Genomic DNA, 111,342 nt, shown 5'->3' with positions numbered 1-111,342 from the left:
CCGGGCCACGTCCATCAGGTGCGAAAGCCGATGGCGCATTTCGATGTTGCGCTCGCGCAGGATTTTCATCTGGTGTTCCACCAGCGACACGGTATCGCCGCGCCGGTGGGGGATGCGCATCGTCGCAAGCAGTTCTTCATGCTCGACGAAGAAGTCCGGATGGGCCTCCAGGTAAGCAGCCACGGCCGCGGTTTCTGGAAGACTGGGGGATTCGTCGGGCTGTGGGGCTGGAACCTGTGGCTGATCGGTCATGGGTTTGGCTCACTCAAAGACGAACTTGTCCTTCGTATACACGCACTGCCGGGCCGGTCATCATCACCGGTTGGCCAGGGCCTGCCCATTCGACGGACAGGCGCCCGCCGGGCAGGTCGATCAACAATGGCGAATCCATCCACCCCTGGCTGATCGCAGCGACGGCAGCGGCACAGGCGCCGGTCCCGCAGGCCTGGGTTTCCCCGGCGCCGCGTTCCCAGACGCGCAATTGTGCGCGGTGGCGGTCGATGACTTGCAGGAAACCGACGTTCACCCGCGCCGGAAAGCGCGGATGATGCTCGATTTTCGGCCCCAGCTCATGCACCGGGGCACTGTTGATATCGGCCACGCGCAGCACCGCATGGGGGTTGCCCATGGAGACTGCCGCCAGTTCCACCAGGGTGCCATCGACGTCCACCTGATAGCTCAAGGCCTGGGCCGGCGCCTGGAACGGGATGTCCGCGGGCACCAGGCGCGGAGCGCCCATATTGACGCCGATCTGGCCGTCGCTGCGCACATCGAGCTCGATGATGCCGCTCTTGGTCTCGACGCGGATCTGCCGCTTGGCGGTCAGGCGCTTGTCCAGCACGAAACGGGCGAAGCAGCGCGCGCCGTTGCCGCATTGCTCCACTTCCGAACCGTCGGCGTTGAAGATCCGATAGCGGAAATCCACGTCCGGGTTGTTCGGCGCCTCGACGATCAGCAACTGGTCGAACCCGATGCCGGTGTGGCGGTCGCCCCATTGCTTGGCATGCTTGGGCTGGATGTGCGCGTGCTGGCTGACCAGGTCGAGGACCATGAAGTCATTGCCCAGGCCGTGCATCTTGGTAAAACGCAGCAGCATGTTTTTACTCCGGCAGCAGGCTTTCGCCGGCAAACAACTCGGCTACCGTCTCGCGGCGACGCACTTCGAATGCCTGATCACCGTCTACCAGCACCTCGGCGCAGCGGCCGCGGGTGTTGTAGTTGGAACTCATGACAAACCCGTAGGCACCGGCCGAATGCACGGCCAGCAAGTCGCCTTCTTCCAGCGCCAGCTCCCGACCTTTTGCCAGGAAATCACCGGTTTCGCAGATCGGCCCGACGATGTCGTAGGGGCGGGCCGCGGTGTCGCGAGGGCGCACGGCGGTGACGTCCATCCACGCCTGGTACAGCGCCGGGCGGATCAGGTCGTTCATGGCCGCATCGACGATGGCGAAATCCTTGTGCTCGGTGTGCTTGAGGTATTCGACCTGGGTCAGCAGCACGCCGGCGTTGGCCACGATGTAGCGGCCGGGCTCGAACATCAGCGCCAGGTCGCGTCCGTCGAGGCGTTCACGCACGGCCTTGATGTAGTCGGCCACCAGCGGCGGCTCTTCGTCGCGATAGCGCACGCCGACACCGCCACCCAGGTCGATGTGACGCAGGTAGATGCCGCAGTCGCCGAGGCGGTCGACCAGCGCCAGCAGGCGGTCGAGGGCATCGATGAAGGGTTCGAGGGTGGTCAACTGCGAGCCGATGTGGCAATCGACGCCCAGCACTTCCAGGTTCGGCAGTTGGGCGGCGCGCACGTACACGTCCTCGGCGTCGGCGATGGCGATGCCGAACTTGTTTTCCTTCAGACCGGTGGAAATATACGGGTGAGTGCCCGCGTCGACGTCCGGGTTCACGCGCAGGGAAACCGGCGCGCGCACGCCCAGCTCGGCGGCGACGACTTGCAGGCGCTCGAGCTCATCGGTGGACTCAATGTTGAAGCAATGCACGCCGACTTCCAGGGCGCGGCGCATGTCTTCGCGGGTCTTGCCGACGCCGGAGAACACGATCTTGTCGGCGCTGCCGCCCGCGGCCAGCACACGCTCGAGCTCGCCACCGGAGACGATGTCGAAACCGGCGCCCAGGCGCGCCAGGACATTGAGCACGCCCAGGTTGGAGTTGGCCTTGACGGCGAAACACACCAGGTGCGGCATGCCGTCGAGGGCGTCGGCAAACGTCCGATATTGCGCTTCGATGTGGGCACGGGAATAGACGTAGGTCGGCGTGCCGAAACGTTCGGCGATCGCGGACAGGGCAACCCCTTCCGCGAACAGCTCCCCGCCACGGTAGTTAAAAGCGTCCATGGCGTTCCCTTAGTAAGTGGTGTGGGTGTCGTGCGAGTGTGACTTGGATTGCGACGACTTGGCCTGTTCTGCTTGTTCTTCGGGAGACTTGCTGTCATCAGGCAGGTACAGCGGACCCTTTTGACCACAAGCTGTCACGAGGCAGGCAACCGCGACGAGCGCAGCAAGGGAAGAGATCAGGCGCTTCATGGCGAAATCCTTGAAAATGCGTTAATTGCGCCGGAGTATACCGGCCACCCGTCAGCTTGCCTATGCAACGGGGCGCCCGTCCGGCGGCACTGGTGTCGTCAGTCGGTATATCCTTTGCAATCGCCGGGAAGCGTCCGTATCTTGCGGCGCTTGAGCATGAGCAGACATTTTCGAGGTTGCCGCAATGAGTTTGACTGAAGCCCGTTTCCACGACCTGGTCGATGCGACCCAGCAAACGCTGGAGGATGTGTTCGATGACAGTGACCTGGACATCGACCTGGAAATCTCCGCCGGTGTCCTCACCGTCAAGTTCGAAAACGGCAGCCAACTGATCTTCAGTCGCCAGGAGCCGTTGCGGCAGTTGTGGCTGGCAGCGGTCTCCGGCGGCTTTCATTTCGACTATGACGAAGAAAGCGAACGCTGGATGTGCGACAAGAGCGAAGAGCAACTGGGCGAGATGCTCGAGCGCATCGTCAAGCAGCAGGCTGGCGTGGAACTCGATTTCGAAGGCCTGTGACGGCGTGAGCCAGACCGCCCCGCCACGGCCACCCAAGCCGCTCTACAGCAACGTCAGCCCCGCCGTACCGTCGCCATGTACCGGCGTGTGCAAGTTGGATGAACGCAAGGTCTGCCTCGGATGTTTGCGCCATGTGGAAGATATCCGCGAATGGCGCTCAGCCGATGACGAGCGCCGGCGGGTTATTTGTGCCGAGGCGCTCAAGCGACGATCCCTGACGTAACCACTCACCGGGTGGCTGGGTTCGTTGTGCTTGGGTGAATTGAAGATTGCCATCGCGAGCAAGCTCGCTCCCACATTGAGTTGTGTGGCCGCGATATCTGCGACAACACCGCCCCTCTGTGGGAGCGAGCTTGCTCGCGATGACTCTTGCCCAGGCAACCCAGAACCTGTGGCGAGGTGGTGTCCTTGGGCAAGGCAAATCCTGCCCGGGTTGTTTATTTATTGAGCTGTGGTAGTGTCCGGCTACGCCTCAACTTATCGAGGCCCGTGAAAACCCCGCCTTTTTGTGGCGGGGTTTTGCTTTTTTTGTGCAGAAGAAAGGAGTCTGCCTGGATCATGACCGCACCTTCCATCACCCTTACCCGCCTGGACGTACAGCGTCTGGAACGCCTGATCGACAGTCTTGATGAAACGCTGCCGGGCGTGATTGCGCTGCAAACCGAGCTGGATCGCGCCGAGAACGTGGTGGGCCACGAAGAAGTGCCTGCCGATGTCGTGACCATGAACTCGCGCGTGCACTGCCGCGAAGAAAGCAGCGGCAAGGACTATCACCTGACCTTGGTTTATCCACAGGACGCCAAGGCCGACGAAGGCCGGATCTCGATCCTGGCGCCGGTGGGCAGTGCCTTGCTGGGCCTGAAGGTCGGCCAGCACATCGACTGGCCGGCCCCGGGCGGCAAGACGCTGAAGCTGACCTTGCTGGACGTCGAATACCAGCCCGAAGCCGGCGGTGATTTTCAGCTCTGAGTGCCCGGGCGCATCAGGCCAGGGCCAGCGCCTCGTTCAGGGCGCGTTCCAGGTCGGCCTTGTAGCGCAGGTACAAGTTTGTTGAGCAGGCACCGTCGCCCACCAGTCCCGAGAGGTCCAGGTCGGTGATGTAGCAGCGATAGCGCTGGGCTTCGCGGCGCTGTTCGACGATCTCCCTGGCGACCACGCGGAACAGCTGGTCGCCATGCTCCAGTTCGGAAAACTCCTGTTGATCGCAGTACAAGGTGACGTGCACCTGCCCGTGCGCCGCTTTGCCGATGATCGCCTGCACGTCATAGAACGGTTTGTTGACCGGCATCTGCGGGGCTTGCCGCGCTTCGATCCGTCGTGCCCGGCCACCCGAAGGCAGCAATTGGTAGTACAGGGTTTCCAGGCTTAGCGGCTGGGCGGCATCCAGCGGCAGCAAGGCGTCGCGGCGGTACAGCACCGATTGCACAAAGCGCTGCAGCGGCACCAGCAGGCTTTGTTCGTCGTGATACGGCACGTGTTGTTGCCACAGCGCGTTGAATTCATCGAGCACGTACAGGTCGGCCTCGTCCTCGTTGGTCCGGTAGAACACCTGGATGCACTCGGGCTGCCCCATGGGCAGGATCAGCGCCAGGTCATGGTCTTCCAGCGCCATCGGGTCCAGGTGCAAGGGGCTGTAGGCCGTCAGTTCTTCGCCCAGGTAATCCATCAGCGCCGACAAGCTGCCCAGGGCTACGTGATTGACCTGGCCGGGCACCAATTCCAGCACGTGATAGTGCTGCTGGACCTGAAGCAGGTAACGGTAATTGAGCCTGCTCAATAACAGGGTCTGGGCTGTTTCGATGACGTCCTCGACGCGCCGCGCAATGAACTGGGCGCGGTTGTGGCAGAAGCAGCGCACCTGCAAGCGCGGCTGGCGCTGGGTGACGGGCAGGTCGTTGAGGTAGTCGCGCAGGCAATCGAGCAGGGCATGTTCGCCGTCGAAACGGTTGACCAGCACCTCATTCCAACTATTGAGCGTGACTTGGTCGAGGGTCAGCACCAGGTTTTCCCGGACCCCGGCATAGCTCAGGGAATCGGTACGCTCGGTGGTCATCAGAATGTTCAAGTCACGGTGGTGCTTGAGCGGGTCGACGCCGACGTTCACCAGGATCAACACTTCGCTGGGCACGCTGGCCCGCAGCAACTGCGCTTCGTCCACCGTGACCAGGGGCAGGGCGATGGACTGCTGCAGGCTTCCCAGCAGGTTGAACAGTTCGAACTCGCTCAGGTCGCTGCTACCTGGGTGCAGCGCCAGGCGCGTGCTGCTGTCGATCACGCCGTTGCGATGGCACCAGGTCAGCAGCTCCAGCAATTCCCGGGAGCGCTTGATCGGCGCGAAATTCTCCCATTCCAGGGCGTTGAGGCTGCCGTTGTACAGGCCCCACTGGTTCTGCCCGTGTTCTTTCTTGTTGGGCGACTGCACCAGGGTCAAGGTGTCTTCGGCCAGGTCCGGCGCGATGCCGGGGTTGATGAACTCGACCTTGTCGGCCTTGCGCTCGAAGGCAGCGTATAACCGCCGGCCCAGCACGTTGAGATCGCGCTTGTTGATCAGGCTGACGGTTTTCTCGGTGCGGGCGAACTGGGTCAGGAAGCGGTAGCTGTGGGTGAGTTCGTTGACCAGGGCGCGCCGCTCGTGGCTGACCTGGCGGACTTTCCACTGGCTGCGGCTGTCCAGCAAGGCCAACTGACGCTGGTCCCAGCCCCACTCCCGGGCCAGTCGCTCAAGCAGTACCCGTTGCCAGCCACCGCTGCGCGCCTGGCCGGTGAGTTTGCGATTGACCTTCAAGTACAGCGCGCGGCGGATCAGCTCCAGGCGTTCGGGTTCGCCACGGGCATTGAGGTATTCCTCGATGCGGCGGTAAACCAGCATGTATGGGTCCAGCTCTTCCAGGTCCAGGCGATTGGCAAACACCGCCTGCTTGAAACGCAGGCTCAGGCAGCGCACGTTCGGGTGTTCGCTGGCATAGACTTCGGTCAGCAGCAGCTTGAGCACGGACTTATAGGGCGATTCGATGCCCTTGAACAGTTGCCAGAGCCCGGCACCGACGAATTCGCCTGGCGGGATGTAGGCCAGATGTCCCAGGTCCAGGGTTTCATCCGCACGAATGAAACGCTTGGACATTAGCGTATGGGTGTATTGCTCGTAGTTCTCTTCTTCATAGACCGGCACCAGCCACCAGATCGGCGTGCGCCCGGCCAGCCAGATCGCGGTGCGGTAGAACTCGTCGAGCAACAGGTAATGCTGGGTGGTGCCGCAATCGTCGGAACTGAGCTGGTTGTCCCGCTCGCCCCGCACAAAACGCGCCGGGTCGATCAGGAAAAAGTGGGCTTCGGCGCCCTGGGTCGCGGCCCATATCTCCAGCAACTGGCATTTCTTGCGCAGCTCGGCCAGTTCATCGTCGCTCAGGTCCGGCCCATGGCAGACCCACACGTCCATGTCGCTCTGATCGGCCTGGGCCAGGGTGCCGAGGCTGCCCATCAGGAACAGGCCCAGGATCGGGCGAGGCGGGTTGCCGCCGTGCCGAGGCTTGTAGGAAAACGAACGGGTCAGCCGCTGGGCTTCGGCAAGGACGTCGGCGTCAGGCTCGTAATTCGACAGTCCGGCAGGCGTGCTGCCGGAGACGTAGCCGGGCAGCAGCGGGTGGTTGACGTGGAAGAACAGCGGCAACAACGTCAGCACGCCTTGCTGGCGCGGCGACAGGCCTTCGAGGGCGCGCTCCATCCGCACGGTGTTGAGCTTGAGAAAACGTGCGCGCAATTGGCTCAGCACCTTGCGGTCGATTCCTTCGTCCAGATCGGGGCGTATTTCGTGGTTGCGGGTCATGTCGGCTCAAACCGGCTCGCGGCGTCGAACGTGGGGTGATGGCAGGTTAGCGCCCGGTCTTGGGAATACTTAAGCTGAAAACAGGATTTTGAGGTTGGTTTTTTACGCAGGGCGCCAGTGCGCCGGCGGAAATCCCGTAGAGGAGATTTCCGTGGGCGACAGGGGGGATCAGGCGGTTTCTTGAACGCTGAGAATAGTCAGGACGGTTTGTACATTCTGCGCGGCATCACGCCCAAGGCTGGTCAGGTAGCCACCATCGGGTTGATCGATCAGCTCTTTTTCGAACAGGCGTTGGGCAGCGGCAATCGCTTTAGGGGCAGCGGTCTGATGAATTTTCAGGCCTTCCTGGGAACTGTCCAGGTTGAAGAGTGCGAGGATTTCCAGTTCGGCAACCAACTCAGGGGTAAGCGACATAAGGACTCCAGACTTTCTAGGAATTTGGTCGACAGCGTCACTAAGGTGAGCGCACTCGGCCGAGCTGTCCAGTGTCAGTGTCATGCTTTTTTTGTTTAAAGCGATTCTGTTGTGGCCTGTAGGAGCTGCCGAAGGCTGCGATCTTTTGATCTTTCGCTTGGGATTCAAGTGTCAGGGGGAAGATCGCAGCCTCGTTACACTCGACAGCTCCTACAGGGCGCAGCCGAGCGGGAGCAAGCTCCCTCGCCACAAGAGCGGTCCAGTCTTCACAAGAGCGGTTCAGTTTTTTTCCGGCGGCAACTCGGGGAGGGCACGCAAGGCGGCTTCGTACCACTCGGTATTGAACGGACGGTCCTCTTCCAGGATCGCGTCGATTTCCACCGCGAGCACATGGGCCATCAGGTTGAGGATTTCTTCGCGCTCATAACCCACCAGGGTCAATTTATTGAAAACAGCCTTGGCCGCTGGTGGATTGTCACTCTCGATCTGGTTTTCAATCGCCTCGATCAGCGTGTTCTCGACGAACGCTTCTTCGTCGTTGTCGATATCGGTTGGCTCGCTCATGGCAGGCTCCTGTAGGAAAGGCCGCCAGTTTACCTGCATTCAGCGTCGTGATGCGCCTGGCAGGAAACGCCTCGACGGTCTATAACGCAAGGCTGCCAACCCCGCACGGCCTGGAGGCTTTGTAATGCTCAAGCTTTATGGTTTCTCTGTCAGTAATTATTACAACATGGTCAAGCTGGCGCTGCTGGAGAAGGGCCTGCCCTTCGAAGAGGTCCAGTTCTTCGGCGCCCAGACCCCGGAAGCCTTGGCCATCAGCCCACGTGGCAAGGTGCCGGTATTGAAGACCGAGCACGGGTTTATCAACGAGACCAGCGTCATCCTCGAATACCTCGAGCAGACCCAGCCGGGTAAAGCCTTGCTGCCAGCCGACCCGTTCGAGCGCGCCCAGGTGTTGGCCTTGTGCCGGGAAATCGAGTTGTACATCGAGCTGCCCGGACGAGCCTGCTATGGCGAGGCGTTCTTCGGTATGCAGGTGGCCGATGCCATCAAGGAAAAATCCAAGGCCGAATTGCTGCTGGGGTTCGCCTCGCTCGGCCGACACGGCAAGTTCTCGCCCTACGTGGCGGGCGACAGCCTGAGCATTGCCGATCTGTATTTCTACTACAGCCTTTCGCTGGCTCTGCAGGTGGGCAAGAAGGTCTTCGATATGGATCTGCTGGCGGACATGCCGGCGGCCAAGGCGCTGATGGAACGGTTGGGGGAGAACCCGAACGTGCAGCGGATCGCGGCGGACAGGGAGGCAGAAATGCCGGCGTTTTTGGCGAGGATTGCCGCCAAGAAGTGAGCTTTTTGCTGTTTTGAAGTGAGTCATCGCGAGCAAGCTCGCTCCCACATGTGATCTTCATGGCCACACATTATATGTGTTCACCGAAGATCCATTGTGGGAGCGAGCTTGCTCGCGATGCTTTGGGCTTTTAGCGGCTGGCGAGCAGAGCCTGGCCACGCACCACGGCTGCCTTGACCTGCGCCGGCGCGGTACCGCCGATGTGGTCGCGGGCATTGACCGAGCCTTCGAGGGTCAGCACGGCAAACACGTCCTGCTCGATCTGGTCGCTGAACTGGCGCAGTTCATCCAGGCTCATTTCCGCCAGGTCCTTGCCACTGTCTACACCGTATTTCACGGCATGGCCGACAATCTCATGGCAATCGCGGAACGGCAGGCCGCGGCGTACCAGGTAATCGGCCAGGTCGGTGGCAGTGGAGAAGCCGCGCAGGGCCGCTTCGCGCATCACCTCATGCTTGGGCTTGATGGCCGGGATCATGTCGGCGAACGCCCGCAGCGAATCGCGCAAGGTGTCGGCGGCGTCGAACAGCGGTTCCTTGTCTTCCTGGTTGTCCTTGTTGTAGGCCAGCGGCTGGCCTTTCATCAGGGTCAGCAGGCCCATCAGTGCGCCGAACACCCGGCCACTCTTGCCGCGCACCAGTTCCGGCACGTCGGGGTTTTTCTTTTGCGGCATGATCGAGCTGCCGGTGCAGAAGCGGTCGGGCAAATCGATGAATTGGAACTGCGCGCTGGTCCACAGCACCAGCTCTTCGGAGAAACGCGACAGGTGCATCATCGCGATGCTCGCGGCGGCGCAGAATTCGATGGCGAAATCGCGGTCCGAGACATTATCCAGCGAGTTGCCGCCGACGGCGTCGAAGCCCAGCAACTGCGCGGTGTATTCACGATCGATCGGGTACGTGGTGCCGGCCAGCGCGGCGCTGCCCAGGGGCATGCGGTTGGTGCGCTTGCGGCAGTCCACCAGGCGCTCGTAGTCGCGGCTGAGCATTTCGAACCAGGCCAGCATGTGATGCCCAAACGTTACAGGTTGGGCGGTCTGCAGGTGCGTGAAGCCCGGCATGATGCTCTCGGCCTCGCGCTCGGCTTGCTCCAGCAGGCCTTTTTGCAGGCGCGTGATTTCGCCCAGGATCAGGTCGATTTCATCCCGCAGCCACAAGCGGATGTCAGTGGCGACCTGGTCGTTGCGGCTGCGGCCGGTGTGCAGTTTCTTGCCGGTCACGCCGATGCGGTCGGTCAGGCGTGCTTCGATGTTCATGTGCACGTCTTCAAGGTCGACGCGCCAGTCGAACTGGCCGGCCTCGATTTCAGTTTCGATGGTCTTCAGGCCGTCGATGATGCAGTCGCGCTCGGCATCGGTGAGCACGCCGACCTTGGCCAGCATGGTGGCGTGGGCGATCGAACCCATGATGTCGTGGCGATACAGGCGCTGGTCAAAATTGACGGAGGCGGTGAAGCGGGCGACGAAGGCGTCGACGGGTTCACTGAAGCGGCCGCCCCAGGACTGATTGGTCTTGTCAGTGCTCATGAATTCGCTCGTGATCGGCTGTGGAGAAAGTAGCGGTTAAAGGCTGCGGCGGATGATAGCAGGGTTGCCGGGACTGGCGCTGGCACTGGTCGGCAGGTTTTTCCGATCGGGCCTTGGGATCCAAGAAGGTTTTCGCACAACGATATTTTTCGATTGAGCAATATCGTCGTGGCAACCGTCTACAGTGGACGGTAGGACTTTTGCTTTTTCCATCCATGGCGCACCGGAAAAATAGAAGAAGGGGGAGCTCATATTGGTCAGATCGACAGTTAACAATCCCTACGGCGACGCCGTGCGACAACGGGCCTCGGGCATCGGTCGGCAAGCGCTGGTAAAGATAGGCAACCGCCTCGCGGCACTTTTTGGCCCTCGAACGAGTCTTAGCGTGGATCGCGGTGACGGATGTCACTTCCCCTGTCTACGCTATCCTTGTGCGAGACTCACGCAGGAATCCAGCGCAATATGAATGTCCTGATCGTTGATGACGAACCACTGGCCCGCGAGCGCCTGAGCCGAATGGTTGGCGAGCTCGAGGGTTACAGTGTCCTGGAGCCGAGCGCCACCAATGGCGACGAGGCATTGGCCCTTATCGACAGCCACAAGCCGGATATCGTGCTGCTCGACATTCGCATGCCTGGCCTGGACGGCCTGCAGGTGGCGGCGAAGTTGTGCGAACGAGAATCGCCGCCCGCCGTGGTGTTCTGTACCACCCGGGACGACTTCCCACCCGAGGTGTTGCAGGCCGGTGCCGTGGGCTATCTGGTCAAGCCCGTGGCGTCCGAGGCTTTGCTCGAAGCCTTGCGCAAGGCCGAGCGGCCCAACCGCGTGCAACTGGCGGCGCTGACCCGTCCGGCCGCCGAAAGCGGCAGTGGCCCACGCAGCCACATCAGTGCGCGCACCCGCAAAGGCATCGAGTTGATCCCCTTGAACCAGGTGGTCTATTTCATTGCCGACCATAAGTACGTGACCTTGCGTCATGAGAGTGGCGAGGTGTTGCTGGACGAACCCCTCAAGGCCCTTGAAGACGAGTTCGGCGAACGCTTCGTGCGCATCCATCGCAACGCCCTCGTGGCCCGCGAGCGCATCGAACGTTTGCAGCGCACCCCCCTTGGGCATTTCCAACTGTTCCTCAAAGGCCTCAATGGCGACGCGCTGATTGTCAGCCGGCGGCACGTGGCCGGCGTGCGCAAGATGATGCAGCAGCTTTGACCGGGCGGTCCAAGGCGTCCAACGCGTTTCATTTCGAGGATCTGGCGGCCAGGGAGGCCTTGGGGTCGTGATTCAAATCAAAGCGGTTTTGGCTGAGCTGTTATTATCTGCCGTATCTTTTAAGTACGGATTGATCCATGTCCCCTCGCGAGATCCGCATCGCCACCCGTAAAAGTGCCTTGGCCCTCTGGCAGGCCGAATACGTCAAAGCCCGCCTGGAAGCGGCCCATCCCGGGCTGAGCGTGACCCTGGTGCCCATGGTCAGTCGCGGTGACAAGCTGCTGGACTCGCCGCTGTCGAAGATCGGCGGCAAGGGCCTGTTCGTCAAGGAGCTGGAAACCGCGTTGCTGGACAACGAAGCCGACATCGCCGTGCACTCGATGAAAGACGTGCCCATGGACTTCCCCGAAGGCCTGGGCCTGTTTTGCATCTGCGAGCGAGAAGACCCCCGCGATGCGTTCGTCTCCAACACGTTTTCCAGCCTTGAGGCGCTGCCTGCCGGGAGCGTGGTCGGCACGTCCAGCCTGCGTCGCCAGGCACAATTGCTGACGCGGCGCCCGGACCTGCAAATCCGCTTCCTGCGTGGCAACGTCAACACACGCCTGGCCAAGCTCGATGCCGGCGAATACGACGCCATCATCCTCGCCGCCGCCGGCTTGATCCGCCTGGGCTTCGAAGACCGCATCACCTCGGCCATCAGCGTCGATGACAGCCTGCCGGCCGGTGGCCAAGGGGCGGTGGGTATCGAGTGCCGCAGCGCCGACAGCGACATCCATGCCCTGCTGGCGCCGCTGCATCATGCAGACACCGCCACGCGGGTGTTCGCCGAGCGCGCCCTGAACAAACATCTCAATGGCGGTTGCCAGGTGCCGATCGCCTGTTACGCCGTGCTGGAGGGTGAGCAGGTCTGGTTGCGCGGTCTGGTGGGGGATCCCAACGGCGGCCGACTGCTTAGCGCCCAGGCACGGGCGCCGCGCCACGATGCCGAGGCGCTAGGTGTGCGCGTGGCTGAAGACCTGCTGAGCCAGGGTGCCGCCGACATCCTCAAGGCGGTCTACGGCGAGGCCGGCCACGCGTGACGGGTTGGCGGCTGTTGCTCACCCGGCCGGCGGACGAGTCGTCGGCGCTGGCGGCGGTTCTGGCCGAAGCGGGGGTCTACAGCAGCAGCTTGCCGTTGCTGGAGATCGAACCGGTCCCGCTGTCCGATGCCGGGCGCGCGTTATTCCAGGCGCTGGACCAATACGCTGCGGTGATCGTGGTCAGCAAACCGGCCGCACGCCTGTGCATCGAGCTGCTGCGCCAATACTGGCCCCAGCCTCCGGACCAACCCTGGTTCAGCGTGGGCGCGGCCACCGGACAGATCCTCGCCGATGCCGGCCTCACGGTGTTTTATCCCGATCACGGCGATGACAGCGAAGCCTTGCTGGAACACTTGGTCTTGCGCCAGGCTGTATCGCGGCCCGACCCCAAGGTTTTGATCGTGCGGGGCGAAGGCGGCCGCGGCTTGCTGGCAGAGCGTTTGCGCGAGCAAGGTGCTAGTGTCGATTACCTGGAATTGTACCGACGCCACTTGCCCAGTCATGGCGAAGGGGCATTGCCGGCAATAGTCGAAGCGGAACGCTTGAACGCCCTGGTGGTCAGCAGTGGGCAGGGCTTCGAGCATTTGCAGCGGCTGGCCGGCGATGCGTGGCCGGCCCTGGCGCGGTTACCGTTGTTTGTGCCAAGCCCAAGGGTGGCCGAGATGGCGCGTGCCGCCGGGGCCCGAACAGTTGTGGATTGCCGTGGCGCCCATGCCGCGGCTTTGCTGGCGGCGTTACGGGAACACTCCGTGCCGTTTTCTAATGCAAAGGATGGATACGTGAGCGAAACAGCCTTGCCAAAAGAAGATCTGGACCAGCCAGCGATCGATGCGCCGGTTGAAACCCCGCCTCCCGTAGCGCCGCGTCGTGGCAACGGGCTGGCCGTTGTTGCACTGTTGCTCGGCGCTGCCGGCGTAGCCGTTGGCGGCTGGGGCGTGTGGCAGGTGCGTCACCTGCAAACCAATAACCAGCAGCAGTCCGCCCAGGTCCAGGCGCTGAACGACCAGTCCCAGGCCCTCAAGCTCAACGAGCAACGCCTGAGCGAGCGCCTGGCGCAATTGCCCCCGGCTGAAGAGCTGGAGGAGCGGCGGCGCCTGGTGGCCCAGTTGCAGAGTGACCAGCAACACTTGAATCAGCGCCTGGAAACCGTGCTCGGTGCCAGTCGCAAGGACTGGCGCCTGGCAGAGGCCGAGCACCTGTTGCGCCTGGCCAGCCTGCGTCTTTCCGCGCTGCAAGACATCAACAGTGCCCAGGCGCTGGTCCAGGGCGCTGACGAAATCCTGCGGGAGCAGAACGACCCTGGTTCGTTCGCCGCCCGCGAGCAATTGGCCAAGACCCTCGCTGCGCTGCGCAGCACCGAACAACCGGATCGCACCGGGCTGTTCCTGCAATTGGGTGCCTTGCGTGACCAGGTGCTGCAACTGACCGAACTGGCACCGGAGTACAAGGATCGCGGCGAATCGCTGCTGGGCCTGACCGCCGATGGCGATGGAGCCAGTCGGTGGGCGCAGTGGTGGGATCAGATCTCGCGCTATATCCGCATCGATTTCAACGCGGACGAGAACGTTCGTCCGCTGCTGGCCGGGCAGAGCCTCGTGCAAGTGCGCCTGGCCCTGAGCCTGGCGCTGGAGCAGGCGCAATGGGCCGCCCTCAACGGCCAGGCGCCGGTCTACACCCAGGCGCTGACCGAGGCGCGGGATGTGTTGAAGAGCAATTTCAATCAGGACAACCCGCAAAGCAAAATCATGCTCGAGCGCGTGGGTGAGCTGTCCAAGCAACCGGTGACGGTGGTCACCCCGGACCTGACCGGCACGCTGAGCAGCGTCCAGGCCTACCTTGAGCGCCGCAACCTCAATGCCGAGGAATCGGTCAAGCCGCTGCCCGCGCCTGGCGCGCAGGAGGCCACGCCATGAAACGTCTCTACGTGATTCTGTTCATGGTCATCGCCGCCGCCGGCTTGCTGGGCGTGGCGATTGCCGAGCATTCGGGTTACGTGCTGGTGGCGTACAAGAACTTCCGTTATGAAGCCGGACTGTGGGTCACCCTGGCGCTGGTGGCGGTGCTCTGGCTGGTGTGGCGAGGCCTGAGATTCCTGATCGGGCTGGTGACCACGTCCAGTGGCGTGGTCAACCCGTGGTCGCGGCGCAACCGCAGCCGTCGGGTGCAAGTGGCGATCGAACACGGCCAGTTGGACCTGGCCGAAGGTCGCTGGGCCAGTGCCCAGCGCCACCTGCACCGTGCCGCCGAAGCGGAGCGCCAACCGCTGCTGTATTACCTGGGGGCCGCCCGCGCGGCTAACGAACAAGGTCTTTACGAACAGAGCGACAGTTTGCTGGAGCGCGCCCTGGAGCGTCAGCCCCAGGCGGAGCTGGCCATTGCCCTGACGCACGCGCAACTGCAGACGGACCGGGGCGACACGGACGGGGCATTGAGCACGCTGCAGGCCATGCATGAGCGTCATCCCCATAACGTCCAGGCCCTGCGCCAATTGCAGCGACTGCATCAGCAGCGCGGCGACTGGTCGGCGGTGATCCGGCTGTTGCCGGAGTTGCGCAAGGATAAAGTCCTGCCGCCGGCTGAACTGGCTGAACTGGAACGGCGTGCCTGGGGCGAAAACCTCACCCTGGCGGCCCACCGTGAAGAGGACGGCAGTGTCGGTTTGCAGTCGCTCAATCGTGCCTGGCAACAGCTGACCTCCGCACAGCGCCAGGAACCGGCGTTGGTGTTGGCCTATGCCGAGCAACTGCGTCAGTTGGGCGCTCAGGTCGAAGCCGAAGAGGTGCTGCGCGGCGCGCTCAAGCGTCATTACGACAGCCACCTGGCGCGTCTATATGGGCTGGTTCGTGGCAACGATCCGATCCGCCAACTGCAAACGGCCGAGGGCTGGCTCAAGGATCACCCGGCCGATCCAAGTCTGTTGCTGACCCTGGGGCGCCTATGCTTGCAGAACAGCTTGTGGGGCAAGGCGCGGGATTACCTGGAAAGCAGTTTGCGGGCCCAGCGCAATCCCGAAGCCTGCGCCGAACTGGCGCGCCTGCTGGCGCAACTGGGGGATGCCGAGCGCAGCAACCAATTGTTCCAAGAGGGGTTGGGGTTGCTGGATGAGCGCCTGCTGGCCGCGCCGCTGCCGGTTCCGGCTTAGGTGTTGTCGACTTGAGAGGGGCGTGACTTATTCTTGAACGTGGCATGAGTCATGTGGCGAGGGAGCTTGCTCCCACTCGGCTGAGAGGCCTGTGGTGAATTGAAGATCGCCATCGCGAGCAAGCTCGCTCCCACATCGATCCCTGGTAACCGCCAACCCCCTGTGGGAGCGAGCTTGCTCGCGATGACGTCACCCCAGGCAACCCAGAACCCGTGACGAGTGAGCAAGCTCCCTCGCCACGGGTTGGTGAACCTTAAATGCGCTGTTGCGAATACGGTTTTGGGGCTTTGGTCATACCATCAGTAAAGTCCTACAGCTCATCGCGCCGTATCCTCCTCGGCCTGTTGGGAATTCCCTACACTCCTGGTGAAGTGTCTGCGCGGGGCTGCCTTGAAAGGCCCGAGGGCTTTCCTCTACCGTAACAGCTTGTCTCTTCTGTTACGGAATCGCCATGTCTTTGGCCAGCTCACGTTTCTTGTTTCTCATGGCTTCCATCGCCGCCGCCCTGGCTTTGGGCATCAGCACGTATCTGGAGTATTCGGTCGGCCTGACGCCTTGCAGCCTGTGTGTCTTGCAGCGGTTGTGCCTGATGCTGTTCCTGGTGAACAGTCTCGTGGCCTGCGTACAGGGTCCAGGTCAAAGAGGCACGCTCTTCTACGGTACGGCAGGGTTGGTTTTTGCGACGGGGGGAATGACCCTGGCCTGGCGTCAGGTCTTGATGCAAAGCCATTCGTTCGAGCCGTTTGCTGATTGTGTTGCCCAGCCCAAGCTGATGGATTCGTGGTGGTGTGCGTTGCAGCGTGTCCTCGATGGCACCGTTGACTGCGCGAATATCACTTGGACGTTGTTCGACCTGAGCATCCCCGAGTGGAGCCTGTTGTTTTTTCTTGCGGTGTCCAGCGTGATGACCTATCTGCTGCTGCGCCTTGCCTGGAGTGCTCTGGTACAACCGCTCAGCGGCGAGACGTCGCAGTTGGTCCGGGCCGTGGATTAAACACTTGTATGAACTTTATCTCCTGCGTACCTTGAAGCCGTTGTCGTGCGGGCATAATCTGGCCCGCACGTGTTATTGGAATTGTGCCGCTCGATCATGTTGTGTCTGGCTTGTCCCTGGTTCATCAGGCGTGCACAGGCTGCGAGGGGCATGACTCACAAGGGAAGAAATCACCATGCTCGAAAGTTGTCAGAATGCTCAGGAACGCTGGGGTGGGGTGCATCTGTTGATCGATCGCTGGCTGCAAGAGCGTCGCGAACTGATTCGGGCCTACGATGATCTTGGCGACAAGCCTGAAGCCCTGGGCGAAAGCCGCAAACCCTTGCAAGAGTTCTGCGGTGTGCTGGTCGACTATGTGTCTGCCGGTCATTTCGAGATCTATGAACAACTGACGGGCGAGGCCAAGGCCTTCAACGACAAGCGCGGCCTGGAACTGGCCGAGACGATTTACCCGCGCATCGATGTCATCACCGAGAAGCTGCTGGCGTTCAACGACCTGTGCGATGAGGGCAAGTGTGTAGCGGAAAAATTCAAGGAGCTGGGCGGCTTGCTGCACGAGCGTTTCGAATTGGAAGACTGCCTGATCGAAGTGCTGCACAACGCTCACAAGGAAGAAGATACCGTCCAGGCCTGAGGGCTCGCGGTCATGAAAAAACGGTGCGCATTGCGCACCGTTTTTTTATTGGGTAAACGTCAGGTCGTCGCGCCCAGCAACTCGATCTCAAACACCAATGGCGTGTACGGCGGGATCACATCCCCGGCCCCTTCAGCGCCATAGGCCAGGGACGACGGAATCACCAGTCGCCATTTCGCGCCGACCGGCATTTGCGGCAACGCACTGCGCCAACCGTCAATCACACTGTCGAGGTTGAACCACTGTGCCTGGCGATTGGCGTCGAATACGGTGCCGTCCGGCAATCGACCGGTGTACAGCACCTGGACCTTGCCGTGAGGGCCGGCCTTCGCGCCATGGCCTGGCTTGATTTCGGTCAGCAGGATGCCGTCTGCCAGTTGCTGGACGCCAGGGCGGTTCTTTTCTTCGACGAGAAATTGTTGCTCGGTTTTCAATGCGGCTTCGGTCTGCGGCGTTGTCGAAGGCGCGTTCAGTTGCGCCTGGTGCTCGGCCAGGATTTGTTCGATGCGTTCATCCTTGAGCGCCAGCGGCTTGCCCAGGTAGGCCTGTTGCAAACCTTCGACCAAGGCTTTGATCTGCAGGTCCGGCACGTCCTGGCGCAGGCGTTCGCCGAGGCTGGCGCCCAGGCTGTAAGCCAAATCGTGGGCATCGTTTGCGCTGGTTTTTTCAGCGGCCTGGACCGTGGCGCAAGCCATGCACAGGAGTAAAAACAGGTGACGCGACATGTGTGCTCTCCGGCCTCGAATCGAGGAATTATGCCAGTGCCGATATCTGTAGAGGTGGATTGCCAAGGCACTGGCGCAGAAGATTTTTCCTCCCTTGCAACGCAACGTCTTGTGTACTGTCAACATGCCCTAGCGGCGGTTGCAGCAGAGGTCTAGTATGAGCCGCACTCACGTCAGTCAGGAGGTAAACCATGTCGGCCACCAAGAAGCCTGTAAACACTCCGTTGCACTTGCTCCAACAACTCTCGGGCAGCCTGCTCGAACATCTGGAAAATGCCTGCTCCCAAGCGCTGGCTGATGCTGAAAAACTGCTCGCCAAACTGGAAAAGCAACGCGGCAAGGCGCAGGAAAAACTGCACAAGTCGCGCACCAAACTGCAAGACGCAGCCACCGCTGGCAAGGCCAAGGCCCAAGCCAAGGCTAAAGACGTCGTGAAAGAACTCGAAGACTTGCTCGATGCCTTGAAGGATCGTCAGTCCGAAACCCGCGCCTACATTCTGCAACTCAAGCGTGATGCCCAGGAAAGCCTGAAACTGGCCCAGGGCGTCGGTCGCGTGCAAGAAGCCGCGGGCAAGGCGCTGTCGCTTCGTGCTGCCAAGCCTGCCGCTGTATCGGCCAAGAAGCCGGCGGCTAAACCCGCCGTGGCAAAAGCACCGGCCAAAGTCGCTGCCAAGCCTGCCGCCAAAGCCGCCAGCAAGCCGGCTGCCAAACCCGTCGCTGCCAGCGCTGCAAAACCTGCGGCAAAAAAACCAGTCGTCAAGGCGGCTGCCAAGCCCGCTGCAAAAACGGCGGCCGCTAAACCTGCCGCTGCCAAGCCCGCTGTAAAAGCGGCTGCTAAACCTGCCGCCAAGCCAGCGGCGAAAGCTGTCGCCAAACCTGCCGCTAAAACCGCCGCCGCCAAACCAGCCGCGACGAAAACCGCCGCCGCTAAACCGGCTGCCAAAGCGCCGGTAAAAGCCACTGCAAAACCGGCTGCCGCCAAGCCTGCTGCCAAACCGGCAGCGAAGCCTGCGGCAACCAAAACGGCTGCGGCCAAGCCCGCTGCAAAAACCGCTGCCAAGCCAGTCGCTGCCAAAGCCGCGGCTAAACCCGCTGCCAAACCGGCCGCGGCCAAGCCTGCAGCTGCGAAGCCAACGGCTGCCAAGCCAGCCGCCGCGAAACCAGCTGCTGCCAAGCCCGCCGCGAAACCGGCCGTGAAAAAACCAGCCGCTGCAAAACCTGCGACTGCGCCAGCCGCCAAGCCCGCAACATCGGCTCCGGCTCCGACCGCGGCACCTGCGCCAACCGCCAGCACGCCGGCCGCGGCGACCAGCCCAGCTGCCGTTGCGCCGACCGCCAGCAGCACCCCAACCAGCGCTTCCTAAGTGCCGGACACCGCGACGCGCAGCTGATGCAGCGCGTCGCGGCTCGCGGGTTCGGCATTCGCCGCCAGCCCTTGCAGCCATTGCGCTGAATCGTTCTGTTGTGCCCTCGGCCAATCCTTGGCCAGCGCTTCCAATCGTTCCAACAATCGCCGTTCGGCGGCCAACTCCAGTTGCTTGACCTGTTCGCGCAGGCCATTGAGTGCCGCGTCCTGGAGGGCTCCGGCTTTCCATTGATTGCGAAGCGTACGCAGTGGCCGCACCACCTCGGCCTCCCACGGCTCGGCCATTTGTCGAAGTCGCTGCAGCCTGTGTTCATTGCAGGCCACGCCGCGCTGCGCCAGCCACAGGCCACAAAGCAGCAGGCAGACGTTGGCGCCGGCGTCTTGTGCCGCCAGGCACGCAGGCTCTACGCCAGGCTTGGCATAGAGGTCGAGGGAAAAACTCCACAGGTCAGGGGACATCGTGCTACTCGCGCCAGTTGCGAGCGAAGCTGGTAGACTCCGCCGCCATTATGATCCGACTTCAGAACCTGACTTTACAGCGTGGCCCGCAACGTCTGCTAGAAGACGCCGAGCTGACCCTGCACGCCGGCCACAAAGCCGGCCTCATCGGTGCCAACGGTGCCGGCAAATCGAGCCTGTTCGCCTTGCTGCGAGGCGAGCTGCACCCGGACTCGGGCGATTGCCTGCTGCCGGCCGATTGGCGCATCGCCCACATGCGCCAGGAGGTCGACACCCTCGAGCGCCTGGCGGTGGACTACGTGCTCGATGGCGACCTGCGCCTGCGCCAGGTGCAACGTGACCTGGCGGCGGCCGAAGCGGCCCACGACGGTGCCGCACAGGCCCGCCTGCATTCGGAACTCGACAGTGCCGATGGCTACACCGCGGATGCCCGCGCGCGTAAATTGCTCGCCGGCCTGGGCTTCACCAATGAACAGATGGACCGCCAGGTCGGGGATTTCTCCGGCGGCTGGCGGATGCGCCTGAACCTGGCGCAGGCGTTGATGTGCCCTTCGGATCTGCTGCTGCTCGATGAACCGACCAACCACTTGGACCTCGACGCCATCATCTGGCTCGAAGACTGGCTCAAGAGCTACCCGGGCACGCTGCTGCTGATTTCCCACGACCGCGATTTCCTCGATGCGGTGGTGGATCACGTGGCCCATGTCGACCAGCGCAAGCTCACCTTGTACCGTGGCGGCTACAGCGCCTTCGAGCGCGCCCGTGCCGAACGCCTGGCCCAGCAACAGCAAGCCTATGAGAAGCAACAGGCGCAACGTGCGCACATGGAAAGCTACATCGCCCGCTTCAAGGCCCAGGCCACCAAGGCCCGCCAGGCCCAGAGCCGGATCAAGGCACTGGAGCGGATGGAAGAGCTGTCGGCGGCCCACGTCGATTCACCGTTCGATTTTGTCTTCCGCGAATCGACCAAGATCTCCAGCCCGTTGATCGACCTGTCTGACGCACGCCTGGGCTATGGCGACAAGACCGTGCTGGAGAAGGTCAAGCTGCAACTGACCCCCGGTGCGCGGATCGGCCTGCTGGGCCCCAACGGTGCCGGTAAGTCGACCCTGATCAAGAACCTTTCCGGCGAACTCGAGCCTCTGGCCGGGCGCCTGACCCGAGGTGAAAACACCGTCGTCGGCTACTTCGCCCAGCACCAGCTCGACTCCCTGGATTCCAAGGCCAGCCCGCTGTTGCACCTGCAACGGTTGGCGCCGACCGAGCGTGAGCAGACCCTGCGCGATTTCCTCGGCGGTTTCGATTTCCGCGGGGCGCGCATCGACGAGCCGGTGTTGAATTTCTCCGGCGGCGAAAAGGCCCGCCTGGCACTGGCATTGATCGCCTGGGGTCGACCGAACCTGTTGTTGCTCGACGAACCGACCAACCACCTGGACCTGGAAATGCGCCTGGCCCTGACCATGGCCTTGCAAGAATTCAGTGGCGCGGTATTGGTGGTGTCCCACGATCGGCATTTGCTCAAGAGCACGACGGATAACTTCTTCCTGGTCGCCGATGGCAAGGTCGAGGAGTTCGACGGTGACCTGGAGGACTACGCCCGTTGGCTGGTGGAGTACCGCCAGCGTAACGCGCCGGTCAGCAGCACACCGGTCAACCCGGACAAGACCGACAAGAAAGCCCAGCGCCAGGCCGCCGCCGCGCTGCGCCAGCAACTGGCGCCGCACAAACGCGAGGCCGACAAGCTCGAAGCCGAGCTGGGCAAGCTGCATGAAAAATTGCAGAAAATCGAAACCAGCCTGGGCGACAGTGGTCTCTACGAGGCCGCGCGCAAGGATGAGTTGCGTGACCTGCTGGCCGAACAGGCCAAGCTGAAGGTCCGGGAAGCGGAGCTCGAGGAGGCTTGGATGCAAGCGCTGGAATGGCTGGAAAACCTGCAAGCGGAGCTGGAGGCGTTGTCCTGATGGAAGCGTTGGCGTTGCCTGTCCCTGTCATGTGGATCGAGCCGATCTGGCTCGGTGTGCAAATCCTGCTGATCCTGGTGGCCGGTTATGTCTCGCAGCGCTTCGTCGCGCGTGCGCTCACGGGCCTGGGTGAGCGTTACCCGCTCCCACCCCAACTGGTGATTATCCTGCGGGGTGTGCTGCGCTGGCTGATCATGGGCACTGCGGTGCTGGTGGTGCTCGAACGCCTGGGTGTCTCGGCCACGGTGCTGTGGACGGCGCTGTCGGGCTTTGTCGCGGTGGCAGCGGTGGCGTTCTTCGCCATCTGGAGCGTGCTGTCCAACCTGTTCTGCGCCGTTTTGATCTACACCGTCGGACCCTTTCGCCTGGGCGATGTGGTCGAGTTGGTGGATAGCACCGACAAGCCCGGTATCAAGGGGCGCGTGGTGGCAATCAATCTGCTGTACACCACGCTGATCGAACCCGAGGAACTCGGCACCGGCAGCGCGATGGTGCAAGTGCCCAACAGCCTGTTCTTCCAGCGCTCGGTGCGGCGCTGGCGCGGCAGCGAAGCGTTCCCGGTGGGCGGTTTCGTCGAATAACGCAAAGGGCCGCTACGCGGCGCAGCGGAAGCAAGCTCCCTCGCCACGGTTCATGCCCGCTTGAGGCTTGCGCAAAAAACGGTGGTCAACCACGTGACGGCGCATTAGCTTAGTCGTTTCGACGAATCCGAGCCGGGGAGTGCAATGGTGCTGGAAACATGGTTGGCGTTTTTCGCTGCGTGCTGGGTGATCAGTCTTTCGCCGGGTGCCGGCGCGATTGCATCGATGTCCAGCGGTCTGCGATATGGCTTTTGGCGCGGTTACTGGAACGCCTTGGGCCTGCAATTGGGCCTGGCGTTGCAAATCCTGGTCGTTGCCGCCGGTGTTGGCGCGATCCTCACGGCGTCGGCCACTGCGTTCTATGCCATCAAGTGGTTCGGCGTGGTCTACCTGGTCTACCTGGGGGTCAAGCAGTGGCGAGCCATTCCCGGCGACATGACCGACGACGCGGCCCCACGGCCCATAGGTAAGCCCCTGGCGCTGGTGTTTCGCGGTTTCCTGGTCAATGTCAGCAACCCCAAGGCGCTGGTGTTCATGCTGGCGGTGTTGCCGCAGTTCATCAATCCCCATGCGCCGTTGATCCAGCAGTACCTGATCCTGGGCGTCACCATGATCGCCGTCGATCTCATCGTCATGGCCGGGTACACCGGGTTGGCGTCTAAAGTCCTGCGTCTGTTGCGTACACCGAAACAACAGCGGCGGATGAACCGTGCCTTCGCGGGTATGTTCATTGGCGCGGCGGGTTTGCTTGCGACGATCAGAAAGGCTGCTGCATAAAGCAAAACCTGTGGCGAGGTAGCTTTTGTGGCTGGCTTTTGTAGAGGGCTTTTGTGGCGAGGGAGCTTGCTCCCGCTCGGTTGCGCAGCGACCGCAAGATCTTGGGGCCGCTTCGCCCGAAGCGTCGGACCGGCCCAGCGGGAGCAAGCTCCCTCGCCACAAAAGCATTCAGCTCATCACAGAAGCCAAAACAGCTAGCTCGCCACAAGAGCCGCTAAACAGCTACCCGACGGTATGCCTCAGCGCAAGATCACCGGCGCCGTGTCCCGGGGCAGGTTGTTGCGCGGCACCGGCTCGCCAGGTTGCTCGTAGCTCGGGCCGCCGAGTTGTTCGCTCAGTTGCCGCGCCACGTCTTCACCCAGGGCCTTGGACACTTCGCGTACCACCCGCGGGCGGTTGAGGCTGATGCGTGCGTCCCGGTGGTTCAGCAACTTGGTGTCCTGGCCTTCACCCATGGCCGTGAAGGCCGAGGTGATCTCGTAGGTCTTGGTGTTGATCAGGCTGAAGTCCGCCACCAGGGTCAACGCCAGCACAGCCGAGTAGCTGTCGGTATGGGCCAGCTCGTTGATGTCGCGGGTGAAATCGATGTCCGACACGGTGCCGAACAGCACGTAGTCGGCACCCTTGAAGTTGCCGGCCTTGATGCGCTTGATCACGTCATACACGTCGCCACTGGATGCCGCCGTGTGGGGCGTGCCCTGGGTCAGCTGGAACATGCCGCTGCGCAGGATCTCGCCCTTGATGTCGCCGGTGAACTTGCGCAGTTCGCCCTGCTCGATGTAGCTGCTGGTGGCTTCCATCTCGTCGTAGCTCGAGGAAGCGCTGGCGCTGTAGGGGTTCGCCTGGAAGTTGCTCTGCGCCGAAACGGTGTGGATGTATTCCTCCACCCGTTCCTGGTACGCCAGGTCGGTTACCGCGACTTTTGGGGCCGCCTGGGCACTGAATGCGCAGGCCAGGGCCATGATGCCTATCCATGTGCGCATGGCTTAGCGCTCCGTGGTCTTGCGGATTTCTTTTTCGTCCATCCACTCGGCCAGACCGCTCTCGACGTCGATCAATTGCAGGCTGAATTTGTAGAAGACGTCCTTGTAGTCGCTGCTGCGCTTGACGATCGAGCTGATGGAGCCCTCGAGGCGGTACTTGGCAGCGATCATGTTGCCGGTCTTGGCCACGGTGCTTTTCTTGTACAGGCCGCTCTGGTTCTGCAGCTTGAGCTGGTCGACCTGGCTTTCCATGGCGGTGTTGTCGCTGGCGAAACGGGCCGCGCCGGTCTTCATCAACTGGGTCTTGATGCTGGTGGTGATTTCGCGGGTGTCGATGTATTCGCTGGTCTTGTTCTTCACGTCATAGACCTGGACAACCGGGCGACCCTGCAGGATGCCGGACTGGGCCAGGGAGCGGGTCATGGACTCGGCGATCATTTGCAGGTCGGTGGAGCCGAACTCGTTGGTCACGGTTTCCACGGCCTTGGTATCGCCGTAGCTGATGTTCTTGTTGCCCAGGACCGGCGAGTTGTTGGCACAGCCGCTGACCAGCAGGGCGGCGAGGGCGAGGGAGGAAATGCGTACGAACATGTGGGGGCTCTCGAAAACTGAATGAATATGGGCTTAGGTGCAATGCCGATCGGTAAAGGAACTTGTGCCGACGATCCCTGTGGCGAGGGAGCTTGCTCCCGCTCGGTTGCGCAGCGACCGCAAGATCTTGGGGCCGCTTCGCGGCCCAGCGGGAGCAAGCTCCCTCGCCACAGGTCCGGTGCTGGCTTGACCGACCGGGATCAGGCTCAAGGGGTATTGATTTCCAAACGGAAATCCACGGCCTTGGGTGTCGGTGCGATGGCCGGCAGGAAACTGGTCTGTTCGCCATACATCGTCAGGCTTTTCCAGGTTTCTTCTTCGGCGATCGGAAAGCCTTCCGGCCCCAGCCAGGCAAAGCGGTAATACATCGTCTTGTTGTTGTAGCTGGTATTGCTCAACTGGACATTGACGGTCATGTAGCCGTTTTCCCTGGCCACGCGCATGGCGCCGACCACGATGTTCTTGGTCTTGCCCATCGCCACGACCTTGCTGGCGGCGCTGCCCGGCTCCGGTGGCGGCGGGGTGGCGCAACCGGCCAGCAAGGCCAGGGCGCCGACGGCGATCAGTTTTAAACGCATGTGAACAAGACTCCGTTCTTAAGGTTGCTTGAGGGCAATGGCGGTCGGATTGGCGCTTGGTATCACCTGGGCCGCCAGGCCGCCGGCGAACACTTGGTTACCCACCGCTCGCAGCGTGATGACCTGGTAGCGCTGGTCGACGGTGATTTTGACCATCGAGCCGCCCACCGCGCTTGGCAGGGTGACCTGGTGCTCGCCTTTCTTCAGGCGCAGGCGCACCACTTGGGTGTAGTCGGGCAGGGTGCGCCAGGTCCGGGTGTCGGCGCCTTCGAGTACCGCCGAGGTAAGACCCACGGCCAGGCCGGCCAGGGGGTTGGTTTCGTTGATCTGCTTTTGCGCCACACCACGGGTGATGGCGCGCACGGTGGTACGCAGGATGATGCCCGGCATGTCATCGCGCAGGGCTCGGCGCGACATGGCGGTGGTGCTGTTGAGCTGGGTCAGGTCCAACTGGCGGCCATCGACACCGATCTGGCCGAAGGTGGCTGTGGAGGTGTCAGGCTTGATCAGCGGGAACGACAACGGCGTGATGACCAGGTTGCCGCTGATCGGCAGCGGAAGGGGAATGCGGATCGAGTCCCGGGACGGCGCCAGGCCACTCTGCACCACGATCAGGATGTCGCTGTCATCGTTTTTGGCGGCAGGTTTGTCCAGGTCACGCAGGGCCTGCTCCAGCAATGGCGTGTTGGGGCGCAGTTCGGCGGCCTTGCGATAGCCAGGCGCGGCCAGGTCCTTTTCACCTAGGGCTTCATAGACGAAACCGGCCAGGTAATGGCTGAACGCGCTTTGGTAGCTGTTTTTGAGGCCGACGACTTCCGGGGCATCGAGGCTGGCCACCGGGTAACCCTGGAGGTCCTTGTATTCGGTCTTGACCCCTTGTTTCTCGGCTTCTTCCTCGCGCTTGAGGTATTCCTTGTCCCGCAGGTCGGCGATCACCGCTTCGCGTTCGTGGGTCTTCTTGATCTGGGTCCGGGCGCCATCGAAGTCATTCACTGCCAGCAGATTCAGGGCCATCTGCGTGGTCAGCATGACCTTTTCGTAATCGTAGCCTTCGTAGCGGCGGACTTTATCGTTGACCAGGAAGCTGCCGAACTGGGCCAGGTACTTGGCTGTGTCGAGCTTGACCGCGTCTTCCCACTGGCCAACCTGCTGATCGGCGCTGTTCCAGGCGGTCTGGCTGCCGGACAAATCGCCCTTGGCGCGCAGCAGCTCACCTTTCTCGAAGTAATACAGCAGGTCTTTGTCCTGGCTGGAATTGTTCTTCTCCAGCAGGGTCAACGCGCCGTCGACGTTGCCGGACGCCAACTGCTGGTTGGTCTGGGCCAATTCGCTGTCGTAATTGCGAAAGGCCGAGCAGCCGGACAACAAGGTGATCGCGCCGAGGGCGACCGAAAGAACGGCACGGGATGCCATGAACATTTTCTTCCCTGATAGCAGCCGGGGGTGTGCGGGCCGGGCTGGAGCGATCCCACGGACGAACGTCGAAACGCTGTCGGTTCCTCATAAAAAGAGGAGCTTTTATGCCATCGAATGATAAGAAGGCCGCGGGATTATAAACATGGCGCTTGGCTATGTAATGGCTTTTCAATTGCGAAATGCTGTTTTTGTGACATCACCTCCAAAGCATGAAAATCCGATGAAAATCGGCCCCCTAGGCATATCCGCCCTTGAGCCAAAGCCATTGGAAGTGAACAATGTGTTACTTCTTATTACCAACCGAGAGTCATTCATGACTGCGCCGTTCCGTTTGCTGGCCTGGCTTGTATTGCCATTGCTTGCGCTGTGCAGCACTTCGCTGCTGGCCGACACCCTCGAAAGTGCCCCCCAGGCGCTGCATTTATTGGACTACATCGGGGCGGATTACCCGGCTACGGTCGAGGCGGGCAAGGTCATCGACGAGGCGGAGTACCGTGAGCAGTTGGAGTTCACCCAGGCGCTGGAAGGGTTGATCGTCGGGTTGCCGGCCAAACCGGAAAAGGCCGAGTTGGTCCAGGGCATCGGCGGCTTGCGCACGGCGATCACCCAGCGCCAGGACGGCGGCGAAGTCGCCCGTCTGGCGCGGCAGCTGGGGGCCAAGCTGGCGGTGGCGTATGAAGTCAGCCAAGCGCCGGTCATCACTCCCGATCCCATTCGCGGTGCGCCGTTGTATGCGCAGAATTGCTCGGTGTGCCACGGTGCCAGCGGTGCCGGCGACGGTCCTGCCGGTGTTGGCCTGGAACCGCCGCCCACCAACTTGCGGGACGCCCAGCGCCTGGATCGCCTGAGCCTCTATGGGATCTATAACACCCTCGGCATGGGCATCGAAGGCACCGACATGCCGGCTTTCGCCGATCAGCTCGACGACCGTCAACGTTGGGATTTGGCGACCTATATCGCCAGCTTCAGCGCCGACCCGGCCGCGGCCAAAAGTGAACAAGTCTTTAACCTCGCTGACCTGGCGCGCCAGACCCCGGGCGAAGTCCTCGCCGCGCAAGGCCCGGCGGCGGCGGCGACATTCCGTGCCCAGCGCGCCCAGCCGCCACAGGTGCAACGTGGTCCGGCGCAGTTGCTCGACTACACGGCCGCCACCCTGGACAAAAGCATCGCGGCGTATCGCGCCGGTGACCATGACCAGGCCTACGACCTGTCGGTCGCGGCTTATCTGGAAGGTTTCGAGCTGGTGGAAAGCTCGCTGGACAACGTCGATGCCAACGTGCGCAAAGACACCGAAAAGGCCCTGATGGCCTACCGTCAGTCGCTGCAGGACGGTCTGCCGGTTGAGCAGGCCGAACAGCGCCTGGACGCGGCCAAGGCCAAGTTGAAAGCGTCTGCCGGCCTGCTGGGCGGCGATGGCTTGAGCTGGTCGCTGAGCTACATCTCAGGCTTGCTGATCCTGCTGCGTGAAGGGTTGGAAGCGATCCTGGTGCTGGCGGCAATCCTGGCATTCCTGCGCAACACCGGTCAGCAGTCGGCGGTGCGCAGCGTCAACGTCGGTTGGGGCCTGGCGCTGCTGGCCGGCCTGGCGACCTGGGGCCTGGCGGCGTATGTGATCGACGTCAGCGGTGCCCAGCGCGAGTTGCTCGAAGGCGCGACGGCGCTGTTCGCCAGTGTGATGGTGTTGTGGCTGGGCGTCTGGATGCACGACCGTCGTCACGCCGCGGCCTGGCAGGATTACATCAAGAGCAGCCTGGTGGGCGGCGGCGGTCGTTTTGGTTTTGCGATCCTGGCGTTCTTCTCGGTCTATCGCGAACTGTTCGAAGTGATCCTGTTCTACGAAACCCTGTGGCTGCAAGCGGGGCCTGCCGGGCACAACGCGGTGCTGGCCGGCGGCGCGACCGCGCTGGTGTTGCTGGTGGGGTTGGCCTGGGTGATCCTGCGCGGCTCGGCGAAACTGCCGCTGGCGCTGTTCTTCAGCATCAACGCCGCGTTGTTGTGCGCGCTGTCGGTGGTGTTCGCCGGTCATGGCGTGAAGGCGTTGCAGGAAGCCGGGATCTTCGGCACCCATCCGGTGGCGTTCTTCGACTTCGACTGGCTGGGCATTCATGCCGATGCTTATTCGCTGGCCGCCCAAGTGGTGGCGATCCTGGCGATCGTGGTGCTGTATGGGCGCAGTTGGGTGGCGGAGAAGCGTCGGGTGCAGGTTTCCTGAAAAGGCATTCGCTGCGTTCATAATCGCGAGCAAGCTCGCTCCCACAGGATGTAGGCTGTCCTCTGTGGAAGCGAGCTTGCTCGCGATGCATTTAGAAGAGGAAGACCCCGATGCGCGTATGGATCGACGCCGACGCCTGCCCCAAGGCTGCGAAGGAACTGGTGGTCAAGTTCGCCTTGAAGCGCCGGTTCGAGGTGGTGCTGGTGGCTGGCCAACCGCAGATCAAGCCGGCCCTGGCCTGTGTGAAATTGATCGTGGTGCCCAGCGGCCCTGACGCGGCGGACGATTACCTGGTGGAGCACGCCGTGCCGGGTGAGCTGGTGATCTGCAGCGACGTGCCCTTGGCCGACCGCTTGGTAAAGAAGGGCGTCGCTGCCCTGGACCCGCGGGGCAAGGAGTTCGATGCGCAAAACATGGGCGAGCGCCTGGCGGTGCGCAACCTGTTCACCGATTTGCGTGAACAGGGGCATATGGGTGGCGGCCCGGCGGCGTACAGCGAACGGGACAAGCAAGGGTTTGCCAATGCGCTTGATCGGATCCTGACGCGGTTGGCTCGATTACCTTAAGCCTTGTGCATAACCCTGTGGGAGCGAGCTTGCTCGCGATGGCGGTGTGTCAGCCAATACCTAGGCAACTGAACTGACGCCATCGCGAGCAAGCTCGCTCCCACAGGAGAGGGTAGAGAGGGGTGGGGTCAGGCGTCGTTCTCGTGCGTCAATTCCAACACCCGGTCCACCAGCTTGTTGATGCCCGAAGCCGCTTCGCTGATGTTCTGCGCCAGCATGTAGGCCGGGGTGCTGACCAGTTTGCGCGCGCGGTCCTCGACGATGTCGGTCACCGCGCAGTCTTCGTGGGTGCCGCCCATTTTGCCCACGGCCGCCGCCGTGTCCGGGTCGTTGCCGATGGTGCAGGTCACCCCCGGGCCATAGATTTTTGCTGCCAGGGCCGGGGAGATGCAGATCAGCCCGACCGGTTTACCGGCCTCGGCAAAAGCCTCGGTCAAGGCCAGGACTTCTGGCTGGACCGTGCAACCGACGCCTTCGACGGCAAAGTTGGAGAGGTTTTTCGCCGAGCCAAAGCCACCGGGTACGATCAGCGCATCGAAATCGTCGACGTTGGCCTCACGCAAATCCTTCACGTTGCCCCGGGCGATCCGCGCGGACTCCACCAACACGTTGCGGCTCTCGGGCATTTCCTCGCCCGTCAGGTGATTGATCACATGCAACTGGGCAATGTTGGGGGCGAAGCACTGGACCTGCGCCCCACGCTGATCGAGGCGCAGCAAGGTGATCACGCTTTCGTGGATCTCGGCGCCGTCATACACGCCACAGCCGGAAAGGATCACTGCAATTTTTTTGCTCATGGGCTTTTTCTCCAGATTCATGGCGTTAAATGTCTACTAATTTGTCACTCGTTGCCATAGGGGGATCGGGCAGCTACACCTAACCTGCCGGTTATCTCCCTGCCTCGCATGCCCGGGTTGCGTCATGAACTTCATCCTGTATGCCGTGCCGTTCTTCTTTGTGCTGATTGCCGTCGAGTTGTTGGCCGATCGCTGGCGGGGCGTGAGCCACTACCGCGTGGCAGACGCGATCAACAGCGTGAGCACCGGCGTGCTGTCGACCACCACCGGCCTGCTGACCAAAGGCGTGGGACTGGTGACCTATGCCTTTGCGTTGAAGCACCTGGCCGTCATCGAGCTCCCTGCCGACCGGGCCTGGACCTGGGTGTTTGCCTTCGTGCTCTACGACTTCTGCTATTACTGGCTGCACCGCATGGGCCATGAGCGCAACATCCTCTGGGCCGCCCATTCGGTGCACCACCAGAGCGAGGACTACAACCTGTCCACCGCGTTGCGCCAGACCAGCACCGGCTTCCTGTTGAGCTGGGTCTTCTATGTCCCGCTCGCCGTACTGGGCGTGCCGTTGGTGGTCTTCGTCAGCGTTGCGGCGTTGAATCTGCTGTACCAGTTCTGGGTCCACACCCAGCACATTCCCAAGCTCGGCTGGCTGGAGTGGTGTTTCGTGACGCCGTCCAATCATCGTGCCCACCATGCACAGAACCCTCTCTACATGGATCGCAACTACGGCGGGGTGTTCATTATTTGGGACCGTCTGTTTGGCACCTTCCAAGAAGAAGACGATAACGAGCCGGTGGTTTTTGGCGTGACCACGCCGCTGGCGAGCTGGAATCCGTTGTGGGCCAACCTGCAGTTCTATGCCCAGCTGTGGGCCGATGCGCGGCGAGCGGAGCGCTGGTGGGACAAGCTGCGAATCTGGTTCATGCCCACCGGTTGGCGTCCGGCGGATGTCGCGGCCCGGTACCCGCTGAACAAACCGGACTTGAGCCAGTTCCGCAAATTCGAAGTGCCGCTGGACCTGCGCCAGCAGTGGTACGTAGGGCTGCAGTTCGGCGTCTACATTGCCTTGGGCAGTTATTTGATGAACCTTGAAGGCAGCCTGCCGGTGGCCGCCCTGGTGCTGGGGTGGGGCGCGGTGGCGTTCGGTCTGTTCGTGTTGGGCGTGGCCCTGGAGAATCGCCCGTGGGCGCTGAAGCTGGAGCTGTTGCGGCTGGCGTCGAACCTGCCGCTGGTATGGCTGGCGCCCTTGGCCGGGTTGTGGCCGGCCAGCGCTGTGATGAGCCATGGGGCTTGGGTCGGGCTGCTCAGCTACAGCCTGCTCAGCGGCATCGGGCTGTACTGCTGCCGCAGCCGGTTTACTCGGTTGGCGTCGTAGGCTCGGCAGACTTGGCTTGTTCGAGTCGCTCGGCTTCGAGGACTTTCTTGGCCAGCCGCGCATTCTTGATGCGTCGGCGCAGCCACAGGACCAGGCCCAGCACCAGCAACGCGCCAAGCACCCATAGTTCGTATTTCTTGATGCTGCCCAGCATGCCTTCCAGCACTGCGCCGAAGTGGTACGCGGCGGCGGCCAGGGCCGTGGCCCAGATCGCCGCGCCGATGCCGTTGAGCAGCAGGTAGCGGCCCGGCGGATAGCCTGACAGGCCGATGGCCACCGGCATCACCGTGCGCAGGCCGTAGACGAAGCGAAAGCTCAGGACCCAGATGTCCGGATGCCGGCGGATGTGCTCCAACGCGCGATCGCCCATCAACTGCCAGCGCGGCTTGCGGGCCAAGAGCTTGCGGCCGTGCTTGCGCCCCAGGAAATACCACAGCTGATCGCCCGCGTAGCTGCCGCAGAACGCCACGACGACCACCAGGTTGATGTCCATGTAGCCACGGAACGCCAGGAAGCCTGCGAGCACGAGGATGGTTTCGCCTTCGAAGAACGTGCCGATAAACAAGGCCAAGTAGCCGAAGTCATGCAGAAATTGTTGGAGCATTGTCTGGGTGCTGGCGAAATGAACGCGCAGCCTAACCCTTCGGGCACATTCAGGAAAGTATCGAAATGTGTCTCGACGTGAACAATTCCTACAGAAGACAATGACTGCGACTACCGGTCGCGCTTTCGCACAACTGTCATGCGTTCGTCATAATAGCCGCTTATAACTGTCACGCTCGCCCGTCTGCGGGCTCAGGAGTCTGCCGTGAGCTTTACCCCCGCCAATCGTCTGTTCCCTGCTACCCGTCTGCGTCGCAACCGTCGTGATGAGTTCTCTCGTCGGCTGGTGCGTGAAAACGTGCTGACCACCGATGACCTGATCCTGCCGGTGTTCGTGCTGGACGGTGAGAACCGTCGCGAAGCGGTGGCGTCGATGCCCGGGGTGGAACGCCTGACCATCGACCTGCTGCTCGAAGAAGCCGCCCACTGGGTCGAGCTGGGCATTCCGGCGCTGGCCCTGTTCCCGGTCACGCCGCCGGCGCTCAAGTCCCTGGACGCCGCCGAAGCCTGGAACCCGGAGGGCATTGCCCAACGTGCGACCCGCGCCCTGCGCACGCGCTTCCCGGAGCTGGGAGTGATCACCGACGTGGCGCTGGACCCGTTCACCACCCACGGGCAGGACGGTATCCTCGACGAAGAAGGCTACGTGCAGAACGACATTACCGTCGATGCGCTGGTCCGGCAGGCGTTGTCCCATGCCGAGGCCGGTGCCCAGGTGGTCGCGCCGTCGGACATGATGGACGGGCGCATCCAGGCGATCCGCGAAGCCCTCGAGGTCGCCGGTCACGTCAATGTGCGGATCATGGCCTACTCGGCCAAGTACGCCAGCGCCTATTACGGCCCGTTCCGCGATGCGGTCGGCTCGGCGCTGAACCTGGGCAAGGCCAACAAGGCCTCCTATCAGATGGACCCGGCCAACAGTCAGGAAGCCTTGCACGAAGTGGCGGCTGACTTGTCAGAAGGGGCAGACATGGTCATGGTCAAGCCTGGCATGCCCTACCTCGACATTCTTTGCCGGGTCAAAGACGAATTCAAAGTGCCGACCTTTGTTTATCAGGTCAGCGGCGAGTACGCCATGCACATGGCCGCGATCCAGAACGGTTGGTTGGGCGAAGGGGTGATCCTGGAGTCCTTGACCGCTTTCAAACGCGCAGGCGCTGATGGCATCCTGACTTACTTTGCCGTGCGCGCCGCCCAATTGTTACGAGAGCAGAAATAGCCTCCCAGGAACTTGCGATGAATACCGAAGGACTCACAGAAGTTGCCGTAAAAGACGCTCAACCCGTGGTCGAGCAAGTCGCCGAGACACCGCCGGAGCTGGAGCCCGCTCCCCCGGCTGTGGTCGAGCCCGCCCCGGCCCCGGCGATTGCCATTCCGAACCTGGATGACAGCAGCCTGTACATCCATCGCGAGCTGTCGCAACTGCAGTTCAACATCCGCGTGCTGGAGCAGGCGCTGGACGAGTCCTACCCGCTGCTGGAGCGGCTGAAGTTCCTGCTGATCTTTTCCAGCAACCTGGATGAGTTCTTCGAAATCCGTGTGGCCGGCCTGAAGAAGCAGATCACCTTCGCCCGTGAACAGGCCGGCGCCGATGGCCTGCAACCGCACCAGGCCCTGGCCCGCATCAGCGAGCTGGTCCATGGCCATGTGGACCGCCAGTACGCGATCCTCAACGACATCCTGCTGCCGGAGCTGGAAAAGCACCAGGTGCGCTTCATCCGCCGGCGCAACTGGAACACCAAGATCAAGACTTGGGTGCGCCGCTATTTCCGCGACGAGATCGCACCGATCATCACGCCGATCGGCCTCGATCCGACGCACCCGTTCCCGCTGCTGGTCAACAAGAGCCTGAACTTCATCGTCGAGCTGGAAGGCATCGACGCCTTCGGTCGCGATTCCGGCCTGGCGATCATCCCGGCGCCGCGCCTGTTGCCGCGCATCATTCGCGTGCCGGAAGACGTTGGCGGGCCGGGCGACAACTATGTTTTCCTGTCATCGATGATCCACGCCCATGCCGATGACCTGTTCCAAGGCATGAAAGTGAAGGGCTGCTACCAGTTCCGCCTGACCCGCAACGCCGACCTGTCGGTGGACACCGAGGACGTCGAAGACCTGGCCCGCGCCCTGCGCGGCGAGTTGTTCTCCCGGCGTTACGGCGATGCGGTGCGCCTGGAGGTGGCCGACACCTGCCCGAAACACCTGTCCGACTATCTGCTCAAGCAATTCAACCTGCATGAGACCGAGCTATATCAGGTCAACGGCCCGGTCAACCTGACCCGACTGTTCAGCATCACCGGCCTGGACAGCCATCCGGAACTGCAATATTCGCCGTTTACGCCGCAGATCCCGAAACTGCTGCAAAACAGCGAAAACATTTTCAGCGTGGTGAGCAAGCAGGACATCCTCCTGTTGCACCCGTTCGAGTCGTTCACGCCGGTGGTCGACCTGCTGCGCCAGGCCGCCAAGGACCCTCACGTTCTGGCGGTGCGCCAGACTCTGTACCGCAGCGGCGCCAACTCGGAAATCGTCGACGCCCTGGTGGACGCGGCGCGAAACGGCAAGGAAGTCACGGCGGTGATCGAATTGCGCGCCCGCTTCGACGAGGAATCCAACCTGCAACTGGCCAGCCGCCTGCAAGCGGCCGGTGCGGTGGTGATCTATGGCGTGGTTGGCTTCAAGACCCACGCCAAGATGATGCTCATCCTGCGCCGTGAAGCCGGCGAGATCGTGCGTTACGCCCACTTGGGCACTGGCAACTACCACGCTGCCAACGCTCGCCTGTACACCGACTACAGCCTGCTGACTTCCGACGATGCCTTGTGCGAAGACGTCGGCAAGCTGTTCAGCCAGTTGATCGGCATGGGCAAGACCTTGCGCATGAAGAAACTGCTGCATGCGCCGTTCACCCTGAAGAAGGGCATGCTCGACATGATTGCCCGGGAGACGCAGTTCGCCCTGGACGGCAAGCCGGCCCACATCATTGCCAAGTTCAACTCGTTGACCGATCCGAAGATCATCCGTGCGTTGTACAAGGCCAGCCAGTCGGGCGTACGCATCGATCTCGTGGTGCGGGGCATGTGCTGCCTGCGGCCGGGCATTCCGGGGGTGTCCCACAACATCCACGTGCGCTCGATCATCGGGCGGTTCCTGGAGCACACGCGGGTGTTCTACTTCCTCAACGGCGGTGAGGAGCAGATGTTCCTGTCCAGCGCCGACTGGATGGAGCGCAACCTCGACAAGCGAGTCGAGACCTGCTTCCCGGTGGAAGGCAAGAAGCTGATCCTGCGGGTCAAGAAGGAGTTGGAAAGCTACCTGACCGACAACACCCACAGCTGGAGCCTGCAGTCGGATGGCCGCTACATCCGCAACACGCCGACCGGCAACCAGAACCCGCGCAGCGCCCAGGCGACCTTGCTCGATCGCTTGAGCAGCCCGGTGTTGGCGGTTCGTTAAACGTCCTGGGGCGAGCTTGGCTTTTGTGGCGAGGGAGCTTGCTCCCGCTGGGCCGGTCCGACGCTTCGGGCGCAGCAGCCCCAAGCCTTGGGAGGGCTTCGCCCTCCAGCGGGAGCAAGCTCCCTCGCCACAAAGATCTGTGTTGTAGCTGGATCAGTGAATGTTCAGCACAATCCCGACCCGCGTCAGCCATTCCGCTTCCTGGGCGAAGTCAGCCTGGGTCAGTTGGTTCTCTTCCAGCCAGCCGTCGGGGAACATCACGTCCAGCTGATCGCCGTCGGCATGCAGGGCCACTTGCGGCATTTCCTGGGTGCCACGGATGTGGTGGAACAGGATCGCAAAACGCAGCAGCACGCACAGGCGAATCAGCTTGATGCCGTCGTCGCCGAACTCGGCGAATTTATCCTTGGGAATGTTGCGCCGATGGCCGCGTACCAATAGCGCGAGCATCTGCTGGTCTTCCCGGGAAAACCCCGCCAGGTCCGAGTGCTCGATCAGGTAGGCGCCGTGCTTGTGGTAGTGATAGTGGGCAATGTCCAGGCCCACTTCATGGACCTTGGCGGCCCAGCCCAGCAACTCGCGCCAGACCCCGTCGTTCAAGTCCCAGTCGTCAGCCACCTGGTCGAAGGCGTGCAGGGCCTTGCGCTCGACCCGTACAGCTTGCTCCTGATCGACGTGATAGCGCTCCATGAGCGAGCCCAGGGTGCGCTCGCGCACGTCTTCGTGATGATGCCGCCCCAGCAGGTCATACAGTACGCCTTCGCGCAGGGCGCCTTCACAGTGGTCCATGCGTTGCAGTTCGAGGGCGTCGAAAATCGCTTCGAGGATCGCCAGGCCCGCCGGGAAAATCGTCCGGCGGTCGGGCTTGATGCCTTCGAAATCGATCTTGTCCGCTTCACCGAGCTTGAACACCTTGCGCTTGAGCCAGGCCAGGCCCTCGGCATTGACTTCGCCGGTGCCGTGGCCACCCGCCTTGAGCGCCAGGCCAATGGCGCGAATGGTCCCCGAGGAGCCGATGGCTTCATCCCAGGTCAGGCGGTGCAGGGCGTGTTCGATGCTCATGATTTCCAGGCGCGCCGCTGTATAGGCCTGGGCGTAGCGGGCAGGAGTAATCTTGCCGTCGCGGAAATAACGTTGGGTGTAGCTGACGCAGCCCATCTGCAGGCTTTCGCGAAGCAGCGGCTCGAAGCGCTGGCCGATGATGAATTCGGTACTGCCGCCGCCGATGTCCGCCACCAGGCGCTTGCCCGGGGTGTCGGCCAAAGTATGGGAAACGCCCAGATAGATCAGGCGGGCTTCTTCACGGCCGGAAATGACTTCCACCGGATGGCCGAGGATGGCTTCGGCGCGGCGGATGAACTCGCCCCGGTTGCGTGCCTCGCGCAGGGCGTTGGTGCCCACGATCCGCACCGCGCCCAGGGGCATGCCGTTGATCAGTTGGGCAAACCGCTTGAGGCAATCGAGCCCGCGCTGGATGGATTCTTCACTCAGTTGGCGTTCTTCATCGATGCCGGCGGCCAGTTGGACCTTTTCGCCGAGCCGCTCAAGGATGCGGATTTCCCCGTTCTGGGCCTTGGCGACGACCATGTGGAAGCTGTTGGAGCCCAGGTCGATGGCAGCGATCAGGGACAGATTCTTGGCTTGGGATGGCGGCATGGTCAAAAAGTCTCGGTCGATAACCTCGCCATCCTGCCACGATCGACCGCTTACGCCAACGCGCCTGAACCAAACCCTTGAGCCAGAGCAGGCTGCAGGGTGCCTTTGTGGCGAGGGAGCTTGCTCCCGCTGGGCTGCGTAGCAGCCCCAAAACCAGTCAACCCGGTACACCAGGGATACATCGGCAGGCAGATCCTGCGATTGCTGCGCAATCGAGCGGGAGCAAGCTCCCTCGCCACAGAGGACTTCCTTGACAGTAAAGGTCAGGCAGGCTCGACCGTACCGATGAAGTTCGCCAGCTCCGCCGTCTGCGGATCGGCAAACAGCACCTTCGGATCGCCCACTTCATGCACCTTGCCCTGATGCATGAACACCAGTTTGTCGCCCACTTCCCGGGCGAAGCGCATTTCGTGGGTGACCATGATCAGCGTCATGCCTTCCTTGGCCAGTTGCCGCACCACGCTGAGCACTTCGTTGACCAGTTCCGGGTCCAGGGCCGAAGTGATTTCGTCGCACAGCAGCACTTTCGGCGACATCGCCAGGGCGCGGGCAATCGCCACCCGTTGCTGCTGGCCGCCGGACAAGCGGTCGGGGAACGCATCGAATTTCTCGCCCAGCCCGACCCGTTCCAGCATCTGCCGCGCCAGCTCGGCCGCCTTGGCCTTGGGTACTTTTTGCACAACTTGCGGCGCGAGCATGACGTTCTCGCCGACGGTCAGGTGCGGGAACAGGTTGAACTGCTGGAACACCATCCCGACTTTCTGCCGCAGGCTGCGCAGGTCGGCACGGGCGGCGTCGAGGTATTCGCCGTCGACTTCGATCACACCGTCGTTGATCGACTCCAAGCCATTGAGGGTGCGCAGCAAGGTGGACTTGCCCGAGCCGCTGCGGCCGATGATCGCCACCACCTGGCCTTCCTCGACGCTCAGGTCGATGCCTTTGAGCACGTGATGATCGCCGTAGTATTTATGCAGGGCGGTAATTCTAAGCAGAGGCATGCAGTCTCCTTTCCAGGTAACGCGCACTGAGGGACAAGGGGTAGCAGAGCAGGAAGTAACCGAGGGCGACCAGGCCATAAACCATGAACGGCTCGAACGTGGCATTGGCGAGCATGCCGCCGGTCTTGGTCAGTTCGGTAAAGCCGATGATCGACGTGACAGCCGTGCCTTTGACCACCTGCACGGAAAAACCCACGGTCGGCGCCACGGCGATGCGCAGGGCCTGGGGCAGGATCACGTAGCGCAGCTGTTCCAGCGGGTTGAGGGCCAGGCTTGCGGAGGCTTCCCACTGGCCGTTGGAAATCGAATCGACACAACCGCGCCAGATCTCCGCCAGGTAGGCGCTGGTAAACAGCGTCAGGGCAATCGCCGCCGCCATCCAGGGTGAAATCTCCACTCCGGCCAGGGCCACGCCGAAGAACACCAGGAACAGTTGCATCAATAGCGGTGTGCCTTGGAACAGCTCGATGTAGGTACGGGCGATGTTGCGGGGCAGGGCGCGTTTGGAGATGCGCAGCACCATCACCAGCAAGCCGATCACGCCACCGCCGATAAACGCCACCAGCGACAGGGCCAGGGTCCATTGCAGCCCGGTGAGCAGGTTGCGCACCACGTCCCAGAAAGTGAAATCGCTCATTGGCTGCTCCTGGCGATGTAGCGACGCCCGACCCAATTGAGGAACTGGCGGATCAACAGCGCCATGCACAGATAGATCAGCGTGGTCAGCGCGTAGGTTTCGAACGCGCGGAAGTTGCGCGACTGGATGAAGTTGGCGGCAAAGCTCAATTCTTCGGTGGCGATCTGCGAACAGACCGCCGAGCCGAGCATCACGATGATGATCTGGCTGCTCAAGGCCGGCCAGACCTTGCCCAGTGCTGGCAGCAGCACCACGTGGCGGAACGCCTCGAAGCGGCTCATTGCCAGGGCCGCAGCGGCTTCCAGTTGCCCCCGCGGGATGGCCTGGATACCGGCGCGGATGATCTCGGTGGAGTAGGCGCCGAGGTTGATCACCATCGCCAGTACCGCGGCCTGCCATTCGGAAATCTGCAGGCCCAGGGACGGCAAGCCGAAGAAGATGAAAAACAGCTGCACCAGGAACGGCGTGTTGCGGATCAACTCCACGTACACGCCGACGATCGCTGCGAACGGACGAATGTTCCAGGCCCGCACCACGGCCCCGACGATGCCCAGGCCAACCCCGAGCAACGTGCCGATGGCCGTCAGTTCCAAGGTGAACAGCGCGCCGCGCAACAGCAGCTCGGTGTTTTGCACCACCGGCAGAAAATCGAACTGATAAGCCATGCTCAGCCTCTCAAGCGACGGTCAGAGATCGGCCGGCAGCGGCTGTTTGAGCCAGGTCTGGGCGTTCTTTTCCAGGCTGCCATCGGTCTTGGCGGTGGCCAGGATCTGGTTGACCTTGTCCAGCAAGGCCGGCTCGTTCTTGTTCACGCCCACGTACACCGGCGAGTCCTTGAGTTTCACCTTCAGCGCCGGAACACGCTTGGGGTTGCGTTCGCTGATGGCGACCATCACCACATTGCCGCTGGCGATCAGGTCGACCTGGCCGGCCAGGTAGGCGGCGATGGTCGAGTTGTTGTCTTCGAAGCGCTTGATGGTGGCGCCTTCGGGGGCGACTTTGGTCAGCTCGATGTCTTCGATGGCGCCACGGGTGACGCTGATGGTCTTGCCCTTGAGGTCGTCCAGGGTGTTGATGGCGGCATCAGGCGGGCCGAACACGGCCAGGTAGAACGGCGCATAGGCACTGGAGAAATCGATGACCTTTTCCCGCTCCGGATTCTTGCCCAGGCTGGAAATCACCAGGTCGACCTTGCCGGTGGTCAGGAACGGGATGCGGTTGGTGCTGTTGACTGGGGTCAGTTCAAGCTTGACCTTGAGCTGGTCGGCCAGCAGTTTCGCGGTGTCGATGTCCAGGCCGCGGGGCTTCATGTCCGGGCCGACCGAACCGAAGGGCGGAAAGTCCTGGGGCACGGCGACCTTGAGGGTGCCACGCTTGACCACGTCTTCCAGGCCATCGGCGTGGGCAGGCAGCTGACAAAGCATCAGGCTGGCGAACAGGGCTGTGAGCAGGGCGCTGCAACGCTGAATCATGGCGAATCTCCGCAATCGGTGATGTGATTTCTGCGTTCGGACAGAGCACAGGCCATGCCAAGCCGGCTTTTAATCGGTCAAAGCCACGGTTTTGCTGGTGGGAGGCGGTCTTACTGGTCTGAACAGTTGCGCCGCGTTTCGCACCTTTATCGAGCGTCGGCATTTGCCGTCGAACCCTGCTGGGGCACGACTTGCCGGGCGCGGCGAATAGCTTTACAACTAGCCGCTCACTGGCCCGGTTCGTCTGAAAAATCATGAATTCCATCGCTCGTGCCGTTCCTGAAGTGGCGCTGCAAGCCATCCGCAAACTGATCGTCGATGAAGGCTTCGGCCCCGGCGATGCGCTGCCGTCGCAACGGGACCTGGCGCTGCAACTGGGGGTGAGCCGGGCGTCGTTGCGCGAAGCGCTGTCCTCCCTGAGTGCCTTGGGCATGATCAGCGTGCAGCCGGGCAAGGGCGTGTTCGTGCAGGCACCGGTAGAGGCTCCACGCAGCGAGTCGGCGCCGGGCTGGCCGTTCGCGGCCCAGGCTTCGCCGGTGGACATCTTCCAGTTGCGCTACGCCCTGGAGGGTTTCGCGGCGGGGTTGGCGGCGGTGACGCTCAGCGCCGATGAGCTCGACCGGTTGCAAGACAATGTCGAAGCCATGCGCCGGGAATTGAAGGTCGGGGATTTCGACGCCGCCGCGCGGCTGGATTTCGAATTCCATCGGCGAATCCTGCTGGCCAGCGGCAACCAGGCGATGCTGAGCATCCTCACCGCCAGCGCCGAGATCTTCCTGGAGAGCCAGAAACTACCGTTCATCCGGGCGGAGCGGGCGATGGAAACCTGGCAGGAGCATCGCAAGATCCTGCGCGCCTTGGCGCGTCGGGCGTCAGGCGCCGCGCAAAAAGCCATGCAGGAACATGTACGTAACGCTGCGCTGCGTACCGGCATTTCCTTTGTCGCTCCCGTAGCTTCTTGAACCGGGCCATACTCAAATACATCGTGCGCCATAGCGAGACTCAATCAACTGCGGCTTCCTGAACCCGGGAAGGGCCGCTATGATGGGCCACGTTTTTTTGCTGATGACCCCGGAGATTTCCATGAGCAGCGATCTGATCAAACACGTTAGCGACGCTAGCTTCGAAGCTGACGTTCTCAAGGCCGAAGGCGCGGTACTGGTCGACTATTGGGCTGAGTGGTGCGGTCCTTGCAAAATGATCGCTCCGGTCCTGGACGAGATTGCCGAGACCTACAAGGGCAAGCTGACCGTTGCCAAGCTGAACATCGACGAAAACCAGGAGACGCCGGCCAAGCACGGCGTGCGTGGTATCCCGACCCTGATGCTGTTCAAGAACGGCAACGTCGAAGCCACCAAGGTCGGTGCGCTGTCGAAGTCGCAACTGGCCGCTTTCCTCGACGCCAACATCTAAGCGCCGAATGCCACTGGAAAAGCCCCGCAAATCGCGGGGCTTTTTCGTTATTCGGGGCTAGACGCTTGCAAACCCAGGTGGTACATTCGGCCCCGCACTGGTTTCTCCATTGCCCCCTGCAAGCCGTCGCCGACGCTCTCCTTTCGAATAAGTACGCGATCCTGTCGCCTTCTCCGCGGCGCGGCCTCATTAAGCCAAAAGCTTAATTTCCCCCCTCCATAAATGATTACGTCATTCCTATATGAATCTGACTGAACTCAAGCAAAAGCCGATTACCGAACTGCTCGAATTGGCCGAACAGATGGGCATAGAAAATATGGCCCGTTCGCGCAAGCAGGACGTGATTTTCTCCCTGCTCAAGAAGCACGCGAAAAGCGGCGAGGAAATCTCCGGTGATGGCGTGCTGGAGATTCTCCAGGACGGCTTCGGCTTCCTTCGCTCCGCAGACGCTTCCTATCTCGCCGGCCCAGACGATATCTACGTCTCGCCGAGCCAGATCCGTCGCTTCAACTTGCGCACCGGTGACACCATCGTTGGCAAGATCCGCCCTCCGAAGGAAGGCGAGCGTTACTTCGCCCTGCTCAAGGTCGACACGATCAACTTCGATCGTCCGGAAAACGCGAAGAACAAGATTCTCTTCGAGAACCTGACCCCGCTGTTCCCGACCGTGCGCATGAAGATGGAAGCCGGCAACGGTTCCACCGAAGACCTCACCGGTCGTGTCATCGACCTGTGCGCACCCATCGGCAAAGGCCAGCGTGGCCTGATCGTGGCGCCGCCGAAAGCGGGCAAGACGATCATGCTGCAGAACATCGCGGCCAACATCGCCCGTAACAACCCTGAAGTTCACCTGATCGTGTTGCTGATCGACGAACGTCCGGAAGAAGTGACCGAAATGCAGCGCACCGTGCGCGGCGAAGTGGTCGCCTCGACGTTCGACGAGCCGCCAACCCGTCACGTGCAGGTTGCCGAAATGGTGATCGAGAAGGCCAAGCGCCTGGTCGAGCACAAGAAGGACGTGGTGATCCTGCTGGACTCCATCACCCGTCTGGCACGTGCCTACAACACCGTGATCCCGAGCTCCGGCAAGGTGCTGACCGGTGGTGTCGATGCCCACGCGCTGGAAAAACCGAAGCGTTTCTTCGGCGCCGCGCGGAACATCGAGGAAGGCGGTTCGCTGACCATCATCGCCACCGCACTGGTTGAAACCGGTTCGAAGATGGACGAAGTGATCTACGAGGAATTCAAGGGCACCGGCAACATGGAACTGCCCCTGGACCGTCGTATCGCCGAGAAGCGTGTGTTCCCGGCCATCAACATCAACCGTTCCGGTACCCGTCGCGAAGAATTGCTGACCGCCGATGACGAGTTGCAGCGCATGTGGATCCTGCGCAAGCTGCTGCATCCGATGGATGAAGTCGCTGCCATCGAGTTCCTGGTCGACAAGCTGAAGACGACCAAGACCAACGATGAGTTCTTCCTGTCGATGAAACGCAAGTAAATCATCAGGACAGGCCAGCAAGAGCCGGGGAAACCCGGCTTTTTGCTATCTGTGCATTCACTATTCTGGACGGGCGGCGTTAAACTCGGGCCCCCGAACGCCACGGCGACCATGAGGCTTTTGCATGCAGTATCGCGACTTGCGCGACTTTATCAGTGGGCTGGAACAGCGCGGCGAACTCAAGCGCATCCAGGTGCCGGTGTCCCCCGTCCTGGAAATGACCGAGGTCTGCGACCGCACCCTGCGCGCAAAAGGCCCGGCGCTGTTGTTCGAAAACCCGACGGGTTATGACATCCCGGTGCTGGGCAACCTGTTCGGCACACCGGAGCGCGTGGCCCTGGGCATGGGGGCCGAGGCCGTCAGCGAACTGCGCGAAATCGGCAAGCTGCTGGCGTTCCTCAAGGAGCCCGAGCCGCCCAAAGGCCTGAAGGACGCTTGGTCGAAGCTGCCGATTTTCCGCAAGATCATTTCCATGGCGCCGAAAGTCGTCAAGGACGCGATCTGCCAGGAAGTGGTGATCGAGGGTGACGACGTCGATTTGGCTATGCTGCCGGTACAGACCTGCTGGCCGGGCGACGTCGGCCCGCTGATCACTTGGGGCCTGACCGTCACCAAAGGCCCGAACAAGGACCGCCAGAACCTGGGCATCTACCGTCAGCAAGTTATCGGCCGCAACAAGGTCATCATGCGCTGGCTGAGCCATCGGGGTGGTGCGCTGGATTACCGCGAGTGGTGTGAAAAACACCCCGGCCAGCCTTTCCCGGTGTCGGTGGCCCTGGGCGCGGACCCGGCGACTATCCTCGGCGCTGTCACACCCGTGCCCGACAGCCTTTCCGAATATGCCTTCGCCGGCCTGCTGCGGGGCAACCGTACCGAACTGGTGAAATGCCGCGGCAACGACCTGCAAGTGCCGGCCACCGCCGAGATCATCCTTGAGGGGGTGATCCATCCCGGCGAAATGGCCGACGAAGGGCCGTACGGCGACCACACCGGTTACTACAACGAAGTCGACAGCTTCCCGGTGTTTACCGTCGAGCGCATCACCCATCGGATCAAGCCGATCTACCACAGCACCTACACCGGTCGTCCGCCTGATGAGCCGGCGATTCTCGGCGTGGCGCTGAACGAAGTGTTCGTGCCTATCCTGCAAAAGCAGTTTCCGGAAATTACCGATTTCTATTTGCCGCCGGAAGGCTGTTCGTATCGCATGGCCGTGGTGACCATGAAGAAGTCGTATCCGGGGCACGCCAAGCGGGTGATGCTCGGGGTCTGGTCGTTTTTGCGACAGTTCATGTACACCAAGTTCGTTATCGTCACCGACGACGATATCAATGCACGGGACTGGAACGACGTGATCTGGGCCATCACCACGCGCATGGACCCCAAGCGCGACACGGTGATGATCGAGAATACGCCGATCGACTACCTCGACTTCGCCTCGCCGGTGTCTGGCCTGGGGTCGAAGATGGGGCTCGATGCCACGCATAAATGGCCCGGTGAAACCACCCGTGAGTGGGGCCGGGTTATCGTCAAGGATGAAGCCGTTACCCAACGGATCGATGCCATCTGGAATCAGTTAGGAATAGATTGATGCGTGTAACCTTGCAGCCTTCCGGCGCGGTGCTGGAGATACAGCCGGCGGAGCGGATTCTCGATGGCGCGCGGCGCCTGGGCTATGAATGCCCGCAAAGCTGCCGCAACGGCAACTGCCACGTCTGTGGCGCGTTGCTGGTGGAAGGCCGTGTGCAACAGGCGGGCGAGGTGCGCGATCACGGTGAGATCTTCACCTGTATCGCCGAGCCGCTGGAGGACTGCGTGGTGCTGTGGGACGGCGTGCTGTCGCCGGGAGAGCTGCCGGTACGCAACCTGGCGTGCCAGGTCATCGAGTGCGCCGACGTAGGCGGTGATGTCTGGCGAGTGCGCCTGCGTGCGCCGGCGGGCAAGCCACCGCGCTATCACGCCGGGCAGTACCTGATGATCGAGAGGGAAAACGGCGAGAAATCGGCTTTTTCCCTGGCCTCGGCGCCGCATTCCGGGCGCGAGCTGCAATTGCACGTATTGGTGCGCGAAAGCAGTGCACAGGCGCTGCTGGAGCAACTGCGACGCAACCCCAGCGTGCGCGTGGAAATGCCGTTTGGCGACACGCATTTGTCCGAACTACCGGAAGGCCCATTGGTGCTGATCGCCGCTGGAACCGGCATGGCGCAGATGCACAGCTTGATCGAGCACTGCCGCGCGGCGGGCTTCAAGCACCCGGTGCACCTGTATTGGGGCGTGCGGCGGCCGGAAGATTTCTATGAAATCGAGCATTGGGACGAATGGAAAAAACTGCCGAACCTGTTCCTGCATAAAGTCGTCAGCGACTTGTGTGGCTGGGAAGGGCGCTGCGGGATGCTCCATGAAGCGGTGTGCGAGGACATCAGTGACCTTTCTGGTGTGCACGTCTATGCCAGCGGTTCGCCGGCCATGATCTATGCCACGCTCGATGCCTTGGTGGAAGCCGGCATGGACGCTCATCAGATGCGCGCGGATGTGTTTGCGTATGCGCCGCGGGGTTGAATCGCATTCACCCACCCAGGCTTAGTGAGCTTTTTTGTGGCGAGGGAGCTTGCTCCCGCTGGGCTGCGCAGCGGCCCCAAGATCTTGCGGTCGCTGCGCAGCCGAGCGGGAGCAAGCTCCCTCGCCACAACAGCGCGCATGTCCACCCGTCGATATAAATTCATATATTTCGTTTCGATATTTAGCCTTGAGGCTAGATACCGATAACGTATATAGGGTGCGCAATGGCATTTAACTTGCGTGAATTCCCCCGAGCGTCAACACCATGACGGCACCCCGACTACCTTCCGCCCCCGCGAGGAGCCAACCGCTAACGGCCATGACCGCTATCGAATCCGCCATTACCTGTGCCTTGTACCCGCCACGACTCGAACTGGGGCCGCAGCTGACCCGTGAACAATTGCTCGCCTCGATGCAATTGACCATGAGTCTCCACCGGGGTGGTCCGGTCTGGTTGTTCGCGTACGGTTCATTGATCTGGCGGCCGGAATGTACGGCGGTGGAGCGGGTGCGCGGCCGGGTCCATGGTTACCATCGCGGTTTATACCTGTGGTCCCACGAACACCGCGGCACCCCGGAATTGCCAGGGTTGGTGTTCGGATTGGATCGCGGCGGTTCGTGCAGCGGGTTCGCCTATCGATTGCCGGAGGAGAACCTTGAGGACTCATTGTTTGCCCTGTGGCAGCGCGAGATGCCGGTGCCGTCCTATCGCCCGCACTGGCTCAGTTGCCGTCTCGAGGATGGCAGTCGGGTGCAAGCCTTGGGTTTTGTGTTGGAGCGACACCTGCCCAGCTATGCCGGCAACTTGCCGGACCATGTGCTGAGCCAGGTGTTCGAAAGCGCCTGTGGGCGTTACGGCACCACTCGCGATTATGTCGAGCAGACCGTACACGCCCTGCGCAGCCACGCCATGCCAGACCGGAACCTGGAGGCGCGGCTCAAGCGCTGCCAATCAGCGCTGGATCAGGCGACCGCTTCGCGGCTCTGACTGGCGATTTGCTTGTGCCATAGGGTTGGCGCGAGGAATGCCATCGCCAGCAAGCAGGCACCGACCAACAGCACAAAACCGCCATTCCAGCCAAAGTGGTCCACGGTGTAGCCCATGGCGGCACTGGCCGCGACCGACCCACCCAGGTAACCAAACAGGCCCGTGAAGCCCGCGGCGGTACCGGCGGCTTTCTTCGGCGCCAGCTCCAGTGCCTGCAAACCGATTAGCATCACCGGGCCGTAGATCAGGAAGCCGATGGAAACCAGGGCGATCATGTCGACGGTCGGGTTGCCGGCCGGGTTCAGCCAGTACACCAGCGTTGCCACGGTCACCAGGGCCATGAACACCATGCCGGTCAGGCCACGGTTGCCACGGAAGATCTTGTCGGACATCCAGCCACACAGCAGCGTGCCGGGAATGCCCGCCCACTCGTAGAAGAAATAGGCCCAGGAGCTCTTGTCCACCGTGAAGCCCTTGGCTTCCTTGAGGTAGGTCGGCGCCCAGTCCAGCACGCCGTAGCGCAGCAGGTAGACGAAGACGTTGGCCATGGCGATGTACCAGAGCATCTTGTTGCGCAGCACGTACTTGACGAAGATTTCCTTGGCGCTGAATTCGTTCTCGTGGCTGGCGTCGTAGCCTTCCGGGTAGTCGTTCTTGTATTTCTCGATCGGGGGCAGGCCCACCGATTGCGGGGTGTCGCGCATGGTCGCGAAGGCAAACACCGCAACGACGAGCGCTACGGTAGCGGGCACATAGAATGCCGCGTGCCAATCATTGAACCAGGCCATGCCCAGCAGGAACAACGGGCCGATCAGGCCGCCACCGACGTTGTGCGCCACGTTCCACACCGACACCACGCCGCCACGTTCCTTCTGCGACCACCAATGCACCATGGTCCGTCCGCTTGGCGGCCAGCCCATGCCTTGGGCCCAGCCGTTGATGAACAGGAGGATGAACATGATGGTCACGCTGGACGTTGCCCAGGGCGCGAAACCGAACACGAACATCACTCCCGCCGAGACCAGCAAGCCGAAGGGCAGGAAGTAACGGGGGTTGGAACGGTCGGACACCAGGCCCATCAGGAACTTCGACAGCCCATAAGCGATGGCGATGGCAGACATGGCCAGGCCCAGCTGGCCACGGGTATAACCCTCGTCGATCAGGTACGGCATGGCCAGGGAGAAGTTCTTGCGCAGCAGGTAATACCCGGCGTAGCCAATGAAGATCCCGGCGAAGATCTGCCAGCGAAGGCGTCGGTAGGTGCTGTCGATTTTTTCTTCAGGCAGGACTGCCTGGTGTGCGGCAGGTCGAAAGAAAGCAAACATTCAAGTGCTCCAGGTTCTTGTTATGGCGGCGGATGCGAATGTTACAGTTTCGTTACCGAAAATAGCATCGCTCGTTGTCGCATAAAAAGCAGAAATTTCGATTGGTCATGTTCTTAAGTGAACATGTCGTTCAGACGTAAGCGAAGGGCGTCGTAGGAAATGGCCTTCGCGATGCCCTTTCATGCGCCGCACCGGTGAATACGGGGCAAAACAGTGGGAAACATCCTTCGCCCAAATGGGAAGTCTCGCTATTTGGCCCACGGACCGTGGCCTTTACCCTTTACGTTTCTGCCAGGTCTGGCATTTCAACTGAGGGGTAGGGGCATGAGGTGGTCCGTGGTGATGCTGTTGCTGTGCTTGTCCGGTACGAGCGGGGCAGCGGAAATGTTGTTGGTGCCCGAGCACAATCCCAGGCCGGATTACCCGACGGCCCTGGTCCGCAAGGGCATCATGGGTATGGCCCGGGTCGGCTTCATGGTGCATGCCGATGGTCATGTCGATGAGATCGCGATCCTGCACAGCGATCATCCGGATTTCGCCGAAGCTGCACGGGAAGCGGTCAGCCAATGGCGCTTCAAGCCTTGGCCGGTGGATCTCGAACACCCGGCGAAGACGCATGTCGTAGCGCCCTTCGAGTTCCGCCTGGATGACTTGCCACTGGACGCCAATAAGTGGATCAAGACCTGGAAATGCTCGGACATCAACGCCCACGCCAACGGCCAGCTATGGGTGCAGGACTTGCTCCCGTTCCATTACACACGCCTCTACTTATCCAATGTGTTTTTCGTCAAACAGTTACCGGAAGCCGAGCGCCTGGCCTTGATCGCCCGGCTCAACAGGCTCTTGCCTTCAATCGTGCAGCGTTGCGGGAGTTTTCCAGCGGCGCGGTATATGCGGATGTTACCGAAGGAAGTTCGAGAGTTGCTTTAGTGCGGGTCAATGGCGGTCCGGCGCATGGGGCCTGACCGCCTTGACGCATTCAACGCACCTGCACAACCACCTTCCCCACCGCCTTGCGCTGCCCTAGGTCATTGATCGCCTGGGCGGCGTTGCTCAGCGGATACACCTGGGACACCAGCGGCTTGAGCTTGCCCTCGGCGAACCAGCCGAACAGTTGCTGGAAATTGGCGGCATTGTCCTTCGGTTGGCGCTGGGCGAAAGAGCCCCAGAACACGCCCACCACGGCAGCACCCTTGAGCAAGGCCAGGTTCACGGGGAGTTCCGGGATGCGTCCGCTGGCAAAACCCACCACCAGCAACCGGCCGTTCCAGGCGATGGCGCGGATGGCCTGGTCGAACAGGTCGCCGCCCACCGGGTCGTAGATCACGTCGGCGCCCTGGCCGTCGGTGAGGCGCTTGATTTCATCCTTCAGGCTGGTTTCGCTGTAGTTGATCAAATCGTCGGCACCGGCCGCCTTGGCCACGGCGAGTTTCTCCGCGCTGCTGGCGGCGGCGATCACCCGGGCGCCCATGGCCTTGCCGATTTCCACGGCCGCCAGGCCAACGCCACCGGAGGCGCCGAGCACCAGCAGGGTTTCGCCGGGTTGCAGGTTGGCCCGTTGCCTGAGGGCGTGCATCGAGGTGCCATAGGTCATGCTGAAAGCCGCGGCGGTGTTGAAGTCCATGGACGCGGGAATCGGCAACACGTTGTAGCCGGGGACCGTCACCTGTTCGGCAAAGCTGCCCCAGCCGGTCAGCGCCATCACCCGGTCGCCGACTTTCAAGTGGCTGACGTTCTCACCCACCTGGCTGACCACGCCCGCCGCTTCGCCGCCGGGGGAAAACGGGAAGGGTGGCTTGAATTGGTATTTGCCCTCGATGATCAGCGTGTCAGGGAAATTCACCCCGGCGGCGTGCACGTCCAGCAGCACTTCGTTCTTCTTGGCGACGGGGCTGGCGACGTCTTCCAGCACCAGCGATTCGGCGGGGCCGAATTCTTTGCACAGCACGGCTTTCATCAGGGCTATTCCTTTGGGAGTGATGGCCGATAAGTGTAGGTGTGAGAGACAACGGGTCAACGAGCATGCCCCGCCCTGATAGCCGGCCATAAGCTTGTGCTTGAATGGCGGGTCGGTATGCTGGGCCGCAAACCGGATGAGGAATCGATTGTGAAAGCGTGGATCATGTTGATGCTGGCCCTGTCGCTGCCTGTGGCGGCGATGGCCGAAGAGGCCAAGGAAGCGAAAGAGGGCGAGGCACCGAAAGTCAGTTATATCACCCTCAGCCCGCCGTTCGTGGGCAACTATGGCTTGGACGGCACGGCGAAGCTGAAGGTCTACAAGGCCGACGTGGCCCTGCGCGTGACCGGTGATGCCGCCGCGGCGGCGGTCAAGGCCAACGAGCCACTGATTCGTAACCAGTTGGTGGCGTTGTTTGCCCAGCAGACCACCGAGGGGATGAACAACCTCGAAGCCAAGGAAAAACTGCGTCAGGAAGCGTTGAAGCAGACCCAGCAGGTGATGAACGACGAGACTGGCAAGCCGATGGTGGATGATTTGTTGTTCAACAACCTGATCATTCAATAGGTTTTGTGGTGGCTGGGCGGGCCCTATCGCGAGCAAGCTCGCTCCCACAGTGGATCTCCAGTGGTCCTATTTTGTGAACAACCGAGACCCCTGTGGGAGCGAGCTTGCTCGCGATAGCGGCCTACCGGACAGCGAATCACTCAAGGCTTCAGCGCAACCACCGCCGCCCACTGCTCCGCCGTCACTGGCATCACTGACAGTCGCGAGCCTTTCTGCACCAGCGGCATGTCCGCCAGGGCGGTCTGTTGCTTGAGGTAGTCGAGCTTCAGGACGTGGCGGAACGTCTCGACATGGGCCACGTCGATCGCGGTCCAGGGGTTTTTGTCCGGGCTGGCCTTGGCGTCGAAATAATGGCTGTCCGGGTCCAGGGCGGTCGGGTCGGGGTAGGCCGCCTGGATGATTTTGCCGATCCCGGCGATACCGGGCTCGGGGCAGCTGGAATGGTAGAAAAAGAATGTATCGCCCACCGCCATGGCCCGCAGGAAATTGCGTGCCTGGTAGTTGCGAACCCCGTCCCAACGGGCCTGGCCAAGCTTTTCCAAGCCCTGGATGGACAATTCGTCAGGCTCGGACTTCATCAGCCAATAGGCCATGATTGCTACTCCTTGGCGGTGTGGAAAAAAATAGTTCAGCGATTTTATGACAAACCGACAGTCGGTTGACGCCAGAGTTTGCGTGTAGGGTCCGGTTGCCGCAAAATGCCGGCCTTCCAAGCTTGACGCTGCTGCACGGCCAATAAGAAAACCGCTGCTGTCATCGTGTGTGATATGCCTTGAGGGGGGCAATCGATGAAACGCAAACCGGATTTGTTGTGGATCTTGGTCATTCTGTTCGGTCTGGGTGTCGTGACCACGGGTTACGCCCAAAGCCTGTGGGCCAACAAGACCGAGGCGCCGGTGGATATCACCCAACCCGCGCCATCGCTCAAACGCTGAACCCGCTTTTCAGCCGCCGCGGATGACCGCGGCGTCTATCCCGCGATATACCACTGCCTGTCGCTGACCGTCCCCTGTAGCGGCACGTCCCAGCTTGCCTGCGCCAATCGTTCGACCTTCTGGCATTCATGGGCCAGCCCCAATAGCGTCGGCTTGCGCCACTGCTTGCGCCGCGCCAGGTACGCCAGGCTGCGGTCGTAAAAGCCGCCACCCATGCCCAGCCGACCTCCCGCATCGTCAAATCCCACCAGTGGCAACAGCACCAGGTCCAGCGTCCAGACCTTGCGTTGCCGGGCGATGTTCTTGCGCGGTTCAGGGATACGAAACCGATTGGGCTGCATTTGTTCGCCGGGGTGGATGCGTTGGAATACCATCTTGGTCTGCGGCCACGGGCTGAGTACCGGCAGGTAAGTGGCCTTGCCCCGGCGCTGGGCCGCGCGCAGCAGCAGGCGCGGGTCGATTTCGCCATCGTTGGGCAGGTACAGGGCGATGTGCTTTGCACGGCGAAACAGCGGGTGCTGGGCCAGTTGTTTGTACAGCCCGCGGGCGGCTTGACGTTGCTGGGCGGGCGTCAGAGCGCGACGGGCCTGGCGCAGCAGGCGTCGAAGTTGCGGGCGGGGCAGCAGCGCGGGTTCGGTCATATCAAGGCTTCACGCAGTGGCGATGCCACAGCGTAACCGCAAAACAGGGTGCCCAGAAATGCCTGCGCCAGAAACGACAATGCCAGTTCATATGAACTGGCATTGTCTGGAGTCAGGCTCCCCGGATGAACCGCTGTCGGCTTAGCCCTTGAACCCGAAAGTTCAAGGTGGAAGTTGCAGGAGGCGTTAAGGCTTTCCGTCAAGCGGACATGCACACCGGCCCCAACGTGCAACCCCCGTGGTTGTGCGTATCGGCTCAGGGACATCACCAACTGGCAAGCACCCCAGGGAGTGACGCGAGTATACCCCAGGCAGCTTCGCGAATCAGCCCTTGGCGACGTCTGGATCGGTGGCGAGCACCAGATCGACCCGATCGAGCAGGTCGCGCACCTGTTCACGGGTCGAGCCGCTGACCTGTACGTCCGGCGTATCCTGGCGATGCAACAGGTCGTGGGTGATGTTCAAGGCGGCCATCACGGCGATGCGGTCGGCACCGATGACTTTGCCGCTGCTGCGGATCTCGCGCATCTTGCCGTCCAGGTAACGGGCGGCGCTCACCAGGTTGCTACGCTCTTCCTGGGGGCAGATGATCGAATATTCTTTGTCGAGGATCTGCACGGTAACGCTATTGCTTGAACTCATGAGTCTTGCTCCAGGGCCTTGAGGCGCGAAATCATCGATTCGACCTTACGCCGGGCGATTTCGTTTTTTTCAATGAGGTGCGCGCGTTCCTCGCGCCAGGTTTTTTCCTGAGCTAATAGGAGTCCGTTTTGGCTCTTAAGTTGCTCGACCCGGTCAATTAGCAGTTCGAGTCTGGCCATCAGCGCTTGCAGGTCGGTGTCTTCCATTGTGTCCACTGAAGAATGTGTCTGATGGAGGGATGTAGGTCGCACAGCCTCTGATAGTCTTGGCGAGTCTGTCGATGTAGGATACAAGGCCTCCATTCTAGACATAGCGCCGTCTGGCGCCTAGCTGCCCATGCCCATTCAGAATTCCCCGTATCAAGCATTTGCCACCCTGCTGAGCACCAGCGGTCATCCTGTCTCGCCTGCCGAACTGCATGGCCTGTTGCTCGGTCGCAGCTGCGCCGGCGCCGGCTTCGAGGCCGACGGCTGGTTGGCCGACGCCGCCGAGCTGTTGGAAGGCGAGCCGGCGGACAACGTCCGTAACGCGCTGATCGGCCTGCAGGAAATGGTCAAGGGCGAGTTGACCAGCGACGACATGACCGTCGTCCTGCTGTTGCCCACTGACGACGCCCCCCTGGCCGAACGCGCCGCGGCGCTGGGCCAGTGGTGCCAGGGCTTCCTCGCCGGCTTCGGCCTGACCCGCCGCGAATACGCGCTGAGCGAAGAGGCGAAGGAAGTGCTGCAGGATCTGGCCGCGATTTCCCAGGTCCAGGATGCCCTGGAAGAGTCCGACGACGGCGAAAGCGACTACATGGAAGTGATGGAGTACCTGCGGGTCGCACCATTGCTGCTGTTCACCGAGACCAAGAAAACCGATGCAGCGGCCCCCAAGCCGTCCTTGCATTAATTTTTAGAGGGAACCCCGTCTGCCCATGATTCATATCCCGAAATCGGAATACAGCCGTCGCCGCAAGGCCTTGATGGCGCAGATGGAACCCAACAGCATCGCAATCCTGCCCGCCGCCGCCGTTGCGATCCGCAACCGCGACGTCGAGCATGTCTACCGCCAGGACAGCGACTTCCAATACCTCAGCGGCTTTCCCGAGCCGCAAGCGGTGCTGGTGCTGATGCCCGGCCGCGCCCATGGCGAATACATCCTCTTTTGTCGCGAGCGCAACGCCGAACGTGAGTTGTGGGACGGCCTGCGCGCCGGCCAGGAAGGGGCGATCCGTGACTACGGTGCCGACGACGCTTTTCCCATCACTGACATCGACGACATCCTGCCGGGCCTGATCGAAGGTCGCGACCGGGTGTATTCGGCCATGGGCAGCAACCCAGAATTCGACCGGCACCTGATGGAGTGGATCAACGTGATTCGCTCCAAGGCCCACCTCGGCGCCCAGCCGCCGAACGAATTCGTTGCCCTGGATCACTTGCTGCACGACATGCGCCTGTATAAATCGGCGGCGGAACTGAAGGTCATGCGCGAAGCGGCGCGGATCTCCGCCCAGGCGCACATCCGGGCGATGCAGGCGGCGCGCCCGGGGTTGCATGAGTTCAGCCTGGAGGCCGAGCTCGATTATGAGTTTCGCAAGGGCGGGGCGAAGATGCCGGCCTACGGCTCGATCGTCGCGGCGGGGCGCAACAGCTGCATCCTGCACTACCAGCAGAACGACGCGTTGCTCAAGGACGGCGACCTGGTGTTGATCGACGCCGGCTGTGAAATCGACTGCTACGCCAGCGATATCACCCGTACCTGGCCGGTCAGCGGCAAGTTTTCGCCCGAGCAGAAAGCGATCTACGAAGTGGTGCTGGCCGCCCAGGAAGCCGCGTTTGCCCAGATCGCACCGGACAAACACTGGAACCAGGCCCACGAAGCGACGGTCCGGGTCATTACCGAAGGGTTGGTGCGCCTGGGACTGCTGGAAGGTGAGGTGGACGATTTGATTGCCAGCGAGGCCTACCGGGCGTTCTACATGCACCGCGCCGGCCATTGGCTGGGCATGGACGTGCATGATGTGGGCGAATACCGGGTCGGCGGCGAATGGCGGGTCCTGGAAATCGGCATGACGTTGACGGTGGAACCGGGCATCTATATCAGCCCGAACAACCGCAGCGTCGCGAAAAAATGGCGCGGCATTGGCGTGCGCATCGAGGATGACGTGGTAGTGACCAAGACCGGTTGTGAAATCCTGAGCCGAGGCGTGCCGAAAACGGTCGCCGACATCGAGGCCCTGATGGCCGCCGCCCGGACGCAAGCGGCATGAGCCGGATCAACGTGGCCATCATCGGCGGCGGCCTGGTCGGCGCGAGCCTGGCCCTGGCCCTGCAGGCCGGTGCCAAGGCCCGGGGCTGGAAGATCATGCTGATCGAGCCCTTCGCCCCTGGCGACGCCTGGCAGCCAAGCTACGATGCCCGGTCCTCGGCATTGTCCTACGGTGCCCGGCAGATTTATCAACGCCTGGGTGTCTGGCAGGAAATTTCCCGCCGCGCCGAACCGATCAAGCAGATCCATGTGTCCGACCGCGGGCGGTTTTCCACGGCGCGGCTGTCGGCCATGGAAGAAGGTGTGCCAGCGCTGGGCTATGTGGTGGAAAACGCCTGGCTCGGCCAGTGCCTGTGGCAAGGCCTGGACCCGGAAGTGGTCAGTTGGCGCTGTCCGGCGCAGGTGACGCGCATGGAGCCATTGGTCGGCGGTTATCGCCTGACCCTCGACGACGAAACCACCCTGGAGTGCGATCTTGCGGTATTGGCCGATGGTGGTCGCTCCAGCCTGCGCGAGCAGTTGGGCGTCGGCGTGCGCAGTCGCCCTTATGACCAAAGCGCCTTGATCGCCAACATCACCCCCAGCGAAGCCCACAATGGCATGGCCTTCGAACGCTTCACCGATGACGGCCCGATGGCCTTGTTGCCGCTGCCGGAGAATCGCTGCGCGTTGGTCTGGACCCGCCAGGGCATGGACGCACAACGGCTGGCAGCCCTCGACGAGCGCAGCTTCCTCAGCGAATTGCAGGGCGTGTTCGGTTATCGCCTGGGGACGCTGAAACAGGTGGGCGTGCGGCACTTGTACCCGCTGGCGTTGGTGGAGGCTGAAGAGCAGGTCCGTCCGCACCTGGCGATCCTGGGCAATGCCGCCCACAGCCTGCATCCAATTGCCGGGCAGGGGTTCAACCTGTCCCTGCGCGATGCCCAGGCCCTGGCCGATGCCTTGCTCGACAGCGACGGCGAGCCCGGAGACTTTGCCGTGTTGCAGGCTTATCGCGAGAGCCAGCGCACGGACCAGGCCCTGACCGTGGGCTTCTCCGACCAGGTCACGCGCCTGTTTGGCAGCAACCTGCCGCTGGTGTCCCTGGGCCGTAACCTCGGCTTGCTGGGCCTCGACCTGCTGCCGCCGGCCAAGCGCTGGTTCGCCCGCCAGGCCATGGGCTTGGGGACGCGTCCCGATGCGTGAGGCTGGCGTGGTCACTTCTTTTCATGGGCGACTGACGTCGCCAGCAAAACAGGCATAGAGCATGGAATTGCGTGCAGATCTGCTGATTGTCGGCGCCGGTATGGTCGGCAGCGCCCTGGCGCTGGCGTTGCAGGGCCGTGGCCTGCAAGTGCTGTTGCTCGACGGCAGCCCGATGAGCGTCAAGCCTTTCGATCCCCAGGCCGCGTTCGAGCCCCGGGTCAGCGCCTTGTCGACGGCCAGCCAGCGAATCCTCGACCGCCTGGGCGTCTGGGGCGGCATCACCACCCGGCGTGCCAGCCCTTATACCGACATGCACGTCTGGGACGGCAGCGGCACCGGGCAGATCCATTTTTCCGCCGCCAGCCTGCACGCCGAGACGCTTGGGCACATCGTTGAAAACCGCGTGGTGCAGGACGCGCTGCTGGATCGGTTGCATGACTGCGACCTGGGCCTGCTGGCCAATGCCCGGCTGGAACAGATGCGTCGTTCCGGCGACGATTGGTTGCTGACCCTGGCCGATGGCCGCACCCTGCGCGCGCCCCTGGTCATTGCCGCCGACGGCGCGAATTCGGCTGTGCGCCGCCTGACCGGCGTGGCGACGCGCGAATGGGATTACCTGCACCACGCCATCGTCACCAGCGTGCGCAGCGCCCGGCCGCATCGAATGACGGCGTGGCAGCGCTTCACCGACAACGGTCCGCTGGCGTTCCTGCCCCTTGAGCGTGACGGCCAGCATGACTGGTGCTCGATTGTCTGGTCCACCACCCCCGAAGAAGCGCAGCGCTTGATGGCGCTCGATGACACTCGATTCTGCAACGAACTGGAACGCGCCTTCGAAGGCCAGCTCGGTCCGGTACTGAGCGCCGACCCGCGCCTGTGCGTGCCGCTGCGCCAGCGCCATGCCAAGCGCTACGTGGCCGAAGGGCTGGCGCTGATCGGCGACGCCGCCCACACCATCCATCCGTTGGCTGGGCAGGGGGTGAACCTGGGCTTCCTCGACGCCGCCGTGCTGGCCGAAGTGCTGTTGCAAGCGGCCGCACGGGGCGAGCGCTTGGCGGACGTGAAGGTGTTGAGCCGCTACGAGCGGCGCCGCATGCCCCACAACCTGGCGCTGATGGCCGCGATGGAGGGCTTCGAGCGGTTGTTCCAGGCCGATCCGCTGCCGGTGCGCTGGTTGCGTAACACCGGGTTGAAACTGGTGGACCGCTTGCCTGAGGCCAAGGCGCTGTTCGTGCGCGAGGCGCTGGGGTTGATTGGGGATCTGCCGGATCTGGCCAAGGCCTGAAATGTGGGTTGGGGCTTATGGCCCCATCGCGAGCAAGCTCGCTCCCACAGTTGATTCGGTGAAACCTGTGGGAGCGAGCTTGCTCGCGATGGGGCCGGAACAGCCATCTCGACCCCACTGTTGCAACATTTGGAAATGTGTCCGCCTACTGTTCGATTGTAGTGCCAAATGTGAGTCCTTATCATTTGCGCTTCGCTCACCATCCAGAGATCGCTACCATGTTGGCAACCAAACGCCTGCTGTCCGCCCTCGCCTTGACCCTGGTCGGCACCACTGCCGCCCAGGCCGCCGATGAGGTGGTGGTCTACTCCTCGCGCATCGATGAACTGATCAAGCCGGTCTTCGACGCCTACACCAAGAAAACCGGCGTATCGGTGAAGTTCATCACTGACAAGGAAGCGCCGTTGATGCAGCGGATCAAGGCCGAAGGCGCAAACGCCACCGCCGACCTGCTGCTCACCGTCGATGCCGGTAACCTCTGGCAAGCCGAGCAGATGGGTATTCTCCAGCCGTTCACCTCCCCGGTGATCGATGCCAACATCCCGCCTCAATACCGCGCGTCCTCCCACGCCTGGACCGGCTTGAGCCTGCGGGCGCGGACCATCGTCTATTCCACCGAGCGGGTTAAACCCAGCGAATTGACCACCTATGAAGCGTTGGCTGGCAAAGAGTGGGAAGGCCGCCTGTGCCTGCGGACCTCGAAGAAGGTCTACAACCAGTCCCTGACTGCCACCCTGATCGAAACCCACGGGGCGGAAAAAACCGAGGAAATCCTCAAGGGATGGGTCAAGAACCTGTCCACTGACGTGTTCTCCGACGACACTGCGTTGCTTGAAGCGATCAACGCAGGCCAATGCGATGTCGGCATCGTCAACACTTACTACTATGGCCGCTTGCACCAGCAGAAGCCGGACCTGAAGGTCAAGCTGTTCTGGCCGAACCAGGCTGATCGTGGCGTGCACATCAACCTCTCCGGCATTGGCTTGACCCAGCATGCACCGCATCCGGAAGCCGCGAAGAAGCTGGTGGAGTGGATGACTACGCCAGAAGCACAGAGCATTTTTGCCGACGTGAACCAGGAATTCCCGGCCAACCCGAAAGTCGAACCGTCCAAGGAAGTGGCAGCCTGGGGCAAGTTCAAGGCCGACACCCTGCCGGTGGAAGTCGCGGGTAAACGCCAGGCCGAAGCCATTCGCATGATGGATCGCGCTGGCTGGAACTGAGACCCGTCCTGTTCAGTTCATTGAAAGCATGTGGCGAGGGAGCTTGCTCCCGCTGAGCCTGTAGGAGCTGTGTAGGAGCTGTCGAGTGCAACGAGGCTGCGATCTTTCCCTAGACACTTGAGTCTCAAGCGAAAGATCAAGATCAAGATCAAAAGATCGCAGGCTCCGCCAGCTCCTACAGAGCCCAGCGGGATCAAGCTCCCTCGCCACGTGACCATTTAACGAGAGTTCTCCTTGGCCCACCCCGCCCAACGCCGTTGGTATCCCCTGGTCTTCGCCATCGCCGCGTTGGTCCTGTTGCCCTTGAGCGTCTTGCTACTGTCCTGGCAGAGCATCGACCAACAGATCTGGTCCCACCTGTGGGACACGCAAATGCCCCGCCTGCTAGGCAACACACTCACGTTGATCCTTGGCGTGGGGATCGGTGTGACGCTGTTGGGGGTCAGTCTCGCCTGGCTCACCAGCCTGTGTGAGTTCCCGGGGCGACGCTGGCTCGACTGGGCGTTGATGCTGCCGTTTGCGATTCCGGCTTATGTGCTGGCGTTTGTCTTCGTGGGTCTGCTGGATTTTGCCGGCCCTGTGCAGACGCTGATGCGAGAGTGGTTCGGCAGCGGCCTGCGCCTGCCTCGGGTTCGTTCCACCGGCGGGGTAATCCTGGTGCTGGTGTTGGTCTTTTACCCTTACGTCTATTTGCTGGCGCGCAGTGCCTTCCTGGCCCAGGGCAAGGGCTTGATGGAGGCTGCCCGGGTGCTGGGGCAATCGCCATGGCAGGCGTTCTGGCGCGTGGCGCTGCCGATGGCCCGGCCGGCCATCGGTGCAGGCGTGGCGCTGGCGCTGATGGAAACCCTGGCGGATTTCGGTGCGGTGTCAGTGTTCAACTTCGACACCTTCACCACCGCCATCTACAAGACTTGGTACGGATTCTTCAGCCTATCCAGCGCAGCCCAACTGGCCAGCCTGCTGTTGTTGGCGGTGATGCTGGTGCTCTACGGCGAACGCCGGGCCCGCGGCGCCCAACGAGCCAGCAACGAGCGGCCCCGGGTCAAGGCGTTGTACACGTTGCGCGGCTTCAAGGCCGTGGCGGCCAGTGGCTGGTGCTTCCTGGTGTTTGCCTGCGCGTTTGTCATCCCGGTGCTGCAATTGGTGGTGTGGTTCTGGCAACGCGGCCGTTTCGACCTGGATGAGCGTTATGCCGGGCTGATCGTCCATACCCTCTACTTGGGCGGCCTGGCCGCGTTGGTCACCGTCTGCGTGGCCTTGCTGCTGGCGTTCGCCCGGCGGTTGGCGCCGACCCGCCCGATTCGTGCCGGCGTCGGCCTGGCGAACCTGGGGTATGCCTTGCCCGGTTCGGTGTTGGCGGTGTCGATCATGCTCGCGTTCAGCTACCTGGACCGCGAGCTGGTCATTCCGCTGTCGGCCTGGCTCGGCGGCGCAGGCAAGCCGTTGCTGCTGGGCAGCCTGTCGGCGCTGTTGCTGGCGTATCTGGTGCGCTTCCTGGCCGTGGCCTACGGTCCGTTGGAGAGCAGCCTGGCGCGAATTCGTCCGTCCTTGCCCGAAGCGGCACGCAGCCTTGGGGTCAGTGGCCCACGACTGTTTTTCAAAGTGTATCTGCCGTTGTTGTTGCCCGGGACATTGAGCGCGGCGTTGCTGGTGTTCGTCGATGTGCTCAAGGAAATGCCCGCGACGCTGCTGATGCGCCCGTTCGGCTGGGACACGCTGGCGGTGCGGATCTTCGAGATGACCAGCGAAGGGGAGTGGGCCCGGGCCGCGTTGCCGGCGCTGACGTTGGTCTTGGTGGGGTTGTTGCCGGTCATCGGATTGATACGACGTTCGGCCCATCGAAACAGCTAGGTGTCAGTCCTACCTCATGCGGCTACAATGCGCGGCATTCGGTGCGGTCCGTCTGTCGGACCGGGCAACTGAGAGCGTCAGAAAACTCCTTTTTTTCAGGCGTTCGCGCTACGCAGTGTCCGTCCGCACCTTCGCCAAGCCCGGAAGGAGAAACCCATGGGACAGCGTACGCCTCTGTATGACCTTCATCTCGCCCTTGGCGCGAAGATGGTCGATTTTGGCGGTTGGGATATGCCTTTGCACTACGGCTCGCAAGTCGAAGAGCACCATCAGGTGCGTCGCGACTGCGGTGTGTTCGATGTATCCCACATGACCGTGATTGATGTCGCCGGCCCCCAGGCCAAGGTCTGGCTGCAGCGCTTGCTGGCCAATGACGTCGACCGCTTGCAGGGCTCAGGCAGTGCCTTGTACAGCGCGATGCTCAATGAGCGCGGCGGCATTGTCGACGACATGATCATCTACCGTGTCGAGGACGGCTATCGGCTGGTCTTCAACGCCTCGACCCGCGATCAGGACCTGGCCTGGATGCAGGCGCAGCTCGGTGACTACGACGTGCAGTTACATGAGCGCCCCGAGCTGGCGATGCTGGCGATCCAGGGTCCCCACGCCCGGCAAAAGATTGCCGAGCTGGTCACACAACCGCGTGGCCAAATCATCCAGCAACTCAAGCCTTTCGAAGGCCGCGCCGACGGCGAATGGTTCATCGCCCGGACCGGCTACACCGGTGAAGATGGCCTGGAGATTGTGCTGCCCGCCCAAGAGGCTCCGAGTTTCTTCAACGATCTCGTAGGGGCCGGCATTTCGCCCATCGGCCTCGGCGCCCGCGATACCTTGCGCCTGGAAGCCGGCATGAACCTCTACGGCCAGGACATCAGTCAGGACGTTTCGCCCCTGGCCTCGAACATGGCCTGGAGCATCGCCTGGGAACCGGCGAGCCGTCCGTTCATCGGGCGCAGTGCGCTGGAGGCCGAGCTTGCCAGCGGTGTGCAGCACAAACTGGTCGGGCTGGTGCTGGAAGAGCGGGGCGTGTTGCGCGCCCATCAGGTGGTTCGCATCGCCAATGTTGGCGAAGGAGAGATCACCAGTGGTAGTTTTTCTCCTACGCTTAGCAAGTCGATCGCCCTGGCACGTGTTCCGATGGCAACCGCCGACCGGGCCGAGGTGGAAATTCGTGGTAAGTGGTACCCGGTACGGGTGGTCAAACCGACCTTCGTCCGCCATGGCAAAACCCTGATCTAACCTTTTGCGGCGGGCCGCTGGCCGCTGACACTTTCTCTTGAGGACACAGAATATGAGTGATATCCCTGCCGACCTGCGGTTTGCCGAAAGCCATGAGTGGGCCCGTCTGGAAGCTGACGGCACCGTCACCGTGGGCATCAGCGATCATGCGCAGGAAGCCTTGGGCGATGTGGTGTTTGTCGAGCTGACGGAAATCGGTAAGGTCTTTGCCGCAGGTGACCAGGCCGGTGTGGTTGAGTCGGTCAAGGCCGCTTCCGACATCTACTCCCCGGTTGCCGGCGAAGTGATCGCGATCAACGAAGAGTTGGGCGCTTCGCCGGAGTTGCTGAACTCCGATCCGTACGGTGCGTGGATCTTCAAGCTCAAGCCAAGCGACAAGGCTGAGCTGGACAAGCTGCTCGATGCGGCAGGCTACAAGGCCGCTATCGGCGAATAACCCGACTGTACCTGTGGGAGCGAGCTTGCTCGCGATAGCGGTGGATCAGCAGCATTGTTGTTGGCTGACACTCCGCTATCGCGAGCAAGCTCGCTCCCACAGGGGACTGGGGGCTGTCTCGGGATTATTCACCGGACAAAAAAAATGCCGCTCTCATCGAGCGGCATTTTTCATGGGCCGGGAATCACTCCTGGGCGACGGCGTTTTTCGCCAGGATCGCGTTGGCCAGTTCCATGTCGGTGGCTTGCAGGCCTGGGTTGTCGGCGCGTACTTTCTGCATCGCTGCCTCCAGGTAAGGGCCGCGGATACCGCCATCACTGGCGACGAAGCTGCCGGCATCGTCCTGGGCGGCGACGATCAGTTTGTGATCCTTGAAGGTCAGGTAGGTGGAACCGGTGGTCGCACCGGATGAGATGACGTTACGCCAAAACGTGTCGGCCATTGCCGAGCCAACAGGAAGAGACAGCAAGGCTAGGGTAGCGACAGCAAGTTTGAGACGCATGATAGGTGACTCCACTGGGTTAACTATGACGTTGGATTACCTGCGTCTCGATTCAGTTCCATGACTTGTCAGTCAGCCCGCTCCACTTGCAATACCGCGCCTTCCTGGGCCACCACCTTGACCCGCGTACCAATGGGCGACTCGGGCCCCTTGGCCAGCCAGACGCTGTCGGCCACCTTGATCTTGCCGCGGCCTTCGACAATCGCTTCATGCACCAGGAAGACCTTGCCGATCAGTTCCTGTCCGCGCAGGTTCAGGAGCGGCTGATCGCTTTGGCGCACCGCGCTGCGCTGGCGTTGCCACCAGTACAGCGCCGTGGCGATGGCAAACAGGCCGAACAACAGGAACTGCAGCTCCCACGGCAGCTGCGGCAGGATGAACGTGAGTACGCCGACTGCCGCGGCGGCCATGCCGATCCACAGCAAGTAGCCACCGGCGCCGAACACTTCGAGGATCAGCAGGATCACGCCCAGCGCCAGCCAGTCCCAGTACGACATGTGTTGCAGGAACTCCCACATACGCGCGCCTCAGGCTTTCTTGCTGTCGAAGGTGGCCTTGACGATCTCGCCGATGCCACCGACCGCACCGATGACCTGGCTGGCTTCCAGCGGCATCAGGATCACCTTGCTGTTGTTGGCCGACGCCAATTTGCCCAGCGCATCGATGTATTTCTGCGCGACGAAGTAGTTCACGGCCTGGACGTTACCGTCGGCAATGGCCTGGGACACGACCTGGGTGGCCAGTGCTTCGGCTTGCGCCTGGCGCTCGCGGGCCTCGGACTCCAGGAACGCGGCCTGGCGGCTGCCCTCGGCCTCGAGGATCTGCGCCTGCTTCTTGCCTTCGGCGGTGAGAATCGCCGACGCACGCAGGCCCTCGGCTTCGAGGATCTGGGCACGCTTGATCCGTTCGGCTTTCATTTGCCCCGACATGGCGGCCATCAGGTCGGCCGGCGGGCTGATGTCCTTGATCTCGATCCGGGTGATCTTGATGCCCCACGGCGCCGTGGCTTCATCGACGGTGCGCAGCAGTTTTTCGTTGATGCCGTCGCGCTGGCTCAGCATCGCATCCAGCTCCATGGACCCCAGCACGGTGCGGATATTGGTTTGCAGCAGGTTGCGGATGGCGTGTTCGAGGTTGTTGACTTCGTAGGCTGCCTGGGCCGTATTGACCACCTGGAAGAAGCACACAGCGTCGATCTGTACCGTGGCGTTGTCGGCGGTGATGACTTCCTGGGGCGGAATGTCCAGCACGCTTTCCATGACGTTGATCTTGCGCCCGATGCGATCCATCACCGGGATGATGATATTCAGGCCGGGCTTGAGCGTATTGGTGTAGCGGCCGAACCGCTCGACCGTCCATTGGTAGCCCTGGGGTACGACCTTGAAGCCCATGAAGAGAATGACGACCACCAGGCCGATGAAAAGTAAAAGTACGCTACCGATCTGCATGACGGTTCCCTGTGCGAATTGAGATGGACCTGCGAGCCCTGAGTGTAGGGCAAACGGCCATTATCTTCTCTATAGTCCTTGTGGGGTGGAGATTTAGCGATACGTTGAGCCCTGTAGGAGCTGCCGAAGGCTGCGATCTTTTGATTTTGATTTTGATTTTGATTTTTCGCTTGAGACTCAACTCTCTGGGACAAGATCGCAGCCTCGTTGCACTCGACAGCTCCTACGGCTTCCGCGGGAACAACTTCACGCCGTTACCTCTGCTCGCTCTGGGGCGTAACCCGCAACACTTCCTCGACGGTGGTCAAGCCCGCCGCGACCTTTTGCGCCCCTGACAGCCGCAGGCTGCGCATGCCTTCCTTGAAGGCCTGGCGGCGCACCGCCAGCAGGTCGGTGTCGGGGTGGATCAAGGCCTTGACGCTGTCGGTCAGTTGCATGATTTCGTAGACGCCGGCGCGGCCGCGGTAGCCGGTGTCGCGGCATTCCAGGCAACCGACGGCCTGCTGGGCATTGCTCGGCAGCGGTGCCTGCCAGGGTCGGGTCAGGGTCTGCCAGTCGTCTTCGTTCAGGGTCAGGGGCGCCTTGCATTGCGGGCACAGGGTGCGCACCAACCGCTGGGCCATGACCCCGAGGACGGTGGCCTTGATCAAATAATGGGGCACGCCCAGCTCCAGCAGGCGACTGATGGCGCTCGGCGCGTCGTTGGTGTGCAGCGTCGACAGGACCAAGTGACCGGTGAGCGCTGCCTGGATCGCCATTTCAGCGGTTTCCAGGTCTCGGATTTCACCGATCATGATGATGTCCGGGTCTTGTCGCATGAGGGCCCGCACCCCGGCGGCGAAGCTCAGGTCGATGTTGTGCTGGACCTGCATCTGGTTGAACGACGCCTCGACCATTTCGATCGGGTCCTCGATGGTGCAGAGGTTCACTTCCGGCGTCGCCAGCTTCTTGAGTGTGGTGTAGAGGGTGGTGGTCTTGCCCGAACCGGTCGGCCCGGTCACCAGGATGATGCCGTTGGGCTGGCGGGTCATGTCCTGCCAGCGGCGCAGGTCGTCGGCGGAGAAACCGAGCTGGTCGAAATCCTTGAGCAGCACTTCCGGGTCGAAGATCCGCATGACCATTTTTTCGCCGAACGCCGTGGGCAAGGTCGACAGGCGCAATTCCACTTCGCCGCCGTCCGGGGTCTTGGTCTTGACCCGGCCATCCTGGGGTTTGCGTTTTTCCGCGACGTTCATCCGCCCCAGGCTCTTGAGGCGACTGACGATCGCCATCGTGACCTGCGGCGGGAATTGGTAGACGGTGTGCAGCACCCCGTCGATGCGAAATCGCACCGTGCCCTGCTCGCGGCGCGGTTCGATGTGGATATCGCTGGCCCGCTGTTGGAAGGCGTACTGGAATAGCCAGTCGACGATGTTGACGATGTGGGCGTCGTTGGCGTCCGGTTCCTGGTCGCTGGCGCCGAGGTTGAGCAACTGTTCGAAATTGCTCAGGTTGCTCGGTTGCTGATCGACCGTGGTGGCGCCGCTGACCGATTTGGCCAGGCGATAGAACTCCACGCTCAGGCGCTGGATATCCACCGGATTGGCGACCACCCGCTTGATCGGCAACTTGAGCACATGGGTCAGGTCGGCTTCCCAACTGTTGACGTAGGGTTGTGCGCTGGCGACGGTGACGGCGTCACGATCGACCGCCACCGCGAGGATCTTGTGGCGCTGGGCAAAGGCATAGGACATCAAGGGCGTTACGGCCGCCACGTTGATTTTCAGCGGGTCGATGCGCATGTAGGGTTGGCCGGCCTGCTGGGACAACCAGAGAGTCAGGTTCTCAAGGTCCAGGCGCTTGCCGGGCCGACTGAGGTCGTCCAGGTGCTGGTTGGCAATGAACTCCAGCGGGTGCAGCTGGCTGTTGGCGCTGTGGCGCCGGCGGGCGTTGAGCGCGGTTTCGGCCGAATCCTGGCTGATGAAGCCCTGGGTGACCAGTTGGCGCAGCAGATCATTGAGGTCCAGCCAGCGGTCCTGAGTGGCGTGTTTGGTGGACATGCGGGTTCCTATTGGACAATTGCAGCAAAGCCGCGATACAGACGCCTCGGCGTCCTCGCTCGGTCTGCAAAAGAATAGTCCCGACCCGGTGGTCCGTTGGGCCACTACCCGACCAATGCGTTACCAATTCTTGCCCGTGGGGGGTCAACCGGCCGCTTGGGCCGGCTCAACTCGCGCAATATCAGCGCCTTGCAGGTCCACCGAGCACATGCCGATCAGGTTACGTAATTTTTCTGCGATGACCTGGGCACGGTGCCAGCTCAGGCCGTCCATGACGATGTCCAGCGACAGCAGCTCGTCGAGGCGCTCGACGCGAACCTGCTGCGGGGTCAGGCCTTGCAAGGCAAACAGGTTCAATGCCCGGCAGAGCAGGTCCGGCTCGGCCTCGGCCAGCATCTGGTAGTGCACGCGGCAATGGGCATTGGCGGCGTGCCAGACGTCGGCGCGGGTCGGGGTGGTGGCAACGGCTTCAAGTGGGGGCATGTGCGGTCTCCTTGGCGGCGGAGAAATATTTACATGCGTCGCCGGGTATTTCTTATCTAAGATGGGTGTTTTCGGCGATGTTTCGAATCGCTTGAGTCTCCAGATCATTCATTTTGGGTTTGTCTATGCAAAGCGAGCTGGATAGCTATGACCGCAGGATACTGGCCCTGCTGCAAGAGGATGCCTCGCTGTCCAGCGCGCAGATCGCCGAGCAGGTCGGTTTGTCTCAATCGCCGTGCTGGCGGCGGATCCAGCGGATGAAGGAGGAGGGCATCATCCGCGCCCAGGTGACCTTGCTGGACCGCAAGAAAATCGGCCTCAACACGCAGATCTTCGCCGAAGTGAAACTCAACGCCCATGGCCGTTCGAACTTCACCGAATTCACCGAGGCGATCCGCGGCTTTCCCGAAGTGCTGGAGTGTTACGTGCTGATGGGATCGGTGGATTTTCTGCTGCGCATCGTCACGGCGGACATCGAGGCGTATGAGCGATTCTTTTTCGAAAAGCTGTCGATGGTGCCGGGGATCCAGGAGGTGAATTCGATCGTGGCGCTGTCGGAGATCAAGTCGACGACGAGTTTGCCGGTGGTGCGCTGAAGCTTGTTTTTGTGGTGTTCGGGTTGGCCTCATCGCGAGCAAGCTGAACTGGCCTAATGAACCCGGACACCTCTTAAGGGCGATATGATTCGCCCAATCAGGAGGTTTCATGCAAGAGCGAAAGACCTACACCCGCGAGTTCAAGCAACGTGCTGCAAGCATGGTTCTTGATGATAACTGCTCAGTTCCCGACGTCTGTGCATCGATGGAAGTTGGCCCTACGGCTCTGCGCCGCTGGATTGATCAGGTTCGCAAAGAACGTCAGAAAGGGCAGCCAGTGGCAGGCACCAAGGCAATCAGCGAAGAACAGCGAGAGCTTCAACAGCTGCGAGCCAAGATCAAGCGCCTGGAAACCGAGGCTGAAATCTTAAAAAAGGCTACGGCTCTCTTGATGTCGGATCCCGATCGTTTTTCCTGATCGAGGAACTGAGAGAGTCGAGTTCATATCCGACCTGCCTGCTTTGCAGTGCGCTGAGCGTTTCCCGTAGCGCGTTTTATGACTGGCTTAAGCGTCGCTCAGCACCGAATACCGAGCGTGACGCGCTCAGAGCGAAAGTCGTGCAACTGCATGACGAAAGCCGGGGAAGTGCAGGCGCGCGGGTGATCTCTCAGCACTTGAAGGCCCAGCAGATCAAGGTGGGACGGCATCTGGCCGGAAAACTCATGGCGGAGGCAAATCTGGCCAGCAGACAGCGCCGCCGCCATCAGTATCGCTCTAGAGGCGTCGAAGCATTTGTGGCCAAGAACCTGCTCGAGCGTAACTTCGAGCCAACCGCAATCAATCAGGTTTGGTGCGGCGACGTTACCAGCCTGATGGTTGGTAAACGCTGGTATCACTTGGCAGCGGTCATTGATCTGTTCGCCCGCCGAATCGTCGGCTGGGCGTTTTCTCTGATCAATGACGCCGACCTGGTTAGCAAGGCACTGAGGATGGCGGTGGAAGTACGAGGCAAACAGGCGGGCTTGATGTTTCATTCGGATCAAGGCTGCCAATACACCAGCCAGCGCTTTCAGTCCGTGCTGCTGGAACACGGGATAACGCAAAGCATGAGCCGCAGGGGGCAGTGCTGGGACAACGCACCAACAGAGCGTTTCTTCGGGACGCTCAAATCAGAGTGGGTGCCCACCAAGGGCTACACGACAGTTGAAGAAGCCAAACAGGATATGACCAGCTTCTTCATGCGATACAACCGAATCAGGCTCCACAGCTACAACAACTACCTGTCGCCAATAGCCATGGAGCAAAAAGCGGCATAAATACCGTAATCGGTGTCCGGGATTACTTGACCAGTTCAAGCTCGCTCCCACAGGGAATTTCAGCGTCCACAATAGGTGGGTACAACGCCGAACTCCTGTGGGAGCGAGCTTGCTCGCGATGGCGGCATCACAGGCGCAACAAGGTCTTCCAAGCCCGGTTCTGGTACACCGCAATCGCCTGTTGCATGCGCGCATCCAGCGTTTCGTCGGTGATCGGTTGGTTGGCCAGTTGTGCCAGCTTGTTCAGCTCACCGTAGAGCCGATCCATTTCCGGGATCTCCAGCACATGGCGGGCATGGTGCAGCCAGGCCTGGATGCGTTCGATGCGCGGCAGTTGCTCGGCCAGGTCTTCCGGTTGCTGTTGATAACGTTGCAATTGCAGGGACGAGGACTCTTCGCCCAACAGGCGTGGCAACCAGCTGCCCAGTTGCGCCGCGCCCTGGCGATTGCCGCGGGTGTTGCGCTCGACGGCCCAGCTGCGGGCCAGCAGCCAGCGTGACGTGTTGAGGGAAAACAGGCCCCAACGCGGGTCTTGCAGCTCTTCGAGGAACTGCTCCGGCGCGGCCTTGCGCACGTCTTCGTCGTCCAGGCCGGCCTGGACCAGTGGGCGCCAGTCTTCCAGCAACGCGTCCAGGGCCAGGCGCAAGTCGTGGGTCGATTGGCGCGGCGCGGCCTGGCCGAGGCTGCTGAGCAGGGCGCGCAGTTCGGCGAGGTTTTCCACCCAGTCCTGCAGCAGGCGCCAATGGCCGTTGAACCGGTATTGCTCGGCCAGGCGCTGGCTGCTGCCGAGCAAATGCCAGCTCAGCGCGGCGAAGGCATCGTCCAGCGGCGTTTCGGCAGTCAGTTGCGGGGCTGGCAGGCTCAAGGCGTAGCTGCCCGCGTCATGCAAGCGATAGCCACGCTCGGCCTTGCTGATGTCGCAGGGCATCAGGGGCAGGGTCATGGCCAGCTCGGCGGCCAGTTCCAGCAGGGCGGCGGGTTCGCCTTCGCGCAGTTCCAGCTCCAGTTCGCAGATTTCTTCCTTCTGCTTGCCGACCACCACGTGGCCCAGGTCCAGGGCCGCTTCGATGACCACCTTGCTTTTGCCACGGCCCCAAGCGATTTCAGCGCGTTCGCGGACGAAATCGGTGGTGAAGATGGCCTTGAGGGTTTTCTTGTCCAGTTCGGCCAAGGCCTCGGGCCAGCATTCGCCGTCGAGCTTCTTCAGGTCGAGCTTGGCCTTGGGCAGGTGCCAGTCGTATTCGTTGCGCTCGGACAGGCCGGCGACGCTCTGGCCGCGGGTCTTGAGGGTCTGGATCACCTCTTCGCCGTCGCGACGCAGGCGCAGGGCGACCTTGGCCCGGGCCAGGTCACGCTCTGGCGTGTCGAAATACTGGTTCATCAATTCGTGGCGTTCCCAGCCACTCTTGTTGCGTTTTTTCAGCAGCGGATGCTCGCGCAAGGCTGCCAGGGTCTCGCGGCTGACGCGGAGTTTGATTTCGGTTTCTTTCTGCATGGCCGGAAAATCCAGGGATCGGGTGCGCAGCCGGGGGAAGGTGTGGCTGCCAAGGCCGTGCAGTGTACAGGACTGACTCGCCCTAGGTTTATTCCTGGGTCCAGATGGTTCTATGATGAACACCAATCTGTATGCCCGGAGCCAGCGATGCCTTTGCCGTCCATGAAAGATCAATTCGCTGCCCTGATCGCCACGCCTTCGGTCAGCTGTACCCAGCCTGGGCTCGACCAGTCCAACAGCGCTGTCATCGAGCTGTTGGCCGGCTGGCTCACTGAGCTGGGGTTCTCCTGCGATATCCAGCAGGTCAGCCCTGGCAAATTCAATCTGCTGGCCAGTTTCGGCAGCGGTCCCGGCGGCCTGGTGCTGGCCGGCCACAGTGACACGGTGCCGTTCGACGGCGCGTTGTGGCAGACCGATCCGTTGAAGCTCACCGAGGTCGATGGCCGTTGGGTCGGCCTGGGCAGTTGTGACATGAAGGGCTTTTTCGCCCTGGCCATCGAAGCGCTCAAGCCGCTGCTGGACCAACCGTTCAAGCAACCGCTGCTGATCCTCGCCACCTGTGACGAAGAAAGCTCCATGTCCGGCGCCCGGGCCCTGGCCGATGCCGGCCGGCCCTTGGGGCGGGCAGCGGTGATCGGTGAGCCGACCGGCCTCAAGCCAATTCGGATGCACAAAGGCATCATGATGGAGCGCATCGACATTCTCGGGCGCAGCGGCCATTCGTCCGATCCGCGCCTGGGCCACAGCGCGCTGGAAGCCATGCACGATGCCATGGGCGAATTGCGCGGCCTGCGCCTGCAATGGCAGCGTGAATTCCGTAACCCGCAGTTCACCGTGCCGCAACCGACCCTGAACTTCGGCTGCATCCACGGCGGCGACAACCCCAACCGGATCTGCGGCCAATGCTCCATGGAATTTGACCTGCGGCCTTTGCCGGGCATGGACCCGCAAGTGCTGCGGGCGGCGATCCAGCAGAAGCTCAACCCCATCGCCGAGCGCCATCAAGTCAAGATCGACTACGCGCCGCTGTTCCCCGAAGTGCCGCCGTTCGAGCAGGCCGAGGACGCCGAATTGGTCCGCGTGGCCGAACGACTGACCGGCCATCGTGCCGAAGCAGTGGCGTTCGGCACCGAAGCGCCTTATCTTCAGCGCCTTGGCTGTGAAACCCTGGTGCTCGGTCCTGGCGATATCGCCTGTGCCCACCAACCGGGCGAGTACCTTGAAATGTCACGTTTGCAACCTACCGTGGAGCTGTTGCGGCAGTTGATCGGCCATTACTGCCTGACGTCGGCCACGGCCGATTAAATTGCGCCCTTGCGGGCCCGTATTCATCACATGAGGAGAGCGCGCGTGTCGCCAAGCCTGTTCCGACGATAACCACCAGCCCGTTGTGCGTTCTGTTTCGTCTTTTTTTGGCTGTTATTTATTACAGGTCCAGGTTCATGCCCGAATACGTCAATTGGCTTCGTCACGCTTCGCCCTACATCAACGCCCACCGTGATTGCACCTTCATCGTCATGCTGCCCGGCGACGGAGTGGAACACCCTAATTTCGGCAACATCGTCCATGACCTGGTGCTGCTCCACAGCCTCGGCGTGCGCCTGGTGCTGGTCCATGGTTCACGCCCGCAGATCGAGACCCGCCTCGCTGCGCGGGGCCTGACGCCTCACTACCACCATGGCATGCGCATCACTGACGCGGCGACCCTGGAATGCGTGATCGACGCGGTCGGCCAGTTGCGCATCGCCATCGAGGCGCGCCTGTCCATGGACATGGCGTCCTCGCCCATGCAGGGCTCGCGGCTGCGGGTCGCCAGCGGCAACCTGGTCACCGCCCGGCCGATCGGCGTGCTCGAAGGTGTGGATTACCACCACACCGGCGAAGTGCGCCGGGTCGATCGCAAGGGCATCAACCGCCTGCTGGATGAGCGCTCCATCGTATTGCTGTCGCCGTTGGGGTATTCACCCACCGGAGAAATCTTCAACCTGGCCTGTGAAGACGTCGCCACCCGGGCGGCCATCGACCTGGCGGCCGACAAGCTGCTGTTGTTCGGTGCCGAACAGGGGCTTATCGGCGAGGACGGACGGCTGGTGCGGGAATTACGTCCGCAACAGGTCCCAGGCCACATGCAACGCCTGGGCAGCGACTATCAGGCCGAACTGCTGGACGCGGCGGCCCAGGCCTGTCGTGGTGGCGTTGCGCGCAGCCACATCGTCAGTTATGCCGAGGACGGCGCGCTGCTGGCCGAACTGTTTACCCGCGATGGCAGCGGCACGCTGGTGGCCCAGGAACAATTCGAAGTGGTGCGCGAAGCGGCCATTGAAGATGTCGGCGGCCTGCTGGACCTGATCAGTCCGCTGGAAGAACAGGGGATTCTGGTGCGTCGCTCCCGCGAAGTGCTGGAGCGCGAGATCGAACAGTTCAGCGTGGTCGAGCGCGAAGGCATGATCATCGCCTGCGCGGCGCTGTACCAGATCGCCGATTCGGATGCCGGGGAACTGGCCTGCCTGGCGGTGAACCCGGAGTACCGCCACGGTGGCCGGGGCGACGAACTGCTGGAGCGGATCGAAACCCGCGCCCGCGCCCAAGGGCTCAAGACGCTGTTCGTACTCACGACCCGTACCGCCCACTGGTTCCGCGAACGTGGTTTCGAGCCCAGCAGCGTCGACCGTCTTCCGGCCGCGCGAGCCTCGCTCTACAACTATCAGCGTAATTCGAAGATCTTCGAAAAAGCCCTGTAACCCCTGGGGGCGCTCCCTGCGTGGGAGTGTCGCAGGGGGCGTCTTTTTGATTTCAGACAATGAATCGCCTGACGCATAGCCATCAAGCTCCCATCTTAAGCAGCCTCGGCGCCAAAGGATCAAGGGAACCCTCTACGCCGGGGTTTCCCGCTGAGCGCTTCTCGACAAAAAGCCATTCAGTAATTCGCCGGCTGGCCGATACGCCGGACCACGGTTGATGAAGCTTTGATGGCAGCTATATGTCGAAAAGAGCTGAAAACTGGTGAAACAATTCTTTTTGGAAGTAACAAGAATCCATTATCCTGCGGACCGGTGCAGGGGGGTTAGACCATGGTCGTAGTCACAAATGGTTACGATTGACTTGTCGGTCATGGTCTGGCGCTAATCGCGCATCCGCGGATTCCGGGCGTTCGATCCGGAACCAAAGACGCACAAGAATTAGAAAACGAGAGGAGCGAAGCATGAACAAGTCCACCTTGGCCCTGGCTGTGGCCGTTGGGGTATTGGCGCAGCAGGCAGGCGCCGCCGGTTTTATCGAGGACAGCAAGGCTACCTTGGGTCTGCGTAACTTCTACATCAACACGGATAACCGTGATTCGGCTGCTACTACGAACAAATCCGAAGAATGGGGCCAGGGTTTCGACCTGCGCTTCATTTCCGGCTACACCCAAGGCACCGTCGGTTTCGGTATCGATGCCATCGGCCTGCTGGGTATCAGACTGGATTCGGGCGGCGGTACCAACGGTGCCTCCAATAACAGCTATGGCGGCACGGTTTTCCCGAGCAAGTCCAACGGCGAAGCAGTGGATAACTTCTCCAGCCTGGGCCTGACCGCCAAGGCGAAGATCTCCCAGACCGAGCTGAAGCTGGGCACCCTGCAACCAAAACTGCCAGTCATCGTGACCAACGACGGTCGTCTGCTGCCGCAAACCTTCCAAGGTGGCCAGATCACCTCGAACGAGATCAAGGACCTGACGCTCGTCGGCGGCCAGATCGAGCACGCCAAGGGTCGTAACTCCAGCAACAACGAGGAGTTGTCCATTGCCGGTGCGAACGGTCGTACCGCCAGCGGTCGCGACAGCAACAAGTTCATCTACGGTGGCGGTGACTATAAAATCACCAAGGACCTGACTGCCCAGTACTACTACGGCAACCTGGAAGATTTCTACAAGCAACACTTCCTGGGCCTGGTGCACAACTGGTCCATCGGTCCTGGCGTGCTGAAGTCCGACCTGCGTTATTTCAACAGCCGCAGCGACGGCGCCAACGGTCATGATTCCACCTACTACACCACTGGCTACTATGGCGGCAGCGTCACCAAGGGCAAAGTCGACAACAACCTGTACAGCGGCCTGTTCCTGTACACCGTTGCCGGTCACACCTTTGGCGGTGGCTACCAGGCCAGCAACGGCGACAGCGATTTCCCTTGGCTGAACCAGGGTGACGGTTCGTCGGCTTACCTGACCACCGACATGCAAATCGCCAAGTTCGCCCGTGCCGGTGAACGTACCTGGCAGGGTCGCTACTCGTACGATTTCGCCAAGCTCGGTGTTCCTGGCCTGACCGCTGGCGTCATCTACCTGCGCGGCGACAACATTGACCACGCCACCGGTGACAAGACCGAGTGGGAACGTGACATCACTGTTGGCTACGTCGTACCGGAAGGTCCGCTGAAGAACGTTGGCGTCATGTGGAAAAACGCTACCTGGCGCAACGACATCCCAGGTCAGCGCGACCAGGATGAAAACCGCCTGATCGTCAGCTACTCGATCCCGCTGCTGTAAGCAACGCGCTCGCCTGACGAAAAAAAGCCCCATCCGGCAACACGCCGGGCGGGGCTTTTTTATGTTTTCGGTCAGGTAAGGGATTCTTCCCGCCTACTGGCGACGCAACGCACAATACTCGCTGCCTTGTTGATCAATACATCATCGGCCATACACGCTGCCTTCCTTCTGAATATCCTTGAGCAATCCCGCTCGAGCCTCGTCGAGAGCGGTTTTTTCGCTGAGGATAAAACATTCGAACAACCCCGCCTGTACGTCTCTGGCCCAAAGCCTCCGACCACGGGTCAGGATCTGGTACTGCATCACTGTCGTTGCCGCCCGTAAATCAAGCAGATCCACTGGGCATCCGGTTATATCCGCCAAGTCTCCGGAAAGTTGCCATAACAACACGGAGTCGACCTGACCGGACCAGAGAACAGCCAAATCGACATCACTGTCAGGCCCGGCGGTGCCCTGTGCATGGCTGCCGAACAGGTAAACCGCCAGCAGTCCAGGGAGGTGGTTTTTTGCAGGTGAGTCAGCAAGGCTTGAGTGTTCATGCTGCCTATCCTAGCCGCTCGTCCTGAAATCGCGTCAATAATTTCCGTAGTGTGGGTACAAAACAAAAAAAGCCCCGCCCGGCAACACGCCGGGCGGGGCTTTGCGTTTTCGAGTCGGGCCCACCCCTGTAGCCTTCCTCGAATTTCTCCTCTTTTCAGCAACTCGAGGCCTTCTCGAACCTCACTGGCGATCTTGTGCCGGTATGCGGAATGGCGCCAGTGAACAGTTTTTTATATTCACTAATGATCTAGATAAATGGATATTCATTCTTTTTAAAGCAATCGAAACCGGTGCAAAGTTTGGGCTCACAACAACTCATCCAGGAGCCGCACCATGAGCCTCAGACTCGGCGACATCGCCCCCGACTTCGAACAGGATTCCAGCGCCGGCAAGATTCGCTTCCACGAATGGCTCGGTGACAGCTGGGGTGTACTGTTTTCCCACCCGGCGGATTTTACGCCGGTATGCACCACCGAATTGGGCCTCACGGCCAAGCTCAAGGACGAGTTCGCCCAGCGTGGGGTCAAGGCCATTGCCCTCTCGGTGGACCCGGTGGACTCGCACCACAAGTGGATTGAGGACATCAACGAGACCCAGAACGCCGTGGTCAACTTTCCGATCCTGGCCGACGCCGACCGCAAGGTCTCTGACCTGTACGACCTGATCCACCCCAACGCCAGCGACACCTTGACCGTGCGCTCGTTGTTCGTGATCGACCCGAACAAGAAGATTCGCCTGACCATCACCTATCCGGCCAGCACTGGTCGCAATTTCAACGAGATCCTGCGGGTGATCGATTCCCTGCAACTGACCGACAACTACAAGGTCGCCACCCCGGCCAACTGGCAGGACGGCGATGAAGTGGTGATCGTGCCGTCGCTCAAGGATGAAGAGGAACTCAAGCAGCGCTTCCCCAAGGGCTACCGCGCGGTGAAGCCTTACCTGCGCCTCACACCGCAGCCTAACCGTTGACGCAACACCTGAACTGATCTGTAGGAGCGAGCTTGCTCGCGATGGCGGTATATCAGTCGACATGGATGCCGGCAGATCCAACGCTATCGCGAGCAAGCTCGCTCCCACAGGAGAGATGAGAACACGGTGCACCAAGGGTTTTGGCCGTTTCGACGGCCTTTTTTATTGCGCCAAGGAAAGTGAATTGCATATCCCTTAATCGCATAACCAAATGAACAAATATGATTTAAAGATATATAAATCCCCTGTTATGGTTTGCCCCATGCAGCGAGATCGCCCGCCGCGAATCGCAAGTGACAGTTAAGGAAGGGTAGGCATGTTGGTCGTCTCACTCGGTGGCAGTCCCAGCCAACGCTCCCGCTCCGGGGTGCTGCTGGAGCGCTCGCAACGTTGGTTGCAACAGCAAGGTGTGGAGGTGGTGAGCTATCAGGTGCGCGATTTCCCGGCCGAAGATCTGCTCCATGCCCGTTTCGACAGCCCGAAGGTTATCGACCTGCTCCAGCAGATCGAAAACGCTGACGGCCTGGTAATCGCCACGCCGGTGTACAAGGCGTCTTTTTCCGGCGCGCTGAAGACCGTGCTGGACCTGCTGCCTGAACGAGCCCTGGCTCACAAAGTGGTGTTGCCCATGGCCACCGGCGGCAGCATCGCCCACATGCTGGCGGTGGATTACGCCCTTAAACCGGTGTTGTCGGCGCTCAAGGCCCAGGAAATGCTCCATGGGATTTTTGCCGAAGACAGTCAGATCGCTTATGGCGAAGGCAGCGCCCAGGCGCAATTGGCGCCGGCCCTGCAGCAGCGCGTGGACGAGGCGCTGGAACAGTTTTACAGCGCCATGGCCCGTCGGCCCCGGCCGTTGGACCCTCATGTATTGAACGAACGTTTGCTGAGCGCTCGCTGGAGCATTTGAACCCGAACACCCCTGATTCAACTCACCTTACTCAGCCGCCAACGGCCCAGCAGGTGCAGCCAAAACCCCACAGCAAAAAGGAGAGGCGCCATGCGCACTGTCATTTTGCGTCGCGGGCTGGTCGCTCTGTTTGCTGCGGCTGTGTCCCTCGGCGTCATCACCCAAGCTCAAGCCGAGACCTTGCGGATCGGTTATCAGAAATACGGCACCCTGGTGCTGCTCAAGGCCAAGGGCTCGTTGGAGAAGCGCCTCGCAGCCCAAGGCGTGGACGTGCAATGGACCGAATTCCCCGGAGGTCCGCAGTTGCTGGAAGGCTTGAACGTCGGTTCCATCGACTTTGGCGTGACCGGTGAAACGCCGCCGGTGTTTGCCCAGGCCGCGGGCGCCGACCTGCTCTATGTCGCCTACGAACCGCCGGCGCCCACCAGTGAAGCCATCCTCGTGCCCAAAGGGTCGGCGATCCAATCGGTGCAAGACCTCAAGGGCAAGAAAGTCGCGCTGAACAAAGGTTCCAACGTCCACTATCTGCTGGTGCGGGCGCTGGAAGACGCCGGCCTCAAGTATTCCGACATCCAGACGGTTTTCCTGCCGCCAGCCGATGCCCGTGCCGCGTTCGAACGGGGCAGCGTAGACGCCTGGGTGATCTGGGACCCGTACCAGGCGGCCGCCGAACAACAGTTGCAGGCCCGCACCCTGCGTGACGGCAAAGGCATTGTCGATAACCACCAGTTCTACCTCGCCACAAAACCTTATGCGCAAAAGAATCCCCAGGTCATTACCGCCCTGGTGGAAGAGGTGCGTGCCGTAGGGGAGTGGTCCAAGGCCAATCCTGAAGACGTGACCAAACAGGTGTCGCCGCTGCTCGGCCTGCCGGCGGACATCACCCTGACCTCGGTGAAACGCCAAGGCTACGGGGCGCTGTTCCTCACGCCGGAGGTGGTGGCGGCGCAGCAGAAAATCGCCGACAGCTTCTACCAGCTCAAATTGATTCCCAAGCCCTTGAGCATCAAGGACGTGATTTGGACGCCGCCGGCGGCCGTTGCGAACGCGCAGTAATTCGATCCCTTAGGAGACCACTCCATGAGCCTCAATATTTTCTGGTTCCTGCCTACCCACGGCGACGGCCATTACCTTGGCACTGCCGAAGGCGCCCGCGCCGTCGATCACGGATACTTGCAGCAGGTCGCCCAAGCGGCGGATCGACTGGGTTTTGGCGGTGTGTTGATCCCCACCGGGCGTTCCTGCGAGGACTCCTGGCTGGTGGCCGCTTCATTGATTCCCGTGACCCAGCGCCTGAAATTCCTCGTCGCCCTGCGCCCCGGGATCATTTCCCCGACGGTGGCGGCACGGCAGGCCGCGACCCTCGACCGGTTGTCCGGCGGGCGGGCGCTGTTCAACCTGGTGACCGGCGGCGACCCGGATGAATTGGCCGGTGACGGCCTGTTCCTTGACCACGAGCAACGCTACCAGGCCTCGGTGGAATTCACCCGGATCTGGCGCCGCGTGCTGGAAGGCGAGACCGTGGATTACGACGGTGAGCACATCAGTGTGAAGGGCGCCAAGCTGCTCTATCCGCCGATCCAGCAACCGCGTCCGCCGCTGTATTTCGGTGGTTCGTCGGAAGCCGCCCAGGACTTGGCGGCCGAGCAAGTGGAAATGGTGCTGACCTGGGGCGAGCCGCCGGCAGCCGTTGCGCAGAAAATCGAGCAGGTACGCGCCAAGGCCGCGAAGCTGGGCCGTACCGTACGCTTTGGCATCCGTCTGCATGTGATCGTGCGGGAAACCAACGCTGAAGCCTGGCAAGCGGCGGATCGGCTGATTTCCCACCTGGACGACGACACCATCGCCCGGGCCCAGGCTTCCCTGGCGCGCTTCGATTCGGTGGGCCAGCAACGCATGGCCGCCCTGCACGGTGGCAGTCGCGACAAACTGGAAGTCAGCCCCAATCTGTGGGCCGGTGTCGGCCTGGTACGCGGCGGTGCCGGCACGGCGCTGGTGGGCGATGGCCCGACCGTGGCGGCGCGGGTCAAGGAATACGCCGACCTAGGCATCGACACCTTTATCTTTTCCGGTTATCCCCACCTGGAAGAGTCCTATCGCGTGGCGGAACTGCTGTTCCCACACTTGGACGTCGAGCGCCCGGAGCTACCGAAAAGCCAGGGCTATGTGAGCCCGTTCGGTGAAATGGTCGCCAACGACATCCTGCCCAAAGCCGCGTCCCAGAGCTGAGGCGGCCATGAAGAAAATCATCCACAACCTCGCGCCCTGGGCGGTGCCGCTGCTGTTGCTGGCGGTCTGGCAACTGTCAGTGTCGGCCGGTTGGTTGTCCACGCGGATCCTGCCAGCACCCGTGGCGGTAATCGAAGCCGGGGTCAGCCTGGTGCGCAGCGGCGAGATCTGGACGCACCTGGCCATTAGCGGTTGGCGCGCAGCGGTCGGTTTCTTGATCGGCGGCGGCATCGGCCTGGCCCTGGGCTTCATCACCGGCCTGTCAAAATGGGGCGAGCGCCTGTTGGACAGTTCGGTGCAGATGATCCGGAACGTCCCGCACCTCGCGCTGATTCCGCTGGTGATCCTGTGGTTCGGCATCGATGAGTCGGCGAAGATTTTCCTGGTGGCCCTGGGCACGCTGTTTCCGATCTACCTCAACACCTACCACGGTATCCGCAACGTCGACCCGGCGCTGGTGGAAATGTCCCGCAGCTACGGATTGTCCGGCTTCAGCCTGTTTCGCCAGGTGATCCTGCCGGGCGCCTTGCCTTCGATCCTGGTGGGCGTGCGCTTTGCCCTGGGTTTCATGTGGCTGACGCTGATCGTGGCGGAAACCATCTCGGCCAGCTCCGGTATCGGTTATCTGGCGATGAATGCCCGTGAGTTCCTGCAAACCGACGTGGTGGTGCTGGCGATTCTCCTGTACGCCGTGCTGGGCAAATTGGCCGACCTGGCCGCCCGTGGGCTTGAGCGGGTCTGGCTGCGCTGGCATCCGGCGTACCAAGTGAACAAGGGAGGTGCCGCATGACCGCCCAGCAACCTCCGCGCCTGCTACGTGGCATTCCGCTGGCGGTGCGCAACCTGCAAAAAACCTTTGGCACGCGCCAGGTATTGCGTGACATCGACCTGCATATCCCGGCCGGGCAGTTCGTGGCCGTGGTCGGTCGCAGCGGTTGCGGCAAAAGTACCTTGCTGCGGTTGCTGGCGGGCCTCGATCAGCCCACCGACGGCCAACTGCTGGCGGGCTCGGCGGCCTTGAGTGCGGCGCAACAGGACACGCGGTTGATGTTCCAGGAGGCGCGTCTGCTGCCCTGGAAAAAAGTCATCGACAACGTTGGCCTCGGGCTCAAGGGCGACTGGCGTCCGCAGGCCTTGCAGGCGCTGGAAGCCGTCGGCTTGGCCGACCGTGCCCATGAGTGGCCGGCGGCACTGTCCGGCGGCCAGAAACAACGGGTGGCCCTGGCCCGCGCGCTGATTCATCAGCCACGGCTGTTGTTGCTCGACGAACCCTTGGGAGCATTGGACGCCCTGACCCGTATCGAGATGCAGCAACTGATCGAAAACCTCTGGCAGCACCACGGTTTCACCGTGTTGCTGGTAACCCACGACGTCAGCGAGGCGGTGGCGATTGCCGACCGGGTGATCCTGATCGAGGACGGCCAGATCGGCCTCGACCTGCCCATCGACCTGCCACGCCCACGGGTTCGCGGCTCTCATCGCCTGGCGAGCCTAGAAACCGAAGTCCTCAACCGTGTGCTGTCCTTGCCCGGCCAACCGCCGGAACCCGAACCCGCTTCACCCTTGCCTACGCAATTGCGTTGGGCGCAATAACTTCATCCAGACAGGAATCGACACCATGACCATCAAAGCCATCAACGTACGCAACCAGTTCAAAGGCACCATCAAGGAAATCGTCGAGGGCGACGTGCTGTCGGAGATCGACGTGCAGACCGCCTCCGGCATCGTCACGTCGGTCATCACCACCCGTTCGGTCAAGGAGCTGGAACTGGCGATCGGCAGCGAAGTGATTGCCTTCGTCAAATCCACCGAGGTGTCTATCGCCAAGTTGTGAACGATGCTTGAGCCACCGCCCCGGACGGCGAGAGCCCTTCGGGGCTTTTGGGTTTTAGGGCAGCGCACGCATGCACTTTGTTGAGGTGAGGAGGGGGTCTTTGTGGCGGGGGGATAAATCCCCTCGCCACATGGATCAGGAAGCTTCGCGCTTGGGCAGATACGGCGGCAGGTACAGCCCCAGGTACGCATCGAACACCCGCATGCCTTCTTCGGCCATGCGTGGGGTGATCTGGCCGTGTTGTTGGACCGAGCGGGCGTAGACGCGGTCGCCCAGTTCCATGGCCAGGGCGAACACATCGACGTCGTCGGGCAGGGGCGGCAGGGCGAAATGGTGAGCGAAGACCTTGTGCAGCAAGTCGCTCAGCTCGAGGTCGTGCTGGCGGTCGGCCTGGGTGACTTCGGTCAGGCCGTGCTGGGCCAGGATCAACTGGCGAGCGGCGGCGTCCTGGCTGTAGATGGCGAGCATGCGTTGTTCCACCAGCCGGGACAGGTCGTGCCAATGGTTCAGCGCGGCATGATCGATCGGTGCTTGCAGGCCCGCGCGGAAGGCGGCGTGGACGTCGGCGGTCAGGGCTTCGAGCAGGGCCGGGACGCTGGCGAAGAAGTGGTACACGGAAGAGGGCGGGATCCCGGCGCGCTCGGCGACGCTGTAGATCGACAGGCTGGCCACGCCTTCGGCGGCAAGCAGCGTACGGGCGGCATCGAGAATGGTGTCGATCCGGGCCTGGCTGCGTGCGCGGGGTTTGCGGGGTGTGGCGATGCGCGTCATGGACGTCTCCTGCGGGGCTGCCGGGCATTGTACGCAGAGCGAGCGGATGGTCCATACCCGGACTTGTGAGCAGAGCAACTCCTGTGGCGAGGGAGCTTGCTCCCGCTGGGCTGCGAAGCAGCCCCGAAACCAGCCGCCGCCGTGGTTCAGGTTGACCGCTTCAGCATTTTTGGGGCTGCTGCGCAGCCCAGCGGGAGCAAGCTCCCTCGCCACAATGTTCGGCGGCAGACATAAAAAAAACGCCGCAGGCCATAAGGCCTGCGGCGTTTCTTTTTGACCGCAACCGCTTACACGGTATGCAGGTACCAGTTGTACTCAAGGTCGGAGATGGAGTGTTCGAACTCCTCCAGCTCGCTTTCCTTGCAGGCCACAAAGATATCGATGTATTTCGGGTCGATGTACTTGGCCATGACTTCGCTGTCGTCCAGCTCACGCAGGGCATCGCGCAAGTTGTTCGGCAGGCTTTGCTCGTTCTGCTCGTAGCTGTTGCCTTCCACCGGCGCACCGGGCTCGATCTTGTTGACCAGGCCATGGTGCACGCCCGCCAGCACGGCGGCCATCAGCAGGTAGGGGTTGGCATCGGCGCCGGCGACGCGGTGTTCCAGGCGTACGGCATCGGCCGAGCCGGTGGGTACGCGCAAGGCCACGGTGCGGTTGTCCAGGCCCCAGGTCGGCGAGTTCGGCACGTAGAACTGTGCGCCGAAACGACGGTAGGAGTTGACGTTCGGGCAGAGGAAAGCCATCTGCGCGGGCAGGGTCTCGAGCACACCGCCGATCGCGTGACGCAGTGCGGCGTTCTGCTCGGGATCCTCGCTGGCAAAGATATTCTTGCCGTCTTTATCCAGGATCGAAATGTGGACGTGCAAACCATTGCCTGCCTGGCCCGGATACGGCTTGGCCATGAAGGTGGTGTCCATTTCATGGTCGTAGGCGATGTTCTTGATCAGGCGCTTGAGCAGGACCGCGTAGTCGCACGCCTTGATCGGATCGGCCACGTGGTGCAGGTTCACTTCGAACTGCGCCGGGGCACTTTCCTTGACGATGGCGTCGGCGGGAATGCCTTGCTCCTTGGCCCCTTCCAGAATGTCCTGGAGGCAATCGACGTATTCGTCGAGGTCATCGATCAGGTAGACCTGGGTCGAATGCGGGCGTTTGCCGGAAATCGGCGAGCGGGGCGGTTGTGGGCGTCCATTCACGTTCTCCTGGTCGATCAGGTAGAACTCCAGCTCGAATGCGGCGCAGATGGTCAGGCCCAGTTCATCGAACTTGGTCACGACCTGGCGCAGGACTTCACGCGGGTCGGCGAAGAAAGGTTCGCCTTCGAGTTCGTGCATGGTCATCAACAGTTGCGCGGTAGGGCGCTTCTGCCAAGGCTCATTGCACAGGGTGTCAGGGATTGGATAGCAGATCCGGTCGGCATCACCGATGTCCAGGCCCAGGCCGGTGCTTTCCACCGTAGAGCCATTGATATCCAGAGCAAATAGAGAGGCCGGCAGGTTGATGCCTTTCTCGTAAACCTTGTGGAGGCTGGTGCGTTCTATGCGCTTGCCGCGCACCACACCATTCATATCCGCAATCAGAAGGTCAACGTACAGAACCTCAGGATGTTCCTTAAGGAACGCGTTCGCTTCGTTAAGCTGAACGGCACGCGGGGGTACCGACATGATGCAACACCTTTGTTGTTAAAAATATCAATCATTGATCTCTTCGAAAGCCAGTCAACCCGAACGGCATGCCGAAGTCAAGCAGGGCCTTTTTTGCCCTAAAAAAGCACCTGCGAGGCTTTTTTGGGGCAATTTAGGGCGTTTTTTTCCCTTTAGGGGCCTTGGCGCCCGCAGGCTTGAGCGGGCCGTGTTGTATTTTTTACGGGGGTGTTGTGTAAAAAAATGAACAAGGCTAAGCTCGATTCAAACCCATAACAGCAATAATACCGGGGTGCTTCATGTCTCGCCTGCCGTTAATCGGCGTCACCACCTGCTCCAAGCAGATCGGTCTGCATGCTTATCACACCAGTGGCGATAAATATTCCCGGGCTGTCGCGACAGCCGCCAAGGGCTTGCCAGTGCTGCTTCCGTCCTTGGCGGATCTGTTCCAACCGTCCGATATTCTGGACGCCCTGGACGGTATTCTCTTTACCGGCTCTCCTTCCAATGTAGAACCTTTTCACTACCAGGGCCCAGCCAGTGCGCCAGGCACTGCCCATGATCCTGCACGGGACGCCACTACCCTGCCGCTGATCCGCGCCGCTGTCGAGGCGGGCATCCCGGTGCTGGGCATTTGCCGTGGTTTCCAGGAGATGAACGTAGCCTTTGGCGGCAGCCTGCATCAGAAAGTTCATGAAGTCGGAACCTTCATCGATCATCGTGAAGACGAGACTCAAGCGGTGGAGGTCCAATACGGTCCTGCCCATGCCGTGCATATCCAGCCCGGCGGTGTACTGGCAGGCCAGGGATTGCCTCAATCGATAGAGGTCAACTCGATCCACAGCCAGGGTATCGAGCGCCTGGCGCCAGGGCTGCGGGCCGAAGCAGTGGCGCCGGATGGCTTGATCGAGGCGGTTTCGGTGTCAGAAGGCAAGGCTTTTGCTTTAGGTGTGCAATGGCACCCCGAATGGGAGGTAAGCTCTAACCCGTACTACCTTGCGATTTTCCAGGCATTTGGCGATGCCTGCCGAGCAAGGGCAACACAACGCGACGCGGATGCGTCAAACAACGCCTGACGATTAATAGCAGTCAGGAAACTCACGCCTAGAGGCATTTATGAGTAACAACCTCGACCAGCTCACCGATTGGTTGAAAGACCACAAGATCACAGAAGTCGAATGCATGATTGGCGACCTGACCGGTATCACCCGGGGCAAGATCTCGCCGACCAACAAGTTCATCGCCGAAAAAGGCATGCGCCTGCCCGAGAGCGTGCTGCTCCAGACCGTGACGGGCGACTATGTCGAAGACGACATCTATTACGAACTGCTCGACCCGGCTGATATCGACATGATCTGCCGCCCGGACGAGAACGCCGTGTTCCTTGTGCCTTGGGCCATCGAGCCCACCGCCCAGGTCATCCACGACGCCTACGACAAGCAGGGCAACCCCATCGAGCTGTCACCGCGCAACGTGCTCAAGAAAGTGCTCAAGCTCTACGCCGACAAAGGCTGGCAGCCCATCGTCGCGCCGGAAATGGAGTTCTACCTGACCAAGCGCAGCGACGACCCGGACTTCCCGCTGCAGCCGCCCATTGGCCGCTCCGGCCGCCCGGAGACCGGTCGCCAGTCCTTCTCGATCGAAGCGGCCAACGAATTCGACCCACTGTTCGAAGACGTCTACGACTGGTGCGAATTGCAGGAGCTGGACCTCGATACCCTGATCCACGAGGACGGCACGGCGCAGATGGAAATCAACTTCCGTCACGGCGATGCCCTGTCCCTGGCCGACCAGATCCTGGTGTTCAAGCGCACCATGCGCGAGGCGGCACTCAAGCACGACGTGGCCGCCACCTTCATGGCCAAGCCCATGACCGGCGAGCCGGGCAGTGCGATGCACCTGCACCAGAGCATCATCGACAAGGAAACCGGCAAGAACGTCTTCTCCAATGAAGACGGGACCATGAGCGATCTGTTCCTGCACCACATCGGTGGCCTGCAGAAATTCATCCCCGAGCTGTTGCCGCTGTTCGCTCCCAACGTCAACTCGTTCCGCCGCTTCCTGCCGGATACGTCGGCGCCGGTGAACGTGGAGTGGGGCGAAGAGAACCGCACCGTGGGCCTGCGCGTGCCGGATGCCGGGCCGCAGAACCGTCGGGTGGAAAACCGCTTGCCGGGCGCCGACGCCAACCCGTACCTGGCGATTGCCGCCAGCCTGCTGTGTGGCTTCATCGGCATGGTCGAAGGCATCAGCCCGAGCGCGCCGGTGGTGGGCCGTGGCTACGAACGCCGCAACCTGCGTTTGCCGCTGACCATCGAAGACGCCCTGGAACGCATGGAAAACAGCACCACTATCGAGAAATACCTGGGCAAGAAATTCATCACAGGCTACGTCGCGGTCAAGCGGGCCGAGCATGAAAACTTCAAGCGCGTCATCAGTTCGTGGGAGCGGGAATTCCTGCTCTTTGCCGTCTGAAGCGCCGGGCGGGGCTGCTTCAGGCAGCTTCGCCCTCACCGATTACAGGAGAATTCGCATGACCCGCAATAACCCGCAAACCCGTGAATGGCAGGCCCTGAGCAACGATCATCACCTGGCGCCGTTCAGCGACTTCAAGCAGCTCAAAGAGAAAGGCCCGCGCATCATCACCCACGCCAAGGGCGTCTACCTTTGGGACAGTGAAGGCAACAAGATCCTCGACGGCATGGCTGGCCTCTGGTGCGTGGCCGTCGGTTACGGTCGCGAGGAGCTGGCCGATGCCGCCAGCCAACAGATGCGCGAACTGCCGTACTACAACCTGTTCTTCCAGACGGCCCACCCGCCGGTGCTGGAACTGTCCAAAGCCATCGCCGACATCGCTCCTGAAGGCATGAACCATGTGTTCTTCACCGGCTCCGGCTCCGAGGGCAACGACACCATGTTGCGGATGGTCCGCCATTATTGGGCGATCAAGGGCCAGCCAAGCAAAAAAGTCATCATCAGCCGCAAGAACGGTTATCACGGCTCGACCGTCGCGGGCGCGAGCCTGGGCGGTATGACTTATATGCACGAGCAGGGCGACCTGCCGATCCCGGGCATTGTCCACATTGCCCAGCCTTACTGGTTCGGTGAAGGCGGCGACATGAGCCCCGAAGAGTTCGGCGTGTGGGCGGCCAACCAGTTGGAAGAAAAGATCCTGGAGATCGGCGTGGACAACGTCGGTGCGTTCATCGCCGAGCCGATCCAGGGCGCCGGTGGCGTGATCGTGCCGCCGGACAGCTACTGGCCCCGCATGAAGGAAATCCTCGCCAAGTACGACATCCTGTTCGTGGCCGACGAAGTGATCTGTGGCTTCGGCCGCACCGGTGAGTGGTTCGGTACCGACCATTACGGGTTGAAACCGCACATGATGACCATCGCCAAGGGCCTGACGTCCGGCTACATCCCCATGGGTGGGCTGATCGTGCGCGACGACGTGGTCGCGGTGCTCAACGAAGGCGGCGACTTCAACCACGGCTTTACCTACTCCGGTCACCCGGTGGCCGCGGCGGTGGCCCTGGAAAACATCCGCATCCTGCGCGACGAGAAGATCATCGAGCGTGTCTACAGCGAAACGGCACCTTATTTGCAGCAACGCTTAAGGGAACTGAACGATCATCCGTTGGTGGGTGAAGTACGTGGGGTCGGTTTGCTGGGGGCGATCGAACTGGTCCAGGACAAGGCCACGCGCAAGCGCTACGAAGGCAAGGGCGTGGGCATGATCTGCCGGCAGTTCTGCTTCGATAACGGACTGATCATGCGCGCGGTGGGCGACACCATGATCATTGCGCCGCCGCTGGTGATCAGCAAGGCCGAGATCGATGAGTTGGTGACCAAGGCGCGGCAGTGCCTGGACCTGACCCTCAGTGCGTTGCAAGGCTAAGTGCTAGGCTCTGAGCGAGGTGCCTGCGAGGGCCTCGCCCAGCGTGAACAAAAGGCTGGGCTTGTGTTGAAAGCCTGGCCTGTAACTTGCCAGACTACCGCCTGTTCAAGTTGCCAGAGAGCCGGCTACTGAACTGTGGCTAAGAAGAATAACTGGAGCACTTTTTCATGAAGGCATTAGGCATGAAGACATTAGGTATGAAGATAGCTGGCAAGACCCTCCTCGCCATGTCCCTGATGGGCGTGATGGCGGGCGCCGTCCAGGCGGACGACAAAGTGCTGCACGTCTATAACTGGTCCGACTACATTGCGCCGGACACCGTTGCCAAGTTCGAGAAGGAAACGGGGATCAAAGTTGTCTACGACGTGTTCGACAGCAACGAAACCCTGGAAGCCAAGTTGCTGGCTGGCAAATCCGGTTATGACATCGTGGTGCCGTCGAACAACTTCCTGGCCAAGCAGATCAAGGCCGGCGTCTACCAGGAGCTGGACAAGTCCAAGCTGCCGAACTGGAAGAACCTGGACACCGACCTGCTCAAGGCCGTCGGCGATGCCAGCGACCAGGGCAACAAACATGCCTTCCCCTACATGTGGGGCACCATCGGCATCGGTTACAACCCCGAGAAGGTCAAGGCCGCATTGGGCGTCGACAAGATCGATTCCTGGGACGTCCTGCTCAAGCCCGAGAACATCGCCAAGCTCAAGAGCTGCGGCGTGAGCTTCCTCGATTCGCCAACCGAAATGATTCCGGTGGCCCTGCATTACCTCGGTTATCCGACCGACAGCCAAGACAAGAAGCAACTGGCCGAGGCCGAGGCGCTGTTCCTCAAGTTGCGTCCATCGATCGGTTACTTCCACTCGTCCAAATACATTTCCGACTTGGCCAACGGCAACATCTGCGTCGCCGTGGGTTACTCGGGTGATATCGAGCAATCCAAGAGCCGCGCTGCTGAAGCTGGCGGCAAAGTGAAAGTGGCCTACACCATTCCGAAGGAAGGTGCCGGTTCGTTCTATGACATGGTCGCCATTCCCAAGGATGCCGAAAACGTCGAGGCCGCTTATAAGTGGATGAACTTCATCATGCAGCCGGAAGTCATGGCGGAGATCACCGACAACGTGCGTTTCCCTAACGGCAACAAGGCCGCCACCGCTCTGGTGGACAAGGAAATCTCCGGTGACCCGAGCATCTATCCATCGGACGAAGTGAAGGCCAAGCTGTACGCCATCGCCGACCTGCCAGCCGCGACCCAGCGGATCCTGACCCGCAGCTGGACCAAGATCAAATCCGGTAAATAAGCCGGCCTGAAGCACCCTCCTGTTGTCGCGGCCAGCGCGGCGGCGGCAACAGGAACCCATAAATAACTAAAAGTTTTGCGGGATCGGTTTATCGAGGGTAAGTTGCGCGCCGGTTTTGTTGCAGGGCCCCAGCAAGGGTCACGTAACGGGGGCAACTTGGGCCCAACTATTTAAGAGGACCTCCACGTGCCAGTCTTTTCTTTGTTACGCAACGCCTTGCTGGTGGGCGCCGGCCTGACGCTCGCCGTCAGTGCCCAGGCTGCCTCCACTGTGCATATTTATAATTGGTCGGACTACATCGGCGGGACCACCCTGGCGGATTTCGAAAAAGCCACGGGCATCAAGCCGGTGTATGACGTGTTTGACTCCAACGAAACCCTGGAAGGCAAGTTGCTGGCCGGGCGCACCGGTTACGACGTGGTCGTGCCGTCCAACCACTTCCTCGGCAAGCAGATCAAGGCCGGGGCGTTCCAGAAGCTCGACAAGACGCAGTTGCCCAACTACGCCAACCTCGACCCGGTGCTGCTCAAGCGCCTGGAAAAGAACGACCCGGGCAACCAGTACGCGGTGCCTTACCTGTGGGGCACCAACGGCATCGGCTATAACGTCGAGAAAATCAAGGCAGTCCTGGGTGTCGACAAGATCGATTCGTGGGCCATGCTGTTCGAACCGGAAAACATCAAGAAGCTGTCCAGCTGCGGCGTTTCGTTCCTCGACTCGGGTGACGAGATGATCCCGGCGATGCTCAACTACCTGGGCTTGAACCCCAACAGCGAAGACCCTGAAGACTACAAGAAGGCCGAGGCTCAACTCCTCAAGATCCGGCCTTACGTGACCTACTTCAATTCCTCCAAATACATCTCCGACCTGGCCAACGGCGAGATCTGCGTGGCCGCCGGTTTTTCCGGGGACATCTTCCAGGCCCGCGAACGTGCCAGCGAAGCCGGCAAGGGCGTCGACATCGCCTACGTGATTCCCAAGGAAGGCGGCAACCTCTGGTTCGACATGCTGGCGATTCCCCGTGATGCCGGCAACGTCAAGCAAGCCCATGCCTTCATCAACTATGTGCTCAAGCCTGAGGTCATCGCCCAGGTCAGCGACGTTGTCGGTTATGCCAACCCGAACCCCAAGGCTGGCGAACTGATGGACCAGAAAGTACGCACCGATGAAGCGGTTTATCCACCGCAAGCGGTCGTCGACAAGCTCTACGTCAACTCCGAGTTGCCGCCCAAGATCCAACGACTCATGACCCGCAGCTGGACCAAGGTCAAGTCGGGTAAATAAACGTCAACACTCTTGTTCGCCTCCGTGGGGCGAACTGCAAATTCTGTGGGAGTTTCGTAAATGGCAGTTGCCTCCGGCGCCTATAAGAAAGCCCTCGAGGGCGACCAGACACCCAAGCAGGTGCTGGTCAAAATCGACCGGGTCACGAAGAAGTTCGACGAGACGATTGCCGTGGACGATGTGTCCCTGGAAATCAAGAAAGGCGAGATCTTCGCCTTGCTCGGCGGTTCGGGATCGGGCAAATCCACTTTGCTGCGCATGCTGGCCGGTTTCGAGCGGCCCACCGAGGGGCGGATTTTCCTCGACGGCGTGGACATCACCGACATGCCGCCCTACGAGCGGCCGATCAACATGATGTTCCAGTCCTACGCCTTGTTCCCCCACATGACCGTGGCGCAGAACATCGCCTTCGGCCTGCAACAGGACAAGATTCCGAAAGCCGAGATCGATGCCCGCGTGGCGGAGATGCTCAAGCTGGTGCAGATGAGCCAGTACGCCAAGCGCAAGCCGCACCAACTGTCCGGCGGCCAGCGCCAGCGGGTGGCCCTGGCCCGTTCCCTGGCCAAGCGGCCCAAGCTGTTGCTGCTCGACGAGCCGATGGGCGCCCTGGACAAGAAGCTGCGTTCGCAAATGCAGCTTGAGCTGGTGGAGATCATCGAGCGGGTCGGCGTGACCTGCGTCATGGTGACCCACGACCAGGAAGAGGCCATGACCATGGCCGAGCGCATTGCAATCATGCACCTGGGCTGGATCGCCCAGATCGGCAGCCCGATCGACATCTACGAAACCCCGACCAGCCGCCTGGTCTGCGAATTCATCGGCAACGTCAACATCTTCGAGACCGAAGTGGTGGACGACGCCGAAGGCCATGCGGTGCTGACCTGCAAGGACCTGGACCGCAACATCTACGTGGGCCACGGCATCAGCACCTCGGTGCAGGACAAGTCCGTGACCTACGCCATTCGCCCGGAAAAACTGCTGGTCACCTCCGAGCAGCCGACCTGCGAGCACAACTGGTCCAGCGGCAAGGTCCATGACATCGCCTATTTGGGCGGTCACTCGGTGTTCTATGTCGAGCTGCCGAGCGGCAAGCTCGTGCAATCCTTCGTCGCCAACGCCGAACGCCGTGGCCAGCGCCCGACCTGGGGCGACCAGGTGTTCGTCTGGTGGGAAGACGACAGCGGCGTGGTGCTTCGCTCATGAACATGCGCAAACTCAAACGCCGACTCGATCGAATAACGCCCGGTGGCCGCCAACTGGTCATCGGGGTGCCTTTCATCTGGCTGTTCCTGTTCTTCATGCTGCCGTTCTTCATCGTCCTGAAGATCAGCTTCGCCGAAGCCGACGTGGCCATTCCGCCCTACACCGAGATCTACAGCTACGTCGACCAGAAGCTGCAGGTGCTGCTCAACCTCGCCAACTACGTGATGCTGAGCGAGGACGAGTTGTACATCGCCGCCTACCTCGGCTCGCTGAAGATGGCCTTGATCAGCACGGTCCTGTGCCTGCTGATCGGTTACCCGATGGCCTACGGCATCGCCAATGCCCGCAAAGAGATGCAGACGGTGCTGGTGCTGCTGATCATGATGCCGACCTGGACCGCGATCCTGATCCGCGTCTATGCGTGGATGGGCATCCTCAGCAACAACGGCTTGCTCAACGGCTTTCTGATGAGCATGGGTTGGATCAGCGAGCCTCTGCAGATCCTCAACACCAACCTGGCGGTGTATATCGGGGTCGTCTACTCCTATCTGCCGTTCATGATCCTGCCGTTGTACGCCAACCTGGTCAAACACGACCAAAGCCTGCTGGAGGCCGCCTCCGACCTGGGTTCGAGCACCTTCAACAGCTTCTGGAAAATCACCGTGCCGCTGTCCAAGAACGGCATCATCGCCGGCTGCATGCTGGTGTTCATCCCCGTGGTGGGTGAGTTCGTGATCCCGGAACTGCTGGGTGGCCCGGAAACCCTGATGATCGGCAAAGTGCTGTGGCAGGAATTCTTCAATAACCGAGACTGGCCGGTGGCGTCCGCCCTGGCGGTGGTGATGCTGGCGATCCTGATCGTGCCCATCATCCTGTTCAACCGCAGTCAGGCCAAAGAAATGGAGGGCAAGGAATGAAGCGCTTCAGTTTTTCAAGCCTGATGCTGGTGCTGGGTTTGCTGTTCATCTACGCGCCGATGCTGATTTTGGTGATCTACTCGTTCAACGCCTCGAAACTGGTGACGGTGTGGGGCGGCTGGTCGGTCAAGTGGTACGTCGGTCTGCTGGACAACAGCCAGTTGATGGGCTCGGTAATGCGCTCGCTGGAAATCGCCTGCTACACGGCGATTGCCGCGGTGGCCCTGGGGACGCTGGCGGCCTTCGTGCTGACCCGCATCACCCACTTCAAGGGCCGCACGCTGTTCGGCGGCCTGGTCACCGCGCCGCTGGTGATGCCGGAAGTGATCACCGGCCTGTCGCTGTTGCTGCTGTTCGTGGCCATGGCGCAGATGATCGGCTGGCCCCAGGAGCGTGGCATTGTCACGATCTGGATCGCCCACACCACGTTCTGCGCGGCCTATGTGGCGGTGGTGGTTTCGGCACGCTTGCGTGAGCTGGACCTGTCCATCGAAGAGGCGGCCATGGACCTCGGTGCGCGGCCGTGGAAGGTGTTCTTCCTGATCACCATCCCGATGATCGCGCCGTCACTGGCGGCGGGGGGCATGATGTCCTTTGCGTTGTCCCTGGACGACCTGGTGCTGGCGAGCTTCGTTTCCGGTCCGGGTTCGACGACCTTGCCGATGGAAGTGTTCTCGGCCGTGCGCCTGGGGGTGAAACCGGAAATCAACGCCGTGGCGAGCCTGATCCTGCTGGCGGTGTCGCTGGTGACTTTCCTGGTCTGGTACTTCAGCCGCCGCGCCGAAGAAAATCGCAAGCGCGCGATCCAGCAAGCCATCGAAGAAAGCGCCGCCGATTCCTGGAAACAACCGGAAGTCCGCCGGGCCGAGACCGCGCCGGTCTGACCCGACGCTGGGCCTGCATGTGGGAGCGAGCCTGCTCGCGAAAGCGGTGTGACAGCCAGCGAAGATGCTGAATGTCAGATCGCCATCGCGAGCAGGCTCGCTCCCACAGGTGTTTTTGTCGCCTGCAAATCCATGGTCAAACGCAGTTCCCCTTGTGGGAGCGAGCCTGCTCGCGAAGACGGCAGTACATTCAACACTTATGTTGGCTGATACACCGCCATCGCGAGCAAGCTCGCTCCCACAGGTGTTTTTTGTCGCCTGCAAACCGTGGTCGAACGCAGTTCCCATTGTGGGAGCGAGCCTGCTCGCGAAGACGGCAGTACATTCAACACTTATGTTGGCTGATACACCGCTTTCGCGAGCAAGCTCGCTCCCACAGGTGTTTTTTGTCGCTTGCAGAACCGTGGATCGAACACAGATCCCTTGTGGGAGCGAGCTTGCTCCGGGCGGCGATCCGACGATAGCGGACTGTGCGGTTATTCGCCCGTCACTTCTTCAACGCGTCATGAGCCTCCAGCGCTCGCAGGGAGTAGATGTACGCCGCGCCCGCGTTCAGGGACACCGCGGTGGCCAGGGTGGCGGCGATTTCTTCGCGGGTGGCGCCGGCCTTGATGGCGGCGTCGGTGTGTACGCCGATGCAGCCGTCACAGCGGGTGGTGATGGCCACGGCGATGGAGATCAGTTCCCGGGTCTTGGCATCGAGCACATTGTTCTCGGCCGCGGCTTCGTCCAGGGCCATGTAGGCCTTGACCATCTTCGGATTGCTTTTGCCCAGGGCACCAAAGGCGCTCTTGATGGTGGGCAGCAGCTCGGACCAGGTATTGAACATAGCGTTGACTCCTGTGGAAGAGGCGGGCAAGTGTGCCCTTGTAGTCTTGACCATCCATGACGATCAAGCCCGGTTAACGATGAAAAAAGACCTGCTCGCCCGATCTTCAGGGCGCCCGGGCCGGCAAAAGCTTCAAGGTGCCACGGGTGTTGGCCGTCATTTCTTCCTCTGCCAGATGCGCCTGGTGATACAGCCCCTCGATGTACGCCTCGGCCTGATCCTCGTAATGCTTGTCGAACGGCACGCCGCTCTGGCCAACGGGATTGATGGTGACACTGTGGCTCGGGTCGGCGAAGTCGATGATGCGCCGAGTCGAAGGCCCGTAGGTCACCGGCCACGGCGCCGGTCCGATCCGGGCGGAGAGATTGTTGGGCACTTCGTGGGTGCCGGGCGCGGCGAACGGGCCGACGTTGAAGATCCGGTCCAGCGGCTTTTGCAGGCCCAGCGGGTGGCCGTGGGTCAGGGTGTGGGCCTTGCCCCATTGCCATTGCGTGGCGTCTTCGCCGAGGGTGGCCTTCAGATGGGCGAGGCTCTTGTCCCAGGCCTTTTTAACGGTGTCGGCACGGGTCTCGGTGCCGAGTGTCGTGCGGTCATCCCACCACGGTGAGTCTTCGGAGGCTGCCAGGCGTGGCAGGGCCGCGTCGATCACCCGGGTCGACAGGGCCGTTTCGAAGAACCCGTCGCCCAGTTCATCGTGCAGGGCGGCATCGGCCAGGTTGAACAGGAACTGGTTGAACAGCGTGGCGCTGATGGAGTCCAGGGGGTAATCGCCCGGCCATTGGGCCAATTGTTCCACCCATTTGCGTTGCTGCGGGTCACTGACCACCTCACGCAGCACCGGCAACAGCGGCGCAAGTAGGCGAGGGCCGTAGGCGGTGGTGGTGCCCAACTGCAGTTTCTGGGTGCTTTCCAGATCCCACTTCGCCTGCTTGTCGCTGAGCTGGTGGTTGAGTTGCTGGCCACGGTCGGCAAGGTTGTAGTAGCCGGGGATCTCGATGCCGCTGGCCGGCACCGGTTGGAAATTGGCCGAGACGATGTAACCCCGCGCCGGATTTTCTTCCTGCGGGTTGCTGCTGAACGGATAAAAACCTTCCTTTTCCGCCTCCGGGCTGCTGCCATCGAGAATGAAGCCTGGCTTCACGCCGGCGGGGCGCTTGGGCAATTGCGCGGCGGCCCACCAGCCGATATCCCCCTTGGCATTGGCCCAGACCACGTTCAGCCCCGGTGCGTGGATCTTGGCCGAAGCGCCGCGGGCCTTGGCGAGGGTGTCGGCGCGGTTGAGCTGGTAGAAGGCGTCGAGGATCGGATTGCGACTTTCCAGGAACCCCCACCACATGGCGACCGGGGTCTTGCCGGCGTTGGCGCCGAGGGCATCGTTGACGATCGGACCGTGGGGCGACTGGCGCAGCACCAGCGTCACCGGCGCCTGGCCCTTGACCGCGATCTGTTGCTCGCTGCGGGTCATGTCCACCCATTTATCGCGATACCAGACCTGCTCGGGATTGTCCGGGTTGACCTTCTCGGCGATCAGGTCCAGGTCGTCGTTCTGGAACATGGTGACGCTCCAGCCGAAATCCTTGTTCATGCCCAGCGTCGCAAACGGCATCAGTGCCTGGTAATGCCCGTAGAGCTCGAAGCCGGGAGCCGACAAGTGTGCCTCGTACCACACCGACGGCGTGGAAAAACGAATGTGCGGGTCGCCCGCCAGCAACGGCTTGCCGCTGCGGGTACGGCTGCCGGCGACCGCCCAGGCATTACTGCCTTCGAACTGCGGCAAGCCATTGTCGGCCAGGGCCTGCTCGCTCAGGCGGGCCAGGGCGTTGAGGTCTTTCCAGTCGGCGGCGGCCAGGGGCAGGCCAGCCTTGCGTCCTTCAGCCAGCACGCCCTGGGGCTGCCAGTCGAGGTCGAAAATATTCAGGTAGTTGGCACCCAGCACATCGCGCACATAGGTCAGCAGGGGTTCGGTGCGAAAGGCCGCGGCGAAGCTGTAGGCCATGTAGCCGGTGATGCTCACGGTGTCTTCGACGGTGAACGGGCGCTTGGGAATGCCCAGCACGTCGAACTCCACGGGACGGGTGTGGCTGTCCTGGTAGGCGTTGATCCCGTCCAGGTAAGCCTGCATGGCGACCCAGGCCGGGGATTGCGGGTCCTGCTCGGTGATGTAGGTCGCGGCACGCTCGCGGATACGCAGGCTGCGCATCAGCTTGTCGGTGTCCAGCAGCTTCGGCCCCAGCACCTCGGCCAGCTCGCCCCGGGCGAGGCGGCGCATGATCTCCATCTGGAACAGCCGGTCCTGGGCATGGACATAACCGAGGGCGCGGTGCAGGTCGGCTTCGTTCTCGGCGCGAATATGCGGCACACCGCGTTCGTCGTAGCGCACCGTCACCGAGCCCAGCAGCCCTTGCACCTGCATCGTGCCTTGGCGGGTGGGCTGCTTGCTGTAGAGATAGCCGCCCGCGACGATGATCGCGGTGACGATCAATGAGAGGAAGGCGATGAGGGTGCGTTTCATGGTGAGTCCTTATTCTGGTGACAGCGCTGCCATGGCCTCGCTGTTCGTTCCCTGTTTAACATGCCGCTGCGCGACTTCGCATCGCTCCTCGGGAGGATTTCCCGTCTTATTCCTTGCCTGATGTGTCCTGGGCCCAAGGACAATAGCAACCCACCGCCATCGTATGCGTCGCATTGACCGCCCGACCGCTGCTCAACGCTTCAAGAATCGGCTCGATGAAGCTGTTGCTCGAATTACAGGTCAGGCCTTCGCTGTAGGGGCCGAAATACGCGAGCTGGCCGCTGCGATCCCAGATCGCCACGGCCGGGCTGGCGGGGATCTGGCTGGAGCCGGGCAGGCTTGGGAGCGGCTTGAGGTTGTTCAGGGTGGCCGGTAACTGACCCTGGCTGCCGGGCTTTTGTACCGCATAGAACTCGACGCCTTGCGGTACGTATTTATCCACCAGTTCGGAAAGGTGCTGCTGATTGCCGACGTTGCACGGGCACGCCGGGTCCCAGAAATGCACCAGGCGGATCGCGCCGGGGCCGGCCAGGTCGGCGGGCAGGCGCAGAGGGTCGCCGGAAAATATCGCGGTGTGTTGGCTGAAGGCCCGCAGGAAACGGCCCTGGAACCAGTCGTAGGCCACCCACAATACGACGGCGCATCCGAGGGCGAGCAGGCTGGCAAGCAAGGTCGTGCGGTGGGGCGGGCGCATGGAGTCGATCCTCTGAAGCCGCGTAGCTTGCCATGCTTGCCGCGACAGATGAATATCGCAGGCCTGTAAAGTCTGTTTCGCGCGCTGCGCCCATGCCTGGAAATCTTGATGCCTGCCACTTTCGATCCCGATCACCTGCGTGCCAGTCTGCAACCGTTGGCCCAGTGGCAAGCCCTGTCCGAGCAGGCCCAGGCCTACCAGCGGTTCTATGGGCTGGATTTCCCCCAGCGCAGTGTGCGCAAGGGATTAGGGCGCTTCGAGGTGGGCGGGTATGAAGTGGTCAGCCAGGTCTGGTGGCCGGAAAAAGCCGTGGCGACGTTGTTTGTGTTCCACGGTTACTACGATCACATGGGGCTGTACCGGCACTTGATCGAGTGGGCTCTGGAGCAGCAATTCGCGGTGATTGCTTGCGACTTGCCGGGCCACGGCCTGTCCAGCGGCGAACGCGCCAGCATCGGGGATTTCGCCGAGTACCAGGCCACCTTGCAGGGCCTGTTGGCCGAGGCCGCGACGCTGGACCTGCCGCATCCCTGGCACTTGTGTGGGCAAAGCACTGGCGGCGCCATCGTGGTCGATCATGTGCTCAACCACGGCGCGCAGAGCCCGGCCCAGGGTCAGGTCATCCTGCTGTCGCCCCTGGTGCGGCCGCGGGCCTGGGGCTGGTCGCGCCTGAGTTATTACCTGCTCAAGCCCTTCGTGACCGGCATCGCCCGGCGTTTCAGCGAGAACTCCACCGACCCGCAGTTCCTGCCTTTCTTGCAAGCCGACCCGTTGCAACCGCTGCGCCTGCCCACCGCCTGGGTGGGGGCATTGGGGCAATGGATCAAGCGTATCGAAGCCGCCCCGAGCAGCCCGCGCCAGCCCTTGATCGTGCAGGGGCAGGCGGACATGACGGTGGACTGGGTGCACAACCTGAACGTGCTGCGCAGCAAGTTCGACCGGCCGCAGGTGTTGATGTTGCCTGAGGGGCGGCATCACTTGGCGAACGAGGCGCTGGCGATGCGGCAGGAGATGTTTGGGTTCTTGACGAAGCGGATGAGCAGAGTCAGGCGGTGACTGGGCTATTGCTATCGCGAGCAAGCTCGCTCCCACACAGGATCTTCGGCGATCACAAAACCTGAGTTCACTGTGGGAGCGAGCTTGCTCGCGATAGCGGTGCCGAACTACTGCCCCAGCGTTTGCCCTACCGCCAACCCTGCCCGAATCGCCGCCAGGGCCGCCTGATAATAAGCCTGGCCCTCGGTCGATTCGGCGAAGGTGGCGAATTCTTCCAGCTCGGTATCCGTCAGGTCACGGTAGACGTACAGCAGCGTGTTGTTCAGGTCCGAGCCAATCTGTTCCATCAGTCGCTGGCGCTGGCCGTTGAGCATGCCCTGGGCCTGGCCGGCACCCAAGAGTCCCGGGATCATCGAACTCAGGCTGTCGGCCGCCACGCCGGCGATCGCCAGGCTGACTTCGGCGCCGGCTTCGCGGGCGGGGAGGGCCTGGGCCAGGTGGCCGATGATCAACAGGCGGTTGTCGCTGGCTTGCATCTTCGGCAGGCCCTTGGCGTTTTTCGCCAATTGGTCGCGCCGGGTCGCCAGCAATTCGGCCGCCACGACCTTGCGGCCCAGGGGCGACTGGAAAAAGGCCAGGGCCGGGTTCGGGTCGCGAAGCTTGCTGCGTATTTGCGCCTCGGCCCGCTGGTCCATGGCCTGGGGGGCGAAACGTTGATTGCTGTTGTTCACCAGCGCCTGGAACACCGCCGGCGGCAGGCTGCTCTGGTAGCGTTGCTGGGCGGCGCTCAAGGCATCATTGAAATGCGCCCGCTGTTCCGGCCAGCCGGCGACCTTGTACAACTGGTCGTAGCTGTCTGCCCAGGCGGGCAAAACGCAGAACATCAACAGTGAGAAAAGCAAACGGCGCATAGGGACTCCTGTCAGCAGCCGACTATTCTCCGTGGGGTGTGGAGTCTTGTCGAGAATTCGTATCAAGTTCATACGGCGGTGCTCTTGGAGGTAAAGAACCGACGCAGCGAACCGCTGCGTGGCGCTGTCGGTTTTGCAGGCGCCGGCATACTATGCGCGCCATGCAAATACCTTCTGATCACCCGCTGCTGTTACATATCGTCGACGACCTGGCCGAGCGCGGCTGGTCGCAGCAGAACCTCTTCCTGCCGGACGCGCTCACCCGCACCCTGGCGGCCGAATGCCGCCAGCGTGCCGCCGAGGGTGAGCTGGCCCCGGCGGCGGTCGGACGCGGGCCCTTCTCGGAGATTCGCGAAGGGATCCGGGGTGATCGCATCCAGTGGATCGAACCTGGCCAGGCGCAAGCCTGCGACCAATACCTGACGCTGATGGACAGCCTGCGAGAGGCGATGAATCGCGGGTTGTTCCTGGGCCTGGAAGACTTCGAAAGTCACTTTGCCCTGTATCCACCCGGCGCGTTCTACCTCAAGCATGTCGACCGCTTTCGCGACGACGACCGGCGGATGGTGTCGGCGGTGCTTTATCTCAACGACGATTGGTTGCCGGAACACGGCGGCCAGTTGCGCATGTACCTAGAGGACGGCGTGGAGCGTGACGTGGTGCCCATCGGCGGTTGCCTGGTAGTGTTCCTGTCGGGAGACATCCCCCACGAAGTGCTACCGGCCACCCGGGATCGCCTGTCCTTGACCGGTTGGTTCCGCCGTCGCGGCAACGAGTTGTTCTGAATATGGAAAAGATCCTGGTCAGCCGCTGCCTGCTCGGCCATCGCGTGCGCTACGACGGCGGTGCCAGCGGGCCGTTCGATCAACTCCAGCAGTGGCTTGATCAAGGCCGGGTCGTACCGCTGTGCCCGGAAGTCGCTGGCGGCTTGCCCACCCCGCGTGCGGCAGCGGAGATTCCTGGGGGGCAGGGCGGGCAAGTGCTTGACGGTCAGGCCGCGGTGATCACCACCGATGGCGAAGATGTGAGCGCGCAATTTCTGTCAGGCGCGTATCAAGCGCTGGAACAGGTGCGAGTACATGGCATCCGCATCGCGGTGCTCAAGGCCAACAGCCCGTCGTGCGGCAACCTGCTGACCTATGACGGGACGTTCAGCGGTGTGAAAGTCAGCGGCGAAGGGGTGACGGCGGCGTTGCTCAAGCGCCATGGCGTGCGGGTGTTCAATGAGTTGGAGTTGCCTGAAGCGGCGGCGGCCCTGAAGGCCTTGAGCAACGACTGATTGCCCAGGCGTTGATTGCTTTTGTGGCGAGGGAGCTTGCTCCCGCTGGGCCGCGAAGCGGTCCTGAAACCTGACACCCCGGTGTGTCAGGCCAATCGCGTTCCGGCATTTTGGGGCCGCTTCGCAGCCCAGCGGGAGCAAGCTCCCTCGCCACAGGTGTTAACCATGTCCCCGGACCAAACAGTTTTGTGTACTGCCAAAGGGTACTTGGCCAGACCTTGTGTCGCTCAGAGCTGCTCGGCCAACTGCTCGATCTGCTCCTGCCGCTCCGCCTGGCTCAACCGCGGCTGGGGATTGAGGGATGACCATTGCGGATGCGCCCGGGCCTTGTTCAGGGCTTCGGGCAGCTTGCCCTCTCGCCAGGTCTTGTCCTGGGGCGTGGCGATGCGGATGCTGTCCAGCGCCGCGTGGCCGCGCAGGTTGAGGGCTTGCAGCAACTGTCCTTGGCGCAGGGCCAGCAGGCGCAGCACGCTGTCGTCGACCGTCAGCTCCCGTTGCCCCTTGAGTTTGCCCATCAGCCGGTTGCCGTAGCTGCGGGCGGTTTGCAGGGTGCCGCCGACAATCGCCCCAGCCAGGGCGGCGGCGCCTAGGGTCAGGCCACCTACCAGCAAGTCCACCCCGGCACCGGCCGCCGCGCCCGCCGCGATCCCGCCGCCGACGCGTACACCCAGTTGCTTGAGGGTTTCGGGGTTGAACAGGTCATCGCCCCAGCGCCCGTCGAGCAGCGGCAGGTCGCTGGCGGCGGCGTCCTGGGGGCGGAACGCGTAGAGCTTGAGCAGGGCTTCGACACAACGCTGTTCGCGTTGACGCACCGCGTTGCGCAACTCGCCAATGGCCTGGCGTTCCAGTTCGGTATCGCTGGCGACGCTGCGTCGGCAGGCGGCGCAGTCGATCAGCAGTTCGGCGATCAAGCGCGCCGCGCTCTGCTGGCGGGCCAGGCGTTGGGCCTGTTGGTCGGCGACCAGTCGCTCCAGTTGCCCACGGGCGCTTTCCAGCAACAACGCGAGGCTTTCATACAGGCGTCGCTCGCCGTCCTCGGGCGGGGCGACGCTGTCAAAGCGTACCAGGGCGTGCAACCCCAATCGCGCCAGGGCTTCGCGCCAGTCGGGTTCGCGATGCCGGGCGCTGCTGACGAAATTCAGCACCGGCAGCAGCGGTTTGCCACAACTGGCGAGGACTTCCAATTCATCGCGGTACTTGGCCAGCACCGGTTCCCGGGCATCGATCACATACAAACCGGCGTCGCTGGCGAGCAATTGCCGCAGCACCTTGGCTTCCTGTTCGAAGCGTTGTCGCGCCTCGCTACCCTCGAGGAAGCGAGCCAGGCGCGCCGGGCCGTCGAGGCGTTCGCCAGGACGCTCCAGGTGCTCGAGGTAATCGAGCAGGGCGATGGCGTCTTCCAGGCCCGGCGTGTCGTACAGCTCCAGCAACGCTTCACCGTCCACCGACAGGCGCGCACCTTCGACATGCCGGGTGGTGCTTGGGCGGTGGGACACCTCGCCGAAGCCGACGTCGCGGGTCAAGGTCCGCAGCAACGAGGTCTTGCCCACGTTGGTGTGGCCGACCACGGCCAGTTTCAGCGGCTTCACGGGGTCAGTCATGACCGCTCTCCAGCCAGTTCAAGGGCATGCAATCGGCAAAGGGCAACTGCAGCTGTTGCAGCGCGGTGTGCCAGTCGCCCAGGCGCTCGGCGTCCAGCGCTTCGCCGGGCGGCGCCTGCAACAGCCAGACGCGGGTGGCGCTGGCGCTGCGGGCCAGCTCGGCGATCAGCGCCAGGCTGCCACGGTCCGGCGAGCGACGTGGGTCGCAGGCAATCGCCAGGCGTGCCGGCGGAAAACGCGACAGCTGTTCGAGGAGTTTGTGGCGTGACTCGCGGCTGTCGAGGATGCCGGCGCTCTTCACGGTCTCGGGCAGCTTGGGCGGCCAGGGCCGATCATCCAGTTCGATCGCCACCAACAGCGCGCCGTCGCTGTCCATCGCACTGACGGCACTTTCGACTCGATGCAAATGCGCGGGAGCGGCGTCGTTGACGCCCAGGCGTTCGCTGCTGGGCATTAAGCGCTCACGTAGCTGTGCGTAGCCGGGCAGGTTCAAGTCCAGGCGCAGCGTGGCGCGACCGCGTCGCCAGCGCCATAGGCACAGCAACGCCAGGCCCAGGCGCGGCAGCACGCCATAGGCCAGCAGCACGCCGACCAGCCAGGCGGCCCAGGCCTGGCGGGCGCTTTCGATGTTCAGCGCGGCGTCGCCACTGGCGCGGATCATGTCCTCGGTCGGCACGCTGAAGCCCAGCAGTGCCGGCAGCGTGCCGAGGGCCTGGGTCATGGCGACGAAGGTTTCGCTGCCCAGCAGGGTGGTTTCCCAGACGAAGCCATAGCGCCGGGTCGCCATCAGCAGCAGGACGATGACCAGCGCGCTGAGCATCGCCAGCAGCCACAGGCCATTGACCAACACACCGAGGGCCCAGCGATTGAGTTTGTGCCGTTGCAACAACAGCAGCAGGGCTGGCGCCAGTTGGGCGGCCTTGGCGTCGCGGGCGAGTTTTTCGCTGAGCCACAGCCACAGGCGTCCCAGTGCGGCACCTTGCTCACCGGCAAAGACCAGGCCCATGGCCCAAGCGATGAGCAGCACCAGATTCAACCCCAACAGGCTGCCCAAGGCCCAGAACACATTGACCGGTGCCTGGCCGTCACCGAGGGCGGCCAACCCGAGGCCGGCGCCGCTGATGACGGCGAGCAGCGCCAAGGCGATCAGCGCCAGGCGCGCCCCTTGCAGCCAATGGCGCAGGGCTTGCGTGAGGCCATCGCGCTCGGCCAGCCAACGGGCGCGCTGATGGATGCGGGCGGATAGATCGCCGCCTGACGCACGGGCCAGGCGATTGGCTTCCTGGTCTTGGAGCGGGCCGGCGTGCTCTTCACGCAGGCGGATCGTCTCGGTCAACCAGAGGTTCTGCAGTACTGTCACGGGGGCTTCCGTTGCTCGAATGAGGGTTGAGCATAACCGCTGTGATGCCTGTCGGGGTACGCCGGGCCTCTGGTATCCTCGCGGCCATGAACAAAACTCTCCCCCTAAGCCTGATCGCAGCCCTCGGTGAAAACCGTGTGATCGGCGTCGACAACAGCATGCCCTGGCACCTGCCGGGGGATTTCAAATACTTCAAGGCCACCACCTTGGGCAAGCCGATCATCATGGGGCGCAAGACCTGGGATTCCCTCGGTCGACCGCTGCCGGGGCGGCTGAACATCGTCGTCAGTCGCCAGCCGGCTCTGGTGCTGGAAGGTGCCGAGGTGTTTTCCACCTTGGAAGCCGCCGTGGCGCGGGCCGAGGCCTGGGCGCTGGAGCAGGGTGTCGACGAATTGATGTTGATCGGCGGCGCCCAGCTCTATGCCCAGGCCCTGGAGCAGGCGGATCGGCTGTACCTGACCCGCGTGGGGCTGAGCCCGGAGGGGGATGCGTGGTTTCCTGAGTTCGATTCGAGCCAATGGAGACTGGTCTCGAACCAGCCGAACCCGGCTGAAGGGGACAAGCCGGCCTACAGCTTTGAGGTGTGGGAAAAGCGTTAAAAGCATCGCGAGCAAGCTCGCTCCCACAATGGATTTCTGGCGAACACAGAATCTGTGATCACTGCCGATCCCTGTGGGAGCGAGCTTGCTCGCGATAGCTATCCATCAGGCGCCACCCATCAAGCGTGCACCAACTCCCCATGCTCCTGGGCATCAAGCAATGCCTTGTCCGTCTGCTGCATCACCTGGCTGGTGATCGCCCCGGCGGTGATCGAGCCGCTGACGTTCAACGCCGTACGCCCCATGTCGATCAGCGGCTCGACGGAAATCAGCAAGGCCACCAGCGACACCGGCAAGCCCATGGCCGGTAGCACGATCAACGCGGCGAACGTCGCGCCGCCACCGACCCCGGCCACCCCGGCCGAACTTAACGTCACGATCGCCACCAGTGTCGCGATCCAGACCGGGTCCAGCGGGTTGATGCCTACGGTCGGTGCGACCATCACCGCCAGCATGGCCGGGTAAAGGCCGGCACAACCGTTCTGGCCGATGGTGGCGCCGAACGAGGCGCTGAAGCTGGCAATCGCCCGGGGAATGCCGAGGCGGCTGGTCTGGGCTTCGATGCTCAACGGGATGGTGGCCGCGCTGGAGCGGCTGGTGAAAGCGAAGGTCAACACTGGCCAGATCTTGCGGAAGAAGCGCAATGGGTTGATGCCGGCAGCGGACACCAGTAGGCCATGGACCACGAACATCAGGCCCAGCCCCAGGTACGACACCACGACGAAGCTGCCGAGCTTGATGATGTCCTGCAGGTTGGAACCGGCCACGACTTTGGTCATCAGCGCCAGCACCCCGTATGGCGTCAGCTTCATCACCAGGCGCACCAGGCGCGTCACCCAGCTTTGCAGGGTGTCGATCGCGTTGATCACTTTCTGGCCTTTCTCCACGTCATCCTTGAGCAACTGCAACGCCGCGACGCCGAGGAACGCGGCGAAGATCACCACGCTGATGATCGACGTCGGCTTGGCCCGTGCCAGGTCGGCAAAGGGGTTCTGCGGAATGAACGAAAGCAGCAGTTGCGGGATGTTCAGGTCGGCGACCTTGCCGGCGTAGTCGCTCTGGATCACTTGCAGGCGCGCCAGCTCCTGGGTGCCGGCCACCAGGCCCTCGGCGGTGAGGCCGAACAGGTTGGTCAGGCCGATGCCGATCAGCGCGGCGATGGCGGTGGTGAACAGCAGCGTGCCAATGGTCAGGAAGCTGATCTTGCCCAGGGACGAGGCGTTATGCAGGCGGGCCACGGCGCTGAGGATCGAGGCGAAGACCAGTGGGATCACGATCATCTGCAGCAACTGCACGTAGCCGTTGCCCACCAGGTCGAACCAGCCGATAGAGGCCTTGAGCACCGGATTGCCGGTGCCATAAATCGTGTGCAGGGCGATACCGAACATCACGCCCAGCACCAGCGCCAGCAGCACTTTCTTGGCCAGGCTCCAGGTGCGGTGACGGGTTTGCGCCAGGCCGAACAGCAAGGCGAGGAACACCAGCAGGTTGAGGATCAGCGGCAGATTCATCAAAAGAGACTCCGATAAGACGTGCCAGTCGCCCGAAGCCGCGACTGTGAGCCGGGAAGCCTAACAGCCTGATATCTAATGAATTAATACTAAAAAGGCATGTTGATTGTCGTTTATGGAATAAGGACTTGGCGTTTGCGGGTATGTCGCTGGCGTGATCAGGACGCAAGCGGTCGCGGCTGGGCGAGGACTGTCACACGCATTTGTTAGCGTCGAGTTCTTTGATCCCGGGAGAAATGCCGATGAAGCTCGCACCTCGTTTTCTCGCTGTCGCCTTGAGTCTTGGCCTCGTCGGCCAGGCACTTGCCACCGAACTCAAGCACTGGCCAGCGGAGCAGGCCAAGGCCTTGGACGCGATGATCGCCGCCAACGCCAACAAGGGTAACTACGCGGTGTTCGACATGGACAACACCAGTTACCGCTATGACCTTGAGGAATCGTTGCTGCCGTTCATGGAGAACAAGGGCCTCATCACCCGGGAAACCCTCGACCCGTCCTTGAAGCTGATGCCGTTCAAGGACACGGCCGACCATAAGGAAAGCCTGTTCAGCTATTACTACCGTTTGTGCGAAGTGGACGACATGGTCTGTTACCCGTGGGTGGCCCAGGTGTTCTCGGGCTTCACGCTCAAGGAGCTCAAGGGCTATGTCGATGAGCTGATGGCGTCCGGCAAGCCGGTGCCGACCACTTATTACGATGGCGATAAGGTGGTCCAGTACAACGTCAATCCACCGAAGATCTTCACCGGCCAGGCCGAGCTGTACAACAAGCTGATGGAAAACGGCATCGAGGTCTATGTCATGACCGCCGCTTCCGAAGAATTGGTGCGCATGGTCGCCTCGGATCCTAAGTACGGCTACAACCTCAAGCCGCAGAACGTGATCGGCGTGACCACGCTGCTCAAGGACCGCAAGACCGGCGAGCTGACTACCACGCGCAAGCAGATCACCAACGGCAAATATGACGAGAAGGCCAACCTTGGCCTGGAGTACACGCCATACCTGTGGACCCCGGCAACCTGGATGGCCGGCAAGCACGCGGCGATCCTGACGTACATCGACGAATGGAAAAAACCGGTGTTGGTGGCGGGTGACACACCGACCAGTGACGGCTACATGCTGTTCCACGACGTGGACGTGGCCAAGGGCGGGATTCACCTGTGGGTCAACCGCAAGGACAAGTACATGACCCAGATCAACGGCATGATGGCCAAGCACGCCGCGGCCCAAGCCAAGGAAGGACTGCCAGTGACGGCGGACAAGAACTGGGTGATCGTCAAGCCTGAAGATATCCAGTAATCCCCCAGGTTCTGGAAAAATGCACAAACCTGTGGGAGCGAGCCTGCTCGCGATTGCGGTGTGTCAGCCAGCAAAAATGTTGCTGATCCGCCGCTATCGCGAGCAAGCTCGCTCCCACAGGGATCATCAGAGATTCGAAAGGGGATGAACCCGTGGCGAGGGAGCTTGCTCCCGCTGGGCTGCGCAGCAGCCCCAAGGTCGTCAGCCCACGCATTGAGGTGAGGGACGAATTATGGGGGCCGCTTCGCGACCCAGCGGGAGCAAGCTCCCTCGCCACAAAAGATCACTCGGTTCCAAGGGTCGAATTGGAACCAAAAAAAAGCCCCGCACTTGGCGGGGCTTTTTTATGGGTAGCGTTTACAGGCCGTCAAGCATCGCCTTGTTACGCACCGCGCCCTTGTCGGCGCTGGTGGCGAGCAGGGCGTAGGCCTTGAGGGCCGTGGTGACTTTGCGTGGACGCACTTCCACCGGTTTCCAGCCCTTGTTGTCTTGTTCGATGCGGCGCCCGGCCAGTTCTTCGTCGCTGATCAACAGGTTGATCGAGCGGTTCGGAATGTCGATCAGGACCTTGTCGCCATCGCGCACCAGGCCGATGGCGCCGCCCGCCGCCGCTTCCGGCGAAGCGTGGCCGATGGACAGGCCCGAGGTGCCGCCGGAGAAGCGGCCATCGGTCAGCAAGGCGCAGGCTTTGCCCAGGCCCTTGGATTTCAGGTAGGACGTTGGGTAGAGCATTTCCTGCATGCCCGGGCCGCCTTTCGGGCCTTCGTAGCGAATGATCACGATGTCGCCGGCCTTCACTTCGTCAGCGAGGATGCCGCGCACGGCGCTGTCCTGGCTTTCGAAAATCTTCGCGTTGCCTTCGAACACATGGATCGACTCGTCGACGCCGGCGGTCTTCACCACGCAGCCGTCCAGGGCGATGTTGCCGTACAGCACGGCCAGGCCGCCTTCCTGGGAGTAGGCATGCTCGACGCTGCGGATGCAGCCGTTTTCACGGTCGTCGTCCAGGGTTTCCCAACGGGTCGACTGGCTGAACGCGGTTTGCGTCGGGATGCCCGCCGGGCCGGCCTTGAAGAAGTGATGCACGGCCTCGTCGGTGGTCTGGGTGATGTCCCACTTGGCGATGGCCTCGGCCATGCTCTTGCTGTGCACGGTCGGCAGGTCGGTGTGCAGCAGGCCGCCACGGGCCAGGGAGCCGAGGATGCTGAAGATCCCGCCGGCACGGTGCACGTCTTCCATGTGGTACTTCTGGATGTTCGGCGCGACCTTGCACAGCTGCGGTACGTGACGGGACAGACGGTCGATGTCGCGCAGGTCGAAATCGATCTCGGCTTCCTGGGCCGCGGCCAGCAAGTGCAGGATGGTGTTGGTGGAACCGCCCATGGCGATGTCCAGGGTCATGGCGTTTTCGAACGCCTTGAAGTTTGCGATGTTGCGCGGCAACACCGACTCGTCGTTCTCGCCGTAGTAGCGCTTGCACAGCTCGACGATGGTCCGGCCGGCCTGCAGGAACAACTGTTCGCGGTCGCTGTGGGTGGCCAGGGTCGAACCGTTGCCCGGCAATGCCAAGCCCAAGGCTTCGGTCAGGCAGTTCATCGAGTTGGCGGTGAACATGCCGGAGCACGAACCGCAGGTCGGACAAGCGCTGCGCTCGTACTCGGCAACCTTCTCGTCAGAGGCGCTGGAGTCGGCGGCGATCACCATGGCGTCGACCAGGTCCAGGCCGTGGCTGGCGAGCTTGGTCTTGCCGGCTTCCATCGGACCGCCGGAGACGAAGATCACAGGGATGTTCAGACGCAGGGCGGCCATGAGCATGCCGGGGGTGATCTTGTCGCAGTTGGAAATGCACACGATGGCATCGGCACAGTGGGCGTTGACCATGTACTCGACCGAGTCGGCGATGATCTCGCGGCTCGGCAGCGAATAAAGCATGCCGTCGTGGCCCATGGCGATGCCGTCGTCCACGGCGATGGTGTTGAATTCCTTGGCAACGCCGCCGACGCGTTCGATTTCCCGGGCAACCAGTTGGCCGAGGTCCTTGAGGTGGACGTGGCCCGGTACGAACTGGGTGAAGGAGTTGGCAATGGCGATGATCGGCTTCTTGAAGTCGTCATCCTTCATCCCCGTGGCGCGCCACAAGGCACGGGCGCCGGCCATGTTGCGGCCATGGGTGGATGTTTTCGAGCGGTAATCAGGCATGGAGCACTCCGGGCGGCTAATCAGGTACTTATCAGGTATCAATGGGAGTGAGCTTCTGTCGACGTCTGGAGCACCCGGGTTTGGCCGTGTGTCCGGAAGTGGCCGATGACTTTGCAGGATCGCTGCGCGCCTCGGCATGAGCTCATAAACCCGCCGGGGATGAATGGCGATGAATGCCACGATTCTACACCGCTGGCGCCAGGATGAAATGACGCAAAGCGCTGATCGGGCGCCAATGTCGTGCGCGGGATGACGACTGGCAGGGTTCAGCCGGCTAACAGCCCCCTATCGCGCTGCCGGACCAGGCCATTGAGTGCCAGCCCCAGCAGGCTGAGCAGGATCAGGCAGAGGGCCAGGGCCAGCTGTAAGTCCAGCGGGGTGAGGCTGATCACGGCACTGGTTAGCCCGCCGACAATAAAGATCAGTACGCTACCGGCCGAGGCGGACGTGCCGGCCTGCGCCGGAAATAGCGTCATGGCTTGGTTGTTGGCTGCCGCCCTGGCAATGGTCGTTCCGGCGGTGCAAACGATCATGGGCGCTAACAGGGTAGTGATCGACAAGCCTAGGTAATTGGCGAGCCCCAGCATCAGGAGGCCTGCGGCAAGGATCAGGCCCAGACCCGTGACAATTTGCGCCTGTGGATCGATTCGATTGCTCAGCACGGACGCCACCGCGCCCCCGCCGATATAGGCCAGGCCATAGCCCAGCAGTACCAGCGAAAGAGCCTCGGGCGATAAGTGCAACTGGTCGATCAGGGCCAGCGGTGAAATGACGATGAACGAAAAGTGGCAGGAAAAAGCCAGCGCCGAGGTTAACCAATAAGCGACGAAACTGAAGTCACCGAAGACCTTTCGATAGGATGCGATGATATTGAAACGCCTGGGTTGACTGCCGGCTGGGGAGTGCTCAAGCAAATGACAGGCGCTTGCGAATACGCCAACTGCCAGGGCAATGAACACCAGGAAGCTGCCGCGCCAGCCCATCCAGCTTTGCAGTCCGGTGCCAGCCAGGGGCGAAACGGAAATGAAAATCCCGCCGCAGGTGACCAGCAAGACTCGCAATCGCTGCTGTTCCTGTCCGGTGAACAGGTCTTGGATCAGCGCTTGGGACAGCACGAAACAACCGCACCCCAAGGCCTGGACGACACGGAAGAAGAGAAAGGACCAGTAACTGTCGGCGAGTACGCAACCTGTTGCTCCAACCGCTGAAACGGCGATCCCGATCAACAGCAGGTTTTTTCGTCCCATAACGTCGGAAAGCGGACCGATCAGCAGTTGCGAAAGGGCGATGCCCACTGCGAACAGGCTGACAGACAGGGCGATATCTGATGATGGGCTCTGAAAGTGTTCGGACAGTGCAGGGAACGAGGGCAGCACGACATCGATTGGAAAGACGCCGAGCAGTGTCAGCGTCAGCAACAAGCCGACGGTGGCCGGTTTGCGGGCTGCCAAGCGGTTTTGCGGATCAGTCATGAGGCGTTCCAAGGCGTACCTGAGGGTCGCTTTCAATCCTAATGCGTCATGTCCGCCAGTCACGGGGAGATTGAGTAGGACGGTTCTGGAAATTGCGTGGGGGGGCTCCTACAGACTTATTCAGGCGCGCAAAAAAAATCGCAGCCAAGGCTGCGATCTGGGTGCCATTAGGGGTGCACAGCGCTACGGCACTGGCCCCGCCAGGCCTCAGCTGTTGGGCAACAACCGGCAGGTGATGCTCTTGATGTAGCGGGTTTCGGCGATGGCCGGGTGTACCGGGTGGTCGGGTCCCTGGCCGCCGCGTTCGAGCAGTTGGATGTTGCGGTCCAGGTGACGGGCGCTGGTCAGCAGGATGTTTTGCAGGTCGTCTTCGGGCAGGTGCATCGAGCACGATGCGCTGACCAGGATGCCGTCCTTGCTGAGCAGGCGCATGGCTTGCTCGTTGAGGCGGCGATAGGCGCCTTCGCCGTTCTTCAGGTCTTTCTTGCGTTTGATGAAGGCCGGTGGGTCGGCGACGATCACGTCGAAGCGCTCTTCGCTGGCCTTGAGTTCCTTCAGGGCTTCGAAGACGTCGCCTTCAATGCAGGTCAGCTTCTCGGCGAAGCCGTTCAACGCGGCGTTGCGCTCGACACCGTCGAGGGCGAAGGCCGAGGCGTCGACGCAGAACACTTCACTGGCGCCGAACGCCGCGGCTTGCACGCCCCAGCCGCCGATGTAGCTGAACAGGTCCAGCACGCGCTTGCCCTTGGCGTACGGCGCCAGGCGTGCGCGGTTCATGCGGTGATCGTAGAACCAGCCGGTTTTCTGGCCTTCCATGACCGGCGCCTCGAACTTCACGCCGTTCTCTTCCAGGGCGACCCATTCCGGCACCAGGCCGAACACGGTCTCGACGTAGCGGTTCAGGCCTTCGGCGTCACGGGCGGCGGAATCGTTC

General features: G+C 61.9%; 107 protein-coding genes, 1 other RNA gene and 2 pseudogenes (2 of these 110 running past the window's edge). 63 read left to right on the top strand and 47 right to left on the bottom strand.

The window, feature by feature from the left end:
• The 4 genes in view from ACLH0I_RS28450 to lptM are tightly spaced (at most 13 nt apart) and all read right to left on the bottom strand, a layout consistent with a single transcriptional unit that may run on beyond the window.
• On the bottom strand, window positions 1-252 hold the beginning of the coding sequence (locus ACLH0I_RS28450) for a DUF484 family protein (RefSeq protein WP_053126501.1). It extends 471 nt beyond the left edge of the window; the window shows 252 of its 723 coding nt (coding positions 1-252); its start codon is at window positions 250-252; the stop codon falls past the left edge of the window.
• Window positions 253-265: 13 nt separating this feature from the next.
• Window positions 266-1,096: a diaminopimelate epimerase gene (gene dapF, locus ACLH0I_RS28445; protein WP_411385934.1), complete on the bottom strand. Its 831-nt coding sequence runs from the start codon at window positions 1,094-1,096 to the stop codon at window positions 266-268.
• Window positions 1,097-1,100: 4 nt separating this feature from the next.
• The gene (lysA, locus tag ACLH0I_RS28440) at window positions 1,101-2,348 is read right to left on the bottom strand and encodes a diaminopimelate decarboxylase (RefSeq protein ID WP_186706860.1); all 1,248 of its coding nucleotides are present in this window, start codon (window positions 2,346-2,348) and stop codon (window positions 1,101-1,103) included.
• Window positions 2,349-2,357: 9 nt separating this feature from the next.
• Entirely contained in the window at window positions 2,358-2,537 is a 180-nt protein-coding gene (gene lptM / locus ACLH0I_RS28435) for an LPS translocon maturation chaperone LptM (RefSeq protein ID WP_018605419.1), read from the bottom strand.
• Between the two features lie 184 nt (window positions 2,538-2,721).
• On the opposite strand from lptM, the gene cyaY reads away from it, so the two are divergent.
• The 3 genes from cyaY (at window position 2,722) to rnk (ending at window position 4,023) form a co-directional block, all read left to right on the top strand.
• Window positions 2,722-3,054, top strand: coding sequence for an iron donor protein CyaY (gene cyaY / locus ACLH0I_RS28430; protein WP_250964771.1), 333 nt, complete (start codon window positions 2,722-2,724; stop codon window positions 3,052-3,054).
• A 4-nt stretch (window positions 3,055-3,058) separates the two neighbouring features.
• On the top strand, window positions 3,059-3,277 hold the full coding sequence (locus ACLH0I_RS28425; RefSeq protein WP_250964770.1) for a DUF1289 domain-containing protein: 219 nt from the start codon (window positions 3,059-3,061) through the stop codon (window positions 3,275-3,277).
• A gap of 335 nt (window positions 3,278-3,612) precedes the next feature.
• The gene (gene rnk / locus ACLH0I_RS28420; protein WP_186706858.1) at window positions 3,613-4,023 is read left to right on the top strand and encodes a nucleoside diphosphate kinase regulator; all 411 of its coding nucleotides are present in this window, start codon (window positions 3,613-3,615) and stop codon (window positions 4,021-4,023) included.
• A gap of 13 nt (window positions 4,024-4,036) precedes the next feature.
• Here the strand turns inward: rnk and ACLH0I_RS28415 are convergent, their stop codons facing one another.
• From ACLH0I_RS28415 to ACLH0I_RS28405, 3 genes are all read right to left on the bottom strand, one after another.
• Complete coding sequence (locus ACLH0I_RS28415; RefSeq protein ID WP_411385933.1) at window positions 4,037-6,877, bottom strand: class I adenylate cyclase; 2,841 nt, start codon at window positions 6,875-6,877, stop codon at window positions 4,037-4,039.
• Window positions 6,878-7,045: 168 nt separating this feature from the next.
• Window positions 7,046-7,291 carry a TIGR02647 family protein gene (locus ACLH0I_RS28410; protein ID WP_157711860.1) on the bottom strand — a complete coding sequence of 82 codons (246 nt, stop codon included), beginning with the start codon at window positions 7,289-7,291 and terminating at the stop codon, window positions 7,046-7,048.
• Between the two features lie 279 nt (window positions 7,292-7,570).
• Entirely contained in the window at window positions 7,571-7,855 is a 285-nt protein-coding gene (locus ACLH0I_RS28405; protein ID WP_186706856.1) for a hypothetical protein, read from the bottom strand.
• A 124-nt stretch (window positions 7,856-7,979) separates the two neighbouring features.
• Between ACLH0I_RS28405 and ACLH0I_RS28400 the strand changes: the two genes are divergently transcribed.
• On the top strand, window positions 7,980-8,639 hold the full coding sequence (locus tag ACLH0I_RS28400) for a glutathione S-transferase family protein (RefSeq protein WP_250964767.1): 660 nt from the start codon (window positions 7,980-7,982) through the stop codon (window positions 8,637-8,639).
• A 130-nt stretch (window positions 8,640-8,769) separates the two neighbouring features.
• On the opposite strand, the gene argH is transcribed toward ACLH0I_RS28400, so the two are convergent.
• On the bottom strand, window positions 8,770-10,164 hold the full coding sequence (gene argH, locus ACLH0I_RS28395) for an argininosuccinate lyase (RefSeq protein WP_411385932.1): 1,395 nt from the start codon (window positions 10,162-10,164) through the stop codon (window positions 8,770-8,772).
• 462 nt (window positions 10,165-10,626) lie between these two features.
• Between argH and ACLH0I_RS28390 the strand changes: the two genes are divergently transcribed.
• The 7 genes and pseudogenes from ACLH0I_RS28390 (at window position 10,627) to rsd (ending at window position 17,222) form a co-directional block, all read left to right on the top strand.
• Window positions 10,627-11,373: a LytR/AlgR family response regulator transcription factor gene (locus ACLH0I_RS28390; protein WP_060740100.1), complete on the top strand. Its 747-nt coding sequence runs from the start codon at window positions 10,627-10,629 to the stop codon at window positions 11,371-11,373.
• Between the two features lie 137 nt (window positions 11,374-11,510).
• Window positions 11,511-12,452, top strand: coding sequence for a hydroxymethylbilane synthase (gene hemC, locus ACLH0I_RS28385; RefSeq protein WP_411385931.1), 942 nt, complete (start codon window positions 11,511-11,513; stop codon window positions 12,450-12,452).
• Window positions 12,449-13,195 (top strand): annotated as a pseudogene (locus ACLH0I_RS28380) (uroporphyrinogen-III synthase); the annotation flags it as partial. The gene hemC and the pseudogene ACLH0I_RS28380, both read left to right, overlap by 4 nt.
• Before the next feature lie 36 nt (window positions 13,196-13,231).
• Window positions 13,232-14,365, top strand: coding sequence for a uroporphyrinogen-III C-methyltransferase (locus ACLH0I_RS28375; RefSeq protein ID WP_250964782.1), 1,134 nt, complete (start codon window positions 13,232-13,234; stop codon window positions 14,363-14,365).
• On the top strand, window positions 14,362-15,594 hold the full coding sequence (locus ACLH0I_RS28370; protein ID WP_250964765.1) for a heme biosynthesis protein HemY: 1,233 nt from the start codon (window positions 14,362-14,364) through the stop codon (window positions 15,592-15,594). Before ACLH0I_RS28375 ends, ACLH0I_RS28370 begins: the two co-directional genes overlap by 4 nt.
• A gap of 451 nt (window positions 15,595-16,045) precedes the next feature.
• Window positions 16,046-16,588, top strand: coding sequence for a disulfide bond formation protein B (locus ACLH0I_RS28365; RefSeq protein WP_250964764.1), 543 nt, complete (start codon window positions 16,046-16,048; stop codon window positions 16,586-16,588).
• Between the two features lie 175 nt (window positions 16,589-16,763).
• The gene (rsd, locus tag ACLH0I_RS28360) at window positions 16,764-17,222 is read left to right on the top strand and encodes a sigma D regulator (RefSeq protein WP_250964763.1); all 459 of its coding nucleotides are present in this window, start codon (window positions 16,764-16,766) and stop codon (window positions 17,220-17,222) included.
• A gap of 59 nt (window positions 17,223-17,281) precedes the next feature.
• Here rsd and ACLH0I_RS28355 read toward each other — a convergent pair whose 3' ends face one another.
• Entirely contained in the window at window positions 17,282-17,947 is a 666-nt protein-coding gene (locus tag ACLH0I_RS28355) for an FKBP-type peptidyl-prolyl cis-trans isomerase (protein WP_250964762.1), read from the bottom strand.
• Window positions 17,948-18,138: 191 nt separating this feature from the next.
• Here ACLH0I_RS28355 and ACLH0I_RS28350 point away from each other — a divergent pair, with 191 nt between their 5' ends.
• Window positions 18,139-19,311: an AlgP family protein gene (locus ACLH0I_RS28350; RefSeq protein ID WP_250964761.1), complete on the top strand. Its 1,173-nt coding sequence runs from the start codon at window positions 18,139-18,141 to the stop codon at window positions 19,309-19,311.
• Here ACLH0I_RS28350 and ACLH0I_RS28345 read toward each other — a convergent pair.
• Window positions 19,308-19,772 carry a TIGR02444 family protein gene (locus tag ACLH0I_RS28345; RefSeq protein ID WP_411385930.1) on the bottom strand — a complete coding sequence of 155 codons (465 nt, stop codon included), beginning with the start codon at window positions 19,770-19,772 and terminating at the stop codon, window positions 19,308-19,310. The two genes, ACLH0I_RS28350 and ACLH0I_RS28345, sit on opposite strands and share 4 nt — an antisense overlap.
• Before the next feature lie 50 nt (window positions 19,773-19,822).
• Here ACLH0I_RS28345 and ACLH0I_RS28340 point away from each other — a divergent pair, with 50 nt between their 5' ends.
• From ACLH0I_RS28340 to ACLH0I_RS28330, 3 genes are all read left to right on the top strand, one after another.
• On the top strand, window positions 19,823-21,733 hold the full coding sequence (locus tag ACLH0I_RS28340; protein ID WP_411385929.1) for an ATP-binding cassette domain-containing protein: 1,911 nt from the start codon (window positions 19,823-19,825) through the stop codon (window positions 21,731-21,733).
• Entirely contained in the window at window positions 21,733-22,314 is a 582-nt protein-coding gene (locus ACLH0I_RS28335; protein ID WP_186706844.1) for a mechanosensitive ion channel family protein, read from the top strand. Before ACLH0I_RS28340 ends, ACLH0I_RS28335 begins: the two co-directional genes overlap by 1 nt.
• A gap of 144 nt (window positions 22,315-22,458) precedes the next feature.
• A complete protein-coding gene (locus ACLH0I_RS28330; protein WP_411385928.1) occupies window positions 22,459-23,091 on the top strand; it encodes a LysE family transporter in 633 nt (210 codons plus the stop codon).
• 239 nt (window positions 23,092-23,330) lie between these two features.
• Here the strand turns inward: ACLH0I_RS28330 and ACLH0I_RS28325 are convergent, their stop codons facing one another.
• From ACLH0I_RS28325 to ACLH0I_RS28310, 4 genes are all read right to left on the bottom strand, one after another.
• Window positions 23,331-24,074 (bottom strand): penicillin-binding protein activator LpoB, encoded by a 744-nt coding sequence (locus ACLH0I_RS28325; RefSeq protein ID WP_250966054.1) that lies wholly within the window; start codon window positions 24,072-24,074, stop codon window positions 23,331-23,333.
• Between the two features lie 3 nt (window positions 24,075-24,077).
• The gene (gene lpoB / locus ACLH0I_RS28320) at window positions 24,078-24,665 is read right to left on the bottom strand and encodes a penicillin-binding protein activator LpoB (protein WP_053126460.1); all 588 of its coding nucleotides are present in this window, start codon (window positions 24,663-24,665) and stop codon (window positions 24,078-24,080) included.
• Window positions 24,666-24,871: 206 nt separating this feature from the next.
• Complete coding sequence (locus tag ACLH0I_RS28315) at window positions 24,872-25,243, bottom strand: YcfL family protein (RefSeq protein WP_186706841.1); 372 nt, start codon at window positions 25,241-25,243, stop codon at window positions 24,872-24,874.
• A gap of 18 nt (window positions 25,244-25,261) precedes the next feature.
• On the bottom strand, window positions 25,262-26,656 hold the full coding sequence (locus ACLH0I_RS28310) for a COG3014 family protein (RefSeq protein WP_411385927.1): 1,395 nt from the start codon (window positions 26,654-26,656) through the stop codon (window positions 25,262-25,264).
• A gap of 316 nt (window positions 26,657-26,972) precedes the next feature.
• Here ACLH0I_RS28310 and ACLH0I_RS28305 point away from each other — a divergent pair, with 316 nt between their 5' ends.
• Window positions 26,973-28,871 (top strand): FTR1 family protein, encoded by a 1,899-nt coding sequence (locus tag ACLH0I_RS28305; protein WP_411385926.1) that lies wholly within the window; start codon window positions 26,973-26,975, stop codon window positions 28,869-28,871.
• 110 nt (window positions 28,872-28,981) lie between these two features.
• The gene (locus tag ACLH0I_RS28300) at window positions 28,982-29,437 is read left to right on the top strand and encodes a YaiI/YqxD family protein (RefSeq protein ID WP_092254454.1); all 456 of its coding nucleotides are present in this window, start codon (window positions 28,982-28,984) and stop codon (window positions 29,435-29,437) included.
• 128 nt (window positions 29,438-29,565) lie between these two features.
• Here ACLH0I_RS28300 and elbB read toward each other — a convergent pair whose 3' ends face one another.
• Entirely contained in the window at window positions 29,566-30,234 is a 669-nt protein-coding gene (gene elbB, locus ACLH0I_RS28295) for an isoprenoid biosynthesis glyoxalase ElbB (protein ID WP_250965013.1), read from the bottom strand.
• Between the two features lie 124 nt (window positions 30,235-30,358).
• On the opposite strand from elbB, the gene ACLH0I_RS28290 reads away from it, so the two are divergent.
• Window positions 30,359-31,606 carry a sterol desaturase family protein gene (locus ACLH0I_RS28290; protein WP_411385925.1) on the top strand — a complete coding sequence of 416 codons (1,248 nt, stop codon included), beginning with the start codon at window positions 30,359-30,361 and terminating at the stop codon, window positions 31,604-31,606.
• On the opposite strand, the gene ACLH0I_RS28285 is transcribed toward ACLH0I_RS28290, so the two are convergent.
• A complete protein-coding gene (locus ACLH0I_RS28285; protein ID WP_186706835.1) occupies window positions 31,587-32,210 on the bottom strand; it encodes a DedA family protein in 624 nt (207 codons plus the stop codon). The genes ACLH0I_RS28290 and ACLH0I_RS28285 overlap by 20 nt on opposite strands.
• A 204-nt stretch (window positions 32,211-32,414) precedes the next feature.
• On the opposite strand from ACLH0I_RS28285, the gene hemB reads away from it, so the two are divergent.
• Together hemB and ppk1 are read left to right on the top strand one after the other, a co-directional pair.
• The gene (hemB, locus tag ACLH0I_RS28280; protein WP_411385924.1) at window positions 32,415-33,428 is read left to right on the top strand and encodes a porphobilinogen synthase; all 1,014 of its coding nucleotides are present in this window, start codon (window positions 32,415-32,417) and stop codon (window positions 33,426-33,428) included.
• A gap of 17 nt (window positions 33,429-33,445) precedes the next feature.
• On the top strand, window positions 33,446-35,662 hold the full coding sequence (gene ppk1, locus ACLH0I_RS28275; protein WP_411385923.1) for a polyphosphate kinase 1: 2,217 nt from the start codon (window positions 33,446-33,448) through the stop codon (window positions 35,660-35,662).
• A gap of 153 nt (window positions 35,663-35,815) precedes the next feature.
• Here ppk1 and ppx read toward each other — a convergent pair whose 3' ends face one another.
• The 5 genes from ppx to ACLH0I_RS28250 form a co-directional block, all read right to left on the bottom strand.
• Window positions 35,816-37,318, bottom strand: a complete 1,503-nt coding sequence (gene ppx / locus ACLH0I_RS28270) for an exopolyphosphatase (protein ID WP_411385922.1) — start codon at window positions 37,316-37,318, stop codon at window positions 35,816-35,818.
• A gap of 263 nt (window positions 37,319-37,581) precedes the next feature.
• A complete protein-coding gene (locus tag ACLH0I_RS28265) occupies window positions 37,582-38,316 on the bottom strand; it encodes an amino acid ABC transporter ATP-binding protein (protein WP_030138144.1) in 735 nt (244 codons plus the stop codon).
• The gene (locus ACLH0I_RS28260) at window positions 38,303-38,953 is read right to left on the bottom strand and encodes an amino acid ABC transporter permease (protein WP_198724570.1); all 651 of its coding nucleotides are present in this window, start codon (window positions 38,951-38,953) and stop codon (window positions 38,303-38,305) included. Before ACLH0I_RS28260 ends, ACLH0I_RS28265 begins: the two co-directional genes overlap by 14 nt.
• Window positions 38,950-39,618, bottom strand: a complete 669-nt coding sequence (locus ACLH0I_RS28255) for an amino acid ABC transporter permease (protein ID WP_250965006.1) — start codon at window positions 39,616-39,618, stop codon at window positions 38,950-38,952. The genes ACLH0I_RS28260 and ACLH0I_RS28255 overlap by 4 nt, the downstream gene beginning before the upstream one ends.
• Window positions 39,619-39,639: 21 nt before the next feature.
• Complete coding sequence (locus tag ACLH0I_RS28250; RefSeq protein ID WP_411385921.1) at window positions 39,640-40,425, bottom strand: transporter substrate-binding domain-containing protein; 786 nt, start codon at window positions 40,423-40,425, stop codon at window positions 39,640-39,642.
• A 254-nt stretch (window positions 40,426-40,679) separates the two neighbouring features.
• Between ACLH0I_RS28250 and ACLH0I_RS28245 the strand changes: the two genes are divergently transcribed.
• The 6 genes from ACLH0I_RS28245 to ACLH0I_RS28220 all read left to right on the top strand — a co-directional run bounded on the left by ACLH0I_RS28245 (window position 40,680) and on the right by ACLH0I_RS28220 (window position 46,886).
• Window positions 40,680-41,387: a FadR/GntR family transcriptional regulator gene (locus tag ACLH0I_RS28245; protein ID WP_250965004.1), complete on the top strand. Its 708-nt coding sequence runs from the start codon at window positions 40,680-40,682 to the stop codon at window positions 41,385-41,387.
• Window positions 41,388-41,508: 121 nt separating this feature from the next.
• Window positions 41,509-41,838 (top strand): thioredoxin TrxA, encoded by a 330-nt coding sequence (gene trxA, locus ACLH0I_RS28240; RefSeq protein WP_003206727.1) that lies wholly within the window; start codon window positions 41,509-41,511, stop codon window positions 41,836-41,838.
• Window positions 41,839-42,079: 241 nt separating this feature from the next.
• Window positions 42,080-43,339, top strand: a complete 1,260-nt coding sequence (gene rho / locus ACLH0I_RS28235) for a transcription termination factor Rho (RefSeq protein WP_003206716.1) — start codon at window positions 42,080-42,082, stop codon at window positions 43,337-43,339.
• A gap of 124 nt (window positions 43,340-43,463) precedes the next feature.
• A complete protein-coding gene (gene ubiD / locus ACLH0I_RS28230; protein ID WP_039590257.1) occupies window positions 43,464-44,930 on the top strand; it encodes a 4-hydroxy-3-polyprenylbenzoate decarboxylase in 1,467 nt (488 codons plus the stop codon).
• Window positions 44,930-45,898, top strand: coding sequence for a CDP-6-deoxy-delta-3,4-glucoseen reductase (locus ACLH0I_RS28225; RefSeq protein WP_250965003.1), 969 nt, complete (start codon window positions 44,930-44,932; stop codon window positions 45,896-45,898). Before ubiD ends, ACLH0I_RS28225 begins: the two co-directional genes overlap by 1 nt.
• A gap of 319 nt (window positions 45,899-46,217) precedes the next feature.
• Window positions 46,218-46,886, top strand: coding sequence for a gamma-glutamylcyclotransferase (locus tag ACLH0I_RS28220; RefSeq protein WP_411385920.1), 669 nt, complete (start codon window positions 46,218-46,220; stop codon window positions 46,884-46,886).
• Here the strand turns inward: ACLH0I_RS28220 and glpT are convergent.
• The gene (gene glpT, locus ACLH0I_RS28215) at window positions 46,862-48,211 is read right to left on the bottom strand and encodes a glycerol-3-phosphate transporter (protein WP_186707596.1); all 1,350 of its coding nucleotides are present in this window, start codon (window positions 48,209-48,211) and stop codon (window positions 46,862-46,864) included. The genes ACLH0I_RS28220 and glpT overlap by 25 nt on opposite strands.
• 324 nt (window positions 48,212-48,535) lie before the next feature.
• On the opposite strand from glpT, the gene ACLH0I_RS28210 reads away from it, so the two are divergent.
• A complete protein-coding gene (locus ACLH0I_RS28210) occupies window positions 48,536-49,141 on the top strand; it encodes an energy transducer TonB (protein WP_411385919.1) in 606 nt (201 codons plus the stop codon).
• A gap of 49 nt (window positions 49,142-49,190) precedes the next feature.
• Here the strand turns inward: ACLH0I_RS28210 and ACLH0I_RS28205 are convergent, their stop codons facing one another.
• A complete protein-coding gene (locus ACLH0I_RS28205; protein ID WP_411385918.1) occupies window positions 49,191-50,168 on the bottom strand; it encodes an NADPH:quinone oxidoreductase family protein in 978 nt (325 codons plus the stop codon).
• Between the two features lie 150 nt (window positions 50,169-50,318).
• On the opposite strand from ACLH0I_RS28205, the gene ACLH0I_RS28200 reads away from it, so the two are divergent.
• Window positions 50,319-50,735, top strand: a complete 417-nt coding sequence (locus ACLH0I_RS28200; protein WP_186707593.1) for a flagellar basal body-associated FliL family protein — start codon at window positions 50,319-50,321, stop codon at window positions 50,733-50,735.
• 140 nt (window positions 50,736-50,875) lie between these two features.
• Here the strand turns inward: ACLH0I_RS28200 and ACLH0I_RS28195 are convergent, their stop codons facing one another.
• Window positions 50,876-51,328: an EVE domain-containing protein gene (locus ACLH0I_RS28195; RefSeq protein ID WP_411385917.1), complete on the bottom strand. Its 453-nt coding sequence runs from the start codon at window positions 51,326-51,328 to the stop codon at window positions 50,876-50,878.
• Between the two features lie 195 nt (window positions 51,329-51,523).
• Here ACLH0I_RS28195 and ACLH0I_RS28190 point away from each other — a divergent pair, with 195 nt between their 5' ends.
• Window positions 51,524-51,670 carry a hypothetical protein gene (locus ACLH0I_RS28190; protein WP_162893876.1) on the top strand — a complete coding sequence of 49 codons (147 nt, stop codon included), beginning with the start codon at window positions 51,524-51,526 and terminating at the stop codon, window positions 51,668-51,670.
• Between the two features lie 35 nt (window positions 51,671-51,705).
• On the opposite strand, the gene ACLH0I_RS28185 is transcribed toward ACLH0I_RS28190, so the two are convergent.
• The 4 genes from ACLH0I_RS28185 to ACLH0I_RS28170 all read right to left on the bottom strand — a co-directional run bounded on the left by ACLH0I_RS28185 (window position 51,706) and on the right by ACLH0I_RS28170 (window position 53,159).
• Window positions 51,706-52,311 carry a 5-formyltetrahydrofolate cyclo-ligase gene (locus ACLH0I_RS28185; RefSeq protein WP_411385916.1) on the bottom strand — a complete coding sequence of 202 codons (606 nt, stop codon included), beginning with the start codon at window positions 52,309-52,311 and terminating at the stop codon, window positions 51,706-51,708.
• A 114-nt stretch (window positions 52,312-52,425) separates the two neighbouring features.
• Window positions 52,426-52,605: non-coding RNA, 6S RNA (ssrS, locus tag ACLH0I_RS28180), on the bottom strand.
• 30 nt (window positions 52,606-52,635) lie between these two features.
• The gene (locus ACLH0I_RS28175; RefSeq protein ID WP_053126417.1) at window positions 52,636-52,953 is read right to left on the bottom strand and encodes a cell division protein ZapA; all 318 of its coding nucleotides are present in this window, start codon (window positions 52,951-52,953) and stop codon (window positions 52,636-52,638) included.
• Window positions 52,950-53,159 carry a TIGR02449 family protein gene (locus ACLH0I_RS28170; protein WP_003177365.1) on the bottom strand — a complete coding sequence of 70 codons (210 nt, stop codon included), beginning with the start codon at window positions 53,157-53,159 and terminating at the stop codon, window positions 52,950-52,952. The genes ACLH0I_RS28175 and ACLH0I_RS28170 overlap by 4 nt, the downstream gene beginning before the upstream one ends.
• A 130-nt stretch (window positions 53,160-53,289) precedes the next feature.
• On the opposite strand from ACLH0I_RS28170, the gene ACLH0I_RS28165 reads away from it, so the two are divergent.
• The 8 genes from ACLH0I_RS28165 (at window position 53,290) to gcvH (ending at window position 62,422) form a co-directional block, all read left to right on the top strand.
• The gene (locus ACLH0I_RS28165) at window positions 53,290-53,844 is read left to right on the top strand and encodes a YecA family protein (RefSeq protein ID WP_058542287.1); all 555 of its coding nucleotides are present in this window, start codon (window positions 53,290-53,292) and stop codon (window positions 53,842-53,844) included.
• A 25-nt stretch (window positions 53,845-53,869) separates the two neighbouring features.
• Window positions 53,870-55,204: a Xaa-Pro aminopeptidase gene (gene pepP / locus ACLH0I_RS28160; RefSeq protein WP_186707590.1), complete on the top strand. Its 1,335-nt coding sequence runs from the start codon at window positions 53,870-53,872 to the stop codon at window positions 55,202-55,204.
• Window positions 55,201-56,388: a 2-octaprenyl-6-methoxyphenyl hydroxylase gene (ubiH, locus tag ACLH0I_RS28155; RefSeq protein ID WP_411385915.1), complete on the top strand. Its 1,188-nt coding sequence runs from the start codon at window positions 55,201-55,203 to the stop codon at window positions 56,386-56,388. The genes pepP and ubiH overlap by 4 nt, the downstream gene beginning before the upstream one ends.
• Window positions 56,389-56,455: 67 nt before the next feature.
• A complete protein-coding gene (locus ACLH0I_RS28150) occupies window positions 56,456-57,673 on the top strand; it encodes a 2-octaprenyl-3-methyl-6-methoxy-1,4-benzoquinol hydroxylase (protein ID WP_411387567.1) in 1,218 nt (405 codons plus the stop codon).
• 218 nt (window positions 57,674-57,891) lie between these two features.
• Window positions 57,892-58,896: an extracellular solute-binding protein gene (locus tag ACLH0I_RS28145; RefSeq protein ID WP_250965460.1), complete on the top strand. Its 1,005-nt coding sequence runs from the start codon at window positions 57,892-57,894 to the stop codon at window positions 58,894-58,896.
• A 234-nt stretch (window positions 58,897-59,130) separates the two neighbouring features.
• Entirely contained in the window at window positions 59,131-60,747 is a 1,617-nt protein-coding gene (locus ACLH0I_RS28140; RefSeq protein ID WP_411385914.1) for an ABC transporter permease, read from the top strand.
• 156 nt (window positions 60,748-60,903) lie between these two features.
• Window positions 60,904-61,986 carry a glycine cleavage system aminomethyltransferase GcvT gene (gene gcvT / locus ACLH0I_RS28135; RefSeq protein WP_250965458.1) on the top strand — a complete coding sequence of 361 codons (1,083 nt, stop codon included), beginning with the start codon at window positions 60,904-60,906 and terminating at the stop codon, window positions 61,984-61,986.
• Window positions 61,987-62,038: 52 nt separating this feature from the next.
• Complete coding sequence (gene gcvH / locus ACLH0I_RS28130) at window positions 62,039-62,422, top strand: glycine cleavage system protein GcvH (RefSeq protein ID WP_411385913.1); 384 nt, start codon at window positions 62,039-62,041, stop codon at window positions 62,420-62,422.
• A 184-nt stretch (window positions 62,423-62,606) separates the two neighbouring features.
• Here gcvH and ACLH0I_RS28125 read toward each other — a convergent pair whose 3' ends face one another.
• The 5 genes from ACLH0I_RS28125 to ACLH0I_RS28105 form a co-directional block, all read right to left on the bottom strand.
• Entirely contained in the window at window positions 62,607-62,927 is a 321-nt protein-coding gene (locus ACLH0I_RS28125; protein ID WP_170867266.1) for a DUF2388 domain-containing protein, read from the bottom strand.
• A 65-nt stretch (window positions 62,928-62,992) separates the two neighbouring features.
• The gene (locus ACLH0I_RS28120) at window positions 62,993-63,442 is read right to left on the bottom strand and encodes an NfeD family protein (RefSeq protein WP_411385912.1); all 450 of its coding nucleotides are present in this window, start codon (window positions 63,440-63,442) and stop codon (window positions 62,993-62,995) included.
• Window positions 63,443-63,451: 9 nt separating this feature from the next.
• A complete protein-coding gene (locus ACLH0I_RS28115) occupies window positions 63,452-64,372 on the bottom strand; it encodes an SPFH domain-containing protein (protein ID WP_186707583.1) in 921 nt (306 codons plus the stop codon).
• Window positions 64,373-64,626: 254 nt separating this feature from the next.
• A complete protein-coding gene (locus tag ACLH0I_RS28110; protein WP_411385911.1) occupies window positions 64,627-66,411 on the bottom strand; it encodes a GspE/PulE family protein in 1,785 nt (594 codons plus the stop codon).
• A 144-nt stretch (window positions 66,412-66,555) separates the two neighbouring features.
• A complete protein-coding gene (locus ACLH0I_RS28105; RefSeq protein WP_411385910.1) occupies window positions 66,556-66,894 on the bottom strand; it encodes a hypothetical protein in 339 nt (112 codons plus the stop codon).
• 125 nt (window positions 66,895-67,019) lie between these two features.
• Here ACLH0I_RS28105 and ACLH0I_RS28100 point away from each other — a divergent pair, with 125 nt between their 5' ends.
• The 3 genes from ACLH0I_RS28100 to ACLH0I_RS28090 all read left to right on the top strand — a co-directional run bounded on the left by ACLH0I_RS28100 (window position 67,020) and on the right by ACLH0I_RS28090 (window position 68,747).
• Window positions 67,020-67,490 carry an Lrp/AsnC family transcriptional regulator gene (locus ACLH0I_RS28100; protein ID WP_186707580.1) on the top strand — a complete coding sequence of 157 codons (471 nt, stop codon included), beginning with the start codon at window positions 67,020-67,022 and terminating at the stop codon, window positions 67,488-67,490.
• A 109-nt stretch (window positions 67,491-67,599) separates the two neighbouring features.
• Window positions 67,600-67,908, top strand: a complete 309-nt coding sequence (locus ACLH0I_RS28095) for a transposase (RefSeq protein WP_411385909.1) — start codon at window positions 67,600-67,602, stop codon at window positions 67,906-67,908.
• Window positions 67,905-68,747, top strand: coding sequence for an IS3 family transposase (locus ACLH0I_RS28090; protein WP_411387566.1), 843 nt, complete (start codon window positions 67,905-67,907; stop codon window positions 68,745-68,747). Before ACLH0I_RS28095 ends, ACLH0I_RS28090 begins: the two co-directional genes overlap by 4 nt.
• A 127-nt stretch (window positions 68,748-68,874) precedes the next feature.
• Here the strand turns inward: ACLH0I_RS28090 and ACLH0I_RS28085 are convergent, their stop codons facing one another.
• Window positions 68,875-70,242 carry an inorganic triphosphatase gene (locus tag ACLH0I_RS28085; RefSeq protein WP_411385908.1) on the bottom strand — a complete coding sequence of 456 codons (1,368 nt, stop codon included), beginning with the start codon at window positions 70,240-70,242 and terminating at the stop codon, window positions 68,875-68,877.
• Window positions 70,243-70,389: 147 nt separating this feature from the next.
• On the opposite strand from ACLH0I_RS28085, the gene argE reads away from it, so the two are divergent.
• From argE to ACLH0I_RS28070, 3 genes are all read left to right on the top strand, one after another.
• Window positions 70,390-71,547 carry an acetylornithine deacetylase gene (gene argE / locus ACLH0I_RS28080; RefSeq protein ID WP_411385907.1) on the top strand — a complete coding sequence of 386 codons (1,158 nt, stop codon included), beginning with the start codon at window positions 70,390-70,392 and terminating at the stop codon, window positions 71,545-71,547.
• Between the two features lie 137 nt (window positions 71,548-71,684).
• Entirely contained in the window at window positions 71,685-72,983 is a 1,299-nt protein-coding gene (gene argA, locus ACLH0I_RS28075) for an amino-acid N-acetyltransferase (RefSeq protein ID WP_053126389.1), read from the top strand.
• A 461-nt stretch (window positions 72,984-73,444) separates the two neighbouring features.
• Window positions 73,445-74,767, top strand: a complete 1,323-nt coding sequence (locus ACLH0I_RS28070) for an OprD family porin (RefSeq protein ID WP_250965452.1) — start codon at window positions 73,445-73,447, stop codon at window positions 74,765-74,767.
• 141 nt (window positions 74,768-74,908) lie between these two features.
• Here ACLH0I_RS28070 and mntA read toward each other — a convergent pair.
• Window positions 74,909-75,306 (bottom strand): annotated as a pseudogene (gene mntA / locus ACLH0I_RS28065) (type VII toxin-antitoxin system MntA family adenylyltransferase antitoxin).
• Between the two features lie 334 nt (window positions 75,307-75,640).
• Here mntA and ACLH0I_RS28060 point away from each other — a divergent pair.
• The 7 genes from ACLH0I_RS28060 (at window position 75,641) to ACLH0I_RS28030 (ending at window position 81,252) form a co-directional block, all read left to right on the top strand.
• Window positions 75,641-76,279, top strand: coding sequence for a peroxiredoxin (locus ACLH0I_RS28060; RefSeq protein ID WP_024617266.1), 639 nt, complete (start codon window positions 75,641-75,643; stop codon window positions 76,277-76,279).
• A gap of 316 nt (window positions 76,280-76,595) precedes the next feature.
• Entirely contained in the window at window positions 76,596-77,189 is a 594-nt protein-coding gene (gene ssuE / locus ACLH0I_RS28055; protein WP_411385906.1) for an NADPH-dependent FMN reductase, read from the top strand.
• Window positions 77,190-77,279: 90 nt separating this feature from the next.
• Window positions 77,280-78,245 carry a sulfonate ABC transporter substrate-binding protein gene (locus tag ACLH0I_RS28050; protein ID WP_411385905.1) on the top strand — a complete coding sequence of 322 codons (966 nt, stop codon included), beginning with the start codon at window positions 77,280-77,282 and terminating at the stop codon, window positions 78,243-78,245.
• A gap of 24 nt (window positions 78,246-78,269) precedes the next feature.
• Window positions 78,270-79,418 carry an FMNH2-dependent alkanesulfonate monooxygenase gene (gene ssuD, locus ACLH0I_RS28045; protein WP_109752544.1) on the top strand — a complete coding sequence of 383 codons (1,149 nt, stop codon included), beginning with the start codon at window positions 78,270-78,272 and terminating at the stop codon, window positions 79,416-79,418.
• 7 nt (window positions 79,419-79,425) lie between these two features.
• Complete coding sequence (gene ssuC / locus ACLH0I_RS28040; RefSeq protein WP_411385904.1) at window positions 79,426-80,208, top strand: aliphatic sulfonate ABC transporter permease SsuC; 783 nt, start codon at window positions 79,426-79,428, stop codon at window positions 80,206-80,208.
• Window positions 80,205-81,011 (top strand): aliphatic sulfonates ABC transporter ATP-binding protein, encoded by an 807-nt coding sequence (gene ssuB / locus ACLH0I_RS28035; protein WP_411385903.1) that lies wholly within the window; start codon window positions 80,205-80,207, stop codon window positions 81,009-81,011. The genes ssuC and ssuB overlap by 4 nt, the downstream gene beginning before the upstream one ends.
• Before the next feature lie 25 nt (window positions 81,012-81,036).
• Window positions 81,037-81,252, top strand: coding sequence for a molybdopterin-binding protein (locus tag ACLH0I_RS28030; protein WP_003177394.1), 216 nt, complete (start codon window positions 81,037-81,039; stop codon window positions 81,250-81,252).
• Between the two features lie 135 nt (window positions 81,253-81,387).
• Here ACLH0I_RS28030 and ACLH0I_RS28025 read toward each other — a convergent pair whose 3' ends face one another.
• Window positions 81,388-82,023 (bottom strand): TetR/AcrR family transcriptional regulator, encoded by a 636-nt coding sequence (locus ACLH0I_RS28025; RefSeq protein ID WP_250965443.1) that lies wholly within the window; start codon window positions 82,021-82,023, stop codon window positions 81,388-81,390.
• Window positions 82,024-82,310: 287 nt separating this feature from the next.
• Complete coding sequence (locus ACLH0I_RS28020; RefSeq protein ID WP_025216023.1) at window positions 82,311-83,687, bottom strand: glutamine synthetase family protein; 1,377 nt, start codon at window positions 83,685-83,687, stop codon at window positions 82,311-82,313.
• Between the two features lie 278 nt (window positions 83,688-83,965).
• Between ACLH0I_RS28020 and ACLH0I_RS28015 the strand changes: the two genes are divergently transcribed.
• The 8 genes from ACLH0I_RS28015 (at window position 83,966) to ACLH0I_RS27980 (ending at window position 93,147) form a co-directional block, all read left to right on the top strand.
• Window positions 83,966-84,742: a gamma-glutamyl-gamma-aminobutyrate hydrolase family protein gene (locus ACLH0I_RS28015; protein WP_411385902.1), complete on the top strand. Its 777-nt coding sequence runs from the start codon at window positions 83,966-83,968 to the stop codon at window positions 84,740-84,742.
• Between the two features lie 40 nt (window positions 84,743-84,782).
• Complete coding sequence (locus ACLH0I_RS28010) at window positions 84,783-86,141, top strand: glutamine synthetase family protein (RefSeq protein ID WP_053126367.1); 1,359 nt, start codon at window positions 84,783-84,785, stop codon at window positions 86,139-86,141.
• 58 nt (window positions 86,142-86,199) lie between these two features.
• Window positions 86,200-87,564, top strand: a complete 1,365-nt coding sequence (locus ACLH0I_RS28005) for an aspartate aminotransferase family protein (protein ID WP_411385901.1) — start codon at window positions 86,200-86,202, stop codon at window positions 87,562-87,564.
• A gap of 197 nt (window positions 87,565-87,761) precedes the next feature.
• A complete protein-coding gene (locus ACLH0I_RS28000) occupies window positions 87,762-88,859 on the top strand; it encodes a polyamine ABC transporter substrate-binding protein (RefSeq protein ID WP_411387565.1) in 1,098 nt (365 codons plus the stop codon).
• A gap of 186 nt (window positions 88,860-89,045) precedes the next feature.
• Complete coding sequence (locus ACLH0I_RS27995) at window positions 89,046-90,143, top strand: polyamine ABC transporter substrate-binding protein (protein ID WP_411385900.1); 1,098 nt, start codon at window positions 89,046-89,048, stop codon at window positions 90,141-90,143.
• Between the two features lie 60 nt (window positions 90,144-90,203).
• Window positions 90,204-91,346 carry an ABC transporter ATP-binding protein gene (locus ACLH0I_RS27990; protein ID WP_122567462.1) on the top strand — a complete coding sequence of 381 codons (1,143 nt, stop codon included), beginning with the start codon at window positions 90,204-90,206 and terminating at the stop codon, window positions 91,344-91,346.
• A complete protein-coding gene (locus ACLH0I_RS27985; protein WP_411385899.1) occupies window positions 91,343-92,263 on the top strand; it encodes an ABC transporter permease subunit in 921 nt (306 codons plus the stop codon). The genes ACLH0I_RS27990 and ACLH0I_RS27985 overlap by 4 nt, the downstream gene beginning before the upstream one ends.
• Window positions 92,260-93,147 carry an ABC transporter permease subunit gene (locus ACLH0I_RS27980; RefSeq protein WP_186707565.1) on the top strand — a complete coding sequence of 296 codons (888 nt, stop codon included), beginning with the start codon at window positions 92,260-92,262 and terminating at the stop codon, window positions 93,145-93,147. Before ACLH0I_RS27985 ends, ACLH0I_RS27980 begins: the two co-directional genes overlap by 4 nt.
• Window positions 93,148-93,634: 487 nt before the next feature.
• On the opposite strand, the gene ACLH0I_RS27975 is transcribed toward ACLH0I_RS27980, so the two are convergent.
• The 3 genes from ACLH0I_RS27975 to ACLH0I_RS27965 all read right to left on the bottom strand — a co-directional run bounded on the left by ACLH0I_RS27975 (window position 93,635) and on the right by ACLH0I_RS27965 (window position 97,182).
• Window positions 93,635-93,976: a carboxymuconolactone decarboxylase family protein gene (locus tag ACLH0I_RS27975; RefSeq protein ID WP_250964355.1), complete on the bottom strand. Its 342-nt coding sequence runs from the start codon at window positions 93,974-93,976 to the stop codon at window positions 93,635-93,637.
• Window positions 93,977-94,082: 106 nt separating this feature from the next.
• Window positions 94,083-96,488, bottom strand: coding sequence for a penicillin acylase family protein (locus ACLH0I_RS27970; protein WP_411385898.1), 2,406 nt, complete (start codon window positions 96,486-96,488; stop codon window positions 94,083-94,085).
• Between the two features lie 106 nt (window positions 96,489-96,594).
• Window positions 96,595-97,182 (bottom strand): DUF6436 domain-containing protein, encoded by a 588-nt coding sequence (locus ACLH0I_RS27965; protein ID WP_411385897.1) that lies wholly within the window; start codon window positions 97,180-97,182, stop codon window positions 96,595-96,597.
• A gap of 108 nt (window positions 97,183-97,290) precedes the next feature.
• Here ACLH0I_RS27965 and ACLH0I_RS27960 point away from each other — a divergent pair, with 108 nt between their 5' ends.
• On the top strand, window positions 97,291-98,238 hold the full coding sequence (locus ACLH0I_RS27960; RefSeq protein WP_250964349.1) for an alpha/beta hydrolase: 948 nt from the start codon (window positions 97,291-97,293) through the stop codon (window positions 98,236-98,238).
• A gap of 107 nt (window positions 98,239-98,345) precedes the next feature.
• On the opposite strand, the gene ACLH0I_RS27955 is transcribed toward ACLH0I_RS27960, so the two are convergent.
• Window positions 98,346-99,089 (bottom strand): DUF2059 domain-containing protein, encoded by a 744-nt coding sequence (locus ACLH0I_RS27955; RefSeq protein WP_411385896.1) that lies wholly within the window; start codon window positions 99,087-99,089, stop codon window positions 98,346-98,348.
• A gap of 152 nt (window positions 99,090-99,241) precedes the next feature.
• On the opposite strand from ACLH0I_RS27955, the gene ACLH0I_RS27950 reads away from it, so the two are divergent.
• Window positions 99,242-99,874: a 2OG-Fe(II) oxygenase gene (locus ACLH0I_RS27950; protein WP_411385895.1), complete on the top strand. Its 633-nt coding sequence runs from the start codon at window positions 99,242-99,244 to the stop codon at window positions 99,872-99,874.
• 2 nt (window positions 99,875-99,876) lie between these two features.
• A complete protein-coding gene (locus tag ACLH0I_RS27945; protein ID WP_250964346.1) occupies window positions 99,877-100,368 on the top strand; it encodes a DUF523 domain-containing protein in 492 nt (163 codons plus the stop codon).
• Window positions 100,369-100,595: 227 nt separating this feature from the next.
• On the opposite strand, the gene ACLH0I_RS27940 is transcribed toward ACLH0I_RS27945, so the two are convergent.
• Together ACLH0I_RS27940 and ACLH0I_RS27935 are read right to left on the bottom strand one after the other, a co-directional pair.
• A complete protein-coding gene (locus ACLH0I_RS27940) occupies window positions 100,596-101,969 on the bottom strand; it encodes a GTPase/DUF3482 domain-containing protein (RefSeq protein WP_411385894.1) in 1,374 nt (457 codons plus the stop codon).
• The gene (locus ACLH0I_RS27935) at window positions 101,962-103,329 is read right to left on the bottom strand and encodes a DUF2868 domain-containing protein (protein WP_250964344.1); all 1,368 of its coding nucleotides are present in this window, start codon (window positions 103,327-103,329) and stop codon (window positions 101,962-101,964) included. The genes ACLH0I_RS27940 and ACLH0I_RS27935 overlap by 8 nt, the downstream gene beginning before the upstream one ends.
• A gap of 86 nt (window positions 103,330-103,415) precedes the next feature.
• Here ACLH0I_RS27935 and ACLH0I_RS27930 point away from each other — a divergent pair, with 86 nt between their 5' ends.
• Window positions 103,416-103,928 (top strand): dihydrofolate reductase, encoded by a 513-nt coding sequence (locus ACLH0I_RS27930; protein WP_411385893.1) that lies wholly within the window; start codon window positions 103,416-103,418, stop codon window positions 103,926-103,928.
• Window positions 103,929-104,047: 119 nt separating this feature from the next.
• Here ACLH0I_RS27930 and ACLH0I_RS27925 read toward each other — a convergent pair whose 3' ends face one another.
• On the bottom strand, window positions 104,048-105,439 hold the full coding sequence (locus tag ACLH0I_RS27925) for an L-cystine transporter (protein WP_411385892.1): 1,392 nt from the start codon (window positions 105,437-105,439) through the stop codon (window positions 104,048-104,050).
• Between the two features lie 242 nt (window positions 105,440-105,681).
• On the opposite strand from ACLH0I_RS27925, the gene ACLH0I_RS27920 reads away from it, so the two are divergent.
• Window positions 105,682-106,737: a haloacid dehalogenase-like hydrolase gene (locus tag ACLH0I_RS27920; protein WP_411385891.1), complete on the top strand. Its 1,056-nt coding sequence runs from the start codon at window positions 105,682-105,684 to the stop codon at window positions 106,735-106,737.
• A gap of 357 nt (window positions 106,738-107,094) precedes the next feature.
• Here ACLH0I_RS27920 and ilvD read toward each other — a convergent pair whose 3' ends face one another.
• The 3 genes from ilvD to ACLH0I_RS27905 all read right to left on the bottom strand — a co-directional run.
• Complete coding sequence (gene ilvD / locus ACLH0I_RS27915) at window positions 107,095-108,936, bottom strand: dihydroxy-acid dehydratase (protein WP_053126275.1); 1,842 nt, start codon at window positions 108,934-108,936, stop codon at window positions 107,095-107,097.
• Between the two features lie 266 nt (window positions 108,937-109,202).
• On the bottom strand, window positions 109,203-110,408 hold the full coding sequence (locus tag ACLH0I_RS27910) for an MFS transporter (protein WP_411385890.1): 1,206 nt from the start codon (window positions 110,406-110,408) through the stop codon (window positions 109,203-109,205).
• 207 nt (window positions 110,409-110,615) lie between these two features.
• Window positions 110,616-111,342 carry the 3' portion of a class I SAM-dependent rRNA methyltransferase gene (locus ACLH0I_RS27905; RefSeq protein WP_003206543.1) on the bottom strand. It continues 470 nt past the right edge of the window, so only the last 727 of its 1,197 coding nucleotides appear in the window; its start codon lies off the right edge, out of view; its stop codon occupies window positions 110,616-110,618.

This window comes from Pseudomonas sp. MPB03 (genome assembly GCF_046605385.1).
In the GTDB taxonomy this organism is placed as follows: domain Bacteria; phylum Pseudomonadota; class Gammaproteobacteria; order Pseudomonadales; family Pseudomonadaceae; genus Aquipseudomonas; species Aquipseudomonas zanjanensis.
The sequence above is the reverse complement of the archived record's forward strand: the minus strand, read 5'-3'. Positions and strand labels throughout refer to the sequence as shown.

Bases quoted from the DNA above. Each gene is read 5' to 3' on its own strand.
- ACLH0I_RS28020 (WP_025216023.1), bottom strand. From the start codon at position 83,687: ATGTCGGTACCCCCGCGTGCCGTTCAGCTTAACGAAGCGAACGCGTTC.
- ACLH0I_RS28100 (WP_186707580.1), top strand. From the start codon at position 67,020: ATGCAAAGCGAGCTGGATAGCTATGACCGCAGGATACTGGCCCTGCTG.
- ACLH0I_RS28335 (WP_186706844.1), top strand. From the start codon at position 21,733: ATGGAAGCGTTGGCGTTGCCTGTCCCTGTCATGTGGATCGAGCCGATC.
- lptM (WP_018605419.1), bottom strand. From the start codon at position 2,537: ATGAAGCGCCTGATCTCTTCCCTTGCTGCGCTCGTCGCGGTTGCCTGC.
- ACLH0I_RS28330 (WP_411385928.1), top strand. From the start codon at position 22,459: ATGGTGCTGGAAACATGGTTGGCGTTTTTCGCTGCGTGCTGGGTGATC.
- ACLH0I_RS28145 (WP_250965460.1), top strand. From the start codon at position 57,892: ATGTTGGCAACCAAACGCCTGCTGTCCGCCCTCGCCTTGACCCTGGTC.
- ilvD (WP_053126275.1), bottom strand. From the start codon at position 108,936: ATGCCTGATTACCGCTCGAAAACATCCACCCATGGCCGCAACATGGCC.
- ACLH0I_RS27975 (WP_250964355.1), bottom strand. From the start codon at position 93,976: ATGTTCAATACCTGGTCCGAGCTGCTGCCCACCATCAAGAGCGCCTTT.
- ACLH0I_RS27965 (WP_411385897.1), bottom strand. From the start codon at position 97,182: ATGCGCCCGCCCCACCGCACGACCTTGCTTGCCAGCCTGCTCGCCCTC.
- hemC (WP_411385931.1), top strand. From the start codon at position 11,511: ATGTCCCCTCGCGAGATCCGCATCGCCACCCGTAAAAGTGCCTTGGCC.
- ACLH0I_RS28400 (WP_250964767.1), top strand. From the start codon at position 7,980: ATGCTCAAGCTTTATGGTTTCTCTGTCAGTAATTATTACAACATGGTC.
- ACLH0I_RS28115 (WP_186707583.1), bottom strand. From the start codon at position 64,372: ATGCAGATCGGTAGCGTACTTTTACTTTTCATCGGCCTGGTGGTCGTC.
- ACLH0I_RS28025 (WP_250965443.1), bottom strand. From the start codon at position 82,023: ATGACGCGCATCGCCACACCCCGCAAACCCCGCGCACGCAGCCAGGCC.
- ACLH0I_RS28255 (WP_250965006.1), bottom strand. From the start codon at position 39,618: ATGGCTTATCAGTTCGATTTTCTGCCGGTGGTGCAAAACACCGAGCTG.
- ACLH0I_RS27960 (WP_250964349.1), top strand. From the start codon at position 97,291: ATGCCTGCCACTTTCGATCCCGATCACCTGCGTGCCAGTCTGCAACCG.
- ACLH0I_RS28105 (WP_411385910.1), bottom strand. From the start codon at position 66,894: ATGCCCCCACTTGAAGCCGTTGCCACCACCCCGACCCGCGCCGACGTC.
- ACLH0I_RS28310 (WP_411385927.1), bottom strand. From the start codon at position 26,656: ATGGCATCCCGTGCCGTTCTTTCGGTCGCCCTCGGCGCGATCACCTTG.
- lpoB (WP_053126460.1), bottom strand. From the start codon at position 24,665: ATGTTCGTACGCATTTCCTCCCTCGCCCTCGCCGCCCTGCTGGTCAGC.
- glpT (WP_186707596.1), bottom strand. From the start codon at position 48,211: ATGTTTGCTTTCTTTCGACCTGCCGCACACCAGGCAGTCCTGCCTGAA.
- ACLH0I_RS28350 (WP_250964761.1), top strand. From the start codon at position 18,139: ATGTCGGCCACCAAGAAGCCTGTAAACACTCCGTTGCACTTGCTCCAA.
- ACLH0I_RS28005 (WP_411385901.1), top strand. From the start codon at position 86,200: ATGACCCGCAATAACCCGCAAACCCGTGAATGGCAGGCCCTGAGCAAC.
- ACLH0I_RS28030 (WP_003177394.1), top strand. From the start codon at position 81,037: ATGACCATCAAAGCCATCAACGTACGCAACCAGTTCAAAGGCACCATC.
- ppx (WP_411385922.1), bottom strand. From the start codon at position 37,318: ATGCCGCCATCCCAAGCCAAGAATCTGTCCCTGATCGCTGCCATCGAC.
- ACLH0I_RS27930 (WP_411385893.1), top strand. From the start codon at position 103,416: ATGAACAAAACTCTCCCCCTAAGCCTGATCGCAGCCCTCGGTGAAAAC.
- ACLH0I_RS28345 (WP_411385930.1), bottom strand. From the start codon at position 19,772: ATGTCCCCTGACCTGTGGAGTTTTTCCCTCGACCTCTATGCCAAGCCT.
- ssuB (WP_411385903.1), top strand. From the start codon at position 80,205: ATGACCGCCCAGCAACCTCCGCGCCTGCTACGTGGCATTCCGCTGGCG.
- ACLH0I_RS27920 (WP_411385891.1), top strand. From the start codon at position 105,682: ATGAAGCTCGCACCTCGTTTTCTCGCTGTCGCCTTGAGTCTTGGCCTC.
- pepP (WP_186707590.1), top strand. From the start codon at position 53,870: ATGATTCATATCCCGAAATCGGAATACAGCCGTCGCCGCAAGGCCTTG.
- ubiH (WP_411385915.1), top strand. From the start codon at position 55,201: ATGAGCCGGATCAACGTGGCCATCATCGGCGGCGGCCTGGTCGGCGCG.
- ACLH0I_RS28210 (WP_411385919.1), top strand. From the start codon at position 48,536: ATGAGGTGGTCCGTGGTGATGCTGTTGCTGTGCTTGTCCGGTACGAGC.
- ACLH0I_RS28410 (WP_157711860.1), bottom strand. From the start codon at position 7,291: ATGTCGCTTACCCCTGAGTTGGTTGCCGAACTGGAAATCCTCGCACTC.
- ACLH0I_RS28245 (WP_250965004.1), top strand. From the start codon at position 40,680: ATGAATTCCATCGCTCGTGCCGTTCCTGAAGTGGCGCTGCAAGCCATC.
- ACLH0I_RS28050 (WP_411385905.1), top strand. From the start codon at position 77,280: ATGCGCACTGTCATTTTGCGTCGCGGGCTGGTCGCTCTGTTTGCTGCG.
- ACLH0I_RS28370 (WP_250964765.1), top strand. From the start codon at position 14,362: ATGAAACGTCTCTACGTGATTCTGTTCATGGTCATCGCCGCCGCCGGC.
- ACLH0I_RS28325 (WP_250966054.1), bottom strand. From the start codon at position 24,074: ATGCGCACATGGATAGGCATCATGGCCCTGGCCTGCGCATTCAGTGCC.
- ACLH0I_RS27945 (WP_250964346.1), top strand. From the start codon at position 99,877: ATGGAAAAGATCCTGGTCAGCCGCTGCCTGCTCGGCCATCGCGTGCGC.
- ACLH0I_RS28415 (WP_411385933.1), bottom strand. From the start codon at position 6,877: ATGACCCGCAACCACGAAATACGCCCCGATCTGGACGAAGGAATCGAC.
- ACLH0I_RS27910 (WP_411385890.1), bottom strand. From the start codon at position 110,408: ATGACTGATCCGCAAAACCGCTTGGCAGCCCGCAAACCGGCCACCGTC.
- ACLH0I_RS28170 (WP_003177365.1), bottom strand. From the start codon at position 53,159: ATGGAAGACACCGACCTGCAAGCGCTGATGGCCAGACTCGAACTGCTA.
- ACLH0I_RS28205 (WP_411385918.1), bottom strand. From the start codon at position 50,168: ATGAAAGCCGTGCTGTGCAAAGAATTCGGCCCCGCCGAATCGCTGGTG.
- ACLH0I_RS28000 (WP_411387565.1), top strand. From the start codon at position 87,762: ATGAAGATAGCTGGCAAGACCCTCCTCGCCATGTCCCTGATGGGCGTG.
- ACLH0I_RS28120 (WP_411385912.1), bottom strand. From the start codon at position 63,442: ATGTGGGAGTTCCTGCAACACATGTCGTACTGGGACTGGCTGGCGCTG.
- ACLH0I_RS28285 (WP_186706835.1), bottom strand. From the start codon at position 32,210: ATGCTCCAACAATTTCTGCATGACTTCGGCTACTTGGCCTTGTTTATC.
- ACLH0I_RS28405 (WP_186706856.1), bottom strand. From the start codon at position 7,855: ATGAGCGAGCCAACCGATATCGACAACGACGAAGAAGCGTTCGTCGAG.
- ACLH0I_RS27980 (WP_186707565.1), top strand. From the start codon at position 92,260: ATGAAGCGCTTCAGTTTTTCAAGCCTGATGCTGGTGCTGGGTTTGCTG.
- ppk1 (WP_411385923.1), top strand. From the start codon at position 33,446: ATGAATACCGAAGGACTCACAGAAGTTGCCGTAAAAGACGCTCAACCC.
- gcvT (WP_250965458.1), top strand. From the start codon at position 60,904: ATGGGACAGCGTACGCCTCTGTATGACCTTCATCTCGCCCTTGGCGCG.
- ACLH0I_RS27970 (WP_411385898.1), bottom strand. From the start codon at position 96,488: ATGAAACGCACCCTCATCGCCTTCCTCTCATTGATCGTCACCGCGATC.
- ACLH0I_RS28340 (WP_411385929.1), top strand. From the start codon at position 19,823: ATGATCCGACTTCAGAACCTGACTTTACAGCGTGGCCCGCAACGTCTG.
- trxA (WP_003206727.1), top strand. From the start codon at position 41,509: ATGAGCAGCGATCTGATCAAACACGTTAGCGACGCTAGCTTCGAAGCT.
- ACLH0I_RS28070 (WP_250965452.1), top strand. From the start codon at position 73,445: ATGAACAAGTCCACCTTGGCCCTGGCTGTGGCCGTTGGGGTATTGGCG.
- argE (WP_411385907.1), top strand. From the start codon at position 70,390: ATGCCTTTGCCGTCCATGAAAGATCAATTCGCTGCCCTGATCGCCACG.
- ACLH0I_RS27990 (WP_122567462.1), top strand. From the start codon at position 90,204: ATGGCAGTTGCCTCCGGCGCCTATAAGAAAGCCCTCGAGGGCGACCAG.
- argH (WP_411385932.1), bottom strand. From the start codon at position 10,164: ATGAGCACTGACAAGACCAATCAGTCCTGGGGCGGCCGCTTCAGTGAA.
- ACLH0I_RS28015 (WP_411385902.1), top strand. From the start codon at position 83,966: ATGTCTCGCCTGCCGTTAATCGGCGTCACCACCTGCTCCAAGCAGATC.
- ssuD (WP_109752544.1), top strand. From the start codon at position 78,270: ATGAGCCTCAATATTTTCTGGTTCCTGCCTACCCACGGCGACGGCCAT.
- ACLH0I_RS28305 (WP_411385926.1), top strand. From the start codon at position 26,973: ATGACTGCGCCGTTCCGTTTGCTGGCCTGGCTTGTATTGCCATTGCTT.
- ACLH0I_RS28190 (WP_162893876.1), top strand. From the start codon at position 51,524: ATGAAACGCAAACCGGATTTGTTGTGGATCTTGGTCATTCTGTTCGGT.
- ACLH0I_RS28185 (WP_411385916.1), bottom strand. From the start codon at position 52,311: ATGACCGAACCCGCGCTGCTGCCCCGCCCGCAACTTCGACGCCTGCTG.
- ACLH0I_RS28355 (WP_250964762.1), bottom strand. From the start codon at position 17,947: ATGTCGCGTCACCTGTTTTTACTCCTGTGCATGGCTTGCGCCACGGTC.
- ACLH0I_RS28365 (WP_250964764.1), top strand. From the start codon at position 16,046: ATGTCTTTGGCCAGCTCACGTTTCTTGTTTCTCATGGCTTCCATCGCC.
- ACLH0I_RS27925 (WP_411385892.1), bottom strand. From the start codon at position 105,439: ATGAATCTGCCGCTGATCCTCAACCTGCTGGTGTTCCTCGCCTTGCTG.
- ACLH0I_RS28315 (WP_186706841.1), bottom strand. From the start codon at position 25,243: ATGCGTTTAAAACTGATCGCCGTCGGCGCCCTGGCCTTGCTGGCCGGT.
- ACLH0I_RS28060 (WP_024617266.1), top strand. From the start codon at position 75,641: ATGAGCCTCAGACTCGGCGACATCGCCCCCGACTTCGAACAGGATTCC.
- ACLH0I_RS28290 (WP_411385925.1), top strand. From the start codon at position 30,359: ATGAACTTCATCCTGTATGCCGTGCCGTTCTTCTTTGTGCTGATTGCC.
- rho (WP_003206716.1), top strand. From the start codon at position 42,080: ATGAATCTGACTGAACTCAAGCAAAAGCCGATTACCGAACTGCTCGAA.
- ACLH0I_RS28390 (WP_060740100.1), top strand. From the start codon at position 10,627: ATGAATGTCCTGATCGTTGATGACGAACCACTGGCCCGCGAGCGCCTG.
- ACLH0I_RS28165 (WP_058542287.1), top strand. From the start codon at position 53,290: ATGCCCATTCAGAATTCCCCGTATCAAGCATTTGCCACCCTGCTGAGC.
- ACLH0I_RS28260 (WP_198724570.1), bottom strand. From the start codon at position 38,953: ATGAGCGATTTCACTTTCTGGGACGTGGTGCGCAACCTGCTCACCGGG.
- ubiD (WP_039590257.1), top strand. From the start codon at position 43,464: ATGCAGTATCGCGACTTGCGCGACTTTATCAGTGGGCTGGAACAGCGC.
- argA (WP_053126389.1), top strand. From the start codon at position 71,685: ATGCCCGAATACGTCAATTGGCTTCGTCACGCTTCGCCCTACATCAAC.
- ACLH0I_RS28250 (WP_411385921.1), bottom strand. From the start codon at position 40,425: ATGATTCAGCGTTGCAGCGCCCTGCTCACAGCCCTGTTCGCCAGCCTG.
- ACLH0I_RS28095 (WP_411385909.1), top strand. From the start codon at position 67,600: ATGCAAGAGCGAAAGACCTACACCCGCGAGTTCAAGCAACGTGCTGCA.
- dapF (WP_411385934.1), bottom strand. From the start codon at position 1,096: ATGCTGCTGCGTTTTACCAAGATGCACGGCCTGGGCAATGACTTCATG.
- ACLH0I_RS28085 (WP_411385908.1), bottom strand. From the start codon at position 70,242: ATGCAGAAAGAAACCGAAATCAAACTCCGCGTCAGCCGCGAGACCCTG.
- ACLH0I_RS27940 (WP_411385894.1), bottom strand. From the start codon at position 101,969: ATGACTGACCCCGTGAAGCCGCTGAAACTGGCCGTGGTCGGCCACACC.
- gcvH (WP_411385913.1), top strand. From the start codon at position 62,039: ATGAGTGATATCCCTGCCGACCTGCGGTTTGCCGAAAGCCATGAGTGG.
- ACLH0I_RS27955 (WP_411385896.1), bottom strand. From the start codon at position 99,089: ATGCGCCGTTTGCTTTTCTCACTGTTGATGTTCTGCGTTTTGCCCGCC.
- lysA (WP_186706860.1), bottom strand. From the start codon at position 2,348: ATGGACGCTTTTAACTACCGTGGCGGGGAGCTGTTCGCGGAAGGGGTT.
- ACLH0I_RS28265 (WP_030138144.1), bottom strand. From the start codon at position 38,316: ATGCCTCTGCTTAGAATTACCGCCCTGCATAAATACTACGGCGATCAT.
- ACLH0I_RS27985 (WP_411385899.1), top strand. From the start codon at position 91,343: ATGAACATGCGCAAACTCAAACGCCGACTCGATCGAATAACGCCCGGT.
- ACLH0I_RS28195 (WP_411385917.1), bottom strand. From the start codon at position 51,328: ATGGCCTATTGGCTGATGAAGTCCGAGCCTGACGAATTGTCCATCCAG.
- ACLH0I_RS27950 (WP_411385895.1), top strand. From the start codon at position 99,242: ATGCGCGCCATGCAAATACCTTCTGATCACCCGCTGCTGTTACATATC.
- elbB (WP_250965013.1), bottom strand. From the start codon at position 30,234: ATGAGCAAAAAAATTGCAGTGATCCTTTCCGGCTGTGGCGTGTATGAC.
- ssuC (WP_411385904.1), top strand. From the start codon at position 79,426: ATGAAGAAAATCATCCACAACCTCGCGCCCTGGGCGGTGCCGCTGCTG.
- ACLH0I_RS28225 (WP_250965003.1), top strand. From the start codon at position 44,930: ATGCGTGTAACCTTGCAGCCTTCCGGCGCGGTGCTGGAGATACAGCCG.
- ACLH0I_RS28010 (WP_053126367.1), top strand. From the start codon at position 84,783: ATGAGTAACAACCTCGACCAGCTCACCGATTGGTTGAAAGACCACAAG.
- cyaY (WP_250964771.1), top strand. From the start codon at position 2,722: ATGAGTTTGACTGAAGCCCGTTTCCACGACCTGGTCGATGCGACCCAG.
- ACLH0I_RS28220 (WP_411385920.1), top strand. From the start codon at position 46,218: ATGACCGCTATCGAATCCGCCATTACCTGTGCCTTGTACCCGCCACGA.
- ACLH0I_RS28110 (WP_411385911.1), bottom strand. From the start codon at position 66,411: ATGTCCACCAAACACGCCACTCAGGACCGCTGGCTGGACCTCAATGAT.
- ACLH0I_RS28175 (WP_053126417.1), bottom strand. From the start codon at position 52,953: ATGAGTTCAAGCAATAGCGTTACCGTGCAGATCCTCGACAAAGAATAT.
- rsd (WP_250964763.1), top strand. From the start codon at position 16,764: ATGCTCGAAAGTTGTCAGAATGCTCAGGAACGCTGGGGTGGGGTGCAT.
- rnk (WP_186706858.1), top strand. From the start codon at position 3,613: ATGACCGCACCTTCCATCACCCTTACCCGCCTGGACGTACAGCGTCTG.
- ssuE (WP_411385906.1), top strand. From the start codon at position 76,596: ATGTTGGTCGTCTCACTCGGTGGCAGTCCCAGCCAACGCTCCCGCTCC.
- ACLH0I_RS28300 (WP_092254454.1), top strand. From the start codon at position 28,982: ATGCGCGTATGGATCGACGCCGACGCCTGCCCCAAGGCTGCGAAGGAA.